Below are 115,343 nucleotides of genomic sequence, written 5' to 3' on the forward strand. Positions count from 1 at the left end.
TATTAGCTCACTCTTATGGTGGTATTCAAGGACTGCAATATGCGTTGCAATACCCACAGCACGTAGAAAAATTGATTATGGTTGACGCTTCCTATGATGCGAAAAGCCACCAAATGAATATTGACCATGTAAAGCACGTTACTAAAACTAAATATCCAGAACGTTGGGAGCAGGTATTAACCTTAAGAGCAAACAAGGTAAAATCAACTGACAATCGTTATAGCAAATTGTTGTCTGTTGGCTCTGATATGTATTGGTATGATCTAAAAAAGCGTAAAACAATGCGTAAAGTACGCACCGGTGACAAACGCGATGGCTCAAATATCCAAGTTTATTTTGACATTATTGGTGATGATCCTGAATGGCAAGTAAATGGCACTTTGTCAGGATTACAAGTTGAGTCAAAGCTGAAAGCGTTTAATGTACCCACTTTAATTATTGGTGGTCGACATGACAAAATTACCACACCTGAAATAGTACATCGACTTTATTCTATGATGCCAAAAAATATCGCGATTAAGGTGATGTTTGAAAAAAGTGGTCACTGGCCTTGGGTAGAAGAAACGGAGAAATTTGAATTAAGCATTACAACATTTTTAACGAATGCACCCAATGAATCATTAACGAAATAATTACCTAAGCAATAGCGACAATAGAGCAGGAGTTTACCTTATGAAGAACAATAAATTCAGTTTGTTAGCCGTACTCATGGCAACATTATTTAGCACAACCAGTATCGCTTTACAGCAAAACCAATTGGCTGATTTTGCCCTTGATGAACTTAAAGCATCGGCCAATCTCGTTGGGCTATCAGCAGTATCTTACAATCAGAAAGGTGAAAAGTGGTCACGGTATGTAGGTTATGCAGATAAAAGTGCCAAGCTTACCCTTTCTGTAAAAACAGAGTTTCGTTATGCCAGTGTTTCAAAATTTGTCACTACAGGTTTATTGGCAAAGTTAGTGAGCGAGGGGAAAGTAGATTTAGATGAAAGTATTTATACGTATATTCCTGACTTTCCCAAAAAGCAGTATGACTTTACTATTAGGCAGCTGGTGACGCATACGGCGGGGATCCCACACTATCAAGCCTTACATGACTTTAATATTGATTACAGCTCAACGCCTTATACAAGTGTACAACAAGGAGTGAGCTTATTTGAAAATAGATCATTATTGCATAAGCCCGGCAGTGAATATCATTATTCTAGTTTTGCGTTCAACTTATTATCATTAATAATTGAAAATGCAGGTAAAAAACCTTTTCTTGAACAATTGACTGATATGACATCAATGTTAGATACAGATTCAATAAAAGCTGAACATTTTGACGCGCCAAACAACAATTGGTCAAAGCTTTACAATAGTAACGGTGATAGCCTTAATCGCAATAATATTGGCTATAAATGGGCGGGTGGTGGTTTAATTGGCACGGCAGCTGATCTTGCTAAATTTGGTGTGTCGCTGCTAAATGATGACACGATTAGTACACAAACCTTGCAGCAATTTAACATCCCTCAAACGTTTGATAATGGTGATGAAATTAAAGTGTCTCGTAGTTTTATGGGGGTTGGTTGGCGCATCAAGGAAAATCGTTTTGGTCAACAGCACTTTCATCATTCAGGTAGCATAACTGGCGCACGTTCGCATGTAAGTGTTTTCCCGAAAAGCAATGAAAGTATGGTTCTACTGACCAATACCCCTTGGGTTGTTGCTTTAGATGAAACCGCTGCCAGTTTGCAAATCTTAATTAATGCTCAGCCTGAGAAAAAGTGTCAGCTAACGCAAGCACATTTTGGCAATAAAACATCAAGAGTAAACCTCTCTTTTACTGAAAAAGATGGCATGTGTATCGCTGATATTAAATTAGGTAAAAAATTAACGAACACTCTTGCAGGTAATACAGATAAAACAAAATTTAGTTTAATGATGACAACTGATGACAAAGTTGCCCTTATTACGCCAATTGGTATATTTCAGGGGACAATGAACGACAATAAACTGAGTTTAGAAATACTTGCTAAGTTGCATGAGTTTATAATCAAAGATCCCACAAGCTAAGGCAAAATCTGGCAGTAAAGCAGCTATTAATAAATGATGTTTTACTAGCTATTATGCAAAAAATAGCATTTCCGTTTTTAAATAGATAAAAGTGATTGCTGATGCATCTGCCAATACTTTTAAAGTAGCGCCTGAGGAAATTCTCATTTAGGTCGAGAATTGACGAAAAAAATAATTATCATATACCACGCTAAGTGTTTGATTTCACATTGCCTCGATTCTCATTCCCGATGAGATTAACCATTAGTGGTTATGTGTGAGTCGTCACAAATAATAAGAAATGCGTCACACGATTAGAAAATTTAACATTTAAGTTACACTTGAGATTATTTTTGTAACTCGACAATGATCCAATAAGGTCAGCAAAGATACGAAAGCTGACGTTAGCCTTGGCTTCACTAACAACAAAGCCAACATTGCGGTTATTCGCCTTTTTAAAAATTAGATAAAATAGACTATTAGTACTATGCCGTTATCGCCCCAAAGCGGGTTGCATTTGATACACGGTTAATTGAACGTTCGGATTTTATCCACCTAATTAACTTACATTTGATAATAGATAAACAGTATAAGCAGAAATGCATGGCCATACGCCCTTTAAATCACTGAACAGTTCACCCTTAGCTATAAAATCATGAGAATTATTCATCAATTAATGAAATAAAACCATTTTTATTCATCAAATTAATCAAGTATAAAATACACACTTCTTAATTCTAAACAAGATTACAGTCGATTCCTAAATATATTACGAGGGAAGAAATAAAAAACTGTGATGGAAAATTTAGTTAGAGAAAAAAGTTTAAGTTTTTACACTAAATTGGGTAACAGATCGCCATGAATAAAAATTTTACATTCACTATTAAAAACATTCTTCTCGATGAAAACTATCAACCTTCAGACAATACACGTATTACAACCAACTTTGCTAATTTGGCTAGAGGAGAGAGCCGGCAACAGAACTTGAGCAACGCTTTAAAGATGATCGACAATAGTTTTAATGCTTTAGCGTATTGGGATAATCCCAGAGGCGATCGTTATTCTGTCGAGCTTGAAATCATTTCTGTTGATATGAATATTGAGGGCAGTGACCAAACCTTCCCATCTATTGAAGTATTGAAAACGAATATTGTTGATCATCAAACTAATGAACGCATTGAAGGCATTGTAGGGAATAACTTTTCTTCTTATGTGCGAGATTATGATTTTAGTGTATTGCTAGGTGAGCATAATAAAGGTCAAAGCAAATTTAGCATTCCAGATGATTTTGGCGTTCTACATGGCAATCTATTTAAACATTTTGTCAACTCAACTATTTATAAACAGCATTTTAATAAGTCACCTGTTATCTGTCTGAGTGTTTCGGATAACAAGACTTATAATCGAACTCAAAACCAACATCCTTTATTAGGTTTTGAATATTTGCCCAATGAATCATCTTTGACTGAGCAATACTTTAAAAAAATGGGCTTACAGGTGCGTTATTTTATGCCGCCTAACAGTGTTGCGCCTTTGGCTTTCTTCTTCTTTGGCGATTTACTTAATGATTACAGTAACCTTGAGCTTATAAGTACCATCAGCACGATGGAAACGTTTCAAAAAATTTACCGACCTGAAATTTATAATGCGAATGCTGTTGCAGGAAATTGCTATCAACCAAATTTGAAGAATCTGGATCATTCATTAACCCAAATTGTTTATGATCGAGAAGAGCGCAGTATGTTGGCCATTAAGCAAGGGAGATTTGCTGAAGAGCATTTTATCAAACCATATCAAACCATGCTTGAGCAGTGGTCTGCTAATTACGCTATTTAATTAACTCAAAGGTACAACACATTTATTATGAAAACACATATTTTGAAAGCACATGTTCCGAAAACCCTAGGCCAGAAAATATTACTACCCACTTCAACGGCAGGCAGTTTACCTAAGCCCTCGTGGCTTGCAAAACCAGAAGCGCTATGGTCACCGTGGAAATTACAGGGTCAGGAATTAATTGACGGAAAACACGATGCGTTACGTGTGTCATTGCAAGAGCAGCAACAAGCAGGTATTGATATTGTCAGTGATGGTGAGCAAACACGCCAACATTTTGTTACTACGTTTATTGAGCACCTGACCGGCGTTGATTTTGAGAATCGCAAAACCGTTAAGATTCGTGATCGTTATGACGCGAGTGTACCGACAGTGATTGGTGCAGTTTCTCGACCAAAGCCGGTGTTTGTTGAAGATGCAAAGCTTTTACGCCAGCAAACTAATAAACCTATTAAATGGGCTTTGCCAGGCCCAATGACGATGATAGATACACTTTATGATGACCATTATCAAAGTCGCGAAAAGCTCGCATGGGAATTTGCTAAAATCCTTAATCAAGAAGCCAGAGAGTTAGAAGCCGCGGGTGTTGATATTATTCAATTTGATGAGCCTGCATTTAATGTGTTTTTTGATGAGGTTAATGATTGGGGGATTGCTTGTTTAGAGAGAGCAATCGAAGGGCTTAAGTGTGAAACCGCTGTGCATATTTGCTATGGTTATGGCATTAAAGCCAACACAGATTGGAAAAAAACGTTGGGGTCTGAGTGGCGACAATATGAAGAAGCTTTTCCAAAACTGCAAAAATCTAATATCGATATTATCTCGCTCGAATGTCATAACTCCCATGTTCCAATGGAGCTACTTGAACTTATTCGAGGTAAAAAAGTGATGGTAGGTGCCATTGATGTGGCAACTGATAGCATTGAAACACCTGAGGAAGTCGCCAGTACCCTACGAGAAGCACTCAAGTATGTAGATGCTGACAAGCTCTATCCTTGCACTAACTGCGGTATGGCTCCTTTGTCTCGTGATGTAGCAAGGGGAAAACTAAAGGCTTTAAGTGCAGGCACAGAAATCGTCCGAAGAGAACTTTCCACCCGTAACTTATGAATAACCATGAGTAACAAGTCAATAACTAAGCATTAACGAAGAGGTATATTAATTTTACCCAAGTTACTTTTGATGGTTAAAAATAATAGAGTCATACTGTTTGCAATTACCTCTTGAATTGATAGTAAGGTCTTTGTGGTTCTTAAAACAATAAAAAAGAAAAATAGAAGTAGTATCTAATGAGTATCATTGAATTGATAACAAATAATATCTCTACCTTTTTGGCATTGGCTGGCACGGGTGTATTCGCAGGAATTTTAGCTGGTTTGTTAGGTGTAGGTGGCGGTATTGTCATCGTACCTGTGCTGTTTTTCTTGTTCCAGAGCTTTGGCGTGTCATCAGAATCCGCGATGCTTGTTGCAACAGCAACCTCACTGGCTACCATAGTACCAACGTCGATTAGTTCAATACGTTCTCACAACCAAAAAGGTAATGTTGATTTTGCCCTACTCAAGCGTTGGGCTCTATTTATTCTTATAGGTGTCATGGGTGGTAGTTGGTTAGTGACTCGCGTTGACGGTACTATACTTACTATGATGTTTGGGATGATAGCGGTTTTATCGGCACTAAATATGTTATTCAGAACTGGAAAATCCGCTCTGTATCAAAAATTTCCTGGTAAAGCAGGACAAGCAGTAATAAGCACATTCATTGGTTTTTTCAGTTCAATGGTTGGGATTGGCGGCGGCACTATTTCAGTTCCACTACTGACCCTGTATAGCTATCCGACTCACAAGGCAGTTGGCACAGCTGCGACAATAGGATTAATTATTTCGTTACCCGCTACGCTCACAATGCTGACTTTGGGTAGTACACCAAGCGATGCGCCAGCTGGTACATTTGGCTTGGTCAATATATTTGGCTTTCTTTGTATTGTGCCGCTAACGGTATTATTCGCACCGGTAGGGGTATCACTGGCCGCAAAATTAGATGCGGTAAAACTCAAAAGAATCTTTTCCTTAGTATTACTATTGACTGGCTTACGTATGTTGGTGCAACTTCTCTTATAAACTTTGTTTCTATCCAAATGGTAAATTATTCGATTGATGAATAAGAATAATATGACTTCATCAATCGATGAATTTAGTTCATCATCAAAGCTAGAAGTTCATCATTAAAGCTAAATATAGGAGTTAACCGATGTTAGAAAGGATCCATTTAGAAATACTCACTGCAATCAAAGATCATGGAACCCTAACTAAAGCGGCTAATTCGTTGCACTTATCCCAATCTGCGTTAAGTCACAGTATCAAAAAACTAGAGGGGCAGCTTGCTACTCAGATATGGAAAAAAGATGGTCGAAACTTACGCCTTACACTTGCTGGAGAGCGCATTCAAACGCTTGCTAATAGAGTATTGCCTCAGTTTTTACACACGGAATTATTATTAAATCAAATTTCCAAAGGTGAGATGGGTGCATTACGAATAGGAATGGAGTGTCATCCGTGTTATCAATGGCTACTCAGGGTTATACAGCCATATCTAGAGCAGTGGCCTGACATTGATATGGATGTGAAACAAGAGTTTCAGTTTGGGGCTTTAGGTGCATTACTTAGCTACGAAATAGATGTACTTATTACACCTGATCCGCTTTTTAAGCCTAAAATAGACTACATACCTGTTTTTGAATATGAACATAGACTGGTAGTTTCCGAGTCTCACAAACTGGCACAACAAGATTTTGTGTTACCGGAGCAACTAAGCGATGAAAACCTATTTAGTTACCCTGTAGAGCCACTTAGACTCGACATTTTTAGTCAATTTCTTAACCCTGCAAAGTGTTCAGTAAAGAAACATAAATACATTGAAACAACTGAGATCATGTTGCAAATGGTCGCTGCTGGCAGAGGTATTTGTGCCTTGCCCGGCTGGCTAGTGGATGAATACTCAAAATCAATGCCTATCAAAAGTATTCGCTTTGGAAAGAAAGGAATTAGTAAACAGATTTTCGTCGGTATCCGCAAGGACGAACAAAAAATTGATTACCTAAGTGATTTTATTGCTCAAGCTAAAAAAACAAAATGATCAATGAGTGTAGCTTTGAGGGATCGTTTTGAAGTGTCCTTCATAACTTTAAATTACCCGTAGACTAACCATATAATAGACTTTAAGGGATTTTCGAGTAAAATCAATGTCTATAATGTGCATAAATCAGCCCCACAATAAAGCATTAAATTTTGACTAGCGTTGCCATAAATATGATCATGATTCTACAAAAGCGAATGTCAGCAATAGGCTCTGAACTGGCGTTAGTAACTAAAAAGCTAACTTCCGCTTTTGGCTATCAGTTGACCTAAGGAATAAACAGTAGTTAACGTCAACAATGCCGACTTTCCTGACTGCAATACCAAAATATCATCACAGTAGGAAACTGACAGTTCGCGGTTGGTAGGTCATATAAGGCGTCTTTTTTGTTGCGGAAAACTTAATAAAGTATTTATTGAAAACAGTCTAACAGAGTCTACTTTTAGCCAAAGCATCAACAGATAAACAACGTTATCAGCAGATTTGCCTGAGCGCTAAGAAAACTTACATTATATTAAAGCCAGTGCTCTTAGATGTTGAATTGAAAGTATTGTCGATCTTAAGGTTTGCTTGTTCAAATAGGTCAGCCGTTAGTGATGATAAGTTTAAGATGTTTGTCACAGAATCCATTCGATGTCTCTTTTGGTTTTTTACGTTGTCTAGTTAACCAGTATTTACCACATTGAGACATCGTATAATTTAAAATTATTATCATTTTTTATTATATTTGAATCACGAAACTTGAGTTAGTTTTATACAAGAATGTTTAGTTGTTATTTTAAACTTATAATACGACCTTTTTACGTTGCTCTAATAATCCCATGGCGAGTATAAAAGGGTTCTCCTTTTGCTGCGCTATAAAATTAGCTTTGCTTTGTAAATTAAGCCAATGATGGCTGATCAAACTCTGCGCCACTGCACCACCTAAGGTAGCACCTGGGCCCAAAATAATAAGCTTATCGGGCGCAAACTCTTTAATGGCTACCTCGATCGCTTTTGAAAAGTTATAAGGCTCTACCACTTGTGTCTTAAGCGTGTAGTTATGTAATTGCTCAACATCGCAACTATAAGGTTGCCAAACTTTGCCTAAGCCATCAATTAACGGTATTTCAGGGGCATTAAACAGTTGTGCGGGCAATAGTTCCACCGCCCGTTTTGAAACATCACTTAGCAGCGGTGTATGAAAAGCTGCATGGTTAAATAAATTCATTGGATAACGGTCTTGCACCACAGGCAGTAACGCTTCTAACGCTTTCAAACCGGCCTTGTTACCACCAAAAACTATATAACCACCTAAATTAATCGAGACATAAACTTCACAATCTCTTTGTTGATTTGCTTGTGCTAACCATTGCATAACCTGGTGTTCTTGTTCTCGCTCAATATTCCACTCATCGTTAATGATTGGATAAATCATTTGTCCACCAATCACACCTTTTGTCATCATCGAACCCATGGTATTAATTAGCTTAATAGCTTGTTTGGGTTTTAATGCGCCAGCAACCGCTAATGCTATATACCAACCCATAGAGTTGCCAGTAACCGCGACAATATCAAACTCGTCTTTATTAATGGCTTGATAATCTGATAATGCACAAGCATAAATAAGTGCCGAAGCATTTTCACCGGCAGTATGGGTAGGCATGCTGTAATTTTCCATACCATCAAGTTCAGAAACTTTCATTTGCCCTTGACTGTCACGAAAATCATCAATTAATGAAACTATTTCTGTTTTATCACTATGAAAACGCTGTAAATACCCTAGTTCTTCTTTATTGTATGTACCTCGGCCAGGGCAAATAATTACCACTCTTTGCTTTTTCTTATTCATGGCTTTTACTGGTGATTTATCGGTATTTTTTATTGACGAACTCATTGGCAAATCTCCTTCGCAGCATCGACAATATTCTTAACCGATGGTAATACCTCATAGGCTGCAGCGCCTAGAGGAATAAAGCTATCACTTGCGGTAACGCGTTTTATTTTGGGGCATTCACTTGTTTTCTCATGAATTAAAGTCACTAGCGCTTCACTAATTGAGCCCGTTTGACGACATTCATCAACAATAAGCACATGCTCACAATCATTCACTTGCGCCAAAATACCTTTTTCATCTAATGGTGCTAACCAACGTAAATCAACAACACGTGCATCAATTCCCTGCTCTGCTAATTTTGCTTGTGCTTGGCGCGATAAATAATTGCCATTGCCATACGTTAAGATACACAGTTGTTTGCCTGAGCCAGCAACCTTAACGCCTAAATCGATACTGCTGTCTGCCAATTCAGGAGGCTGATACTCAAAGGTCCATAAACCATCACCTTCTTGGTGTAAGTCTTTCGCCATGTAAAGCGCTATTGGCTCTAAAAATATCACCATACGTTGTTGCTCTTGTGCTAAACGTACACTGGCGCGCATCATTTCAACTGCATCGGCACCATTTGACGGACAAGCGATGATTAATCCTGGAATATCGCGAAAAACGGCAAAAGAGTTATCATTATGAAAATGACCACCAAAACCTTTTTGGTAGGCCAAACCCGCAATGCGGATCACCATGGGATTAGTAAATTGCCCATTTGAGAAAAACGGTAATGTCGCCGCTTCGCCACGAATTTGATCTTCAGCGTTGTGCACATAAGCTAAAAATTGAATTTCAGGGATAGGTAGAAAACCGTTGTGCGCTAAACCAATAGCGGTACCTAAAATCGTTTGCTCATCTAGCAAGGTATTAATCACCCGGCTTTTGCCAAACCGTTGACATAACTTTGCCGTAACGTTATAAACGCCGCCTTTTTTGCCAATATCTTCACCGCACATAACAATACTGGGATATTCAGCCATTAAGTCCATCAATGCCCAGTTAATCAATTTTGCTAAATGCTGTTTTTTAGGCAGGTTATGTTTCTCATGTTTAAAAATTTCTGCGCGAGCTTTATCGCTAACTAACACTGAACTACGTGCTTTAGTCAGACTAGGTATAATGCTTGCCATTACGGCATCTGCACTGGCCAGTTTTTCTTTGCTAGCGGCATTTTCAGCAATAACTTCAATGCGCTTTTCAACGTTTTGATAAATATCGATCAGCTCTTCAGCCGTTAAGATATTGTTTTCTAAAATAATGCGCGCGGTGTGTAATAAAGGGTCTTGAAACTCTGTTGCCGTAATGTCAGCAATATCACGGTAAACAAACTCAGCATCAGAGCCCGCATGCCCCAGAATACGCACAGTGCGGATATGTAAAAACACGGGTTTACGCAATTCTCGAGCAATTCGTTCTGCTTCTTTGGCAGTTTTATAGGTATCTAAAATATTCAAGCCATCACAATAGAGATAAGTTAAACCGGCTCTATTTTCATAATTAGCGGCGATCCAGCCTTCCGGTGTAACCGTTGAAATACCAATACCATTATCTTCACAGACAAAAACAATTGGCATAGGAATAGACTGATAAGCCGCCCAAGCTGTGCTGTTAATTGCCCCTTGTGTGGTTGAGTGATTCGATGAAGCATCACCAAAATTACAAATAATGACGCCATCGTCTGGTATTTCTCCTTTATGCGCTAAACGTTTTGCTAACGGAATGCTGTATGCAGCGCCCATCGCTTTAGGCAAATGCGACGCTATGGTGCTAGTTTGTGGCGGAATAGCGAGCGCTTTACTGCCAAGCACTTTATGACGACCGCCAGAGATAGGGTCATCTTTTGATGCCGCAAATGACAATAGCATGTCATATAAAATCGTTTGTCCTGGTACTTGCTTACTGCGCTGAATAACAAACGCGCCACTGCGATAATGCAAAAATGCCATATCTGTCGGACGAAATGCCTTGGCATAAGCAGCATTACCCTCATGACCTGAGCTACCAATAGTATAAAAACTTTGACCTTTTTTCTGCATCACACGTGATTGCAAATCAAGGTGGCGACTCATTACTTGGGTTTCAAATAGATCAATAACTTCAGCTGAACTTAATCCAACATCACTAGGAGTTAAAGTACAAGTTGATTCAGGTAAGGTTTGGGCGCGAACAAAGTTAATAAAATTTTCTTTCACCAGCTGATTACGATCAGACATGATATCTCCACTAGGAATTATTATTATTGTGTTTTAAAACTAATGCGATAGGGCTATATGAAGCATCAAAAAAAGCGTAAATAAAAGGCGTATTAAATACGCCTTAATCAGTGTTTTAGTAAAATGCTTGTAAGCCAGTTTGTGCTCTACCTAGTATCAGGGCATGCACATCATGAGTACCCTCATAAGTATTAACCGCTTCAAGGTTCATCATATGGCGAATAATATGATACTCATCGGCAATACCGTTACCACCGTGCATATCACGAGCCGTGCGAGCAATTTCTAATGCTTTACCACATGAATTACGTTTGATTAGCGAAATAGCTTCGGGTGCTAATTGATCCGAATCCATTAAACGCCCCACTTGTAAGCAAGCTAATAAACCCGTGGTGATATCAGTTTGCATATCGGCTAATTTTTTCTGAATTAACTGTGTTGCTGCCAAAGGACGACCAAATTGTTCACGGTCTAGTGTGTATTGTCGAGCACCATGCCAACAAAATTCTGCAGCACCTAAAGCGCCCCAAGCAATGCCATAGCGTGCTTTGTTTAAACAACCAAATGGGCCAGATAAACCCTTAACATTTGGTAACATATTATCGCTAGGTACAAAAACGTTATCCATAACGATTTCACCGGTAATGGATGCTCGTAACGAAAATTTACCTTCAATTTTTGGTGCACTTAAACCTTCCATGCCTTTTTCTAAAACAAAACCACGAATCACGCCATCAAGTTTGGCCCAAACCACAAAAATATCTGCAACGGGAGAGTTCGTGATCCACATTTTATTACCCGTAATGCGATAACCGCCATCAACCGCAGTAGCATGTGTAGTTAAGCTACCTGGATCTGAGCCTGAATTAGGCTCAGTTAAACCGAAACAACCAATGTATTCACCAGATGCTAGTTTAGGTAAATATTTCATCCGTTGCTCTTCACTGCCGTAAGCATATATTGGATGCATAACTAGAGATGATTGCACGCTCATCGCACTGCGATAACCACTATCTACACGTTCAACTTCTCGTGCAATTAAGCCGTAAGTAACATAATTCACGCCTGCACAGCCATATTTTTCAGGTAATGTAGCGCCTAATAAGCCCAGCGCACCTAGTTCGCGCATAATTTCAACATCAAACTCTTCATTTCGGTTAGCCATTAATATTCTTGGCATTAATTTTTCTTGGCAATATTGATGAGCACTGTCACGGATCATTCGCTCCTCTTCAGACAATAAAGATTCCAATAAAAGTGGATCTTGCCATTTAAACGAGGGACGGTTTGCACTGCTTGAATGAGACATGAAATTACCTGCTAAGCTGAGAAATAATTAAGTGCAAAAATAATAAGCAAATACTAGCCAAAGTTAAAATATTATTTTCCTTTAACTGATATAGTTTAAAGCTATAACTAAGTTAACTAAGTTTATTATGGATTTAAAATCACTCAATTATTTTATTTCAGTTTATGAGTTAAAAAGTTTTAGTGCTGCTGCAAAAGCGTGTTTTATCGCCCAGCCTTCAATATCTGCAGCAATAGCACAACTTGAGGAACAACTGAAAGTGAAACTTTTTATTCGTCATGCACGTGGTGTAACGCCTTCAGAGCAAGGTAAAAAATTATTTCCATTGGCCAAACAGCTGTTAGGGCAAGCAGGCGCAATAAAAAACGTTTTTTCAGAAAAAACCCATAAGCAACCTTTTAACTTAGGCGTTACCCGCGGCTTAGGTGTTGAACGTATGAGCTTATTATTAAAAGAATTCACCTCAGCAAACCCTTCTGTCGAATTGACTTTAGTGCCACATACTGAAAATGTTGATGCACGTATTATTCTAAAAGATGAATTACAGGAAAATGAGCAGTATATAGACATGTGGCATGAAGATTATTTACTTGCCGTACCTTATGATCATATATTTGCCCTCGAAGATACCGTCACAATTCAGCAGTTAGATGGCTTACCTTTTATTCAGCGCATGCCTTGCAGTGCTTGGGATCACCTACAAGACACTTTAGCCATCGCCGGTATTAGTCTCGACGTACGAGCAAAAATCACCACCATAGATTATGCACTTGGCTTGGTACATGCTGGTTTAGGCTGCGCATTTTTACCCGCACACAGTGAAATTATTAAACGCAGTGACGTGGTATTTAGGCCAATTGTCGGCTTACAACTCACTCGAGAAATTGTATTAGCATACACAACATCGTCAAAAGCCATCAATAACTTAAAGCGTTTAGCTCGTAAACATGCCCATTAGACATTGCTGATAATGAAGCAGATTTGTCTATTTTATAGACAGATCACTGAACGACTCACCCATAAAAGCTAACGTTTTGGGCAACTTTCTAACAAAGTAATGAAATTTCCATCTAATCAGCTATGTCTTAACCGACTAATAATATTAGCATTAGCTAAAACTGATTAACCAAATCCCAGTAAATTAATTTTGGTCACCGCCGCTTTTGCGACAAAAGAGACCTTTCTTAACACCCTAAATCAGCACCAAAAAGGTCTCCTCTGATACGAAAGCAGACGTTAACATCAATAGTTTCTTAGGTTGTTTTAGACATCACATAAACAGAGGTTTACCTTTATTCTGACAGGCAACTAAGCCACCATTGCGGTCATTTAGATTACGTACCTTTTTCACTTTCTTCAAATATTAGATATGAGCAATTGCTAATAACAAATAGTATTCAGTAAACCCCATTCCTCTTTAAACAAAGTTAAAAAGTTTAATAAGGTTTCTTTAAAGATAAGGGATTGTTATATTGATACTAAGTAACTCACTAAATTTAAAACGTTTATATGGAAGCTTTGCCCCTAAATACCGACATAACCCCACTGCTTAAAGACAAATACAAATTCGGTTTGGCTATTTTACCCTTTGGCTGCATGTTCGCATCTATAGGCTTAATGCTGGTGCCTGCCTTTATGGAACCAGGTGATTGGATGTTGGCAGTTTTAATGCTTGCAGGTTACATATTTGGGTGGTTGCTTAATGCATTTGTTGCAAAGTATTTCTATAGTATGAGCAACAAATCCATTTGGATGATTTATATACAAGGGATGATCCCTAAGGATTGGTTTACCGATGGCGGCTGGCAAGGCTATTGCAAAAACTGCAAACTTCATGTGGAAATTTGGAAGCAAAAGCGTACCAAAGGTAAGACCTTCTTTGTAACTAAGGCCAGTGTGAGTTTTTACCTATTATACTTGCTTCTTACTTTGGTATACCCCTACTTTTTTGCCGATAGTAGCATTGATTGGCTTCATTTAGTTTGGCCAGGATTTTTATGGTTCATTGGTTTTATCGGTCTGTCTTTAATCATCTGGCATAGCTCAGAAAGCTCATGTAAACGTGGGCAACACTTTCTTGATTCTCAAAAAAATATGGAGGTGAGCGTTAAAGAGGCTAAAGATGTTGAAGTCAAAATGGGTATTTTAACTTATATAAGTTCAATGTTGTCTTGCTCTGTATTTATTGGTATTGGTCTAATAGTTTTGTGGCCTAATTGGACTGCATCTGACAACTATGGTTTGCCCGCTTATGATGCTTTGAGTGAATTAACAGGTAAAGCAAAAGTCTATTATGTTTACGAAAATGGTTTACAGTTTCAACTTGAAGGCAACACTATAATATACAAAGTTACCCATTATGATAAACCAAGCAAAGTTCTTGAGGCTAAGATCAACGATCAAGTCATTACAATCCGTGCAGACCATAATGATTCACATAGTCCTATGTTCTCAGATGAATCTTATCACTATGTGTTTGAATTATCGATGGATGGGCAATTACTTATGGAATACGATAAAATTTATGCTAATTTCATCGAGGTTAAGCAGCAACAGCCTTATATAGCGATCCCTTTTATATTGCTAGGCTTAGGCTTCTGTTGGCTTACTCACCGACAGTTCAAACGGACTAATCGATAGGCCAAATTAATTACGTTTAATTATTGAATAAATATTTAAAATATTGATGCCTGATTTATCACTTTAGAGGGGACATTTTAAAAGGATTTCACTCCAAAAACTTAGACCGCTTTGTGGAAAATTTAGCATTCTGAGATAAAACTGCCACAGGCAGCTATGAGCTTAAACTTGCCCTACAAGTGAGCAGTAAATTTTGGCTAATATTGCCCTAAATATGCTCCTGAATTTGTAAAGGCTTAATGTCCGCTTTTGGCTATAAGTGACCATTCAGTACATAGCTTAGGAGGTTTTTAAATTTTCTTATTTTTTGTGATGTTTTTTATAGTTTTCTCACGACTTTTGACGTAAATTTTTCAATTGATTTAACTCAATCTAGTTACAGCCAAGAAAATCCTGAACGAGAATTCTCATTATTAGTGAAGATCCACAGTTAATGATCACCACCGAATTTAGAACACGATTTCATGGTGCTATCGGCCATGAAGATGTGCTGAGTGATTACTGCGAGCATCAGCAATTAAAGCGACGACATAGCTTAAGCCATTGCAATAAACTCTTTGCTTGAAGACATTAAAAACAGGTGTGAATTATTAACCCAAGACTTTGGGTGAATAACCTTGCCGAAAAATTGTTATTTTGGGAGAAAATTGACTGCACCTTTCTTTAACACACAAATATATTGTCAAAATATTTCTTATAGGTGAGGACTCCATAAATATTGGAGTATGTTTATCATATTTTTAGCTTTTTACCGTGAGTGTCTATAAATTAATGGTTTAACGCCTCACTAGTTGTGCTGAATTCCTCGTAACTTTTGTTTCATAAAATCGATAAAAATGCGGTTCTTATTGGGTAAATATTTACTTTGTACATACTGCAAACAAATATCACCTTGGTAATTACCTTGTAACCGCCAATCTTCCAAAAGTGGAATGAGCTTGCCACTGCTAATGCCCTGTTGCGCGATATAATCAGGCAGAGAGCCGATACCAAAGCCCTGTTCAATAGCGTCTCGACGCATTTCACTGTGGTTAAGTAAATATGAACCAGTGACTTGTACGGTTGTTTGTTGATTTTTTTGACTAAATCGCCAACGGCTATCGGACATATTTTCACCTAAGCAAAGGCAGGGTAAATCTTTTAAATCGTCGGGGTGTTTTGGCAGCGGATGGTTAGCGAGAAAATCAGGACTGGCACATAACACTTGTTCACTGCGACCAATTTTAACGTTGACCAAAGCTTCAATCGGGCTGTCATTGATATGAATTAAGAAATCAACACCGTCATGAATAGGGTCTAAAATCCGGTCGGTTACTTTTAAATGCAATTGAATATCAGGGTAGCACTTTAAAAACTCAACAAACAGTGGTCGCAATACGCGATTGGCGAGTGATTTTGGTGCTGCCACTCTCAGCAAGCCACTAACTGTCGATGTTGTCGAGCTACTGGCATTAACGGCTTGCTCTGCAGACTCTATCATCTGTTTACAATAATTAAAGGTTAATGTTCCAGACTCTGTTAACGCTAGTTGCCGTGTAGTGCGTTGTAATAGCTTTATGCCTAAAGCATCTTCTAATCGGCTAATTTGGCGACTTACCGCTGAAGGTGTTACCCCAAGTTTTATTGCCGCTTTACTAAAGTTGCCCTGCTCAACGACAGTTACCAAAATAGCCATATCAGATAATAAGGGGATCAGTTTATTTGTGTCCATCAAGCACAAGTCCTTTTACAAATAGGTGTATTGTTTTAAATTTCTCATAGATTAACATAGCTGCACAGTAACAAGTGAGTTGCTATGAGACTATTTTAAATGATGAGAGAGAAATATGGAGTTGTTAATAAGTACTTACATGACAGAAATTATTGCGGTAAGCACCATCGCTGTTTTTATGGCAATGTTACCTGGTGCAGATTTTGTCATGGTGACTCGCACGAGTATCTATAATGGTCGTTTATCGGGGTTATATATGAGTTTAGGTATGTGTTTATCGGTTTGTATACATGCTAGCTACTCGATTGCAGGATTAGCGGTTTTGATTGCAAACTCGGCCTGGTTATTTGCGACAATCAAATATCTAGGAGCGGCTTACCTTATTTATATTGCCTGGCAGTTATTAACAACACGTGATTTATTAAATAATGATCACAACAATCAAACAGCAGTAATGTCGCCCTTAAATGCGATGCGTCGAGGCTTTACCTGCAATATATTAAATCCGAAAACATCTATCTTCTTCTTAAGTATTTTTACGCAAGTTGTTTCTGTAGATACTCCGCTAATAATGCAAGTAGGTTATGGGGTAATTATTATGTTGGCTCATTTTATTTGGTACAGCGGTGTGGCGTTATTGTTATCACACCCTAATATAATGCCTCGTTTCAATCGTCACAAACAAAAAATAGATAAAGTCGCAGGGTTCATATTGATGATAATTGCTATAAAGCTCATTTTAATGAATGCTGTTTAAGCAAGAATTGCTCTGGCGTTTATTTAGGTCTGCAAACTTATATCAGCCTTCCAGTGATTTGCCTTTGCGGTAATTTCTCTGGCAACCATAGGTTTGGTCATGCCGTAACCTTGAGTTAAATTACATCGCCTTTCTATAAGAGCTACGCCATTTTCTATTGTTTCTATGCCTTTAGCACTCTCTTTACGTTTAAATGATTTAGGTAAGGCTATTACACCCTCTAACCTGGCTTTGGCAATGGAAACGGTGCATTTAATGTATTTGATAACAGTTTGTCATCCGGTAACGGTAAGTGGTAGTAACTGATAACTATTTGCACTCTGCAGGCGTTCTTTTTATGTCATATTTTATATTCAGCAAATTGGCTTATTAAACCTCTCAAGTTTGATTTAAGTCATTAATAGCATTACATTGATTATACATGGCTAAAAAATAAACATATTTATGGATTAAATGTGGCTGAATCTTTGATATCAGAACTGAAAAGGCGAAATGTTTTCAAGGTTGGGATTGCCTACCTTGTACTTGCTTGGGTTGTTGTTAAAATTACCTCAATTGCTGTTCCAGCATTACACTTGCCTAATTGGATAAATACTGCGGTATTTTTCTTTGGTCTTATTGGTTTTCCTTTTGCTCTTTTTTTTGCTTGGGCGTTTTAAATAACCCTCGACGGTATCAAGCTTGAATCCGCGATATCATCTGGAGATTCCACTGCTGCTCTAACAGGTCGTAAATTAGATTTTATCATTATTGACCTTATGGCAATTGCCTTGATCTACTTTATTTATGAGAGTCGTTTTCAATCACCAACGGCTTCAGTATTGCCAACAGAACAAGCTGAAGTTATTGCCCAAGCTTCCATTAAAGTTAATGCAAATAATCCATTAATATCAGAGCCAAAGGGAACTTCTATTGCCGTTCTTCCTTTTGTAAATATGTCTTCTGATAAAGAACAAGAATACTTTTCAGATGGTATTTCAGAAGAAATATTAAATGTATTAGCAAAAATACCGAAACTACAAGTAACCTCGCGTTCATCAGCGTTTGCCTATAAAGATACCAAGATTAATATTTCGGAAGTTGCTAAAATCTTAGGTGTAAAAACGTACTCGAAGGCAGTGTGAGAAAGTTGGGTGTAAGAGTGCGCATAACTGCTCAGCTCATCAATGCTGATACAGATAAGCACTTGTGGTCTGAGTCATATGATCGCGAGCTTGATGACATCTTTCAAGTACAAGATGAAATATCAGCAGAAATTGTCGATGCACGAAAGGAAACCTTAGGCATATCATTAGTTAAGACAGTATCTTCTGCGCAAACGATTAACCCTAAAGCTTATGATTTATATCTGCAAGGTTTGTGGGGACTTCATACTTATACCTTTGAAAGTTTAGACAATACCGCAGCAGCTCTTGAGTTAGCAACAGACATTGCCCCTGAATTTTTGATGGCGCGCATTAAATTGGCTGAAATATATGCTCGTCAAATTATTACGGGTAGCCGCTTTGATTGGCTAATACTTGATAAGGCAGAAACGTTAATTAAAGAAGTACTTAGCATTAATCTAAACTCTGCTGAAGCTTATTTTGTTCGGTCATTAATTATAAAAACAGATCGTAAGTTACGTAATCAGTATGCAAAAGAAGCTTATTGGCTAAATCCTAATAATGTCGACATCATCATAAGGCACGCACAATCAAATGGTGCTGAAATGGGAGAAGATAACGCCAGGGCTTTATTTAAAAGGGCTCAAAAAGTTGACCCACTAAATGCTGATTTACCGTATTTTTTTGCAGTATATTTAGTACAAACATTACAAAAATATTCAGAAGTGGAACAAACGCTTAAGCAAGCTATTATGGTTAACCCGAAGAATACTTTTTATCCTTTTTATTTAGGACAAATATATGCACAACATATGGGGCAAATTGTTGATGCTATTAAGCTCGCTGAAAATGGTGCAAGGTTAGACCCTAACGACCCTTATTTTCCTCAAGCACTTTCGATCTACTATTTATCTTTGGGATCTGGTGTTAAGTCTCTTGAATATGCAGAAAAAGCAATGTCTATTAATGCCAATAACGCTGAAATTATCAATCAAAAAGTGAACAGTCTTATTTGTTTTGGGCAAACCGCTAAAGCGTTAATACTCATTAACGATACCGTCGCTGATGCTAATACGGTATATCCCAGTAAACAACTGAAAGAGCGCTTCATTACTGGTGCCGTATATTTATTACTCAAGCAGAAAAAGTTTGACGATGCAGAGGCATTGATTAACCTACATATCCCTGGGATAAATGAATGGGTTAATCAATCGCCCCCGCAACATTGGATGCTATAGAAAATGTAAATGGCATTTTGCTACTTGCCCGTGTTTATAAAGCACAAGGTCAGTTAGCTAAAGTTGAAAAGCTTGTTGATAGGGTAAAGGGACGAGATAAGTCTTTTTATTTAACAGGTCAAGCACGCTTGTTGGGTATTGAATACATGAACCTTGCTATCAGTAGCTCACTCGAAAATAACGATGAGCAGACCATTAAGTATCTCGAAGCTGCCATTGATAATGGTTATTTATATAATTGGCGTGCTAACTTATTACAATCACCTTATTTTATCAATTTAGCGCAACAGCCAAGGTTTACGGCATTAATAGGACGATTAGAAACTGAAATGCTAAAACAAATAGCGGTACTTAAGCAATAATTAAGATTTTGACATAACGATATTTATACTCTTGTCTTTATAGCGTGCAGTATTGCTATAGTTAAATCATAAGTTTTTGTGGCAGAACGTTTGGTTTATGGCTGATATCACTGAGGTGAAATCAGCCATAGAATCGTCACGTGATTTTTACAGTGCGAACAATGCGATTTTTTTATTCTTCTTGTAATGCAATAGCAGCCATTTTTATAGTACTTTCAAAAGACTCTGCTCCGGCTATAAACAGGCTATTTAAGCTACAAAACATTTGGTTTTTCTATTCTTCTTCTTGCAATGCAATAGCGGCCATTTTCATAGTACTTTCAAAAGTCTCTGCTCCGGCTATAAACAGGCTATTTAAGCTACAAAACATTTGGTTTTTCTATTGTTATTATTATTCTTGCAATGCAATAGCGGCCATTTTCATGGTACTTTCAAAAGTCTCTGCTCCGGCTATAAACAGGCTATTTAAGCTACAAAACATTTGGTTTTTCTATTGTTATTCTTCTTCTTGCAATGCAATAGCGGCCATTTTTATGGTACTTTCAAAAGTCTCTGCTCCGGCTATAAACAGGCTATTTAAGCTACAAAACATTTGGTTTTTCTATTCTTCTTCTTGCAATGCAATAGCGGCCATTTTCATAGTACTTTCAAAAGTTTCTGCTCCGGCTATAAACAGGCCATTATGACAGAACATTGCATCATCAATACCGGTTACGGCTTTTAGCGCATCATCAGATAAGCCAGCCCATGCTTGAGGTAGTGATTTTCTATCTTCGAATGAACCCGGTTCAACAGGCACTGTTTGAATTCTCCAAGGACCAGAGCCAGAAGGATAAACCATATATAAAGCTTGTGCAGACAAAGCATGAACGGTTCTTTTCCATGGCGTGTATTTATCTAAAACAATCACTCTGGGATCTTCTGCATTCTCAATCGCTTTAGCAACAATTTCTTTTGCACTAATTCCGCCATTTGCAGAGGCTATAAACCGTGTCAAAATACGTGTCGCAAACTCAACCGCCTCATCAAAACAGTTATCAAAGTGACTATCTTCTTGCCAAGTAGGGTTGAACATTGAAATCGTTTGGCTAAGGCTAATCCCTTGGTTTATACCTTTAGAAGCGCCTTCGGTATAGCCACAATCAATAGCGTCAATTGTTGAAACTAGCCCTGCATCAACAGCGTTTGCTACGTCTTGGTTGCCCTGACATATTTCTAAGCCATATTTCTGCCAAACCAAGCCAAATGAAGAATAAGGAATTCCATTTTCGCGCTCACCGGCACCACCACGCTGATGGTGATCGAATCGACCTGCATCTGCGTTATATTCACCACCAACATCAATAACAATATCTGCTTTACCGATAATCTCTAAATTACGCGTGCGTATGAGGTTAAAGTTAGGAAAAATGTGCTTAAGAGCAGCGATACTAAACACGTCATCTGCATGAAAATTACCGTTGTGAGTTGCTATAGTTAAATCATTCATTTTTTATATCATTTTAGAAAGGAATAAGAAGATGTTGCTAGTTAACTTCACTATTTTGACTGGCCGACTTGGGACAACGTCAAGGTGTAGAAATTATAAGGCCGATTCTATACGAAGACAGCTCACAAAAATAGTGGGCTTTTAATAACACTAGTTTTCAATAGCGGTGCAAAAATCAATAAAGAACAATAATATCCTTGTTAATAATGTTGATTGAATCTGCGTTTAGCTAAGGGGAAACGGTAGGAGATTTTCTAAATTGGTATTAAAACGCATCATCTTCGCTGTAAACATTAACATCAAGATCACCGTCCATGCTTTCTGAAACTAAAAAAATTATCGGTTTACAGCAAACTTGGCAATCTTCAATATACTGCTGGTCTACGTCGGCTGAATCGATGAGTACTTTAATTGTTTCGCCACAATAAGGACATCCTATGCGCTTTTTAGTCAATTGATTCAATTGTTACAGTTTCCTATAATTGTTAGTAATATAATCATTTATTATCGAGAGTTATGTTAAATGATACGTGGGAAAGGTGTCATGATAAAGTCATATTCAAGCATAACGCAAGGCTATGCCTGAATACTGGTAATTAACCAAAATGATTAAAAACGATTTTGTTACCATCTAAATCACGAAAGTAAGCACCATAAAATACGTTGGGTATACGCTGCCCTGGTTCTCCATCACAAGTCGCACCTAAGGCAATGGCTTTATGATACATTTCATCACACTGCTCTTTTGAGCCCGGCGCAATAGCAAGCATATTGCCGTTACCACAGTTTTGAGGCGCTTCGTTATAAGGTACACAAATAGCGAGCATAGGCTCTTTCATACTTTTACCAATAAATATAATGCGCTCCATTTTTATTAACGTTTTAGCGCCTATAGGTGCCAAGAGTTCATTATAAAAGGCTTCTGATTTTTCTAAATCGGTTACACCGATGGTGGCATAGCTAAGCATATCTATTCCTTTTTAATTATGATTAAGGTGATTTATTTTAAGTAGAATGTTAACTACAACAGGTTAACCAAATCATGTCAATAACGCTTGTTTATTCAGATATTACGCTATTGATTTATAACACGTACAATTTGATGAATATTAGCTGTTTTTAACAATGTGGCTAACTATTTATTGGTATTTAGCAATTATTTTATCAATGCTTTTATTATCAATCATTTGTTGTAATGCTTTATTTAGCCTTGGTAAAAGTTCAAGTTTTTTTGGGTGTACACGCATCATAACTTCTACCGAGCTTACCACGTCTCCAACGACAATATTACTTAAAGTTGGAAGGTGTCTTTTCATATATTGTATTGAGGATTTACTGATAAAAATTTGGTCAACGCGTTCAGCCAATAATTGCTTAATGAGCAAACTTTCTGATTTATTTAATACTTTGTTGATGTCATTATTGGTAAATGATGCCTCAAACCTAGGATAAGTGAAGCCTCTAACTATGCCTACTTTGTGTCCAAATAAATCTCTTGGTCCTTTTACTTCAAATTCATCACCAGAGCGAAAAACAATCACTTCCTCAACACGTTCATAGGCGATGGAATACAAACCTATTTCTTTTGAATTACCGCGCCAAATAGGGTTGATTCCGGGTTCAATATCAACACGGCCAAGATCAAATTCAAGCATAGCTCTAGCGGCAGGCATTTTAACCATTATAAAAGTATCGCCGGTAATTTCTCCTATTTGATGAAATATGTCGGCAAATATTCCTGATATTGTAGCCTTGCCTTGTTGATCTATAGTAGAGATATTGTGTGGAGAATTGGCAGGATCGTAAGAAATTACCTTGTAGGTATTAGCGATGAGTGGCCATGATGTAATAAGAAGGATATTAATAAAGCATAGCTTTATTTTACAACGTAGAGTCATTTTACTTTCTTTTCAATCGGTGATCTTACAATAAACATAGCAGAATATAGCTAGTTGAGGGAATAAATCTCATGGTGAAATTATAAATATTTAATGGGCTTTAATCCTGCTAAGTTAGTGGTGCTATAGCAGACAGCTTAATCGTTATAAGGTGAACTGATTAAAATGTATCGCCAAAGGGATACTGCGAAATAATAGTAATCTTCACTAAAGCTTAGCCAATATAGCTATACTTTCAAATTGTTGTTTTTTAAGTGATTGAAATAATGATAAAATATATAAGGAATAAACTTTGCAAGATAGCATTTTTATTTAATGAATAATGAGACAACCTAGCCATGAATATAAACCTTTGGGTATTTTTAAGTATCGCTGTGATTTTTTTAGTGAGTTTTTTAATTATTTTGGTATTAAGTACCAATAAAAAGAAAATAAAAGAATTAGAAGTCGAAGCGTTGAGATTAGAAAAAGCTAATTTAGAGACAGAAGTCGCGGCAGCGGTTAATAAAACACTGGGTGACCAATTAAGTCGAATAGAGGTATTGGAAGCTATTGTTACCGATAAAAACTACAACCTAAACGAAAAAATAACTCGATTATAAAGAGTAATCTTATTAATTTTTTCTGATACATTAAAAGTATGAAATATTGATATATTAACGGTTAAGACAGACTGACCAGCAGATAAAATAGGCGATCAGTTAATCGCCATAGAAGGATACAAATTTCTGGCTGTTGGCACACTAAACTAAAGCATTAATGAATAAGCCCAAAGGGAGTAATTGCATTTAATACTCCTTAATAAGGATGGTTCAGAATATTCGCTGAGTTTGTTGCTAGAATAAAATATTTGGTTAATCTTTTAGGCCAATTTTTTCTAATAAAACCATCATAGGGCACCATTTAGTTAATGATGACTGTATTAAGTTGACCGCAATAAAAGCAGTAAACCATAACCAGTTTATTGATAATGTTACGGTTAAAATAAGTGAAATAAGTATCATTGTGCCTGCTATTAGTCTTAATGCATCGTTCTTAATCATGGTAACTCCGTGAGATTGGTATGATTAAATTAGTATTACAGCAGATTACATTAGGTTTTATTAAATTAGCAAATACTAATGTATGTTGTTGGCGCAAGTTATGGTGGTTATGCGGCGGCCATGGCAGCGGTAAAAACACCTGACTTATTTATGTGCACCGTCAGTTTTGCCGGAGTGAGCGACCTTCGAAATATTGTTTTTAAGAGTCGTTACTACACTAATAAGAAATTTGTAGAACACCAAATGGGTAAAGATGTTGACAATTTAATTGCCCGTTCGCCCTTTTATTAGGCCAAGCGAATTAATATACCTATGTTATTACTCCATGGTGCCAGCGATACCGTGGTTAATGTTCGTCAAAGCCAAAGATTTTACCAAAAGCTATTAGACTTAAATAAGCCAGTTGAATATATTGAATTGGCAGACGGCGACCACTATTTGTCTATTCAGCGTAATCGACACAAAGCTTTTACAGCCATTGACGAATTTTTTAAACAACATTTAGTCAGCCCAAAGTGATGATGTATTCTTAATATAAAATAGGCAAAAGAGCTTAATTATGAAAATTTTATTTTTGGCTAATAAAGATTTAGCGAGTAATTTTGCACTGAATAAACTGCTACCAGAGGTCTGTAAACACCATGAGGTTCATCTGTGGTTATCAGCAAAAGTAGGCAAAAGCAGTGTGATACCAACGCCATTAAAGACGCTGAAGTTTTTCGAGCAAGACTTGTTTAACCAATTGCTAAGTCCGCTAATTCCTAAGATTAAAAGTAATAACAATACCTATAAAAATTTTGATGGCTTTAGTGTCTTTTTAAATTCAGCGATTCGAGACGTCAAGCAAATTAATTCGCCTGTGATAATTAATGATTTGAAAGAGTTAGCGCCTGAACTTATTGTTTCGATATGCTTTGGTGGCATTCTAAAAGAAAAGGTTATTAATATTCCTACCAAAGGCATTATTAATCTGCATTCTGGCATATTACCTAGGTATAAAGGCGTGATGGCGACGTTTTGGGCAATGAAAAATAACGACAATAAAGTAGGTACTACACTGCACACCATTGACGATGGTTCGATAGATACAGGAAAAATAATCAAGACTTCTACCGCACTAGTTAATAGAGAGAAATCTTATTTATGGCATGTGCTTGAGCTTTATAAGCAAGGTGCAACCGATATATTAGCGGCTATTGAAACACTTGAAAATGACGAATTACTTTGTTCTCAGCCACAAGAAAAGAGTGCTAGCTATTTTACCTTTCCAAATGAAAATGAATGTCTAGACTTTGAAAAAAGTGGATTTAAAATCATTGATGAATAAGAGTACATTGAATTTATACAACAACATTACCTGTAAGTATAAATTTTAGTTTGACTAATATGTTGTTGCAAATAAAAAGGGGGAGCATTAATCATGCTCCCCCTTAGTTTTTACTATTAATATAATCGCTAATTTATGACGTTCTAAGGATTATAAACAACATCCAAGCTTACGCCACTAGCAGCCGAATAGCCGTAAATACCGATATGCCAAGTGTCTGCTGCAGGGCTGGTAAATGAACAGGCTTCATTATTGCCACCTTTGTACGGGCGACAATCATAAGTTGATGATGTTGGCTGTGCGCCACGTCGAATATATAAATCAGCATCACCAGTACCACCACTCATCGTGAAGTCTACTGTTGCCATGCCAGCTGGTACGTCAATGGTGTAATAAGTCCATGCTTGACGAGCGACACTAATATCCGTTAAAGATGCACTGCCACCAGTTGCTCCGCCACCTGTTGCAGGTTCAGTAAAGCTACCTGTTAAGTTAACACCAGAGAAAGCTGAGTAGGCAACAACTTTCACATAATAAGTGCCCGCTTGTGCCGTACTAATAGGACAACTTTCACTATTACCACCAGCATAAGGACGACAGTCATAGCTACTACTTGTAGGTGCTGAACCAAATTTAACGTATAAATCAGCATCACCAGTTCCACCAGCCATATCAAAGGTTAGGTCTGTTGCACCCGCTGGAACTTCCATTGTAAAGCTAAGTTCAGTACTTGAAGCTAAGCCAGATTTGGTCGTGCCATTACTTAATACATCATCACCAGTTGGTGGCGGTGGTGGTGTTACGCTACCACCACAAGTTGCAGCTAATGCATCAGACGCTGCTTTTGCTTGTACTAAGCCAAAGCCTGTCTTGTCATCGCGACCCGCAACATCAAGATCAATAGCCGTTGATTTTAAAGCGCTTCGTACTTCATCAGCGTTACAATCAATGTTGTTACTCCAAACTATTGCGGCAACACCGGCAACATGAGGTGTTGCCATTGAAGTACCATTATAATAAGCATAGTTTTGCGAGCCGTTAACCGTTAACGTCGCTGCACTACCTAACTGCGTTAATAACTGTTGACCTAGAGCACGACTAACCGAAACACTGGGCACTGAAACAGCGTTAGTAGAATCAACTAAGAATGGATTTTGTAAACCAGGACGAGTACTGTCACTATAAACAATAACACCAGAGGCACCTGCATCAGCACAAGCTTTAGCTGGGTTTATTTCGGGGTAATTACTGCCTTTTTGGTTGTCATTACGTTCTGCTAAACAAATATTACCAGCAACATTACTACAGCTGTAGCTACTTCCTGAAAGTGTACAACTTGCTAAAACACCGTTTGCACTGCTATCTACATTGCTTACGATGAAGCTACCACCACTTTCAATGTAATGAGTTTGTGGCACGATATCATTAGCATAAGTTGTTGAACCTAAATTAATAAAACCTAAGCGACCATCGCCAGCAACGGTTGATAAAACCGCTTCACCTGGAGCAGATATTTCAACTTGGCTAGTGTATTGAGAAAACTCAGCATGTTGATTGTTGCTATCAAGTGCGCCAACAGCCATAACAGCGTCATAAGAAGCAGGGTAAGATAATGTCGTATTACCATCATTACCTGAAGCGGCAACTAATAATACGCCAGAATCTGCAGCTGCTTGTAATGCATTTTTCTCAGTAACACTTGAACCTGCACCACCTAAACTCATGTTAATAACTTTTGCGCCATTATTTACACAAGTATCAACTGCATCACTTAACTCGCCAACATAACCCCAACCCGCTTCATTAAATACTTTAACAATATGCAGATTTACATTGATGTTTGGCATAATACCAACAACACCTTCACTGTTATTAACACCAGCAATAGTACCTGCTACGTGAGTACCGTGAGATCCCCCGTTTTGATACCAATTTCCAGTACCTGAATTATTGGTACCTGAAGCATTGTTAGCATTTAAATCAGGGTTTGCCTGTTCATAACCAGAATCAATAATACACACGGTCATATTTGCGCCGTCGTTATCAGTTAATTGGTCTGATTGTGTTTGTGCTATACCCCAAGGTTGATTTTGCGCCATTAAAAAGCGTTTGTAATCAGGTTCAATGAACTCAATTGACGAGTCCTTTTTCATGCGGTTGATCATGGTTTTCACATCTTTAATGTTCTTTTCTTTACCAAAAGAAATAATGTGATGACCATTTTTCAAAATCTTTTCGTGTTTTAACGATAAGCCTGCTTTTTTCGCTAACCCTGGAGGGATTGTTTTTCCGTTTTTCTTGTTTTTATATTTAACAATTAAACGATCAGTAAAATCCTGCTTTTCGAGCATTTGTTGTGCACGCCAATCAGCAAAACTTAATGTTGTTGATTGGGCAGATTCCATTCCGCTTTTATTTGCTTTATTAATTTTAGCTTGGCTTGCATAACTTGCCGCGCTAGTTACGGTTAGAATAGATAAGGCTACTGCACTGAGTGCAAGGCGTTTGTTATTTCTCATCTGATATAAACTCCATCGTTTATTTTTACGTTTAATTTGAACGTTTGCCTAGGCTACCTTCAACGTATTTTATTATGTATTACTTTAATGGGTGAAAACCCACTCTAAAAATAATGGCTTGTTTGCGATTTTTTAACTAGCAAATCACAGACTTTTTTTCATAGTAAAGCGACAGGTTGGTTTTTATTTTTTAGTTATCTATATGAAAAAAAAGATTTTGTTTTTATTTTGTCGTGCGTGTTCGAAAAGCTGTCGCTATTTTGCTAGGGAATATTTTCTGACTTGATATTATCGAATTATGCAAGATGCACGATACTGATTTAACAAAGATAAATAAGTCATCATCAAGATAGTAAGGACTGCTCAATAAAACATAACGTTGGTTGATAATAAAAATAATATAAACAACGTCCCTACATATAAGAGAGAGTAGAACATATGAAAGCTTCTAAATTTACGACATCAATTATTGCTTTAGCCGTTACCGCAGCATTTTCAGCACAAGCTGCCGATGATCGATACATTATTAAAGTAGACGAAAGTAAAAAAGGCCTTGTTAAAGCTCTCGCTAAAAAATTAGGCGGCGAATTAAAAGTTGACGGCAACGGTTTTATCGCTGCTTCATTCGCTGGTAAAGACTTAAGCCAAGTTAAAGGTTTATTAAATAACCCACATATTCAAATGATCGAAGAAGATCAACGCCGTGTACCACTTTCTGTATATAGTGATACTGCAGGCAACCCTGCTACAACTCAACTTACTCCTTATGCGGTTGTTCAATCTCAAGCTGACCAAGTTAACTTTAACGCTGGCGCAGGTATGAAGGTATGTGTTATCGATTCAGGTTTAGATCGCTCTAACCAAGATTTTATTTGGAACAATATCACAGGTACTAATGATTCAGGCACAGGTAACTGGGATGAAAACGGTGGCCCACACGGGACACACGTAGCCGGTACCATTGGTGCTGCAGATAACGGTTTTGGTGTTGTTGGTATGGCACCTGGCGTTGATATGCATATTGTAAAAGTATTTAACGAAGCAGGTTGGGGATATTCTTCTGACTTAGCTTATGCAGCAAACGTTTGTTCTGGGGCTGGCGCGAACATCATCAGCATGAGTTTAGGTGGTGGTGGTGCAAACAGCACCGAAGAAAACGCCTTTAAAGCATTTACAGAATCTGGTGGTTTAGTTGTAGCAGCTGCAGGCAACGATGGTAACAATGTTCGTTCATTCCCAGCAGGTTACTCTTCAGTAATGATGGTTGGTGCTAACGATAATAATAACGCTATAGCTGATTTCTCGCAATTTCCGAGCTGTACGTCGACAACGACAACAGGTAAAGGTAAAAATCGCACAACGACGACAACGACGAACGACACTATTTGTGTTGAAGTAACGGCTGGTGGTGTTGATACATTATCTACTTACCCTGCGGGTATGGCAACTAGCGCTTCAATGAGTGCTGATGGCGTTGCTTTTGCTTCATCTGCAATGGAGAACTCAGGGGTAGTTTCAGGTAATACTTACAACATGGGAACTGCAGAGTCTACTGACTCAGGCGCAAACGGTATGGTTTGTGTTATAGAGCGTGGCGTTATTTCTTTCCATGATAAAGTGAATAACTGTGAACTTTCAGGCGGTATTGGTGCTGTTCTATATAATAACGAACCTGGTATGCTATATGGTACTTTGGGAGACACTAACGTAACTAGCATTCCTGCAGTAGGGGCTTCTCAAGAAGACGGAGCAGCGTTATTAGCAGCTAATACAGTTGATATTACTATTGGTATTAGCGATTACGGTTTCATGAGCGGTACTTCAATGGCAACACCAGCAGTATCTGGTATTGCTGCGCTAGTTTGGTCTAATCATAACGGTTGTACGGGTACAGAAATTCGTGATGCACTAAAATCAACAGCTGAAGATAACGGCGCAGCAGGTCACGATGACTACTTTGGTCACGGTATCGTTAAAGCAAAAGCGGCTAGCGATTACTTAACCGCTAATGGTTGTGGTGGTGGCGGTGTTACTCCTCCTCCAGTAGAAGGTGGCGATATTACTGCTGACGCATCAGGATACAAGGCTAAAGGTAAAAACAAAGTTGACGTAACTTGGTCAGGTGCCGCTACTGCAAGTGTCGATATTATCCGTAATGGTTCTTTAAGAATAACAACAGCAAACGATGGTGCTTATACCGACAGCTTTAGAACTTCTGGTTCGTTTACATATAAAGTATGTGATCAAGGAACTAGTAATTGTTCTACGGAAACCACCGTTAATTTCTAGATTTATATGTTTTAGTACAAGGAAGTAGTCTTATTAATTAGTTGGTATCCAGTTCATTATTTGAGCTGGATATTTTTATTTTAGCAACATTTAATGATTTATAGTTATATGTATATACTCATAAGTTATTACAGGTTGGGTCCGGTTTAGTTTATGTTCACAATAAATGTGTATTTTGTAACTAATTATTAAAAATTGTTTAAATGTACAATTGTTTAAATTTAAATTACAAACATTAAGTTAAATTACCCTGACGTTTTTAAAAGATGTAACGGGAAAAGGGGATAAAATTTTGAATATTTCTGTAAAAAGCATTATAAAACCACTCTCACTTTTAGGTCTTATCAGCTTAGCTGTTTGGCTCATCCATACAACAATTAATAAAAATGTAGATGCACAAAAGCAATCGTACATTATTTCTTCAAACAACTATCAATTATTGCAAACAGAATTAGCAACGCTAAACGTTCAACCAACGCATCAATTAGCTATTATCAATGCTGTTGCCGTTTCCCTTAATGTTGAACAGTTAGCTCAGTTAGATGCACAGTTAGACATTCAGGTTACGCAAAATCATCATGTAGAAATTTCTGGTGGCAATGCCTGGGGCAAGCGTAAATGGCAGCCAAAATCTGTCGTTAATGACTTGATTGAAGCTTCTGCTGCTCATTCGGCCTACAATTTTGGCGATGGTGTAACTATTGGTTTTTTAGATACAGGCCTTGATCAATTAGAAGGAACATCTTCAGGTTTATCTACTGATTTATATGGTCGGGATAAGTTCTGGGGAACTTATGATGCGGTTAATAACAATATCAGTAATTATAGTAATGAAGAAAGTGGCCACGGCACACATGTCGCCAGTATTGCTGGCAATGCAGATTACGACGTTTACGGTAAAGTTTATGGTGTTGCGCCGAATGCTGCATTAGTTGGAATTAAAGCCTTTGATGCCGAAGGCAAGGCGACCTATGCAGACGTTATTCGCGGCATAGATTGGGCGTTACAGGTTAAAGATCAAATCAATCTAAAAGTATTGAACATGTCGTTCAGTGGGCCAGCTCGTTCATACTATTGGGAAGACCCACTTAACCAAGCAGTAATGAAAGCATGGCAAGCTGGTATTGTTGTTGTTGCTTCTGCTGGTAACAGTGGTCCTGGCCCTATGACAATCGGCGTTCCAGGTAATGTACCTTATATAATTACCGTTGGTGCGATGACTGATAACTATACGCCTTCTTATTTAAGTGATGACATAGTCGCTAGTTTTAGTTCGGCGGGCCCGACAGTCGAAGGATTTGTTAAACCAGAAATTGTCGCACCAGGCGGTCATTTATCAGGTTTAATGGCTTTTGATACGCAAATAGTTCAGGAACATCCAGAATTTCATGACGGCGGACGATATTTTGAAATGTCAGGCACATCACAAGCTGCTGGCGTAGTTTCTGGTGTAGTGGCTTTGATGTTGACACAAGATCCAACGTTAACTCCTGACGAAGTTAAGTGTCGATTAATGGACAGTGCCCATACGGCATTCGATAATAACGGTGAACTTGCTTATAGTGTATTTCAACAAGGTTCAGGTGTGGTGAATGTGGCTGATGCATTAGCGAGTAAGGCTTCAGCATGTGCGAATCAAGCATTAGATATTGCACAAGACATTGCAGGTAATGAACACTTTTCAGGACCTGCCAACATCGACTCAGATGGTAATTTTTATATCGAAGGATTGGGAGAAGATTATGTTTGGAAACTCAATGAAGGTACAGTAGACGGTAGTGCGGTATTGTGGAAAGTAAATTATGGCTCAGATAATCAATTTTGGAAAAATACAGCATCAACTGATGCAGTACTTTGGAAAGTAGATTTCGAAACAGATGCTGTGCTTTGGAAAGTCAACCTTGAGTCAGATGCAGTGCTTTGGAAAGTAAACTGGGATGGGACTGACCATACCACAATTGATGTAAATCTGTGGGTCGAACAACAATAGCTCTCTAACAGCAGCCACTGTAATCATTCAGTGGCTTGTTCTTTTGTTCTATTATTAACTTAATAGTGCAATGCCTAACTCCCCTAAAGTGAATAACTTTATGAAAAACTACTTAATCTTCTTTTTCATTTTCTTCGTTAGCCCCTCTATTTTTGCCAAAGAAGTCAAATTATTTAAAAATTTTGGTGTCGACAATCCTATGTCCTACCAGTTTGTCAGAACTATTGCGCAAGATGATAATGGTTTTATGTGGTTTGGGTCACATGAAGGATTGCATCGGTTTGATGGTTATCAATTTTTAAGTTTTCATCATGATGATGACAGGGCTAATTCGTTGAGCTCAGACGCTATAAGTCGAATTTTTATCGATTCAAAACAACAGTTTTGGGTTGGAACCACCGGCGGTGGACTAAATTTATATCGCGAACAGTCTGAAGATTTTTTTCATATTACGACTGAAACCAAAGATCTTGCATTAAGCAATGATGTCATTAATACCTTATTTGAAGATTCTGAAGGAAAGCTATGGATAGGCACTGAAAGTGGCATTAATATTTTGTCGAAATCCCAAGGGAAATGGGAAGTAAAGCACATACTCCAAGAGCTTGGTAATCCGAATAGCTTAACTCACAATACAGTACACGAAATCATTGAAACCAAAGATAATAAAGTTTGGGTAGCGACTAATGGTGGTGGTATATCCATATTTGATTTACAAGGTTATTTTATACAAACATTAAAGATAGGCGATAAAGAATCAAGTATTTATATTAGTAAGTTTGTTAATTCCCTACACCAAGATGCATTAGGGAATGTTTGGATTGGAACCGCTGAGAATGGCTTAATAAAATATGATACGAAAAATGGGCATTATACTCATTATGTCTATGATGAAAATGACGTTTCGACTATCGCTAGTAATACAATCAAAACGATTTATCAGGATTCCCATAATCAGTTATGGATCGCAACCGATAAAGGTTTATTGATTTACAACGAACTAGCAAATAATTTCAATCGGTATACACATGAAGGAAATAATCAGCGAAGCTTAAGCAGTAACTTTATATTATCTGTGTTTGAAGACAAAAATAATATGATTTGGATAGGTACTCTAACAGGGGTCAATAGCTGGGATCCACGTATGGCGACATTCAGTCAACATAGTGCGCAGACTAACGAGAATATAATTAATAGCAATGTAACTAGTTTTGCGCAGTTTAAAAACGGGATGGTCTTTTTTAGTACATACAGTGGGGGAATTTACCAATTTCCCGCCAATGATATTGAAATCTCTAGGCTAGATTTAAATCAATACTTTTCTGAGCTGAGGATTATGACCTTATTAGCTGAGCCTGATAGTGATACTCTTTGGGTTGGCACGCGTGGATCTGGTTTATTCAAAATCGATTTAAAGTCAAAAAATATTATTAAATATCAATATGAAGTGAACAATCCTCACTCAATCTCCGCTAATAGTATTACCGATATTATTAAAGATCAGCAGGGTAATATATGGGTATCTACTTTTCAGCAAGGGCTGAATAAGTTAAATACAGATGGTAGTTTTACTCGGTTCACACAAAATGATAGTGCATCTAAGCAAAGTATTAGTAGTAACCATATTTTGCATCTTTTAGAGGATCATAATGGGTATTTATGGATTGCTACCTATGGTGGTGGCTTAAATCGTTTCGATCCTAAATCTGAAACCTTCATTCATATTATGCACGACAAAAATGTATCAAAAAGTCTTTCAAACGATATTATTCTGTTTATGTTATTAGACAAATATAAAAATCTTTGGGTCGGAACTCAGGGAACAGGCCTCGACATTTTGAGTTACGAAGATATGAAAAATGAGAACTTCTCATTTAAACATTTAGACTCAAAAGATGGGATGAAAAGCCTTACTGTTTTTGGAATAGTTCAGGATATCCATGAAGATATCTGGTTAAGTACGAGTGAGGGTATTTCTCGATACTCACCTGATAATTCTGAGTTTAAGCACTTTGACCTGACTCATGGCCTAATAGACCTTGAATATAATCACAGTGCTATTTTTTCAGGGGCAAACAATACATTGTATTTTGGTTCAGGCAAAGGAATGAGTACGATTAACCCAGAACAAATTAATACTAGCTTGTCTGTTCCAGAAGTAAGATTAACCAGTATTTTAAAGCTGAATGAACCTATGCCTCTCGGCAGTAATTTATCTAACTTAAGTCAATTGGAATTTGATTACAGTGATCAGCTAATTTCCTTTGAGTATGTTGGTTTAAACTATGCGAATCCTGAGTCAACTCTTTATAAGTATCGTTTGTTAGGCTTTGATGAGGAGTGGATAGCTGCAGGTAAATCACGACGAGCCACTTATACAAATTTACCTGCAGGCATTTATACACTGCAGATTATTGCTGGAAATAACGACAATGTATGGAGTAAACCTGGGATATCACTTGATATTTTAGTTAAACCAGCACCTTGGAATACTTGGTGGGCTTACTTATTGTATGCCATGGCGGTTGCTTTAACGTTATTAGTCTACTCACGCTTTTTGAATCGAAAACTATTGGTTGAACAACAACAAAAATCTTACCTTAAAGAGCAGGTCAAAGATAAAACGCAAAAGTTACAATCGCAAAATAGCGAACTTGAACATGCTAATATTCTACTTGAAAAGTCGGCAACGGTAGATAAAGTAACTGGTGTACGAAGTCGCCGCTATCTTGATATTTATATTGAGCAAACTAGCCAGCTGATGAATCAAATTCATCAGAATATTCTACCAGTACAGCGGAGCACTTTACCCCGTCTTTACGTCTTAATGGTTCAGGTCAATGAGTTGACCAATATCAGTAATAGCCAGTTGATTAACATTACTGATTTATTACTGTTTAGCAGAAATACCGATGACCTAGTTGTTCGTTGGTCCGATGATACCTTTGCTGTTATTGGTTATGAAAAAGATAACAATGCTGGTGAATTAGCAGCGCGGTTAGCAAGTAAATTTGAAAAACAATTCGACGATAATATTTTCATGAATATTGCTTACTCTTTTTATCCGTTTAATAGAGAGCAACCTATGGAAATATCGTGGGATCAAGTCAGCGTGATGATTGAACTTGGCTTAACATTAACAAGCGAAGAGCCAGCGATTGCTTGGCTTGGCTTATGTGAACCTAAGTTACAACCCTTCAGCTACTTAGCAGTGATTCAAGGCGCTGATCTAGCGACACTTAAGCATAACATCCAAGTTAAGCAAGGTTAGCCTGAGTAGCTTTTTGGTTAGCTTTTAATAAATTGTTGTTGATATTGTTTTGGGGTGCAGTTAAACGACTCTTTAAAGCATCGACCAAAATATGTTTGTGAAGAAAAACCAACATCTAAGGCTATTCTGCCAATTTTAGAACCATTTTGTAGCAATATCTGTGCTTTTGCTAGACGGAACTCTTTAATGAAGTTATTAGGTGTTGTGCCCAGAGTTACTTTCATTTTCCGTTGCAGCTGGCGTTCACTCATCGCCATATTACTGGCTAGATCTTGAATACCCAAATCAGTTTCCAAGTACATCTTAGCAACAATGGTTTCTAGTTTTTCTATAAATTTTTCATCAACAGATAAAATAGCACTTTCGCTTGGAGTTAACTGCGACACTTTTTTTACGCTACTTTCTTTTTGTTGTTCTTTTTGATGGTCACGAAATTTATGTAAATAGTTCTGCTGGAGCAATTTACGATTTTCAATCAAATTTTCAATACGTATTAATAATTCCTGCTGATTAAAAGGTTTACTTAAATACTCATCCGCTTGTAAATTAAGGCCGTGAAGACGACTATCTAGGTCTGAACGGGCGGTAAGCAAAATAACGGGAATATGAGAAGTGAGTTCATTTTCTTTTAATTGCTTAAGAACTTCGAAGCCGTCAATACCCGTTAACATAATATCGCACACGATAAGGTCTGGTATATATTCCTCGGCAATAAGCAGTCCTTGTTCTCCACTCATTGCTAATAAACAATGATGCTGCTGTTCAACCACACGTTTTATGTGATTTTGCATATCGAGATTATCTTCAATAACCAACACGACATTATGTAAATGATTTTGTGTCTTAGTTTTATTATTATTTTGCTCTAACAGCAGTGATGATACTTCGCTTTGAGATACACTCATTGGCACTTGAGTTTCTATTTCGACAGCGGTAGCTAAAGGTATTGATAGAGAAAACTTACTGCCTTTATTGTATTCACTGACTAAATTGATACGCCAGTTATGCGCTTTTACCAATTCATTAACTAAAGATAAACCAATACCTACACCAAAAACAGCATGGTTTTTTTCATCATCAGCTCTTTGAAAGCGTTCAAAGATTTTACTTTGTGATGCTTGATTAATACCTATGCCGGTATCTGTAATCTCTAAAATAACATTATCTTGATCAACATAAGTACTGATCTTGATGCTACCGCCAGCAGGGGTATATTTAATCGCATTAGCAAGTAAGTTGAAGATGATTTTTTCAAAACCCTGAGCGTCACATTCTAGCCAAAGATCATCAGATATATCAGTATCAAAACTTAAATCATTTTGTTTAGCTAAGCGTGAAAATGAATCAATTGGCATAGCCATTAACTGACTTAATCGATAAGTAGACAATGAAAGCTTAGGGTTGTCAGTAAGGCGTGAGAGTTCTAATAGTTGTTCAACCATACGAACTAAACGCAAACCATTACGCTTAGCGGTAGTAAGTTCCAGCCCCTCTTCTTTACTGTGAGCTTTGAGTAGGTATTGGTCTAAAATGCCATTAATAATTGTTAATGGTGTCCTAAACTCATGGGAAATGTTCGCAATAAACTTATCTTTTAAATCTAACATCTGCTTTTCAGCTAACTTTCGTGAAGTTAAATTAATAAAGGTAATAACAATAAGGGGTTGTTCTTCGCGATCTGCCCACTGCAATTCAACCTGAACAGGGAATTCAGTACCATCGGCACGTCGAGCGGAACACTCTACTGAAATACCGATATCTTTACGTTGTAAGGCGTATACATTACTTTTGAAGCCAAAAAAGTAGTGCATAGTGTCTTCTGCAGAAAAAAGTGCGCTGACATTCGTGCCTTTCAATTCATGTTCTAAACTTTGGAACAATTGAACCGCGGCAGGGTTTGACGATAATATTTCGCCGCCCGTTGATGTCGTCAAAATAGCATTATTAGATGCACGGACAATGGCTTTGTCTTCACTATTAAGAATTGAGCTGAGTAATTTATGGTTTGTCTGTATTAACGCTTTTTGTTCTTGTTGCTGAGTAAAAGCGTTTTCCTTGAATTCAAGCGTGTTTTTTCTTTTATTGTAAGCAATAAGAATGACTAAAATAAAAGCAATAACGCCCCAAATACCAATAACAAAAGACTGCCAGAAAGAATTTGTAATGTAGTGTGCCCCAACTTCTAAACCAACGATATGAATGCTAAAAATAATACTCACCAGCAATAAAATGTAAAATTCGGGAAAGGTATCTTTTGAAATAGGTTTGGTCGGTCTTTGAATGTTTAATGATGCACTTGCGGCAAAAATAAGACCACAGTATGGGATTAACGCTATTAAGCTGTTCGTATAATTGTCTTTATAAAGGGCTTGCTCTTCAAGAAGAAAATAATTATTAGTGTTATCAACTAACAAAGCTAATGAGGCAATGGCTAGTGGCCAATAAATAGCGCGCCAAAACTTTTCACGACAAAAAATAACACAGCTGATTAGTCTAATAAAAATGAGGCCAGAAATGGTTATATGAAATAATAATGACGGTAATAACCTGTGATCTAACGCTTTTGAAAACTCTTCTGGCAGTAGTACGAAATAACAAAAACAAGTGACTGTAAAAAATAGTGCAGGTACTCGACCCGCAATGTATTTATTGAGTGGTGTTTCGCTGAGATGCGGGTTGGTTTCTATGGCCAGTAAGATAAAAAAGTAACTGAACAAAGAGAAAAAATCTTGCAGGATTGGGGAGGTGTTTATGTAGTTACCGGCAAAGATAACACCCGAAATAAGATCAATAATGATAGCGAGAGATAAAAACTGCCAGAACAATTTTAATGAACGTGATCTGGTCTGTAAATAGCTATGAACAACAAAGAATACTGCGGTAGCCTGTAATAATATAGTAGGAAGCGATAGCAAAAGAGCAGAGGAAATATCAAGAGTGTTGGTGATCGTTGCATAGGGTAATAAGGTTAAAATTATTGTAATAAATAAAAGTATTTTTTTATTAAAATATAGCAATGATGTGATCCAATATTAAAGTGACGTTTAGTATGTTGCCTAATCATGAGGCTTATTATTTTCTCCTTTAATAAATATAGTATACATTAATTTAACACTATATAAATGAATGAAAAGCTTTCACTGGCTATTTATATCGTTGAGTAAAAAGGCTAATTTTTTAATATTAGCATTCGACAATTGCCGATAATCAAAATAGGGACAGACAATTAAATTTTTAGCTTTATCAATAGCAAATTGCTCATCTAGCCAAGTGAAACTAGCGTTTAGTTGATTTGTCGCTAACAAATGCTTAGCGTAGGTTTTCCCACAAATAATATGCAGAGTGTGCTTAGTGGTTGTTAACTGAGGCGGAGAAAATAATAAAGCCGTTTGAGAGCCTTGCTGCAGCAAAAATCGCTCTCGATATTTTTGCCAAGTTGGCGCAAGCGTTGAGTAAGCGAATTTTTCTTTATCAAGTGCGTAAAGCAGCTTTGCATAAACATTGAAAACTTTCCGCCAACCATTGCCGCAAGCTTGATTAATCATCTCTATTTCGCCCAAGGTTAGCGGCGATAGACAAGATAATTGCTGATATTCAAGCATACTCGGTTTATTACCAATATAAACGGCGATGCTAAAGTTTGAACAACCTAAACCAATATTGCTCACGTGATATGACAGTACTGCTGTCTATTCATCAGGTAAGGCATTATCTAAGGTTTTTAAAGAACGTAAAAATAAACCTAGCCCACCGATGGCTAATATAAGTATTACGATTAAATCAAAAGAACTCATAGTCTTAAAGGTAAACCTTATTGAAGATATTACCCCAAAGATTAATCCTGATATCGAGCCAATGGCTAACACCCAACCTAAAATATTTTTACTGTTATAAAAAATAAGCCCAACACCAAATATGAAAGGGATCATTATCATGCCACTAGTTACATTATAGTTGCCACCCATAGCTGAAAAAGCATACAGGCGAACGCCCATGCCAAAAGTAGATGTTACTGTGATCGAATTTAGTAGCATATAAAAACCACTACACATCATAATGATGCCAATAAAAAAGTGACTTAAGCCACCCGAAGTTCCACCTGCTCCTTTCATGGGTATTCCTTATTATCTTTGTTATTTTTCAGCTGAGTAGGGCTCTTCAGCAAGAAGATAAGCTCTTAAATCGGCTTTGTTTGGTTGCTGATATAGCCACTCTCTAAGGGCTTTAACTTTCGCATAATTTTCTTCACCAAATTTATCTTGGTATATTTCTGTAAAGTTTTCTTTCGTGCTATTAATACGAATGTTGCGTTGCCAATGTGCGGTTAGTACCGTATTTAAGGAGCCCGTTAAATTTTCTTTTTTGAGTAATTCCCATTCACCTTTATCTAACCAAACACCACCGACATTGACACTGTAGTCAATACGGTGATTTGTCGAGGCAGATAGTCGAAATTTACGCATAATAGTGCCTGTTACTGGGCATAACATGGCTTGTTTCGTTTCAACAACTTCACATTGAATATTGTTATCAAAAGAAAACTGTGGATTACGTTCTTTCCAAGCGACATAATCTTCAATTAAGATCCAATGCCCACCACAATTCGAACAAGTATGTGCTCTAAAAAGCCCTTCGATAAAACTAGGGGTTAACTCACCCTGCTTACAACTAGTACATTTCATTATTATGTCCCTGTTAAATGTTATCTTTGTAAAATTTACGTAAACCATCATATAATCATTGATTGATATAAGTCACGAGTAAAATGAATAAAATCAGGATACTGTAGGCTTTTATTTTTATGATTTTATGTAAACAATATGCTAATTTGTTTTATTTGAATTTTATAAAAACTGTATTTGTTGACATATTATGTCACAAGTGTATGGTACATATAAAGAATAAACACCACAATGATTAGCCGGTGTTCGCTATGTGCTTTAAGGATAAACAATGGAACAGCTACTAGAAGTCGCTTCAAAATTTCCCACCGTAATATATTCGACACTGCTAGGTGTCGTGGTTGTTTATTGGCTTATTGGCATGTTAGGTCTGGTCGATTTAGGATTAGCTGGAGATGTAGACCTTGACGTAGAAGTAGACACCGAACTTGATACTTCTGTTGGCGGGCTGACCGGTTTTATGCTGACTTTTGGTTTGACAGGGGTGCCGTTCACCTTAGTTTTTAGCATTATTATCCTTACTTGCTGGCTAATCAGCTTTTACCTGCAATTATATATTTTAGCTTGGCTGCCCGATGGTTGGTTATATTATCTGTTCGGCGTTGTTAGTGGCTTTATTGTCTTTCTAATTTCCCTGCCATTAACTGCCATTGTTATTCGCCCCTTAAAAGGAATGTTTAAAAGTGTTGAAACCTCTATGAGTATTCAGCTGGTCGGTAAAAGTGCGACGATTGCAACGCAAACGGTTAGTGAAACCTTTGGTCAAGTACGAATATATAATAAGGGCGCAGAAATTTTACTAGATGTACGCTGTGACCCAGAACACCGCTTAAAAAAGGGTGACAATGTGCTACTGATAGAATATTTAAAAGAAAAGCATATCTATATTGTCGCGCCGTATGACGAATAAATCATAATCACATTATAAGAGACTTGGTCACGCAGTTGTGACCGTTGCATTTACATAAAAGGAAAAAAACATGGTAATGGAACCACTTTATCTAGCGATTGGCATTGGCGTACTTTTAGTCTTTTCACTACTAATTATGATGGCTAAATTTTATCATAAAGTAGAGCAGGGCCAGGCATTAATCATTAATAAGCTCGGCGCTGAACCAGAAATAAGTACTAATGGTGGTATGGTTATTCCTATTATCCATAAAAAAGAAATTATGGATATTTCTACTAAGCGAATGATGTTAGAACGAAAAGGGCGATCTGGGCTTATTTGCCAAGATAACATTCGTGCTGATATTACTATTACCTTTTATATCCGGGTTAATGAAACCAAAGAAGACATTCTACGTGTGGCAAAACAAGTTGGTTGTGAGCGCTCTTCTTTCCCTGAAACCCTGCAAGAACTTTTTGAAGCGAAGTTTTCTGAAGCCCTTAAAACTGTCGGCAAACAATTAAACTTTACTGATCTTTTTACTCAACGAGATATTTTTCGTGACAAGATTAAAGAAGTTATTGGCCAAGATTTATCAGGTTACGTACTTGAAGATGTCGCGATTGATTTTCTTGAACAAACATCGATTAACGATTTAGATCCTAATAATATTATGGATGCTGAAGGTATTAGGCGCATTACCGAGTTAACCGCTCAACAAAGTGTTGAAACCAATGACTTGAAACGCCAAGAAGAAATACGCATTAAACGACAAGATATTGATGCTAAAGAAAAAGGTTTAGAACTTGATCGCCAATTAGCCGATGCCCAAGCTAAACAGACGCGAGAAATTTCTACTGTAGAAGCTCGAGAAGAAGCGGAAACAGCTAAAATTGTGCAAGAAGAGTTTTGTAAGTCTGAACAGGCAAGAATAGCGACTGAACAGACAGTCGCTGTAGCTGAAGAAAATAAGCAGCGTGAAGCTGATATCGCGCAACAAAATCGTTTTAGAGCCGTGGCTATCGAAGAAGAAAAAGTGAAACGTGCCCGTCAAGTCGAAGAAATAGATCGTGAAAAAGAAGTTGAAACACTACGAATCGATAAAGAAAAAGCCCTAGAAATAGAGCGTAAAAATATTGCTGAAGTACAGCGTGAACGCATCATGGTTGAAAAAGGCGTCGCTGAGGAAGAAGAGCTTATTAAAGATTTACGTGTGGTTTCAGAAGCGAACCGCCAAAAAGATGAATTGGTTATCAAAGCCAAAGGTGAGGCTGAGCAAGCATTGGTTAAAGATATTGAATCAGCTAAAGCGCAAGAACAAGCGGCTGAGCATATCGCAAGAAAAATGCAAACCATTGCCGATGCTGAATTGAAAGCGGCGAGTAAACAGGCAGAGTCGAAGAAAATATTGGCTGAGGGTAATCAAGCAGAAGCTGCATCGCAAGGGCTTGCTGAGGCTCAAATTACCTTAGCACAAGCTGATGCACACGAAAGACAAGGCGAGGCTGAAGCTAAAACACTCGAACTTAAATTGACCGCTGAAGCTAAAGGTATACAAGAAAAAGCCTTAGCAGAAGCGACGGGTTTACGTGAAAAACAAGATGTACTTAACGCTATGTCTGAACAAGCCAGAGAGTTTGAAACCTTTGGTTTACGTTTAAATCAAGAGCGTGAATTAACCTTAGCGAAACTAGAAAATAGTGTTGCGTTAGCTGAGAAGCAAGCGGGTGTATTAGCAACGGCATTAAGTGAAGCCAATATTAATATTATGGGCGGCGATGGCGAGTTCTTACGTCAGTTTATGAACTCTATCACGGTTGGTAAGTCTATCGATGGGTTAGTTAATGAAAGTGAAACAGTAAAAACCTTGTTTAAAGATCACTTAAATGGCGACCGCAATATTATGGACGATTTAGGTGGTGTGCTCGCTGGTGCTGCTCAAACGAGTGAAACCATGAAAAATTTCAATATGTCTAAGTTATTATCAACATTAAATAATGCCGACGACACTCAAAAAGGCGCATTGGCTAGTTTGTTAAACTTAGCGAACAAAAACTCGTCAGACGAAAAATAGTCATCAAGTATTAATTAAGCAATGCACAGTGTTCCATTCAAGGATAACTGTGCATTAGCTCATGGAGTCTCATATGTCAGATAAGGATAGCGTCACTAATCAGGCTGTTGCGGAAGGGGGTTCATATGAACTTATTCAGCGCAGATTGTCAGCCTTAGGCAGTGATCTTAATACACAAATTAAGCAGCTAAATGACAAGCGCATTGTTACGTTTGGCTCCACCGAGATGAAAGTTAATGCTCGTGTGCGGGTTAGAACTGAGCATAATTGTGTTGCTAGAGATATTGCCGCCATCGGAGATACCTTACTTTTTGGCTATAACGTCTTTCTCGGTTTAAAGCGCAATATTACCGTCTCAGATGTTTTTAGTTTGCACCAAATAGAAGGTGATAAAGATGACATTGAGATTATTGATCTTCCGGTACAAGGTAGTTTTCTTGACGATGCTGAGTTTGTCCGTGATTTTGATGAGTTATACACCTATTACAAAAAAACATTTCTAGCCCATGTTTATCGACAAGGCAGTAAAGTATTTGCCATCTTTCGAATTGGTGAACGCCTTGACGATATTAGAGTATTCCGTTGGGGTATCGACGCTGATCACCAAGTTAGCTATATCGATAATCGTGGTGAAAGAGATATAAAGCAGCCAGAAAATTTTGACTTTGAATGGCATAAAGTCTCTCGAGAGCAACAAGAGCAAGGTAAACACCCACATTATAATTTATATGACATTTTGTTTGTCGAAGCTATTGGTGGCTCAATTACTTTAAAAGTTGAGAATAATACCACCGCAGGTCAAGGTATATATTCTGAGCCAGTCGAAGATGAACATCAGTCTATAGATGACGCTGAAATCCATTACGCCAGAGTTGGTGAGCTTATTTTATTGAAAATAAAGCCGTATCGTGAAACTGACACTCGCCATTTAATTTTTAATGCTAAAACTCAGCAAGTGATCAGGCAAGATGCTATTGCTCATGCTTGTATTCAGTTACCAGAAGACCACGGTATTATTTTTCCTGGTGGATACTATTTGCAAAATGGTGAACACAAAAGCTTTGAAGATAATGCCGAAGATTTACAGTTACACCGAGTGGTAAAGTCGCCAAACGGTGAAGACTTTCTCTATATATTTTATGAGCCAAATGAAGGGCAGTACGCTTTGTTTGGTTATAATTTAATTACGAGAACATTGCAAAACCCTATTTATGGTCATGGGCAAAGTTTATACAATAACGGCAGAGCCGTGGTTTTTAATGCCGAGTCCGAGCCATCACGTGTTCATGCCATGCAAATATGGCAAACGCCTTTTTGTAGTGAAGAGTTTGCTAGTAACCAACCGGTTGATAATAGCTTCTTTGGCAAAATAGGTAATCCTGAACTGGTCCGCGGTATTTCTGATTTATACAGTGTCGCTAAATTGATCTCGGTGCAAATACCAAGCGCGCAGCATTTTAATGATTTAGTGAAAGAGTCTAAACAAATCTTTGATAAATATCATTGGCTTAATGATGAAGAGCTGATTTTGCTGCATGATCTTATCAAGCAAATCGCGATCACCTCTGAATTGGTTATAGATGAATTTGAAAAAGTCACCAGCATTAAAGAAAACTCTGATCGGGCCTTAATTCAAGCAAAAGAAAAGCTAGCGGAGCTAGTAACACAAGTTCAAATTTCGGGTTTTGAGCATGCCTCACAATTCGTTGACTGCTTATCGGCGTTAGCCCAATTTAAAGGTGAATTGATTTCTCATAAAGACTTACGTTATATCGATGTTGACGCAATTAATGCCATGGAAACTCACTTAGATACGTTAACGAAAGAACTTAGCCAAGCAACCGCTGATTTTCTCCAACAAGACGATGCTTTAACGCCTTATCAAAAGACCATAGTTGCATTAGAAAAGGCGATAGAAAAAAGTGAATCGGTTAGCTCATTAAAGCCGATTCGTACGGAAATTGAAGAACTTGTGCAAGGATTAGAATTACTTAACCGCACAATGTTGTCACTAAAAATTGAAGATAGCCGACAAAGAACACGTATTCTAGAAGATATTTCAGCAGTTTTTAGTCAAATAAACCGCGTTAAAGCTAATGCTGATTTGGCGGCTAAAAGTGTCGGTAGTGAAGAAGCACGAGCAGAATTTGGTGCCCGATTTAAACTATTAAGTCAAAGTGTCACCAGTGCTTTAAATGCGAGTGATTCACCGCAAGCATGTGATGAGCAACTTTCTCAAATTCTAATTCAGTTAGAAGACTTAGAAAGCCAGTTTAGTGATTATGATGAATTTTATAATGAAATTATCACTAAAAGAGACGAGATATACGATAACTTCGAACAACATAAGCAGCAGCTGATGGATGCACAGCAGCGTCGTTGTTTGAATTTGATGACGGCAGCGGAGCGCATTATTGAAGGTGTGATCAGGCGGAGTCAATCATTTAGCGAGCAAAACAAATTAAACAGCTATTTTGCTGGTGATCCTATGGTTGCCAAGCTTAGGCAACTAATTTCACAGCTTAGAGAGCTTGATGACAATGTTAGAGCTGATGACATTGACGCTCAATTAAAAAATGCTAAAGAGCAAGGCATAAGAGCACTGAGAGATAAAACCGATATTTATTCTGCTGACGGTAGTTTAGTTAAAATAGGCGACCACCAATTTTCGGTGAATCGTCAAAAATTAGAACTGACCTTATTACCTCGTGATGGTGACATGGTCTTGCATATCAGTGGTAGTGAATACTTTGAAACGCTACCCGCTGAATTATTTGTTGGTACTGAATACCTTTGGCAACAAGCGCTGGTCTCTGAATCTGAAAAGGTCTACCGAGGAGAGTATTTAGCGGCAACACTATTATTTGAGGCTGAATTTACTGGCCAAGCTAAACTTGAATATTTAAAAGCGGCGGTAAAAAACAATGAATTAGGTGAGGTGGTTAGAAAAGCGGCTGAGCCACGTTATCAAGAAGGTTATGATAAGGGCGTGCATGATGCCGATGCGGCATTAATTCTAAAGCAATTACTTACTTTAAGAGAATCTATTGGCTTGTTAGCTTATCCGGTCTTGGAAAGAAGACTCGCGCTACTTTTTTTCACCACAAAATTAGCAGATAGCGGCCGAAAAGATTTATTACAGCGCAGTCATAACCTCTATATCATGGAAGAAACTTTTGGTGATAGTCAATTACGTCATCAGCTTATTAAGGAATTGGCTACGCTATTAGATAGCTATATTGAAAGTCAGCCTTGGCTGAAATGCGACACGTTATTGTCAGCAACCTACCTATTAAAAGAGTTAGCTTTAGCCGAACAGAAATTTGTTATTAAAGAAAGTAGCGTTGAGTTAGCTAATCAACTGGAGAGTCAGTTAAAGCATAATAGCCTAGAAAAACAACTCAGTGGCGCATTATTGGGTTGTTCGACACTAGAGCAAAAACATCAACTTTACTGGGCGTGGTTGCAGGCTTTTTCTTCGCACCAGAGTATGAATATCCATCAAGATATTATTGATGAAGCCGCAATTTTTATGCTGTTGCAAGAGCAATGTGAATTCTATACTTCATTGGCTGACACCGAAGGTGTTGTTGATGGTTTATTGGGGCAGCATGGGCAAATATCGGACAGAAAAATTGCGATAAATTATCAAGAATTTATCACTCGACTTCGCCAATTTAAAAATGAACATGAACCGGCATTCAAAGGTTTTCATATTCAAAAACAAAAGGTATTAGCGGCACAACGCAAACGTTTACGCTTAGAAGAGTTTAAACCAAGAGCGCTGTCTTCGTTTGTGCGTAATAAATTAATTAATGATGTTTATTTCCCGATTATTGGTATTAATTTAGCTAAACAAATTGGCGCAGCGGGTAATAATAAACGCTCTGATTTAATGGGATTATTACTGCTTATTTCTCCCCCTGGTTATGGTAAAACAACGCTTATTGAATACGTTGCCAGTAAGCTAGGTATGACCTTTGTTAAAATAAACTGTCCGTCGATAGGACACGATCAGTTGTCATTAGATCCCGCTCAGGCAAATAACTCAACAGCTAAAAATGAAGTTGAAAAGATTAACTTAGCCTTCGAAATGGGTAACAATGTCATGTTGTACCTTGATGATATTCAACATACTAATCCTGAGTTTTTACAAAAGTTTATTTCCTTATGTGATGGCTCAAGAAAAGTGGATGGAGTTTGGAATGGTGACAGTAAAACCTATGATATGCGTGGGAAAAAATTTGCAGTTGTCATGGCAGGTAATCCTTATACCGAATCAGGTGAGGCATTTAGCATTCCTGATATGTTGGCTAACCGAGCCGATATTTATAACTTAGGTGATACCTTAAGTGGTCGAGAAGAAGAGTTCTCTTTAAGCTTTATTGAAAATAGCTTAACCAGTAATCGCTATATCGCACCACTAGCGACCCGAGATATGGGCGATCTCTATAACCTAGTTAAAATTGCTGATGGTCAACAAATCGCGACAACTGAGCTAAAACATCATTACTCGCAAGCAGAGGTCAATGAAATAGTCGCGGTTATTCAACGTATTCGTAAAATTCAAGCGACGGTATTAAAAGCTAATCAACAGTACATTGCCTCTGCCGCTCAAGACGATAAGTACCGCACTGAACCTTCGTTCAAGTTACAAGGCAGCTATCGAAATATGAATAAGATGGCGGAAAAAGTAGTGCCAGTTATGACCGAAGAGGAAGTTGAGCAGCTTATCGTTGATCATTATCGCGGTGAAGCGCAAACACTCACCATAGGCGCTGAAGAAAATTTACTTAAATTAGCCGAGCTGCGCAACAATCAAACCAGTGAAGAAAAAGTGCGTTGGCAACAAATTAAGGCAGATTTTGTTCGTCATCAAAACTTGGGTGATAGTGATAATCCGATTGCGGCTGTTGCTAGCCAGATATCGTTATTGCAAAAAGGGCTCAATCAAATAGGAGAAGCCTTGTTAGAGCCTAAATCTGCAGCGTTAGATACCTTAAATGAAACGCTTGCCAGTCTTAAACTGCAAGTGAATATTGAAAAACCAGATGATTCAGCGTTAGCTGAAACGTTGGCGTTATTTAGTGAAAATATGGCGTCTTTTTTAACGCCGCTGGTGAATGCGTTACAAAGTAATAAAAATGTCGATTTGGCGATGATTGATACTTTAAAAACACTGAACCTGACTACTGAAAAATCAGTAAAAAGTTCTGAGACACATATTCAAAAAATTAGTCGAGAACTCGCTTCAGAAAAAAAAAGTAGCGATGAGCTTTTTGCGGACGAGACCTAGCTAACATCGGCTATGCTAAACGAGAAAATAGTTGCCAGTAGTAAAGATAAACTAAGAAGATGCCTTGTTAGCTTTAGACAAACGAAAACATGTTGGTTTGTTAATAACGATGCGTTTTTGGGAGTTATCTCAGTTTGAAGCACTGCGCAGAAATTAATATTTATTGCCAAACCGAGAGCACATAACGTTATACTCCCTATACACGTATGACTGAATGCTAATGGTAGATGTTTAAAGTTATTAGCCCTTTTTAAATGATACTAAAACCGTGCTTTAAAAAATATTATCTCACTTGTTTTCAAAAGTGAATAAAGCGTCAATAATGAACGTTCAACATAAAAATGATGGAGCGCAGCTATGAATGAAAAAATTACAGCACTTAAGTCAGAATTAGCACTCCTTAAGGAACAATTTGCTAGAAAAATTACTGATGCAGAAATTCGTTTAAAAAATATGATTGAACAAGAAAGCCTAGATACTTCGGTTGAACGTGGCTATAAAATTCAAGCTTCTTTTGAAGAGCCCGTAGATTCTTTATCTAATGGTGAATGTGTAATTTTACTGCATGGGCTTGCACGTTCCGCTAACTCGATGAAAGCTATTGAAAAACGATTGTTAGCAGAAGGTTATTTTGTGATAAATATCAACTACCCTTCTAGGGATTATTCGATAGAAGAGTTGGCTGAAAAAGTGATTTCTAAAGCGCTATTAATTTGTGAAAATCGTCAAGTTAACTTTGTTACCCATTCAATGGGCGGTATATTAGTTCGCCAATATTTAAGTATGCACAAAATACCTAATTTACATAAAGTCGTGATGCTGGGCCCACCAAATAATGGCAGTGAAGTCGTTGATAAACTTAAAAATACACCTGGCTTTAGTTTTATAAATGGTGATGCGGGTATGCAATTAGGTACTGGCGAATTCAGTGTCCCTAGTAACCTTGGCAATGCTAATTTTGATTTGGGTGTTATTGCCGGTAATCAAAGTATTAATTGGATATTATCAACACTTATTCCTGATAAAGATGATGGTAAAGTTTCGGTTGCTAGTACCAAACTTGATGGTATGAATGATCACATTGAAATGGAAACGACCCATCCATTTATGATGAAAAACGAAAAAGTTATCGAACAAGTTATCCATTATCTAAAATCAGGGAGTTTTCAAAAATAATTCGGCTAGAAAACTTGCCTTTACTAATGACCTGTATATACTCACAGTAACAACTGTGTAAATTTACAGGCCCCCTATGCTAAATGAAATCAGCGAATTACGCCCTCTAACGAACCGACAACAACAAGTTTTTGATCTGATCAAAGACAAGATAAGCGATACGGGCATGCCACCAACGCGTGCTGAAATAGCCAAGTTTTTTGGCTTTAAATCAGCAAATGCAGCCGAGGAACATTTAAAAGCTTTGGCTAAAAAAGGCTATATAGAAATGTTACCAGGTACTTCTCGCGGCATTCGGTTGACTGAGAAGTTAATGGAAGAAGCCGGTTTACCGTTAATCGGCAGAGTTGCTGCAGGTGAACCTATTTTAGCTGCAGAGCATGTTGAAGATCATTATAAAGTAGACGGTAATTTGTTTCATCCAGCCGCTGATTACTTATTGAGAGTTAATGGCGAAAGCATGAAAAACATTGGCATACTTGATGGTGACTTGTTAGCAGTTCATCAAACGACCGATGTACAAAATGGCCAAGTAATTGTTGCTCGTGTCGAAGAAAATGTTACGGTTAAACGTTATAAAAGAGAAGGTAATATCGTTTACTTACATGCTGAAAATGATGATTTCTCTCCTATAAAAGTTGATTTGTCTGACCAAGAGTTTAATATTGAAGGGTTAGCTGTTGGCGTTATTCGCTCGGCAGACTGGATGTAATTAAGTTAATCTTTTTAATAAACTTAGTGGTAACGAACTAAGTCAATTTATCTAACAAATACGCTATTAAATAAGTCAAACCGATCCGTTAACTTTAGTCTATAACATAGGCTAAAGTTTGCTTTTATACCCTTTCGTATTCTTTTCATGCAAACCTTCCTCTTTCCTAAGAATAATTTTCATTCTAAACCCCATTCAAACAACTTTATCTTTTTCTGATTAAAAAATAACCACTATCAATTTTTGTAATACGCGTAGTTATACTTAGCTGTTTATTTTTAATACTACGGCTACAGCCCTTTGTTATTAGGCATTATTTTATATTAGAGTTGATACTCTATTGTTTTTATTGGTTTTTATTTTAAAATAGCTCGATTTTTAAATTGACCCAGATCAACTTTTAAGTAATTCTAGTTTGGAATGTGTACAAATATAAATATAAGGCGATGTTTTCGACGCTAACTGGTTGATAACAAAATCGCTAAGAAAATAATAAAAATCCGTACTAAAGGATGTGTTTTGTCCTAGGTATCAAGTTTTAAACTTTTATAGGGTGAAGGAGATGTCGTGTGAAAAGACGTAACCTAGGTTGGCTGTTGTTGGGGAGTGTTCTTTCCAGTTCAGCTTGGGCAGATATGCAATTAAATCTGACCAAGGGTGTAACAGAAGTAAGTAGAGATGTTTATGATCTACATATGCTCGCAATGTATATATGTGTAGCAATCGGTGTGGTTGTTTTTGGTGCTATGTTTTGGTCAATGGTTTTCCACCGAAAATCCAAAGGGGCTAAATCAGCAGATTTTCATGAAAGTACAAAAGTAGAGATTCTCTGGACAGCAATTCCCATTGTCATTCTTATCGCTATGGCTGTACCAGCAACGAAAACACTGATCGAAATGGAAAATAACGACGATTCTGACGTTACCATTCAGATCACAGGTTCTCAGTGGAAGTGGCATTATAAATATTTTGATCAAGATATTGAGTTCTACTCCGTTTTATCTACGCCAAGACCACAGTATGAGACACAAGAAGGTAAACACCTTAGTGTTGATGCCGGCGACAAAGTCAAAGGTGAAAATTATTTACTCGAAGTTGATAAACACCTTGTCATTCCAGTTAATAAGAAAGTAAGATTTTTAATCACTTCTGACGATGTTATTCATGCCTGGTGGGTACCTGCTTTTGCAGTAAAGCAAGATGCTATCCCAGGATTTATTAATGAAGCATGGACAAAAGTTGACGAGCCTGGGCTATACCGAGGTCAGTGTGCTGAGCTTTGTGGTAAAGATCACGGTTTTATGCCTATTGTTGTCGAAGTAAAGTCTGAAGCTGATTATGCTCTTTGGCTCGATGAGCAACACGAATTTAATGCGCAAGCTGCTGCTGCTGAGAAAGCGTCTCTTAACGCTTCCGCATCAATGGATGAACTGATGACTTTGGGTGAAACTACCTATGTTGCCTACTGTGCTGCCTGTCATCAAGTTTCTGGTGCTGGTCTACCTCCAGCATTTCCTGCACTTAAAGGAAGCTCTGTTGCTACGGGTAGTATTGCTGCGCATATTGATATTGTACTCAATGGTAAAGCGGGTTCAGGTATGCAAGCTTATGATAAGCAGTTAAGTATGAAGCAAATTGCTGCAGTTGTGACCTATGAGCGTAATGCTTGGGGTAACAATACCGGCGATGTCGTACAAGCCGCTGATGTTAAAAGTTTTGCTAATGATTCAGGCAATGACACAGAAACACCGGTAAAAGTCGCTGAAGTGGTTGTTGAAGAAGCCCCAGCAGAAGATCTAACTAGAGTGTATAGCGAAGATGAATTGATGGTTATGGGTGAGCAAGTTTACATGAAAGCTTGTGCTGCTTGTCATCAAGTTTCTGGTGCGGGTTTACCTCCGGCATTTCCTGCACTAAAAGATAGTGTAATTGCACTGGGTGACATTGCTGTGCATATAGACATGGTTATTAATGGCAGTAAGAAAAACCCTGCTATGGCTGCTTTTGGTAGCCAGTTAACTAAAACCGAAATAGCGGCTGTTGTTACTTATGAGCGTAATGCTTGGGGCAATAACACCGGTGATTTAGTACAACCTGCAGCCGTTGATGCTGCTAGTGCGAAGTAGGGGGATATAAAATGACTACAGACGTTATAGAACAAGAATCGCACGACGATCATCATGATGACCATAAAATGAAAGGCATCAAGCGTTGGTTGTACACGACAAATCATAAAGATATAGGTACGTTATATCTATGGTTTGCTTTTATTATGCTATTAACCGGCGGCGCTTTAGCTATGGTTATTCGAGCCGAGTTATTCCAACCCGGTTTGCAAATAGTAGAGCCTGATTTTTTCAATCAGCTAACTACTGTACATGGTTTGATCATGGTGTTTGGTGCAATTATGCCGGCCTTTACGGGGTTTGCAAACTGGATGATACCTATGATGATTGGTGCGCCAGATATGGCTTTACCACGTATGAATAACTGGAGCTTCTGGATTCTACCTTTTGCTTTTGGGATTCTTTTGTCTACATTCTTTATGGAGTCAGGTGCGCCTAACTTTGGTTGGACATTCTACGCACCACTTTCTACAACCTATTCAAATGGTAGTACGGCATTTTTTGTTTTTGCTGTTCATATTATGGGTATCTCATCAATAATGGGTGCCATTAATATTGTTGTTACTATTATGAATATGCGTGCGCCGGGTATGACTTACATGAAAATGCCATTGTTTGTTTGGACATTTTTTATTACCGCCTACTTATTGATTGCGGTAATGCCGGTGCTCGCTGGTGTGGTAACTATGTTGTTAACTGACACTTATTTTGGCACGAGTTTCTTTGATGCCGCTGGTGGCGGTGACCCGGTATTGTTCCAGCATCTTTTCTGGTTCTTCGGGCATCCTGAAGTTTACATCATGATCTTACCTGCTTTTGGCATTGTTTCGACAATTATACCAGCGTTTGCTCGTAAAAAGTTATTTGGCTACAGCTCAATGGTTTATGCAACGGCATCGATTGCTGTGTTGTCATTTATTGTTTGGGCACATCACATGTTCACGACAGGTATGCCGTTATTTGGTGAACTGTTCTTCATGTATTGCACCATGTTAATTGCCGTACCTACGGGTGTTAAAGTGTTCAACTGGGTCGCAACTATGTGGCGTGGTTCAATGAGTTTTGAAACACCAATGCTATTTTCTATCGCATTTGTCATCTTATTTACTATAGGCGGGTTTTCAGGCTTGATGTTGGCATTAACGCCTGTCGATTTTCAATACCATGATACCTACTTTGTTGTTGCCCATTTTCATTATGTGTTGGTTACAGGTTCATTATTCTCGATTTATGCTGGTGCATACTTCTGGTTACCAAAATGGACAGGTCATATGTATAACGAGTCATTAGCTAAATGGCATTTTTGGTGTTCACTGATTTCAGTTAATTTACTATTCTTCCCTATGCACTTTTTAGGATTAGCGGGCATGCCTCGTCGTATCCCAGATTATGCGTTGCAGTTTGCTGATTTCAACAAGTGGGTGAGTATTGGTGGTTTTGCCTTTGGCCTTTCGCAACTAATATTCTTAGCGGTAGTCATTAAGTGTATTAGAGGTGGAGAGAAAGCAGCGGCTAAGCCTTGGGATGGCGCTGAAGGTTTAGAGTGGACTGTTGCAAGTCCTGCTCCGTACCATACATTTTCAACACCACCAAAAATTGATTAAGTTAATAAAATATGAATAAAGGTGACGAATTGCAAAATTCAAATAACAAAGATAGTGCTGCTATAACGAAAAACAATCAAGTGATAAAAAAGCTGGTTATGATTGTTTTTGGTATGTTTGCTTTTGGTTTTGCACTTGTCCCTTTATATGATGTGTTTTGTGATATTACTGGTTTGAATGGAAAAACGTCAACCACTGCCGCCGCTGTCTATAATGTTGATCAGATTGACACAAAAAGAATTGTAACGGTGCAGTTTATTAGTCGAACCGCTCAAGGTATACCTTGGCAGTTTGAACCTATGGTCCGTGAAATAAAAGTTCATCCCGGTGAAATGAAACTTGTTAAATTTTATGCAAAAAATGAATCCACCCGCGATATTATTGGCCAAGCAGTTCCGTCAGTATCGCCCGGTTTAGCGGCAGCGTATTTTCAAAAAATTGAATGTTTTTGTTTTACGCAGCAACCGCTACAAGCGAATGAAGAGGTAGAGATGGCGTTACAGTTTTATGTTGACCCAGAATTACCTGAAGATATTTCAACGCTAACGTTGTCGTACACTTTGTATGACGTGACCGGAAAAGTGGAATCGTAGCAATTTATACTGTTCACTTAGCGTGTAACAGTATTTGTTTAGGGGAATAATAATGACAACAAAAGAATATGAAAGTTATTACGTACCATCACAAAGTCATTGGCCAATTGTTGGCGCAGTGGCACTTTTTTTAATTGCTATTGGCGCCGGAAACTATGTTTCTACGTTAAATAGTGGCGAAGGTGGCATTGGCGGTTATATATTGCTTGCCGGCATTTGTTTAGTTATATACATGCTCTATGGTTGGTTCAGTAATGTTATAAACGAATCGATGGCGGGTAAGTATAGCCATCAAATGGATAACTCATTTCGTCAAGGGATGAGCTGGTTTATTTTTTCTGAAGTGATGTTTTTTGCAGCATTCTTTGGTGCCTTATTTTATGCCCGCACGTTATCGGTACCTTGGTTGGGCGGTGCAGATAATAATGCCATGACCGGTGCTGTTTTATGGCCTGAGTTTGTCGCAAGTTGGCCGTTATTAGTCACACCAGATGGAACCGAAACAACGCAAATGGGCTGGTATGGCCTACCGTTAATTAATACTATTTTGTTATTAACTTCTTCAATTACTGCCCATTTAGCACACTCAGCCTTAGAAAAAGATAATCGTAAAATGCTGAAAATATGGTTAGGTTTTACCATATTGTTAGGTGTTGTCTTTTTATTCTTGCAAGTTGTCGAGTACATGCACGGCTATTCAGAAGAAATGAAATTGTACTTAACCAGTGGTATCTATGGTTCAACTTTCTACTTACTGACCGGCTTTCATGGTATGCACGTTACCTTAGGTACCATCATGCTTATTGTGGTGTTTTTAAGAGTGTTGAAAGGCCACTTTACCCCAACCAATGCTTTTGCTTTTGAAGCGACAAGCTGGTATTGGCATTTTGTTGATGTGGTTTGGGTGATACTATTTGTTTTTGTTTATATTGTATAAACAATTACTGATATAAAAGTTTAAAAAATGTTGTAGGTGGAGCTAGCTTCACCTACCTTTTATTTTTAAGCGAGTCGATTAGAACGGTCGTGGGTGTGGTGTAATAACGCCTGTTAAAATAGCGACTAACATAAGTATAATAATGAAGGCTGAAATCATCACACGTCGGCCAATAAATTTTGACATTGACGGTTTACTTGGGTCATTTTTGTTTAAGACAAAAAGTGCCTGAAACAGGCTAAATACCATGAAGACTAAGCAGCCAATAATAATTATTTTTATCGTAAATGCCATTTAAAAATTTCCTATGTTGTTATGTTCGCTTTAAGCATATTTAAGGAGTTAATTGTTTGAAAAATTTTATATCAAACATTCGCCTACCTTGGTTGATATTTACCCTACTTGTTTTTTCCGGATTAGTAAAACTCGGATTATGGCAAAGTGATCGTGCTTTACAAAAAGAGCAACGCATCGAAACCATTACACAATTGAGTCAAACACAAGCCTTGTCTCTTTCTCAAGTACTTTCAGAAAAAAATGAAATTAATGATCTACCGATCACTATGTTTGGGGAATTTGATAATAATACTATTTTTTTATTAGACAACCAAACGAATAAAGGACAATTAGGTTATCGTGTTTATCAAGTGTTTAATAGTGGTGATCAGGCGGTCTTAGTTAATTTAGGTTGGGTAGTAGGTTCTATAAATCGTCAAGAAATTCCCGATGTGCAGGCTATTATTGGAAGGTATCAACTATCAGGTCACGTACGTAAAATCGAGCAAGGCATAATGTTAATGGAGCAAGTCTTGGTTAAAGATGAGTGGCCATTGCGTGTTCAGCAAATAGAATTAGATAAATTTTCAACATTAATTTCACGTCAACTCTTGCCCTTTGTCGTCTACTTAGATAAAACAGAGAGTGTGGGTTATGAAAAAAATTGGCAACCAATTGTTATGCCACCCGAAAAACATCGTGCTTATGCCTTTCAATGGTTCAGTTTAGCGATAGCATGGTTATTGTTAATGATATGGGCGTCAATCAAGTTGGGTAAAAATAGTGAACAAACGTTAAATCACTAATAAAAAAAATAATAAGGTGTAAGTGTATGAATGATGTATCACAGAAAAAATCTCGTCGTAGTATGGTCATGGTGCTGGGCGCTTTTATCCTCCCTATCGTATTAGCAAAACTCGCCTTAACTCAAAATTGGCTTGAATATGGTGTGACAAACAAGGGCACTTTAGTCGAGAATGAACTTACTCTTGAGAAATTAGGTTTAAGTCAAGCCACTTTACAAGATACTTGGTCAATTATTTATAGCTTGCCACAGCATTGTGATGATCACTGTGAACAAACGTTACTTAGTGTTAATAACTCTTACATAGCCTTGGGTAGAGAAATGCCCAGAGTAAAGCGTGTTGCACTTTCTCCTAATCCACTCTCACCTCAGCAAACGCAAAGGTTAACTGAAAACAGCTGGGTGATTATTCCTACTCCAAGCCTAGTTGATAACTTTTTATCAGATGCAAAAGTCTTAGTTGTTGACCCTTTAGGTAATGTGGTTTTATCGCATAAACCACCGAGAAATGATGATGCTCAAGCAATGTTTGGTAAAGAAATTTTAGCAGATATGAAGAAATTACTTAAGTATTCGAGGGTTGGTTAAAATGAAAAATCAAGTTAATCATCGTGTTCGTACCTTAGTATTAATTAGTATTGTATTAGCACTAATCGTGGTTAGTTTAGGTGCTTATGCGCGTTTAACGCATGCAGGTTTAGGCTGTCCAGATTGGCCAGGTTGTTATGGATTAATCGATGTGCCAGTAACTGCAGAACAAATTATTAAAGCAGAGCAAGCATTTCCAGAAAGAAAAGTTGAAGTGCATAAAGCATGGAATGAAATGATCCATCGATATTTTGCTGGTGCGTTGGGTTTATTAATTTTAGCGATAGCATTTATGTCTTATCGACAACGCGATCAAGGAACGCCTTTAAGGTTGCCGATGTTAATACTCGCGGTGGTTATTTTTCAAGCGGCTTTGGGTATGTGGACCGTAACCATGAAATTAATGCCGATTGTCGTTATGGGTCATTTACTTGGTGGTTTTACAACCTTGAGTTTATTATTTTTATTATACTTACGCTTGGCTGACTTTAGGGTACCAGGTGGTGATTTCGCCATTAAGAAATATGGCAGATACGGCTTAATTGGTATTGTACTGTTAACCGCACAAATAGGTTTAGGGGGCTGGACATCGTCAAACTATGCTGCCTTGGTTTGTACTGAATTACCTATTTGCCAATCAGGCTGGCAAGAGCAAATGACCTTCAAAGATTCATTTGATTTGATCCCACCAGAAAAAGACAGTTACGAATTTGGTCATTTATCTCATGCTTCACGTGTAACGATTCATGTTGTTCATCGATTGGGAGCCATTGTCACTGGGCTTTATCTTTTTTGGTTAGCATTAATGGTATTTCGAAAATCTCAATCTGCATTTTTTAAGAATGCAGCTATTAGCTTAGCGTTTATTCTTAGTTGCCAAATATTATTGGGCATTAGCAATATCTGGTTCTCATTACCGTTAGCAGTTGCGGTGAGTCATAACGTGGTAGCAGCATGTCTAATGTTGTCTTTGATCACGTTAACCTACAGTTTACGACGGAAATTATAAGGAATACCTATGAGCGAATCAGTATCAACAGAAAGCCCCAATGGACCAGTAACTACCCCTGAAGTTACAGAGACTAAAACCGCTATTTGGCGAGATTATTATGAAATCACTAAGCCTCGTGTAGTGGCACTCTTAGTGTTAACTGCTTTGGTGGGTATGTGTCTTTCTGTTCCGGGTACCATTCCATGGCAAGTGCTTATTCCTTCAATGGTGGGTATTGGATTTTTATCATCGGCCGCCGCCGCGATAAATCACATTGTTGATGAACGAATTGACAGTATTATGGGGCGAACTTATAACCGGCCCGTTGCTACGGGACGTTTAACGCCAAGAAATGCAACTTTGTTTGCTATGTTTTTAGCGGTCAGTGGTTTTGCCATTTTATATAGCTTGGTTAATCCCCTAACGGCATGGCTTACTTTTGCAGGTTTGGTAGGGTACAGTTTTGTTTATACTATGTATTTGAAACGAGCTACGCCTCAAAATATCACGATAGGTGGCTTAGCTGGAGCCATTCCACCATTGTTAGGTTGGACAGCAATGACCAATGAAATACACCCTAATGCTTTGTTATTAGTGTTATTGATTTTTACTTGGACACCTCCTCATTTTTGGGCATTAGCGATACACCGTAAAGACGAATATGCAAAAGTAAATATTCCCATGTTACCGGTAACCCATGGGGTAAATTTTACAAAAACCCAAATTTTACTTTATACCGTGTTACTTTTTGTTGTTGGCTTGTTACCTTATTTAGTGGGAATGAGTAATTGGTTATATTTAATTGGTGCAGTAACATTGAATCTAATGTTTTTTGCTTACGCCTGGAAACTTAAGTTTAATGCCGATGAGAATACGGCAATGGACACCTTTAAATTTTCAATCGTACATTTAATGGGCTTGTTTATTATCCTATTGCTTGACCATTATTTATTACCTATGATACCAAGCTGATCAATTATCTGCTCATTGTTATGGGTTAAAGACAAAGCTACTTCGATATAATCTTTAGTAGTAGGGTAACGACTTAGTAAATTTTATATCGGGTATTTATCTATTTTTGACTGATGAAAAGTAGATCATTTAATCTGTCAAATGGCTATTGGATAAGACAAACGGAAATAATTAAATATGAACAAGTTGTTGTATGTCATTGTCGCCCTTGTTGCTTGTGCAGTAGGTTTTTTTGTCTTTCAAAAAGCGACAGTATTACCACAGCCCGAACATGCTTTATATTATCAGCAGGTTCGGGAAGTTAAGCCGTTTCAATTAACGGATCATCATAACCAAGCCTTTACCAAAGAACAGTTAGCCAATAAATGGTCGTGGGTATTTCTAGGGTATACTTCTTGCCCTGATGTTTGCCCAACTACATTACAAGAACTAAACTTTGTTTATGATGATTTAAAAGCGATCAGTAAAGATACACAAATTTTATTGGTTTCGGTTGATCCTATTAGAGATACGCCAGAAAAATTAGCTCAGTATATAGCTTACTTTAATGAGGAGTTTATTGCGCTTACGGCTGACCATGGTGTGTTATTTCCGTTTGCTCGTAACTTAGGCATGATGTATGCGATTAATGAGCCTGAAGGCGACAATAATGGTTACTTGGTCGATCACAGTGCTTCTTTAGTGTTAATTAATCCACAGGGAGATATCGCGGCTATATTTAAGCCAAGACAAGCCTTGGGTGTATTACCTACCATTGATGGCGAGAAGCTGGTCAGTGATTTTGCAAAGATTGTAAAATTAGCTGAATAAAGGAAACTTGCCATCCTTAACTTTACTGGCTGACAAGTTTTTTAAATCGTTATATTTGTTAAAGTGGATACCACTGCAAACCTTCTTTTAAGACAAACCATGGCTTTGAGTACCAATAATAACGTCCTGGCTCACTAATGCTTGGCGCGGTACAGTTACAGCGAACACGGCCAATGGGCAAGGGCGCGCTATAATTAATGGTAAAGCTATTTTCTTCTTGCCATTCTATCTTTTGTCGACCTAAACCCGAAATATAACAGTTCAATTGTGCGGGAAGAAAATCTTCAACAACAACATCAAAAGTCACTGATTTCGATTGGTTATACTCGACAATGGTACTTGCATTTTCATTACGTAAAGTCATGTTGAAAGGTAAAGATTTTAATTTATCTCGCAGACTAGATATTTGATCATAGGGTTTTGACGCAGGAAAACGTGGCACGCTTGTTAAATCTGTCGCTAAGCCTACGGCTCCTGATTGTTGTGAAAAAGCAATAAAATCGTTTTTTGCTACCCATTCTTGTATTGCCGGTGTGTACTCACCATAAGGGTAAGCAAAATAGCGCCAACTTTGTCCGGTTTTTTCTTTAATAATACTTTCAGCCTCTAATAACAGCTCAGTATGTTTTATTAGCCACTGCTGTTCTGTTAAACCCTGACTAATACGGGCCATAGAGTCATGTTCCATGCCATGGTTAGCTATAATAACGCCTTGATCAGCCATTGTTTTAAGTTGTTGCCAAGTAAGATAGTTACTCGAACCACGATCAACAATGGCAGGGTTGATAAAAATCGTAAAAGGATAATTAAACTTGTCGAGAATGGGCTTACCATTGAGTAGAATATCAAGATAAGCATCATCAAATGTTATTGCCACTGTTTTGTCAGTAATAGGTTGCTGTTTCTTGATAGAATTCATTAAATCTGAGAGCGCGATGACATTAAAATTGTTATCAGATAAATACTGCATATGAACTTTAAACTGTTCCGGTGAAATACTAGTACTTGCCGGTGTTTTGTCACTAACATGGTGATATTGTAAAATTACAGCGGCAAAGCTAGAAAAGTGGAAGCAAGATAGCAATAGTGCAGGTAATAAAAATTTCATGAGTGAAGCCCTTGTTTAGTCAGTCATAAAAATAGCGCGTTTTGCTTTCTTTTTATAGTAAATCTTCAGGTAATTTTTATATGGAATACTTTTTTGAACGTTAATACTATCAAACACCATAAACAACTATTTCTCATCGCCTTACCGATGATATTTTCAAATATCACCATACCTCTTTTAGGCTTAGTTGATACTGCTGTTTTAGGACATTTAGACCAAGCCTATTATTTAGGTGGCAGTACAGTTGGGGCAATGATTATTACCTTTGTTACTTGGTTGTGCGGCTTTTTACGTATGTCGACTACAGGTCTTACTGCTCAAGCATTAGGTGAAGAAAACGCACAAAAAAGTTTATTGGTTCTGCTACGGGGGTTGTTAGTGGCTTGCTTAATTGGTGGTGCACTGATTTTGTTACAGTCATTTTATCTTGATCTAAGCTTGGGGTTAGCTGGGGGATCTGAACAAATACAATTTTATGCTAAACAATATTGCGATATCCGTATTTGGGGTTTACCTGCTGCGTTATCAAATCTTGTTATATTAGGATGGTTGTTGGGCAATCATAAAGCGAAGGCGGTAATGTGGATATTGATCGTCACTAACTTAATTAACTTGTCGCTAGATCTATTGTTTGTTTTAGTGTTTGACTGGCAAGTACAAGGGGTGGCGTCAGCAACGTTAATTGCTGAATATTCAGGTGCTATTATAGGGTTGGCTTATATTATCTTTGCGCAACAGATAGGTAATCGACAATCCCTAAAAAGTATATTAATAAAAATGATGGGGAAATTTATTGATATCAGAGATCAGTTATTCGAGAAGTCAGCGTTGATCAATTACTTTCAACTTAATCGAGATATTCTTATTCGAACACTATGCTTAGAGATTTGTTTTGTCTTTATTACTTTTCAAGGGGCTAGGTTAGGGGACGATGTTATAGCAACTAATGCCATTTTAATGAACTTTGTTTTGTTAATTTCATTTGGATTAGACGGCATTGCTAATGCAGCAGAAGTGTTAGTGGGTAAAGCACAAGGGCAAAAAAATCTTCAACAGCGTAATTTTGTCGTCAAAATCGCTTTATTTTGGACAGGACTCTTTGCGCTAACTTATAGTGCACTCTTTGCCATAGCAGGTGATTTCTTGATTGGTTTACTAACCGACATTCCAGAGGTTGTTTTTACGACCGAACAATATGTACATTGGATGATTATCTTACCTATATTAGGCTGTTGGTGTTATTTATTTGATGGCGTTTTTGTTGGTCTAATGAAAGCCAATGTGATGCGAAATAGCATGATAATTGCGACCTTTGGTTGCTTTTTTCCAATGTGGTGGCTATTACAAGGGTTTGGTAATCATGGTTTATGGGCTGCATTTAGTGTGTTTTTGCTGGTACGAGGATTAAGCTTAGCTTGGCATTATTATCGCGTTATAGAAAAACAAGCCATTAGTCTTTAATTTTTTTATTTGCTCGTCGATCAAAAATATTGAGTAAACGATTAGCAAATATCCCACTGTAACCCCAAGCAGAGGTTAACAGACCAAGGGCTAAAAAAATAATGCCGGCGATTTGCCAATAATAATGGTAATAGTAACCGATAAAAATTAAGCATGCGCCAATAGCAAAAAGACCAAGTCCGCGAGTAAAAAGCACTAAGCTTCTTTGCGGGTCTTGGCCTAATTTTTCAAGTATTGTTATCATTTTAAATTAATGAATAACTTAGCAGTCAGTATAGTTGTTGGGTTAACGAACAAATAACTTAATAGTAAGAATGATCACCACGTTCGTGTTCAGTCATATCACGAACACCTTTTATCTCGCCTGCCATTGTTTCGAGAAGTTGTTTTTCGATACCATCTTTTACAGTGACATCAATTTGACTACAACCATTACAGCCACCACCAAATTGTAGAATAGCGAAACCGTCGTCAGTAATTTCCATTAACGTACACTCACCACCATGGCCAGCTAATTGTGGATTAACTTCTGCTTTTAAGAAGTAGTCAACACGTTCGAATAATGGCGCATCGTCATTTACTTTTCTTAATTTAGCATTTGGCGCTTTTAAGGTTAATTGTGAACCCATTTGATCTGTAGTGAAATCAATTTCAGCATCTTCTAAGTACAGCTTACTGTCACCGTCGATATAAGCAGAGAAGTGTTCGAATTTCATTTCAATATCTTCAGGTTCTATCGCGTCAGCTGGGCAGTAAGACACGCCACACTCTGCACTAGCAGTACCTGGGTTAACAACAAATACACGGATACTTGTGCCTTCTGCTTGTTGTTCTAATAATTTAGCGAAATGCGATTGTGCTGTTTCGGAAATATTGATCATCACGGTTATTACTCTCTTACACTTGTTACCAAAATTTCTCTAAAGTTTCTCACGGACCTTAAAGATTGAAAATATTAATACCTGACTAATTTAGTCAGGTATTAATATTTTACGCTGTTATCCACCTATACGCTAGTGAAATTATAGTTAATTGAAATAACAATATGATAAAAAGAGACAGTTATTCTGGTGTGTTTCGATAGATTTTGGTATTTTATTGTTATTGAATTCAAGGATATATTTTATGTTACCACGATTGTTTTTAGCCGTGCTGGTCGGTTTTTTTATTTTGTCACCATTGGGTTATGCGGCAAAAGTTACCGACTATTTACCAACCGATCATACTTACAATCAAGCTATTCCTACCCCGGAAAGCTCATTAGGCTTTGGCATTGGCGAGCGACATATTCGTCATGATCAACTTCTCAACTACGTCAAAGTATTAGCAAGCAGCTCAGAGCGGATCACACTAACTGATATTGGACAGACCCAAGAACTTCGCCAGCAAGTGTTATTGACGATTTCTTCTAAAGATAATTTAGCTAATTTGAGTGAAATTTTGGCAAAAAGATCAGCCACGGGTAGTACCGATGATATAAGTTCACCGCTAGTCATTTGGCTTGGCTACAGTGTACACGGTGATGAGATCAGTGGCGCTAATGCGGCGATGGCTGTGGCGTATCATTTGGCGGCAAGTGAAAATACTGATATAAAACAAATGCTAGAAAATACCCTAATTGTTATTGAACCAAGTATAAACCCCGATGGCATGGATAGATTTGTGCAATGGGCGAATATGCACCGTGGCAGCACACCTAATGCGGATCCTAATCATATCGAGCATCACCAAGGTTGGCTTACCGGTCGTACCAACCATTTTGGTTTTGATCTTAACCGTGACTGGTTATTACTTGCACAAAAAGAAAGTCAACATAGATTAGCGTATTTTCACCAATATCAGCCTCATGTATTAGGGGATTTTCATGAGATGAGTGCCAATGGCAGTTATTTTTTTCAACCGGGCATCCCAACGCGTACTCACCCATTAACGCCAAGTGCCAATACAGAAATAACACAACTTTTAGCAAGCTATCATGCGAAGGCACTTGATAAAGATAATCGCCTTTATTACAGCCAAGAAAATTTCGATGACTTTTATTACGGTAAAGGATCTACTTACCCAGACATTAACGGTGGAGTCGGTATTTTATTCGAACAAGCAAGTAGCCGAGGCATGCAACAAAACAGTGATAATGGCTTATTAACCTTTGAGTTTGGTATTCAAAATCACGTATTAACTTCACTCTCTACCATTGAGGGGGCATGGAAAAATAAGACCGAGCTACTGAGTTATCAAAAAAACTTTTATAAAGAGTCAGAAAAATTGGCTGATCAAGAGAGCTTTAGTGGCTACTTATTACATGAAACACATGATTCTTATCGCCTCAACGTCTTACTTGATAAATTAAAACAACATCAGATCAAGGCCTATCCGCTGACTGACGATTTTCGTTTAGCCGGTGTTGTTTATGCTAAAGAGCATAGCTTTTATGTGCCATTAGACCAGCGTCAGTATCGAGTTATTCAAGCGTTGTTTTCGCAGCAAACTCAGTTCGAAGACAATACCTTTTATGATGTTTCTGGTTGGACAATGCCACTGGCAATGGACATAGACTTTTATCGGGTTGGTCGTACTTGGGGATTAAAACTGGCAGATAATGCTTGGGAGAAGCCAACAAATATAGCAGATAACAGTGGTATTGAGCAACAGGCGTATGCCTACGCATTTGAGTGGCATCATTTTTTAGCCCCAAAATTACTCAATGACTTGCTTAATAAAGGTATTAAAGCAAAGGTTGCCACAAAAACTTTTTCTTCACGATTTAAAATTGATGGAAAAATGGTTAATAAAGATTTTGCGCGTGGCAGTATTATTATTCCTGCAGGCATACAAACGCAATTAAATTGGCGTGATATTGTCAGGCAAAGTAGTCAAAAAATTGATATACCTATTATTAGCTTGTCGACAGGATTAACCGTTAAAGGTATCGATATAGGTAGTGGCTCTTTCCGGTTATTATCGCCAGTAAAGGTTTTAATGCTCGGAGGTAAAGGCGTATCTCAATACGAGAGTGCAGAGATGTTATTTTATCTTGACGATACCCTGTCAATTCCTGTAACGGTTGTAGAACAGCAGCGTTTAGCAAAAATTGAGTTAAGTGGTTATAGCCATATTATTATGGTTGATGGAAAATACGATTCTCTTGGTCAAGATGATGTCGATAAAATAGCAGCATGGACAAAAAGTGGTGGTGTTATTTTTGGGCAGAAACGAGCAGCTAAATTTTTATCAGAATATGAATTACTGGCGATGAATTTTATTACTACTAATGAAATCAACCAGTTATTTGATATGGATAATGTCCGCTACCAAGACAAAGAAAAACTGGCTGGACGTAAACGTATTGCTGGCGCGATTTTTGAGTCAACACTCGATACTTCGCATCCGTTAGCTTATGGTTATACGGATAACCGTTTACCGTTATTTCGCAACAGTACATTAATTTTGCAACATAGTTCAAAGCCCTTCATCTCAGTGGCGAAGTATAATGCACGCCCATTATTGAGCGGTTATGCTGATAAAAATATGGTCAATCGAGTGGCAAGTTCTTCAGCTATAGTTGCCCATAATTATGGCAATGGGCGAGTGATTGCCAGTACTGACAATTTAGCTTTTAGAGGCTATTGGTTAGGCAGTTCAAAGTTAATAGCGAACAGCTTATTTTTTGCTAAAGCTTTTAACGTTTCTACGACTCATTAATGATTTTTTGAGAGATGAAAAGGTTTAAATTGTGTTATTAGGTAAAGATAAACAAAGGCTTAATACGGTAACTTTTTTAACGCCATTAGCTTTCAATAAGCGACAAATTTCATTACACGTAGAGCCTGTTGTTACCACATCATCAAGGAGCAATACGTGTTCAGGTAAACGAGAGTGTTGATCACTTTTATTGGCTAAATATTCGTTTGACAGTTTAAAGGCATGACGTAAATTTTTACGGCGGATAACACCTGTTTGACCTGCTTGGCTTTTATCGTGACTAATACGCTGCAATGCATCTGGGCAATAGGGCATTTGTGCAAGGCGGGAAAAATTTTCTGCCAATAAATGCGCTTGATTAAAACCTCGTGTTTGCCATTTTTTCAAATGTATTGGTACGGACAATAGTAAGGGCTGATGGGAACAATGTTTATATTCATACCGTAAGGCGTTTTTCCATTGTTTAAATAATAAAACACTCAGTAAAGCCACTAACTCAAAACGGCCGTGATACTTTAGTTGCCTGACCCATAAGTCTATGGGCCATTGGTAAGCCGATATTGAGATTAACTGATCAAATACTCTTTTAGGTAATAAAGTATTTATCGCTGGCCAGGTTAATAAATCGCCGTGCAATTTTTTTAAATCAAAAAGTGGTAAATCAGCCAAGCAAAAATCACAAATAATCGCTTGGCTTTGACAGCAACCACCACATAAGTCACAACAACTTAATTGTGTTTTAAACAACTTTAAACGATCAATGAAGCTAAATGAATTTTGTTTTAAATATTGAATAAATTTTACGTGGTTAAATTCCATTTAATACCTTCTTTAAGTAAACTGTTGTTAACTTCGTTTAATAAAAATTAACGGTAATACTCTCTATTATGAGCATGGCAGAAACTTTAAAAATATCGAGTCAAGGATGCGGACTTCCGCTAGTTTTTATTCACGGCTGGGGATTAAACTCGGGCGTTTGGCAACCGAGTGTAGAAGTATTAAAAGAGCACTTTGAGGTCATCACTGTCGATTTACCTGGTTTTGGTGCCAATTTAGAACACTCATTATCTCCTTATGCTCTAGCTGAAGTTGCATCATTAATAGCGCAGTCTGTAGCAAAACCTGCGGTATATATAGGTTGGTCGTTAGGTGGTTTGATTGCTAGTGAAATAGCATTAAATTTTCCAAAGCACGTGAAAGCATTAATCACGGTCGCTAGCTCGCCTTGTTTCGTTGAGCAAGAAAACTGGTTTGGCATTAAGCCAGATGTTTTAGCAATATTTCATCGACAACTAGCAGAAGATACCGCCAAGACGATTAATAACTTTTTAAAAGTTCAGGCGATGGGCAGCCCTCATTTACGTCATGATATTAAATTGCTACGAGAGCTCGTTATGCAGTTTCCAATGCCAACAAAATCAACCTTAGATGAGTCGCTACAATTATTGACAACCGTTGATCAGCGCGCGAGTCTCGCCCAAATATCGATACCCTACTTACGGGTATACGGAAAGCTTGATGGCTTAGTGCCGCGCAAGGCAATTACAGCTATTACTGCATTATCACCTAACAGTGATGTTGTTATTTTTGAGCAGGCATCACATGCGCCTTTTATTTCTCACCCAGGGGTGTTTATCGAAACACTAACGACTTGGCTAGCCCCTTTAGTTGAACATACTTATCGATAAATCGAACCTTTACTTTTTAGTCATATTGTATGATAATTGAACAATAGGTTGCAGGGTTAAATAGCAAAAATTAAGTGAAAATTGAGTACTTAAGCTGATTATTTAAGCTAAGTATGTAAATTAAGTCTATAAATTAAGTATTTACTTATTTGTTCGTTGATATTCTATTAATAGGTATAGAGGAGTTTGTTATGGAAATACAATCAGCATTAGCAAGTGGTCTACAAGGCTTTCAAAAAGCGCAAGGCGATGTCACAGAAGCTGCAGAAGATATTGCGGCTAACTTAGCTGTTAGTCCTGAAGATTTTGGTATCGGCCAAGAAAACAATACTGATAATGCAGCTAGCCCAGATACAGCTAGTAAAAATGCTAGTTCAGCAGAATTACCTGATCTTACCAAAGCTGTTGTCGATTTAAAAGTTGCAGAATTTCAAGCGAAAGCGTCCGCCGATGTTATTCAAACAGCGGATGAAACTTTAGGTACGCTATTAGACGTTCGAGCATAACCTATGAATATTACGCCGCAAGCACCTACTCTGTCTATTCCTACTGCGGTCAATCCGCAAACGGATAGCTTGCGTCGTGAAAATAATATCCGTGAAGTTATTGCAAAACCAGCGGCCTCAAACCAGTCTGCAGCAGAAAAAGGGGTAGCTTCTGACAGAGAAAGAGGCAGAACCCCCGCACAGAATAATGAAAATTTTGATTTTGAAAGCATCCGAAAGCAAGCGGAATCAGCAACAAAAACGATTAGCGGTGATAGTAATCGCGAAAGTGGTTCATCGGAGCAACAATCTGCAGCTGAGGCTTTTTTAGCAAACAAAAATGCTATTGAAGATGATAGTGAAAATGGTCAAAATTCAGCAAGCTCCCCTGATGGTAAACCGGCTCCTAACAGTCGAGAAGCTTTTACCGAACAAAGAATTATTAATGAGCTACAACTAAGAGATCAAGAAGTACGTGCTCATGAATTGGCACATGCTTCTGTCGGTGGCGCATCAACAGGCTCACCTTCATATACTTTTGAAACGGGCCCTGACGGAAAGAAATATGCTGTTGGTGGTGAAGTTTCAGTTGACCTTTCTACGGTTAATGGCGATCCAAGAGCAACCATAACGAAAATGCAAAAGGTCTATGCCGCCGCACTAGCACCTGCAGATCCATCAATTCAAGACATCCGTGTTGCAGCTTCAGCGTCGAGAGCTATTTTACAAGCGCAAACAGAGCTGGCCGCGATTAGTTCAGCAGAGACCAGTGAAGCAAAAAATGTAACGGTCCAAGATAAGTCTAGTGATGTTTTTTCAGCAGAAGAAAATCAAGAAACAGAAGATTTTGATACGCTAGTTAATCGCACATTAGCGTCTCAGGACGAAATTATAGCTAACCGTGATAGCTCTGTTGATGAGCGAGCTTTAAGAATTGAAAACCTTTATGCTGGCATTACTCAAGCCTATGAAAAAGAACCCAGTTTTCATTTCCAATTAACGGCCTAAAACCTCTTAAGCCTAAACCTCTTAAGTTATTGCGCTATAAAGAAAAAGCCTCATTATTAATAAATAATGAGGCTTTTTATTGTGCTTGTATCATTAAGCTAAAGTGATAGTAATGATTGTCAGCTAAATACCGTAATTTTCACGGTATTTATTAATACTCGCTAAACTTTTCGCTAATGCAGGTTGCAAAGCAAGGTTCTCTTCAAGGTAAGTGACCACGTCAGCTAGGGTAACAATGGCAATAACTTGTGTACCAAAATCACGTTCAACTTCTTGAATAGCAGATAATTCACCTTGGCCTTTTTCTTGGCGGTCAAGTGCAATTAATACACCTGACAATTGAGCGCCATGGGCCTTAATAATTTCCATTGATTCACGAATAGCAGTACCGGCAGTAATAACGTCGTCCACTAACATTATTTTACCTTGTAAAGGAGAGCCAACTAAGCTTCCACCTTCACCGTGAGTTTTTGCTTCCTTACGGTTAAAGCAATAAGGCATGTCCATACCGTGATGATCGGCTAATGCTACCGCAGTGGTGGTTGCAATTGGTATGCCCTTATAAGCTGGACCGAAAAGCAAATCAAACGCGATAGTAGAATCAACCAGTGCTTGTGCGTAAAAACGCCCCAAGCGTGCTAAATCACCACCGGTATTAAATAAACCCGCATTAAAAAAGTATGGACTTGTACGGCCTGACTTCAAAGTGAATTCACCAAAGCGTAATACTTCTTTCGCTAGAGCAAATTCAATAAATTCACGTTGATAATCTTTCATCTTTATTCCCACTTTAATCAGAGTATTTAGCTAAGTGCTAACTTTTGTAAATCAAATAATTCGTTAATACTGTCTTTTGCTAACGCTAACATATTGTGCATTTCGTCAAAACTAAACGGTGCCTCTTCTGCTGTGCCTTGAATTTCAATCAATTTACCTGTGTCTGTCATAACGACATTCATATCGGTATCGGCAGCAGAATCTTCTGGGTAATCAAGATCCGAAACGGCTTCACCTTTATAAATACCAACAGAAACTGCTGCTATCATGTGCTTTAATGGATTAGTTTTAATAATATCTTTAGCGCGCATATAATTTAAAGCATCGACTAATGCGACACAAGCACCAGTAATTGAAGCAGTACGTGTACCGCCATCAGCTTGTATAACATCGCAATCTACACTAATGGTATTTTCACCTAGGGCTTTCAAATCGACAGCTGCGCGCAATGCACGAGCGATTAAACGAGATATTTCTAACGTACGACCACTTTGTTTGCCGTTAGCTGCTTCTCTGCGCATACGAGTGTGAGTAGAGCGAGGTAACATGCCATACTCTGCTGTGATCCAACCTTTACCTTGTCCTTTTAAAAAACGTGGTACACCGACTTCTACTGAGGCAGTACAAATAACTTTGGTGTCGCCAAATTCAATTAATACTGAACCTTCAGCATGAGTAGTAAATTGACGAGTAATGGTTACAGGACGTATTTGACCTGGAGTTCTGCCGCTTGGACGCATGTTAATATACCTATGGTGAAATAATTGTTGCGCATTATAATCGTTCAGCAACAAATTTGACATAATCACGTGAAAACAATTTGAAATATAGTTAATCTAATTAGGGTCTAGTTAGCAGTACTTTACAATATCCTAATTTATATTGAGTCTACTTATGAAAAGCTTTGTTGTGTTAATGCTTGTTACTTTTGTCTCTTTTTTGTTAATAACACCCGCCTTAGCCGTTAACGCTGATGATTTACCTAAATACAGTAAAGTCTATGATGAAAAAAGCGATCCCTTTAAAGATGCGAATGCGGCAATAAAACTTGCTCAAAAAACTCAGCGTAATGTGCTAATTGAAATTGGTGGCAACTGGTCCAGTTGGTGTAAAAAAATGGATGTTTTTTTGGCTGAAAACCCTGATGTTTATCAGAAGCTCCATAGTAAGTTTGTCTTGTTAAAAATAAGCGTCAGTGAAAGTAATGAAAATGAAGCGTTTATGAAATCGTTAACACCTGTTTTAGGCTATCTTCATAGGTACGTATTAACAAGTAGCGGTAAAATGCTTTTATCAAAATATACTGCCGAATTACTCATTGGTAAATAATATTCTAAAAAACAGTGGTTAGCCTTTATTAATAAATGACAAAGCAGTGCAACAAAAGGATAAATCAATGTCAGGTAAAGCATTAAATAATATCAACAGATTTTTGATAAAAGTTATCAAACACCATCTTGGTCACCACATAAGTTTTCTCGTTGTAAATGATTGAAATTAGTGGCGGGAGCAAAGGCAATCTCTGCACTTCCTAAGGTAGCATTAAGTGAACATGAAAAAGATAAAGTCTTTGATACTTTGCAGGAAGAGCTTTGGTTAACTCTGAGTGGCGCGCTTGATCATTTCTTACCAGAATCAAGTAGTAATTTAAGCATCAAAGAGTTACAAGTCGTTATTTATTCATATAATGTTGTGTATCAGCAATCTACTGAAAAAAGTGAAATTGACTTTATTCTTAAAGGTGTCGGTTGGTTAAATCGCTATATACAAAACCAATTACAAAAAACTTTTATTGAGTTAAGCAAAGTTGTAAAAGAAACCATGCTATGACGGCGCTGTGGCTCGAGAGCTTGAGAAAACTGGCTCTAATCTGCTGGGTTATATTTTTGTCGTAATGTTATCGCTACCCACTTATGGCGGTAATTCAAAAGGTACAGATTGGCAATGGCTAGATCATTAAGTGGGCTTTCTATTATCTAAAACGGGCAAACGTTATTTCTAGTTACCCAAACGTTGGGTGATCGGCGTAAAAGCATTCTCTCACAACAGGTTATTGATTAGGTTCTAATGAGATATCAATTTTCTAAGGCTAATTGACAAGTCTGATCTGAATTCGCTATAGCCACGTATTACTGCACAGTTTAATTATAATTTGGTGTAATAAATCGCTAATCAAAGCGAATGTTATTATTACACTTAACCCGTTTGTCCGATAACGAGGAGTCATACAGCATTGTTAGCACATAAACCACTAGGCGTGATATTTGATCTCGACAACACCTTGGTCTCTTCATCTTTAGATTTTGACAGTATAAGAGCCTCCTTGGGATGTCCAAAAGGCATAGATTTATTAGATTTTATTGATGCTTTACCCGAAATTCATCAAGTTGAAGCTAATGAGCTGATAGTCGAATATGAAATAAATGATGCTCTGACAGCAAAAAAGTTGGCGGGAACCGACCAAATTTTAACTTTGTTAGCAGAGTTTTCTCTACCTTGTGCGATTGTTACCAGAAATTGTCGACAAGCAGCGACAATAAAAGTAAAAAACAATAATATCGATATTGAGATATTACTGACCCGAGAAGATCACAAAGCTAAACCAGCTCCTGATGCGTTACTACATTTAGCTGAGCTTTGGCAGATAGCCCCTGAAAACTTATTGTATGTTGGTGATTATTTATATGATTTGCAAGCGGCGAAAAATGCTAACACCATGTCTTGCCTTATTAATTATGGTGTAACAGCAAGCTATGAAAATTTGGCAGATGTTGTCGTTCACGACCTTAATGAATTAAGCGAGACCATTAAGCAAGTATCAACTGTATAACAAACATAATGGAATTATCTACAGTGTATGTTCTTTACAGTAGGCCTGCATGCACATTAAATCGTTAATTACTTATTTTCAAGTAATACTGTTAGGTATGATACTTGTTCACTCAATACGGTAACTTGCTTTTCTAGATCTGCTACTCTTTGTCCTAGATGAGGCTGATTTTCAGCTGATATATCATCTATATTGACAATGTTAGTCTCAGCTAATTGATTTTCATTGGTATCTGAAAGTAAGTGAACGTAGCGAGAATCACGCTTGCCAGGCTCTCGCGTTAGCTTTTTGACTAATGTCTTATTGTTTAAATTTTGTAATTGATGCAAAGTCGTTTCAACTTCACTGACATCGGTAAACTCAGCTAAGCGATTGGTACGAGTTCTTAACTCTCCCGGGGTTTGAGGTCCTCTGAGTAATAACACACAAATAATGGCTTTTTGCTGGCGTGTAAATTTTAAGTGACCAAATTCAGTATCACAAAAACGATGAAAATATTTATTTACCCTTACCGAAGCTTTTCTATCTACCATTAATTGATTCATTTCTACCAATTCATCGACTAAGTTTTGTACATCACTTTCAGAAAAATTCGTTACTGGCTCACGGTTACTTTTTTGATTACAGCCTAGGGTAATACCATTTAATGAGAGTGGATATTGCTCGGGTGTTGTGATTTCTTTCTCAAGCATTACGCCAATAATGCGGCATTGATCGGCGGATAGTGTGATCATTTTTAAAGTCTCCTGATAAAAGTCTTTGCTGATGTTATAGCAAGCTATGTCTATATTTACTATGTTAAGTTGTCTTATTAGCCATAAAAAAAGCCATAGTATGCTATGGCTTTTAAAAGAATAAAACCTACTTAATACCTTATTCTATATTAGCGATCTGCTCACGCATTTGCTCGATAAGTACTTTTAGTTCTATGGCTGCATTGGTGGTATCAACATTTATCGATTTAGATCCTAAGGTATTTGCTTCACGATTAAATTCTTGCATCATAAAATCTAGGCGACGACCCTGTGCACCACCTTTTGTGAGGATGCTTCTTGTCTCTTTTACATGGCTAGATAGGCGATCAATTTCTTCGTCAACATCCATTTTTTGCGCAAGTAACACTAGCTCTTGTTCAACTCGGCTTGAATCAAGCTCAATTTTGGCGTCAGTGAATTTATCGGTAATCCGCTTACGCTGCCATGCAATGATTTCAGGCATAAATGCTTTTACTTTGTTTGACTGCTCAACAATACCTTCAAGGCGTTGTTCAATTAGTACTTTTAAGTTTTCTCCTTCATTTGTCCTAGCATCAATAAAGTCTTTTAGCGCTTGTTCAAATCCTTCTAAAATTTCTTTTTGAATGTTGGTCATATCAGCTTCTTCAGCTTCCATGACACCAGGCCAGCGCATGATTTCTAAAGGATTTAATTGACTATTAAGTGTTTGTTCGTTTATCCAACCTGCGTGTTGCAGCAGTTGTTCAGCTAAGCCTTTATTAAGCGATAAATTGTTCTTCGCTGATGGGTTAGCATTGAAACGCAAGCTGCACTCTACTTTTCCACGATTTAATTGTTTACGAAATCGCTCACGCAATGCGGGTTCAATGCTACGAAATTGTTCTGGTAAACGGAAGTAAGTTTCCAGAAATCGTTGATTTACAGATCTAATTTCCCAAACTGCATTACCCCAATCACCTTTTACTTCAAAGCGAGAAAAGGCTGTCATACTGTGGATCATATTGTTATCCGTTTGCTGAATCTAAAAATTAAAGTAATTATGCCAAACGCGTAATCAGGTAGCTACTATATTTTATACACTTAAAGAATGAATTTTTATTTATACGAGAGTTAATATAATTTCCATTTTTCTTTAATTTTTTTAAGTTGACCAGAGGTTACTAGTTGTTTAAATGCTGTTTGGTATTTTTTTATCAATGTTGGTGACGTATGAAGACTAAAGGCAATACTGAGTTTGTTATTTAAAGCGGCCACTTCGTTTAATCTTTGTAACTCATTAAAATCATAGCCCAGATTTTTAGCTCTGGTTTCTATGGTGATTTGTGTTGCAAGTATTAAGTCAACTCTATCAATAAATAGCATATCCATGTTTTGTCGTTCGTTAGCAAGTTGGTAAATATTGGAGAAACCTTGAGCAATTAAATATTGTGCTGAATTCGAATTTCTAGAAACAGCGATCTTAAATTTTTTTAATGCGGGTACTTTATAGTTGGTTTTAGCGTAATATTTTTTTAATCCCCAAAAATATAAGCGCTCTTTTTTAAGTGCTCCTATCCAATGAAATTTTTTATTTCTAAGCTTTGTATGTGCAATAGAGTAAATTAAAACATTAGGGTTATGAAGTGCAACTTCGTATGCCCTTGCCCAGGGCATTATCTGAATCTTAGGATGGTCTTTAGTTATTTTAAATAAAGCTTTAACGACATCAGTAGAAAAACCACCTAAGCTACCATCAGGATTTTTAATTTGATAAGGCTCTAGAAGTTCGGTAACAACGTCAATTACTTCAGTTTTGCCATTAAATGCTACTAATAAAAATAAAAAACTTATTGTTAAAATGGTGAGATAATTATTGGATAATTTGATCATATATATTTTAAGTATCTGTAACATACTTGGTAGCAATACTATTGATAAACTTTAACCAAGTTTTCTATTTTATTAATATAGCTCACTTTGTTTGAATGGGTGTTTATTTTATTAAATTTAAGCATAAAAAAAGCAGCTTAGGCTGCTTTTTAAAATAAACGCTAAATATAGATCAACTTAGCACAAAGTCTAGAATACCTATGGCTGCTTTTCGGCCCTGATCAACAGCTGTAACAACAAGGTCTGAACCTAGTACCATATCACCGCCGGCAAAAATATTTTGTTTAGTGGTTTGTAAAGCAAATTCGCTATTATCAGCGGCTAACACCAATCCACGTTTATCTATTTCAACACCGGCATCTTTCATCCATTGTGGCGGACTAGGTAAGAAACCAAAAGCAATAACGACGGCATCAGCTTCCATAATAAACTCACTACCAGCTATCGGTTCAGGGCTTCTTCTGCCTTTTGCATCCGCAGCACCTAGTTCAGTTTTTACAAATTTAACACCGCAGGCGTTACCTTCTTTATCAATAGCAATATCAAGAGGCTGTATGTTAAATTGAAAGTTAACACCTTCTTCTCTAGCATTTTGAACCTCGCGTGGTGAACCCGGCATATTGGCTTCGTCACGACGATAAGCACAGGTTACTTCGGTAGCACTTTGACGAATTGACGTACGTACACAATCCATTGCCGTATCACCACCACCGAGTACTATGACTTTCTTATTTTCAAAACTGATAAAAGGTTTAGCATTTTCAGTAATTTTCATTAAGTTTTGTGTATTACCGACTAAGAAATCGAGGGCGGTATAAACACCAGCAGCGCCTTCGTGTTCAAAACCACCTGTCATATCTGTGTAGGTGCCGAGTGCTAAAAATACCGCGTCGTACTCTTCACTTAATGAATCAATGGTAATATCAACACCGACATTGACATTTAATCTAAATTCAATGCCCATGCCTTCAAAAATTTCACGACGCGTTTGAATAACATCTTTTTCTAGTTTGAATGATGGAATACCAAATGTGAGCAAGCCACCTATTTGAGCATGTTTGTCGTAAACAACAGCGTCGATACCATTACGTGTTAGTACGTCAGCACAAGATAAACCTGCAGGGCCAGCACCAATAACAGCAACACGTTTGTTCACTTTTACTACGTCTGATAAGTCGGGTTTCCACCCTTGTGCAAACGCAGTGTCGGTAATATATTTTTCGATATTACCAATAGTAACTGCACCAAAATCTTCATTTAATGTACAGGCAGACTCACAGAGTCTGTCTTGTGGACAAACACGGCCACACATTTCTGGTAAGCTATTTGTTTGATGACATAAGTCAGCAGCTTCAAAAATCTTACCTTCTGTAACCAATTCTAACCATTGTGGAATATAATTGTGAACAGGGCATTGCCACTCACAATAAGGATTACCACAATCTAAACAACGGTCTGCTTGGCCAGCACTTTGGTCAGTACTCAATGGCTGATAGATTTCAACAAAATTTATTTTACGTTGTTCAATCGCTTTTTTAGGCGGATCGATGCGTTTAACATCGATAAATTGATAAACATTTTTACTCATACTGTTTTCCCTTAATTCGCATTCTCGACACGACTACTGTGCTTGAACGCGAAGTTCAGCAGATGAACGACTACGATGACCTAATAAGGTTTTAACATCGGTTGCCGTAGGTTTAACTAATTTAAATCGTGGTGCGTAAGCATCAAAGTCAGCTAATATTTCTTGAGCGCGTGCACTACCTGTTTCATCAAAATGTTGGTTAATAATACCGCGTAAATGTTCTTGATGAATAGTCAGATCACTTATTGGTAATAATTCAATAGATTCGCTATTTAAGCGGACATCTAAATCACCTGATTCATCAAACACATAAGCAAAACCACCTGTCATACCGGCACCAAAGTTTACACCAACTTGCCCAAGAATGGTCACTATGCCACCCGTCATGTATTCACAAGCATGATCGCCAGTGCCTTCAATCACAGCATGAGCACCCGAGTTACGCACCGCAAAGCGCTCACCCGCACGGCCACAGCCATAAAGTCTGCCACCGGTTGCGCCATATAAACAAGTATTACCCATAATCATGGTTTTATGACTTAAATACTCAACACCTTTAGGTGGCTTGATGGTTAGCTTACCGCCAGTCATTCCTTTACCAACGTAATCATTGGCATCACCGGTTAGGGTCATTTCTAAGCCACCGGCATTCCAAACACCAAAACTTTGGCCAGCTGTGCCATTAAGATAAATTTTAATAGGAGATGACGCCATCCCTTGGTCACCATGATGACGAGCAATTTCACCCGATAATGATGCACCGACAGAACGATCAGTGTTTTGTATAGCAAAACGGAACTCACCGCCTGCGCTGTGTGAAACAGCATCAGTACAAGCCGCCAATATTTCTTTATTTAATACGCCTTTGTCAAAGGGATTATTTCCTTCTGTTTGATAAAGAGCTGTATCAGCACCTGCTACAACAGGTGCAATAATAGGTGATAAATCTAATTTTTGCTGCTTAGCTGTTAAACCTGTCAGTTGAACTAGTAGGTCGGTTCGACCAATTATCGCGGTCAAGCTTTCGACCCCTAAACGAGCTAAAATTTCACGCACTTCTTGGGCAATAAACTTAAAGTAGTTCATGACTTGCTCAGGTAAACCTTTAAAGAATTTTTCACGCAAAACATCATCTTGTGTTGCGACACCTGTAGCACAATTATTTAAATGGCAGATACGTAAGAATTTACAGCCCAGAGTGACCATAGGCGCAGTACCAAAACCAAAGCTTTCTGCACCTAAAATTGCCGCTTTAACAATGTCGATACCAGTTTTTAATCCGCCGTCAACTTGCAAACGTACTTTATGACGCAAACCGTTAGTCACTAATGACTGGTGTGCTTCGGCTAAACCTAACTCCCATGGACAACCGGCATACTTAACCGAACTCAATGGACTAGCTGCAGTACCACCGTCGTAACCTGAAATGGTAATAAAATCAGCGTAAGCTTTAGCAACACCAGAAGCGATAGTACCAACACCAGGTCCTGAAACCAGTTTTACTGAAATAACCGCTTTAGGGTTAACTTGCTTTAAATCAAAAATAAGCTGAGCTAAATCTTCAATTGAATAAATATCATGATGTGGTGGTGGAGAAATCAATGTCACACCGGGTACTGAAAAGCGCAACTTAGCAATTAATGGTGAAACCTTATCACCGGGTAATTGACCACCTTCACCAGGTTTTGCACCTTGAGCGACTTTTATTTGTAGTACATCGGCATTCACTAAGTAATGCGGTGTTACCCCAAATCGGCCAGAAGCAATTTGTTTGATACGTGAATTTTTTACGGTACCAAAGCGGCGTTCGTCTTCACCCCCTTCACCTGAATTTGAATAACCGCCTAAACGGTTCATGGCAATTGCCAATGCTTCATGAGCTTCAGGACTTAATGCACCAATAGACATAGCGGCACTATCAAAGCGTTTAAACATTTCAGTATCAGGTTCTACTTTGCTGATATCAATTGATTGGGTGTCTTCTTTAAAGCCCAATAAGTCACGTAATGTTGTTACTGGGCGTTTATTTACTTGATCGGCGAACAGGCGGTAATCTGCATAATCACCAGATTTAACTGCTTTTTGTAGGTAAGTCACGACATCAGGGTTATAAGCGTGGTATTCACCGCCATGTACATATTTAAGTAAGCCGCCGTGATTGACTTTTTGATGTGCTAAAAAGGCTTTGCGAGCAAGGTTAATGTTGTCTTGTTCTATGTCTGAAAAATCAGCTCCTTGAATACGACTCGGTAAATCAGGGAAGCATATTTTCATTATATTTTGATGCAAACCAATCACTTCAAACAAACCTGCACAACGGTAACTGGCGATTGTTGAAATACCCATCTTAGATAATATTTTCAACAAGCCTTTATTAATGCCATCACGATAGTTCATTACAGCTTGACGAGCCGTTAACTCAATTTGTCCTTGTTCAACTAATTGTTCAATCGTTTCAAAAGCAAGATAAGGATAAACTGCAGTAGCGCCTAAGCCCAGTAGTACAGCAAAGTGATGTGAATCTCTTGCCGATGCCGTTTCAACAATTATATTTGAGTCACAACGTAATTGCGTTTCAACTAAGCGTTGCTGTACTGCACCAACCGCCATCGCTGCGGGTATAGGTAATAACCCTTTATCAATTTGACGGTCTGAAAGTACTAAAATAACGGTGTTTTTATCACGAACTAATGCCTCGGATTCATCACATAAACGGATGATTGCAGCTTCTAAACCTTCTTCTGTGCGGTAATTTAAGTTCAGTGTGTCACTGCGGTAATACTCAGGGTCAAGTTCACGTAGCTGTTTTAATCCGGTATACATTAATACAGGTGTTGCAAACAAAATTCTGTTGGCATGGCCTGTTGTTTCGTTAAAAACATTATGCTCACGACCAATGCAGGTACCTAGTGACATAACATAGCGTTCACGTAATGGATCAATGGGTGGATTTGTTACCTGAGCAAATTGTTGACGGAAGTAATCATAAATTGTACGAGGTTGACTTGAAAGCACAGCCATAGGGGTGTCGTCGCCCATAGAGCCAGTTGCCTCCATACCATTTTCAGCCAATGTTTTCACAATTTGATGAATTTCTTCGTAACTGTAATTAAACATTTTATGGTATTGCGATATGCTTTTATCATTAAAAATACGCTTACCAATAAGTTCGGCATCGAGTTGATGAAACGGTACTAAACGGCGGATGTTTTTATCCAACCATTCACGATAAGGGTGGCGAACTTTTAGTTCTTCATCAATATCTGTAGAAGTGAATATTTTGCCAGTGTAAGTATCAATGGCAAGCATTTCACCGGGGCCAACGCGACCTTTTTCAACTACTTCATCTTCACCGTAATCCCAGATACCTACTTCAGAGGCAAGGGTGATAAAACCGTCACGAGTAATAACATAACGAGCAGGACGTAAGCCGTTTCTATCTAAATTACAGGCAACATGGCGACCATTGGTAACCACAACGCCGGCTGGGCCGTCCCATGGTTCCATATGCATAGAATTAAATTCGTAAAACGCTTTTAAGTCTTCATCCATTAACGGACTATTTTGCCAAGCAGGTGGCATTAATAAACGCATACCTCGGTATAAATCCATACCGCCAGCAAGGAATAATTCAAGCATATTATCTAGTGATGATGAGTCAGAACCACTTTCATTGACAAAGGGTGCAGCATCTTGAAGATCGGGTAATAAAGGAGATTTAAATATGTGGGTACGGGCACGACTCCACTGTCGGTTACCTTTAATTGTATTAATTTCACCGTTATGAGCCAAATAACGAAAAGGTTGTGCTAAATGCCACTGTGGAGAAGTATTGGTTGAAAAACGTTGATGAAAAACACAAATGGCCGTTTGCATGCGAATATCAGCAAGGTCTAAATAAAAGTTAGGTAAGTCTACTGGCATCATTAAGCCTTTATAGATAGTTACCAAGCACGACAAACTTGCCACATAAAAAACGTTATCTTCAATGCGTTTTTCTGCACGACGACGTGCCATAAATAAGCGGCGCTCTAAATCTCGATTTCTCCAGCCCGGAGGAGCATCAACAAAAACTTGCTCTATTTGTGGCATGTTATTGACAGCTGTTTCACCCAACATAGAAGTATCAGTAGGGACTATGCGCCAGCCAATAAGTGTTAGGGTTTCACGCGCTAACTCTTCTTCAAGAATCTTTTTACTTAAAGTGGCTTGAATAGGGTCAGGATTGAGGAAAATCATACCTACAGCGTATTTTTTGCCAAGCTTCCAGTTGTTTTCTTCGGCAATAGCTCGAAAGAAAGTATCAGGTTTTTGCATCAACAAGCCACAACCGTCACCTGTTTTACCATCAGCAGCGATACCGCCACGATGCTGCATGCGATCAAGTGCATGAATTGCCGTTTTTACTAGTTTATGACTTGCTTCACCTTGTTGGTGAGCAATTAAGCCAAATCCGCAGTTGTCTTTTTGAACGCTGTGATCGTAAAGCATGATGTTATTTTCTCCTCAGGAAATAACCACTTGAGCACAGAGAACATGTTAAAGGAATAAAGTTATACAAATAATGCATAAATACTCTGTTTTCACTCAGGTGGAACCCTTCACATTAAACACTTATCGATAAAAGGTCAATCAAAATAGAGTATTTGCTCGTAGTTTTTATACATTAGTCTAACTGCCTGTTTTGATTGATTATTGTGTATGATGGTTAGTTTTGTTGATTTAGTTGTGTATTTTTCAAGCTGTTATCAATAGGTTTTAGCGAGTTGAGAATGATTTTTGTTTACTTTGTTGTAATTTAATTACATTTTAATTTTTATGACGAAATATACTGAGATATGTTAATTTTAGGTGTTATTCATCTTTTATTCATTGATGTATGGGCGAGGTGGAGGAGAAAACGCAGAAAATTCATCAATAAAAAAGCCAGTAATTACTGGCTTTAATACTAATTTACTTTTTATGTTTTGAATAGCAGTGGCTTAAGGTTGGTAACCACCCTCAACGCCCTTAGTCGTAATACTTACCGCATCGTGGGCATGTAAAGATTCAAGGTGGTTGATACGTAGCCAAAAGTCGTCATAGCCAGCAGTGTTATTCATTGCGTGTTGTAAACGACGAGCGGCGTCTTCACAAAACATTAAGTTTTGACCATTAAGTAGTGCAAACTCTTGTTCATCTTCTCTTTTTACTGCGGCTTGAACGGGTGTCTTTAAACAGCCTTCAATAATATCGACTAATGCAGTAATAGGGAATTCACTAATGTTGGCATTTAACTTTACTTTTAATTCAGCAACTGAACGTTGACTATGAGGTGTAGCAACAATACCTTCAGTTGTACCAAGCCACTCATGAATTGAGTCTAAATCGGCTTCTTGGTCATTAAACTTCTCTTTAAAAGCTTTTTGAATTAACTGTCGAGCAAGGGCGGCAGAACAAGGACAAGTTGATGAATATCTAACATCAACGGCTAGCTCTATATCGAGTTTACCCTTATTTAAGCGACCGGTTAATGTTACTGGGTATGCTTTCCAGCCTTGCTTACCACTGATTAATGATTTTCTTCTAAGGTGATAGTCGAAGCGGAACTGTACTTTAGCATTATCGCTAAGATCGTGATGACTACTGATAAAACCACTGAGTAAAGTGACCAAGCTTTGAAAGTCTAAAGTATTACTGGTTGAAAGTTCATCAAGCAGTAAATACAAGCGAGACATATGAATGCCTTTTGCTTGTGGCTCTTTTAAGTTTACAAACGCGTCAATAAAAGTAGAAACCATTCGCTCATTTTCACCTTGCGAAGCAACCATCATCGGCATTTCTATATTACTCATTCCAACCCAATCGAGGGTACCTTCGGTTTGAGCTGAGGTGTGATTGGCGATATCAGGCATTAATGTGGACATTTCTACTCCAGTATTTCTAACGCGCTATGTAAAGGGCTTTTTGAAACTTCAGTACATAACAAACTTATTAAGGGCGCGTATTCTAACGTATATTTCCTTGTAGATATAGCGACAGTTCTTTTTTAAGTTACTTGGCAAGATAACTTATTGAAACGCTGTGTATTCATATGGTTTTATGCTTTTCAAATCACTTTGAAGTAATCTAGATGAAAGGCATTTGTTTAATGACATCGGCGTTGATATTGTTACAATGAAGAAAATTACACCACGATAATTATAATTTAAGGTAGGTTTTGTGAATTATACCGAACAGTTAGATGTTAATTTATTAGATGGATACTTGGATAGCTTAGGACAAAATATTGTACAACAGATGTTGGACTTATATATTGAGCAATCAAAGACCTATATTGAAGACATTATCGATTCGATTGCACAAGAGTCACAAGTCTTATGGCAAGAACGCTGCCATAAAATGAAAGGTGCTACTGGCAGTGTTGGTTTGTTAACCGCTCATGCTAAGTTGGTTGCAATTGAAAAATTACCAGGGCAATGGCCAGAAAAGTCAGCTTATATCTCTGAGCTCAATGAGATAAATAAAAATGCCGTTACTGCCTTTAAAGTATGGTTAGCCTCAAAGTAACCATACATTAAAACAATTAAAAAAGGGGAAGCAATTATTGCTTTCCCTTTTTTAATTATTTATTGTTAAAGAGCGCTTAATCAACAGAGCCAATAAAACGATATCCTTCACCGTGAATAGTATTAATTAATTCAGCAGCGTCTGGTACTGACTCAAAATGTTTGCGTAAACGTCTAATCGTTACATCAACAGTACGGTCATTTGAGCGAAGGTCACGACCCGTCATTTCTTTAATCAATTGCTGGCGTGTAACAATTTGGCCCGTGTTTTCAATTAATAAACGTAGGGCGCGATATTCGCCGCGAGGTATAGATAGAACTTGTCCATCAGGTGCTGTCATTTTTCTTGAATTACCATCGAGTGACCATTTATTGAAGGTGATCACTGCTTTTTCAATTTCATTCTTTGTTTGACCAATTCGGTTAAGAATGTTTCGAGCTCGAATTGTTAATTCACGTGGATTAAATGGCTTTGTTAAATAGTCATCAGCACCGATTTCTAAACCAAGTATCTTATCTATATCACTATCACGACCGGTAAGAAATATTAACCCTAGCTCGTTGTTGCTGGTTAATTCTCTTGCCAATAATAAGCCATTTTTACCCGGAAGGTTAATATCCATGATGACTAAATTAATGGTATTTTTTTGTAATTGAGTATCCATGCTCTCACCGTCTGTAGCCTCTGATACTTGATAACCTTCTGCTTCAAACAAGTTACGTAGGTTAAAGCGTGTAACATCTTCGTCTTCTACGATAAGTATGTGAGGTTTTTGCATGTTTTTTTTTCCATTCTTTATGTATTTAGCAATAATGTTTAGGTATGTTAATTATAGCTGAAAATTATATTAACGCTATGTTACTAATGCTTATTTTGTTAATTATTTATACAATTATTAGTATGGTATAGAACCACTAACTAAAAAACAATCAAGTTTGTTAGTTTCTTCTTAATCAACAAATATTTATCCACACAGCTTTAATCTTCTTTAATGACTTGTGTTGGGATAATAATTTTGAAATTAACCCCTTTTTCAATTTCACTAATAAAGGATATTTTTCCACCTAGTGCTTGTGTGACTAAATTATAAACCAGATGTAAGCCTAAACCACTGCCACCCGAACCCCTTTTTGTGGTGGTGAAAGGCTCAAAAATTTTATTCATAATAGAAGGTTCAATACCCCTACCGTCGTCCTGATAGTCAATAGTAAGCATATCACTAGAAATACTAGTCTGTATGGTAATTACACCATGGTCTCTGTCATCAAAGCCATGATTAATAGAATTTTGTATTAAATTAATAATTATTTGATTGATAGGACCGGGTTTGCTTTTTATAACGAGTTCGCATGGACAGTCCACATTGATAATAAAAGGTAACTTTTTAATTTGTGGGGCTAACGTTAATAATATGTCGTCAAACAAATTTTTGATATTGAATGTTCGTGCTTCTTCACTTGATTGGTCAACAGCAACTTTTTTGAAACTGGCAATTAATTCTGCAGCGCGCTTCAAGTTACGGTAAATAATTGCGGTATTTTCTTCACCTTCAACAAGAAACTTTTTCAATTGACTTGATTTTAAGGTTTTATCATCAAAAGCTTTTTTTATTTCTAATAAGCGATCCGATAATAATGTTGAAGCTGTAACGCCTAAACCTATCGGTGTATTTACTTCATGAGCGACACCGGCAACCATATCGCCTAACGAAGCCATTTTCTCACTTTCAACAAGTTGCCCTTGAAACTGATGCAACTTTTCTAATGTTGAAAGTAATTCATTATTAGAATCCTTCAAGGCTTGGGTACGTTTATTGACTTTATTTTCAAGATCTTGGTTTTGCTGATAACTGAGTTGCTTGGCATCTGAGAGTTTAGCAAGTTGTGTTTCAGCTCTATTTAGTACAATATTTATGTTGCGCGCTAGAATATCGAGCTCTTTAAAAGGCATCTGTTCAATGCGTAAATTGAACTTTTTATGTTTGGAGATTTCCTGTATTTTATTTGCAATATTTAACATCGGAGAAGTAATAAAGCGGTTAAGTGCTATTGATATTAAAGCGGTAATAAAAATAAACATGAAAATGAGAAGGGTGTAGCGCAATAATAAATAATTAGTTATTTGCTGTATATGTTCGCTGCTGACTTGTATATAGACATAGCCCACCGTTTGCTCTTCAGCTATTACAGGTAACATAAGTTCTATAATATGGCCGCTAAACTTTGCTGACGATAACTCGGCTATTTTTTCACTTTTTTCAGAAATAGCCTTGCCTATAGCACTTTTGTTGTAGCTAGCGAAGAAAGTAATAGCTTCAGTGTCAGGATTTTTTTTATAAATATGAACATGCCTAATATAAGGGACATGTTTTAGCATTGATAAATAATTACTAATTAATTGGTCTTCATCTTTGGCCAGATTAACCAGATTGGTACTTTGACTATTTGCGATAAGCTCTGCCCAATACTTTGTGTTATTTGAGGCGTCCTCGTTAGTATCGTTAATGATTAAATTAGCGATGATAAAAGAAGAAATAATGACAGATAACACAACAAAACCAATGATCATAACCATTAGCTTTATTTTTAATGAGTGAATGCGTTTCATTTTTTCCATATATTTATAGTAACTTAAATTTTATATTGAGCAATTAAATTGAACAATGATAAAGAGAAAAGCCCTTTTGCTTAGCCAAAACTTGTGTTCTTCCAATCGCCTCTTCCATGATGGGTTGATAACGGAGAAAACTATTTGCCACCACAGTGACTTGTCCTTTCGGTTTTAAATGGGGTTTTATTTTTGAAAGGAATGTCTCTGTTGCTTGATAATTGGTTTTAAGGCCCTGATGAAAGGGTGGATTTGAAATAACGTAATCGTACTTACCTTTTAGATCTGACAAGCTATCTGATGGAAAAACGTGACCAGTTAAATTATTTAATTTCAATGTTGCTTGCGCTGAATATAATGCTAAGGCACTGACATCAAGTAAGTGTAACTTAATCTCAGGAAAAACTTTACCCAAGTAACTGGCTATGACTCCGGCACCACAGCCAAAATCGAGTAGCTCGCCGGTGATTTTCTTTGGTAAATTTTCCAATAATACCTGAGTGCCAATGTCGAGGCCGTTTTGACTGAATACACCAGGCAAGGCAACCACATCTACACTTGTGTCTTTAATCATAAAAGAATATGGCTTTAGCCAGTTGTCTAAGATAAAAGACTTTTGCGTCGCAAGTATATTGCTTGCGAATAATAAGCAATGGCGAGCAGCATCAATTTTTGCACAATCGCCAAGCTGTTGTTCGGTCAACTTTGCTAATGACTTAATACCGCTTTTATTCTCACCTACAACCAAAACTAAACATTCATTTGCTATCGAGTCTTTTATCATCGCGAGCATAAAAGTTAACTCGGCCTTACTTTTAGGAAACTGAATAATCACTAAGTCGTGGGCAGTCTTACTTTGATAATAGACATTAAATACCGCAGTCATTTGAGTGAGGTCTAATCGTTTGGCTTGTAAATGTGATTGATAATTCGTGTTATAACATGTCATCACTGCTTGAGGGTGAAGTGCATGGTATTCTTCAAAAAAATCGTCAATAGGTAGGTTGATAAATAATGGCGCTTTTGCTTTTAGTAAATCGGGATTACGCAGCAATAATTGATTGATGTTATCTAACAAAGTTATTCTCAAATAATTGGGTTATGGCATTCATAAATATATAACTTATACCCTAAATTAATTAACGGTATTTTATACGCTTAACGAAAAGATATGTTTATAATAGCCGCTATTCTACGTGAATATTATTATCATGTCAGAAAGGCGAATAATAAATTTGCAAATCACCATATAAAATTCAGGGAGTGGGTTATTTTTACTAAATTTTTTACTTGGTTTAAAGTGAAACTAATACGCAGTGATAAGCGTGCATGGTTATTAAAATTTCGCTATTTTACCGTCCCTAACTGGTTTAGAAAAACACCTGTCGCTGAAGTTTACTTAGCACTTAATGACCCTTATAGCTTTATGCTGATTCAAGTGTTACCAGAACTAGAGCAACGTTTCAATATTCAATTTAAATTGTTCTTAGTCTATGAAAGTGTTCCAGGGGTAACTATCGATCCCAAATTAATGCGCACTTGGGCAATAAAAGATGCCAACTTTATTGCTGATCAATATCAATTGAAAAAAATAACGCAACGACCGACTCAAGAATCACTCTTTACTGGTCAGCAAATGTGGCAGTTGCGACCTAAAACACTCGATAATGCTTGGCAACTCTTTCAACAGACTTGGTCGAATGATTTTGATTACTACTATCATGCTTCTACACCGGTAATAAATTATCAAATTAAAAATTTAATACGTTTAGTTAAACAAGGGCATTACTTACCTTCGTCTATTTTTATTGCGGGGCAATGGTTTGTTGGTATTGATAGGCTTGAACATCTAGAAAAACGTTTGGCTGACTTTGGTTTAGCAAAAGATGACAGTGTTGCTGTTTATCAAAAAAATAAATTAGTCTTTGCTGAGCAACAAGTGAAAGATAATGCAGCTGACATCGCTGACATCGCTGACACGAAAATATTAGAAGCATTTATTTCATTACGAAGCCCTTATTCTTACATTGGTTTATTACAAGCAGAAAAGTTAAGTCAGCATTATCAGATCCCTTTAAAGATAAAGCCGTTATTACCTTTGATTATGCGGGGGTTAACCACGACAGAAAATAAAGAACGTTATGCTGTTTTTGATGCCAGTCGTGAAGCCAAAAAACTTAATATTCCTTTTACCGGTATTGCAGATCCTTTAGGGCAAGGTATTTTTAATGCTTTTCAAATTTTTTCGTATGCAGAACAACAAAATAAAGAACTCGATTTTATTAAGTCTGCGTTTAAGGCCATTTATGTTGACGGTTTAGACTTATCAAATAAATCGGTAATCGAATCTTTATGTCAGCAGCATAAAATCAATTATCTACAAGCGTTAGAATATAATAATGAACATGACTGGCAACAATGGTCTGATACCAACCAAAGTACTTTAGATGGCATGGGGTTATGGGGAGCGCCTTGTTTTCGATTTCAAAATGTTATTTGTTGGGGGCAGGACCGCTTGGCACAAATTGAACAAGCGATTATTGTTTCATAAGATATAATATATCCGTATTATCTTCATTTAGAGCACTATTGACTCAACATTAGAATAAATGTTCTAATGTTGTTGCCCTGAATTCAATAAAGTTTTGTTTTTTCAAACAAGCGAAACTTATGATAAAGGGCCAGAAGAGGAGCATTAACCAGGTAGTTATCATAAAGAGATCAAGCTCTAATGATTGGTAACGAGGGGGATTAATGCCGAGGTAAGTAATTTTTTGATAATTTACTTATCGGTTGTTTGGGTTGAATCCTAACAATTGTCACCAACTTGGTGGGGAGCTTCTGGCCTTTGTAAAGCCTAATGCTCTTCACATAAGTGATTGTTATCTTGGTTATTACAAACGCCTAAAAGTTCTCCGAACGAACAGAGTTCGAGAGAAATGAATCAAATAAAACTATCAAAAAAAATTAGCTTAACAGCTAACCCAACGCCTCATCATACTATTTTATGGACCGCATTAATTACGCCATTACTTGATGATGGTCAAATCGATTTTCCAAGCCTCAAACAATTAGCTATTAGTCAGTCTGACGCCGGTAATGGTATTGTCTTGCTAGGTAGTACAGGAGAGGGCCTGGCCTTAACATCGCAAGAGCAAGTTAAAATTGTTGAATTTGTTTGCCAATTATCACTCAGCGCACCTTTAATGGTGGCTGTTGGCGGTTATCAGTTAACCGAGCAAATTAATTGGATAACAGCTTGTAATAAATTACCTATTTCAGCCTACTTACTTGGTAGTCCCATTTACGCAAAGCCGGGTGTGATAGGTCAAACGCAATGGTTTAGTGCTTTACTTGATGCCGCCAATTTCCCCTGTATGTTATATAACGTCCCCTCTCGTAGCGGTGTTTCTATTGCTATTGAAACTTTACAGACGGTGCAAAATCATCAGCATTGTTGGGCGTTAAAAGAAGCCAGTGGCGATTTAAATCAGGTACTCGCCTATCGCCAGTATTGTCCAGATATTGCCCTATATAGTGGTGAAGACGCCATGATGCCTTACTTAGCACAAGCAGGTGTAAAAGGGTTAGTTTCGGTTTGTAGTAATGTCTGGCCGGCAGCAACTCATCAATACGTCGAGCTATCACTAGCTGGTGAGACTCAAGGTTTATTTCCACTGTGGCAAAATGCGGTCGATGAGCTTTTTAAGGTGGCAAGTCCCATACCTGTAAAAGTATTAATGCACCAAAATAAAATGATCAACACTCCCTTTTTACGTGCGCCGTTAACCCATTTAGAACTTAACGACTGCAACTCGCTGTTAGCATCAGATAAATTAATTAATCAATGGCTTGAAACTCAAGCTAAGTGATCCCTTTAAGTATTAACATGAGAATTTAAAATGAATTGGCAAGAAACATTAACACAATTAGAAGCAGGTACTGTTCGTGCGGCAAATCAAGATAAAGCAGGAAATTGGCAGGCCAATGTAGCCGTAAAAGAAGCTATATTATCAGCATTTAAAGCGGGCGAAAACATTGCTTTTGATGGCATTTATAAGGGGTTTGTCGATAAACATAATTTACCTGCGCGTGAGTTTACCGCTGACGATAAAGTGCGATTAGTACCGGGTGGTTCTTCAGTTCGCCGTGGTGCGCATGTTGCGCCTGGTGTCATTATTATGCCACCCGCTTACATTAATGTTGGGGCTTTTGTTGATACAGGTACTATGATTGATAGCCATGCATTAATTGGCTCGTGCGCCCAAATAGGTAAAAATGTTCATGTTTCTGCCGCTGTTCAAATTGGTGGTGTTTTAGAACCGGTTGGTGCAAGCCCTGTTATTATCGAAGATGGTGCCTTTCTAAGTGCTGGTGTGGTCATTGTCGAAGGTATTGTTGTTAAAAAAGGGGCTGTTTTAGCGCCAGGTGTCTCACTTTCAGCGTCAGTGCCTGTTTACGATTGTGTGAATGAAGTGATGCTTGAAAAAGGTGCTGATATTCCTGAACGTGCTGTAGTGGTGCCTGGAACACGTCCGGTTTCAGGGACGTGGGCGAAAACGCACGGTTTAAATATGGCTTGTGCATTAATCGTTAAATATCGCGATGAAAAAAGTAATGCCTCGTTAGAGCTCGAGTCTATTTTACGTTAAGCCCTCTAAGGTAAAGCAGGAATATCATGTCTGAGTTAGTCAATATTACCCATTGTTTTGATTCTCCTTCGGCGCTTGAATTAAGCGCTGAGTTAATAAAACAACAACCTGAAAGTAGCCAGCAAGAAGGTTACTTTGTTTATCATCTTGATGCGCTTAAAGCCCATTTAGCCGAACTACAACGCCAAGACGTCATTAAGCTATGGTTTGCGGTAAAAGCGAACCCGTTATCTAACATCATTAAAACCTTAGACGATGCGGGTTTTAATTTTGATGTGGCGAGCAGTGGCGAATTAAATCAAGTCTTAAAGCAATGTATTGCACCCGAACGTATCTTAAATACCGGTCCGGCAAAATCAAAAGCACAAATAACGTCGTTCATTAAACAAGGGGTTAATATTTTTGTTGCTGAAAGTTTGAATCAATTAACTTGGTTAAATGAAGCAGCTATTGAGCATGATGTTAAGCCAAGAGTGCTGTTGCGGGTTCAGTTGCAATGGCCAGAGGGTGAAAAAAACCCTTTAGGGGGAAATTGCCTAACACCATTTGGTTTGTCGATAGTGCAGTGGCAAAGCATTAAAGTCGTTAACTTTCCTGGTATTGAACTGTGTGGCTTACATATTTTTCAATGGGGCAATATGCTCAGTAATGAAAAAATGTTCTCGCTGTGGTCACAAATGGTTGCACCATTAAAAGGTTTAGCTGATGACATAGGTATGCCATTAAAAATCTTAGATTTAGGTGGTGGTTTAGGTATTGATTATTTACAGCAAGGAAAAACACTTTCTTGGCAGAAAATTATTGCTGATTTGGCGATCATAAAGCAGCAGGCAGGTGCCGAAGAGTTATGGTTAGAATTGGGCCGTTTTGCGGTTGCTGAGTGTGGTTATTATGTGGTCCCCGTTGTTGATAGAAAAATGAATTATGGTCAAGAGCAGTTAGTCTTAGCCGCAGGTATTAATCATTTGTTAAGACCGGCGATAACAGAACAGCCTTTTCCGGTAAATTTACTACGAGAGTCTGCACGCGAAAAACAGTTGTTTGATATTCATGGTCCGCTATGCACCAGTATGGACAAATTGGGTAAGTTGCCTTTGCCTGATGATGTATCTGTTGGCGATCAACTGGTATTTGGCTATTGCGGTGCTTACGGTTTTACTGAAAGTATGCCGTTTTTTCTTTGTCACCATATTGCTGCTGAATACGTGTTTAGTCAAGGGACGTTGGTTGAAGTCAGAGCAGCACAACCAGCGGATTGGTATTTAAGATAGCGATAAATACTTCAGCTTAATGTTTAAGATAAAGTGAACAAAATGAATGAAATAAAAAAAGAAGTTATGCATGTTGGTGAAATGGCGAGCGGAGCAGCACTTACCGTTCCTGTTTATCGTATAAAAGGACGTACTGATGCACCCAGTGTTTATATTCAAGCGAATATGCATGGCGCTGAAGTGCAAGGTAATGCGGTTATTTTTCAACTATTAGAATTATTGAAAAACACAAAAATAAATGGCGATATTACCTTAGTACCTTATGCCAACCCTGTGGGTTGTAATCATAAAAATGGTGAATATACCCTTGGCAGATTTGATCCTATCACCGGAGTGAATTGGAATCGGATGTATCACTTTGATGAAAGCATCATCAAGCCGTTTGTTCGTGAATGTATTGGCAAAAAAAATCAAGTTATTGAAGCCAATTTTAAAAAGCTAATGATTGAAAGTATTGAAGAAAAACTTAACCATAATATTTATGGGCTAACGACCGGACAACGCATTGCTTATCAATTACAGCGCTTGGCTCATCAAGCTGACTACGTTTTAGACTTACATACCGGGCCTATTTCAAGTAAACATTTATACTGCCCTGAATATGCGCAAGAAAGCGCTCAGTACTTTGATATTCCACATACATTATTAATTCCTAATGACTTTGATGGTGCCTTAGATGAAGCAACATTCTGCCCTTGGTGGTCATTACAAGACGCTTTTGCTGAATTAGGTATCGAGTTTTCGATTAGTTCAGCGTCTATTAACAAAGAAAGCTTTACCGTTGAATTAGGCTCGCAAGAACAGATTGATCTTGATGTAGCCTTAGAAGATGCTAAAAGCATTATGAATTATTTACAGCATAAAAACGTCATCAACACCACAGAATACCGACCGAAAACGATGATACGTTATGGATGTTATTTAAAAAACTATAAAGCCTTTTATTCGCCAATGGGAGGGATGGTCGATTACTTGGCTGAATTTGGTCAACCATTAGCTGCGGGTGAACCACTGGCGAGAATTTTACGCATGGATAATTATGGTGACGGCGATCCATTGCACTATATTTCATTGGATAAGAAAGTCATTCCTATTTTACATTTTGCCTCGGCGAGTGTGAATCAAGGTACAGAATTATATAAAGTGTTTAGTGAGTATTTTGAGTTTTAATACTGAGTGAATTAGCCTTGATTTATGGATAAGGTATTGACAATGCAGATGTTGACAATACCTTTGAATTTTTTGTTTTTTTGTTTTTTTGTTTTTTTGCTTCTTTTGGCGAGATTGCTCGATACTCACGCTAAGCTCTTTGGCTAAAGATTGGACTTCGGGTATAAAATCTTGCATTAACTGTTGTGAAAGTACGATTGAGTTTTGAATAATTAAAGGCATTTTTTTAGTCATACTTCTGCCAATATCTGAACGATAAAATGTTATTAACCCTTGTATTTCTGCTTCAGTAAAATTGTGGCTGTAAATGTCTATCATTGGCTCTTTAAAACTATGCCAATTCATTTTCTCATGAAGAAGGGCACTTACTTTATTCATATATTTATCATCACATTATTTGTTGTATAACACCGCTAATGCTTATATGTTTTTAGCAAGACTTACCTATATCAAGGCCTCTTAACATTCATTAAGAGGCCTTATTTTTTATCAGATAATTTTTCTTATTTTAAACGCTACAGCTTCAAGTGTGTATTGAAGTAATTAGTCATCATGGTTTTAATGTGTAACGTTGTGCCACTGCCTTCGTACAAGCCATGGCTTCGATTCGGGTAAGACATGAAGTCAAACTGACGGTTGTGCTTAACTAATTCATTAATTAGGCGTTCAGAGCCTTGGTAGTGAACATTATCGTCGCCTGTGCCATGAATAAGCAGTAGCTTACCTTGTAAGTTTTTAGCATGGGTAATAGGTGAACCTTGCTTGTAACCTTCGGCAAAGTCAGCTAGTAAACCTGAGTAGCGTTCTTGGTAAATAGAATCGTATAAACGTTGATCAGGCACAGGTGCTAAAGAAATACCGACGTGATATTGCTCAGGATAACGGAACATCATATTTAAGGTCATCGAACCACCGCCAGAATGCCCCCAAATAGCAACATGGTCAGTATCAATATAGTCCCAACGATTTGCCATTGCTGTTAATGCATCAGATTGGTCGCGTGAAGAAAGTACACCGACTGCGCCGTAAATTGATTTGCGCCACTCTCTGCCTTTTGGTGTGCGCGTACCACGATTATCAATAGAGGCTATTATGTAACCCTGTTCAGTTAACATTTGATCCCACATAGCGGCATTGCCACGCCAGTTATCAGTAACCGTTTGTCCCCAAGACTCTCCATAAACATAAAAAATGATAGGATATTTTTTCTTAGGATCAAAATCTGCAGGGCGAATAATATAACCGTCTAAAACGACACCATCTTGTGCTGTTACTTGAAAAAACTCATGATCTGTTTTTGGCAACTGGGCTAATTTATCGATTAATACCTTGTTGTCCATCATCATGTGTTTGGTTTGATGACCTTCAATTTTCACTAAACGTTTCTGCGTTGGTTGGCTAAATGTCGAGTGTGAATGAATCGCCCATTGCCCGTCTGCCGACATTTGGTAACTGTTAGTACCAGCAAATTCTTCAGGAGTGACTCGTTGATTACTTAAACTTCCATCAAGTTTGCTGCGATATAAGTAACGCTGTGCAACATTTTCAGGTGAGGCTATGTAGTACAACCAACCGTTTTCTTCGTCGATGGTTTGAATGCTTATTACATCAAAGTCACCTTCCGTTAAGTTTAAAGCGGTTTTTCCGTCACGTGTTATGTTGAAAACATGGCGCCAACCACTGCGTTCACTTGTCCATAAAAAACTGTTGCCTTGGTTTAACCAGCGAGCATCGTCAAAGAAATCAAGAAAGGTCTCTTCTTGCTCTGTCATCACGGGGGCGACATCACCGGTATTAGCGTTAGCTAAATAAAGAATATTAGTGTCTTGTTTGCGGTTGACATGCTGTACCAATATTTGTTGACTGTTACCTGACCAATTCATGCGTGGAATATACATATCGCGTGAGTTGTTGGGTAGATTGGCCCAGATAGTTTTTGTTGTGGTTAAATTTACTACGCCAACTTTTGGCAATGCATTTGTTTCACCCACTTTAGGGTAAGGAAATTTTGTGATGGTCGGGTAAAGTTCGTCAGTATTATTAATCATAATGAAGTCTTTACTACCACTGGTGTCTAACTGCCAGTAGGCAATTTTTTCACCGTCAGGGCTCCAGCGAAAACCATCCTTAATGGTAAACTCTTCTTCGTAAACCCAGTCAAATAAACCATTGATTTTTCCATCGCCAGCGTCAAATGTTAATTGAGACACCTTATTATTTGCTAAGTCTTCTACATAAATATTGTCTGCAACCACGTAAGCGACTTTACTTGCATCAGGCGAAAATTTTGCAAACATTAATGAGCTTGCTAAGGGCTTCTTGCCACCAAGTTGCATTAATTTATTGGTTTTTATATCTAATAACCAATAATCACCTCGACTGTTTGAACGCCATACTTTTTTACTATTTGTATAAACAAGCAGTTTCTGACGGTCGTCTGACCAAGTGTAATTATCTATAGCTAATGGCTTTTCAGTGCCTTTAGGTGTCAGTTGTTGTGCCGAAATTAATACCGAACGCTGTAAGGTTTCAGGGTTATAAACAACAATGTCACGACCTATGCTGACTTCTTTGCCTTTTTCATCTGTTTTTGTTTTTGCTGATTTTTCAACGATAGTGTAACCACTACCGTCGGCTAACCAACGTAGACGAGAAATATAATCTGAGTTAAATTCACCCTCTTTGTAAATACGTTCAACGGTTAACGGTGCTGATTTTTTAAGGTTAATGTTAGTATTTGTGGTATTTTCTGTGGTGATGTTTTGACAAGCAGCTAATGATACTGCAATAGCAGTGGTCAATGCGGTTGAGCATAGCCAACGAGTTATTTTTATTTTAGGCATAATATTTCCTTAATTTGCGTACAATCACTTTAAATTGTATACAATTAATTGGCAATGCTGTTGGTCGATTAATTTGTCACTTTTACCGTATTTAAATGATCACTTAGCGGTTGAAAAAAGTAAATTTGACCTCACCTATTGCACATCAAAAAACAAAAGGTTGAACCATGAATAACGCACTAGAAATTTCTGGCTTAAAAAAAGTTTATAAAGGTGGTTTTACTGCACTTAAAGGTATCGATCTTACGGTTAAACAAGGTGATTTTTTTGCTTTACTTGGTCCTAATGGCGCAGGTAAGTCGACAACCATAGGTATCATTACCTCTTTGGTTAATAAAACCGCGGGTAGTGTTAAGGTTTTTGGTCATGATATCGATAAAGAACTTGAACAAGCCAAAAGCTATTTAGGTCTAGTCCCACAAGAATTTAACTTTAATCAATTCGAAACCTTGTTAACTATCTTAGTTAATCAAGCCGGTTACTATGGTGTTGAACGTTCTTTAGCATTTAAACGCGCTGAAAAGTACCTGAAAAAACTCGATTTATGGGACAAGCGTAACGATGCAGGTCGTATGCTTTCAGGAGGAATGAAACGTCGCCTGATGATTGCAAGAGCCCTAATGCATGAACCACAGGTACTTATTCTTGATGAACCGACTGCCGGTGTTGATATTGAACTTCGTCGCTCAATGTGGATTTTCTTACGTGAATTAAACAAACAGGGTATTACGATCATTTTAACGACCCATTATTTGGAAGAAGCGGAAATGCTTTGTCGAAATATTGCTATTATTGACTCAGGTGTGATCGTTGAAGATACTGATATGAAATCTTTGCTGTCAAAATTAGACCAAGAAACAATCGTCTTTGATATCGACTCCATAACTCATGCGCCAGAGCTTGATGCATTTACTTGTCGATTGATTGACGACCACACCTTAGAAGTTGATGTAAAAAAGTCGCAACTTATTAATGATATTTTTAGCCAGCTTAACGGACAAAATATTAATGTTCATAGTATGCGTAATAAAAGTAATCGCCTAGAAGAGTTATTTGTCAGTCTTGTGGGTAGTGGGCAAAAAGTTAAACAGGAGAATAAATAGTATGTCATCAAAAAGTAACTTTATTGCTCTGAAAAGCATTTTATATAAAGAAATCAATCGTTTTATGCGTATCTGGGTACAAACACTGGTCCCTCCGGCTATTACCATTAGCTTATACTTTGTTATTTTTGGTGAACTTATCGGTTCGCGCATTGGACAAATGGGCGGGTTTGATTATATGTCGTTCATTGTGCCTGGCTTAATCATGATGAGTGTCATTACCAATTCATACTCCAATGTAGCCTCGTCATTTTTTAGTGCTAAATGGCAACGTAATGTTGAAGAAATGCTGGTTGCACCGGTACCAAATTGGGTGATTGTTGCCGGTTATGTTGGTGGTGGTATGGCACGTGGTATGTTGGTGGGTACGATAGTGACATTAGTCTCTTTATTGTTTGTTGATATTCAAATTCATAATATTTGGGTGATTATTGCCACGGTTAGTTTAACGTCAGCCACGTTTGCCTTAGGCGGTTTGATTAACGCTATTTTTGCTGGTAGTTTCGATGATATATCTATTATACCAACGTTTATTTTAACGCCATTAACGTATCTTGGTGGTGTCTTTTATTCGATCAGTTTACTCCCTGATTTTTGGCAAGGTGTTTCACAATTAAATCCTATCGTTTATATGGTAAATGCTTTTAGATACGGATTTTTAGGCATCAGTGATGTGAGTCTAACATTAGCATTTTCTGTATTAGGGGCATTTATTATTACCTTATATGCGATTGCAATGACACTTATCACCAAAGGAACAGGGCTACGTAGCTAATGACTATCAATACCGATAAAGAGGATGTTAACGTGACGGGTGATTCAAGAGTTATAATCACTAATCAACCTGGCATTCATGAAAAACTTGAAGAAATTGTTGAAAAACATTTACAGCACCGCTCACAAAAGCCTTTTCAAGCACATACCGAGCAAGCGTTTGCCGAAATGGATGCTTTAGTGAAAGCCCATCAAGGGGATATTATTTTAGACTCGTGCTGTGGTGTTGGGCAAAGTACACGTATTTTAGCCAAACAAAATCCGCAGGCTTTAGTGATTGGTGTTGATAAGTCAGCGCATCGCATTAATCGCAATGTAGATGAACTTCTCCATAACGATGGCTCTAAAATTGAGAATTTCCATTTAGTTAGAGCAAATTTGAATGATTTTTATCGTTTAGTTGACCAAGCAAATTGGCCGGTAAATAAACATTATATTTTGTATCCCAATCCTTGGCCTAAATCGAAACATATTCAAAGGCGTTGGCATGGTAGTGCGGTATTCCCACAAATTATTAATATTGGTAAACAAATTATTCTGCGCAGTAACTGGCGATTATACTTAGAAGAGTTTCAATTTGCTGCTGATGTAGCGGGTATTTTAGGTAATATTAGTGTGATTACTAATGAAGAGCCTTTAACGCCTTTTGAAGCAAAATATAAAGCGAGTGGTCAACCTTGCTGGCAGTTATTGCTCAATCGTGAATATCTACCTTTTATTTAATTTTATCAACTATGCTGCTTAGCAAAATTGACAATAAGTTAGTGAAACTCGCTAATTTATTTAATGAGCAGTAAATTATGATTTGAAATTAAGTTTTATTTTGATTAAAAATCAACAATTTAACGTATGTGGCTTAGATCTTGATTACTTTTTGATTAATGAGTAATAATACTCAATCAAAAAGGATATTGAAGATGAATAATTTAATTAAAAAGAATGTATTAATGATGGCGTTGAGTACTTTAGCACTTGTAGAATTAGCGCTAGTTTACGTGGCAACTATTATCTAGTGACTGTATTGCTGGATTTTTCTATGGTAGATAGAAATAAAGTACAAGACATTTCAGTCATTTTTTATTAAAGTGCCGTTTTATGTTTACTTACCAACATGGTTACAGCGGCAAGGTATGACGACGAATAAGCGCACAGCAAAAGCGACTCAAGAGTCTTTACACAGTATTTTTACCATTCCAGAAGCACCTGATTCGACGTTGGGGCTGATCGAAAAAGAAATATCAGAAAATCTTGCTGGTTTTTTAGGTAATCATATTGCTGCTAAAGAACGTGCCTTAAGCGAAATTGAAAAAGATTTCGCTAGCTCGGCTATTCCCGAAGAACCTAGTTTTGTCTCTGATCATACTCGCCATATTTTAGATAAAGTTGTTGCACAATCAGTGCATACATCAAGCCCAAGTTTTATTGGTCATATGACCTCAGCTTTACCTTACTTTATTTTACCGCTTTCTAAATTGATGGTGGGTTTAAATCAAAATTTAGTCAAAATTGAGACATCAAAAGCATTTACCCCACTTGAACGTCAAGTGTTAGGTATGATGCATCGTTTGGTTTATAAAGATAATGACCATTTTTATGAGCAATGGATGCACAGTGCTAACCATTCATTAGGTGCCTTTTGTTCTGGTGGCACTGTCGCCAATTTAACGGCCTTTTGGGTAGCGCGTAATAATTTGTTGAAAGCTGATGGTGATTTCAAAGGTATTGCACGAGAAGGCTTATTTAACGCATTAAAACATTATAAATATGATGGCTTAGTGATTTTAGTGTCTGACCGTGGCCATTATTCACTAAAGAAGTCTGCTGATATCCTAGGGATTGGTCAGGACAGCGTGATATCAATTCCTACCGATGGCCATAACCGCATTGATTGCCAGAAATTGCGTGAAAAATGCCTTGAGTTGAAACAAAGAAACATCCGCGTATTAAGTATTGTTGGCGTTGCTGGTACGACAGAAACAGGTAACATTGATCCATTAGATAAAATGGCTGATATTGCTGAGGAGTTTCAAACACACTTTCATGTTGATGCGGCATGGGGTGGCGCGACATTATTATCAAATAAATACCGTCCACTGCTTAAGGGAATTGAACGCGCTGATTCAGTAACTATCGATGCTCACAAGCAAATGTATGTGCCCATGGGCGCAGGCCTTGTGGTGTTTAAAAATCCGGCTTCTGTGGCTTCTATTGAACACCATGCCGAATATATTTTACGTAAAGGTTCAAAAGATTTAGGCTCACATACCTTGGAGGGATCAAGACCCGGTATGGCGATGTTAGTTTATGCAAGCTTACATATTATCAGTCGACCTGGTTATGAAATGTTGATTAACCAAGGAATTGACAGAGCACGGTATTTTGCAGAACGCATTAATCAGCATGCTGACTTTGAGTTAATAACTGAACCAGAGTTATGTTTATTAACTTATCGTTACAATCCAAAAGCGGTGCAAAACTTATTAGCAAATAGTTCAGCAGTACAACAAGATAATATTAATGATTTACTCGATGACCTAACTAAATTTATTCAAAAACGTCAACGTGAAAATGGTAAATCATTTGTTTCACGCACGCGTATTGAAGTGCAGCGTTATCAAGGTCGAAAAACGGTGGTTTTTCGTGTTGTATTGGCGAATCCATTAACCTCCAATGAAATTCTTAATGATGTGCTAGTCGAGCAACTTGAATTGGCTCAAGAAAGTGAAACCTTTCTACCTGATTTGTTGTCCTTAACTTAGCTTATATTTTGTAACTCTGCTTGAAATGTTTTACTTTTACTTTCGTTATGTAAGTTGTTCCTTTCGTTTTATTATTTATCTCCCTAAAAAATATTGTTTAACTCACTGTTAAGTATGATTATATATATTTTTAATGAATTTTTGTTCTATAAGGTTTCATTTAGATCTATAAATGTTATTTTATTTATGAAAGTTGTTGTGTAATAATTCATACACAATTACATTTTGTGGTGGTAATAATTATGGAATACGACATGAGAAAAACTCCAGTAGAAGTATCTGAACACAATCAAGCTGACATTTCATCGGTTCAACAAGCCTTAATTGAAGCGCAAAAAGAAATTTTAGAATTGCAATCGCAAATTCAATGGTTAGAACGCTCATACGAATAACTTTTTGTCGCGTTTTATCACAGTAAATACAAAAAAGCCGAACGTTATCAAAATAACATTCGGCTTTTTTGATCTTTATTTATTAATACGAGCAGTAAATAATTATCAGAGGAAAACTTGTAAATTATCGATTAACCTTGCTTTACCACAATGTGCAGCAGCGAGGATCACTAATTCTTTATCATTTTTATTGGCAGGTTGTAGTGTTCTTGCATGACAAATATCAATATAGTCAGTTTTCATACCGGCATTATTGATCAAATGAGTAGCTTGTTTTATCAGACCACTAAAGTCGTGGTCCGACTTTATTTGCTGTGCTAGCCATTGAATATTTTTTGCAAGTGCTGGTGCGATTGCAAGTTGTTCCGGCGTTAAATAACCGTTTCTCGAACTCATTGCTAAGCCACTTTTTTCGCGAACCGTATCGACAGCAATAATATCAATAGCCATTGAAAGGTCTTCAACCATAGTTTTTATCACTTGGACTTGCTGATAGTCTTTTAAACCAAAACACGCGATGTCTGGTTGTACTAAATTAAACAGTTTACACACAACCGTCGCAACACCACGAAAGTGCCCTGGGCGGCTTTCTCCACAGTAACCAACAGATACATTGGGTACATCAACATAAGTCTGCTTATCTAGCCCTTTAGGATAAATCATTTGAGCAGAGGGGATAAAGAGTAAATCAGTGTTAGCAGAGACTAATTGCTGTTGATCGTTGTCGAGCGTGCGCGGGTAATTGTCAATATCTTCATTGGCGCCAAATTGCATGGGATTAACAAATATGCTGGCAACCACTTTGTCAGCGTGACGATGAGCCTCTGTTACTAAAGCTATATGTCCAGCGTGTAAATTGCCCATGGTAGGGACAAACGCTATTTTTAAACCTTGTTTACGCCATTCAGTGACTTGTTGGCGTAATTCGATAATCTCATTTACTATTTTCATATAGGGTATTTTACAATCTATTTAACAAAAATATGTTCGTCACCAGGGAAATTTCCATTGGAGACTTCGCTAATGTATAACTCAATGGCTTTTTTAATGTCACCAGTATCGATCAAAAAATTACGTGAAAACTTCGGCATATAGCTACAGGAAATACCCAAAGCATCGTGCATCACCAAGATTTGACCATCGGTATCTTTACCTGCACCAATACCAATAGTTGGGATTGAAACAGCAGTAGAAATCGCTTTACCTAAATCACAAGGTATACATTCTAAAACTAACAATTGCGCGCCAGCCGCTTCAAGTAACTTAGCGTCGGCGATCATTTTATCTGCTTGTGATTTTTCACGGCCTTGTACTTTAAACCCACCAAATACATTAACAGATTGTGGTGTTAAGCCCAAGTGAGCACAGACTGGAATACCGCGCTCTACTAGGCCTTTAATTGTATCAACCAGCCATTCACCACCTTCCATCTTTACCATGCTTGCACCGGCTTGCATAAGTTTTGCCGCGTTAGTGAAAGCTTGCTCTTTAGTGGCATATGTCATAAAAGGCATATCACTAATGATGAGGGTGTCAGTAACACCACGCTTTACCGACTGTGTATGATAAGCCATATGGTCTATATCAACAGGTAATGTGTCATCTTGGCCTTGTAAAACCATACCCAATGAGTCGCCAATTAAAATAGCGTGAATACCCGCTTGATCGAATAGTTTTGCAAAACTTGCATCATATGCGGTGATGGTAGAAATTTTTTCACCTTGCTGTTTCATTTTTAGCAAAGTTGATGTAGTTATCTTAGCCATATTTAGTCCAAAATTTTTAAGGTTTGAGTAAATACTCAGAGAGCGTATTTGAGTGCGCGTACTTTCGCATAATTGTTAAATTAGCGCAACTTGCTATGAATTTTTAACCCATTTGTCGCAATAGCTTGGCTTAATGCTAAAACAGGCTTGCCATTGGGTAGTGTTAGCTTAGGTGATAACTCTGCAAGTGGTAACAAGACAAATTCACGAAGCTCTAAACCATAATGAGGCACGATTAAGCGTTCGTGGTTAATGGTTTCATTATCGTATAAAAGCACATCTAAATCGAGAATACGTGCTCCCCAGCGATTATCTTTTCGAACACGACCAGCATTATTTTCGATGGCTTGTAATTCGTTAAGTAAATCTAAAGGATTGAGGTCAGTTGTTAATGAGGCAACAGCATTCATATAGTCGGGTTGGTCTTGTGGTCCCATCGGGCGACTAAAATACAGTGAAGAAACACCGTCGAGTGTGGTGTTTTTTATTTGTGCTAAGGACGCAACTGCAAGTTTTATTTGTTTTTGTGGATCAGACAAGTTACTGCCTAATCCTACATAGACTAACGCCATTAATCAGTACTGTTCGATTTGTCTTCGCGAACAACCCGACGTTTTCTAGGGCTTCTACGGCTGGTAGTTCGTGATTGGGCAATACTTTTTATCATCAATTCTTGCGTATTGTGGTCATTCACTTGAAAGTCAGTCCACCACTTTGCTAACTCTTCTAATGCTGGATTTTCAGGTGTTGCTTCTATTTGGGCTCTCAGTAAAAGAAAATCATAACCCGCACGGAATTTCTGATGTTCTAGCGCCTTATAAGCACGTTTACCATCTCTACGACTTAGCTTATCTTGCAGGATCCATATATCTTTCATTACGGCTTGAAAACGTTTAGGGATACCTATACTGCGCTGTTGTTCAGACATTATTTCGCTTAAAGCAGCAAAAAATACATCTTGGGGTGACAGCTGTGGTTGTGCACTACGTAAACGTTCAACATGACTTTGCAGTGGATACCAAAGCATTGCGGCAAATAAGAATGCTGGGGTGACGCGTTGTTCATTATTAATACGGCTATCGGTATTTTCCAGGGCTTGAACGATAAAACGTTCAATATGCGGATGATTGCCTTTACTTAGCATTTGGTCAGTTGCTGGGGAAAAATAGCGAAATAAATCATACTTTCTTAACTGCTGAAAAGTAAGTTGCGCTTTGCCAGCAATAAATAACTTTAAAAATTCTTCGAACATTCTTGCCGGAGGTATGTTTGCCATTAAAGGAGCTAATTCAGCAATTGGCGCTTCTGTTTCTGGGCTAATGGTCATATCTAGCTTAGTGGCAAATCTAATTGCACGTAGCATACGAACCGGATCTTCACGATATCGTGTTTCAGGATCACCAATCAAACGGATTAATTTAGCGTTAATGTCGCCAATACCGTTAGCAAAATCATGTACTTTAAAATCTTTTGCACTGTAGTAAAGTGCGTTAATGGTAAAGTCACGACGTTCAGCGTCTTCTTCGATAGAACCATAAATATTATCACGCAGTAACATGCCGTCTTCACTTTGTTTTGAAGTCTTTTGGCAACTTTGCTCTTTCTCTGGCGCATTTTCATGGTGGCCACGGAATGTTGCTACTTCAATAATTTCACGGCCAAAAACAATATGAGCTAACCGGAAGCGGCGGCCTATTAATCGACAATTGCGAAATAAATCTTTAATTTGTTCAGGAGTCGCATTAGTCGCTATATCAAAGTCTTTTGGCTCTAAACCCAATAATAAATCACGTACACCACCACCGACTAAATAGGCGTCATAGCCACCACTATTTAAGCGGTAAAGCACTTTTAAAGCGTTGTTGCTCATTTTCTTACGAGAAACATTATGCTGGTCGCGTGTTAAAACAGTAGAGCCTGTGGTCGGCTGAATTTTAGTTGAGCTTTTAGCCATTTTTTTAGAGGCTTTGCCCAATACTCTTTTACACAAGTTGATAACACTTTTGATAATACTGGCCTTGATTGGATAATGTGGGAAGTTGAAACATCTTGTAATGCTACGTTTCACTTTTTTATTGGCTACAATAATATATCACGGGGCAATAAAAGAGAATATAAAACGTTTGAAAATTCAACAAACACCCGTTTTACTTGAATATTACTGACAAAATGCTATTTCTTGCTGCTTAGGGATCGCATCTGTAGACCAGTTTTCGATCGCCCACTCTATGATTTGCAAGGCTGAGTAAGCATAAAGATCTTTAGGTGGATGTTGTCCAAGAAAATTAAGGGCTGCGATTAAGGAAGGGGTTGGGTTGTTATTATCAATGGCAGGGGCTTTGTTTTGTTTACTGAGTTTAAAACCAGTTGCATCAACGGCTAATGGAATATGGCCAAACTGTGGCGCTTGATAATCCAGTTGTTGATAAAAACTTAACTGCCTTACCGTTGGGTCAAGTAAATCACAGCCTCGAATAACATGGCTAATATTTTGATAAATATCATCGACTACAACAGCAAGTTGATAAGCAAATAGCCCATCTTTTCTGGCTAAAATAAAGTCTTCTTTGGCAAGCTGTTGCGGACAAAAATAATCACCTTGTATTAAATCATGATAGTGATAAATACCGTGGAGATTACGTAATCGCGTAGCACTATTTGTTTGCGGATGATTTTTATTTCTGCACTGACCTTGATAAATCCCGCCCTGAGCTTTGATTTCAGCGCGTGTACATTGGCAGTGGTAGGTGAGTTTTTGTTCTGCTAATTTTTTTAAAACGTCTCTATATAAATCGCTTTGCTGACTTTGATATAAAACAGGTTCGTCCCAGTGGAGTCCATAAGCATCGAGTGTTGTTAAAATTGCAGCACTGGCGCCGAGCATTTCACGGGGTGGGTCTATATCTTCAATACGAACTAACCATAAACCTTGCTGATTTTTTGCATGTAAATAGCTGGCGAGTGCGGCGATTAAAGAACCAAAATGAAGGAAACCCGAAGGGGATGGAGCAAAACGGCCACGATATTGAGTCGTAGATTTACTCAAATATTGTGGCCGCGTAATATTAATTTTGTCGTGATTCATATAATGAATACGTTAACGTAATATCATTTAATCAAGCAACTAACCTGCTAATTGGCGTTCTTTAATCTCAGCAAGTGTTTTACATTCAATACATAAATCAGCAGTTGGGCGCGCTTCTAAACGACGAATGCCAATTTCAATACCACATGAATCACAGAAGCCAAATTCATCTTCTTCAATCAATTGTAATGTTTTTTCAATTTTTTTAATGAGTTTACGTTCACGATCTCGTGTGCGTAGCTCTAAACTGAACTCTTCTTCTTGAGCTGCTCGGTCAACCGGATCAGGGAAGTTTGCTGCTTCGTCTTGCATATGCATAACTGTGCGGTCAACTTCTTCGCGAAGCTGCACTCGCCAAGCATCAAGAATTTTCTTGAAATGCTCTAATTGAGCAGCGTTCATGTACTCTTCGTTGGCTTTCTCTGCGTACGGCGATACGCCCGCTAATGCTAAAATACCTAGTACTTTTTTGGCTGGCATGCTTATTCTCCTAAATGCTACATCGACCTACATGGCGAAGTTGTTGCTCTTTCATTAAAAGCTACACCCGTGGTTGCAATTGCCAATAATAAATAGACCTGAAATACCCAGTCTATATTGCGTTGCACGAATCATAATTCAAGGCTTTCGTTACAATTAACTTAAAAAATAATTATTTTTCTTTTAAATCAAACGGTTGTGGGTTCGTTCGGAAAAGTGGAAATATTTTTGTATACTATTTTTTAACAATTTATTTTTGAGCAAGCTTTTTTAACAATTTTTGTTAGGGTGAGTCAATGTATTTAACTCTTTTTTTTGGTTAATCCGTTACATTTTCCGCTAATTTTACCGGCAAGACGTCGACCAAAGTCATTTGAATGTTGCTAATATCTTGCTTAAAGCTTACTTTGTAAGCAATAACCTCAACACCCTGCTCCTTAGCCTGTGATAGAAGTTCTGCATATTTAGCGTCAATATGCTGTGCGGCCATAACGCTTTCAATCCCACTATGAAGTACAGCAAATAACAAAATAGCTCGATGACCTTGTTGTTTCATTTGCATGAGTTCACGTAAATGCTTCTGGCCACGAAGCGTGACTGCATCAGGAAAGTAGCCTTGCTTACTTATAGAGCCATCACCTAGCAGAGTAACACTTTTAACTTCTATATAAGTTAACACATCGTTTTCGTCAGTAAGTAAGAAGTCGATTTTACTATTTTCATCACCGTATTTTACTTCTCGTTTTAACGTTTTATAGTTGTGCAGTTCATTAATTGTTCTATTAGTCAGTGCTTCTTCAACTAATTGGTTGGCACGTAGGGTATTTACACATATAAAATGATCATTTTGTGTTTGGGTGATTTCCCAACTGTAGGGATATTTACGTTTTTTATTATCTGAAGTACTATACCAGACAGTATCTTTTTCTGTCGCACAACCGGTCATAGCACCTGTATTGGCGACATGAAGTGTTGTTTCAGTGCCATCTTCTAATATGATATCTGCAAGGAAACGTTTATAACGTTTGATTAAAATCGCTTTTTTAAGATTTATGTTCATTGGAAAAATAAATGATAAGTTTTATTAATGTTACGTTATGTACTGACAAACCGCTAACTTTTGTTAGTGGTACTTAATTGGCCAACAATACTCGCTAGAATTATTGCAAAGTTAGCTGTTTTGATAAAATATTTCTTAGATGTTTTGGTGCTGTCGTTAAAAAGTACAACAAGAAAATCACAATATTATACCGTTAAATAATCCATTTTCCTTGCTGAACGCACTTGTCTAAAGCTGAGGTTTGGCTAGGTTTACATTAATTAAATAACTACTTTTTAAAAAATATCGGCTTTGCTTGATGATAAGTATAAACTAAGTCGTATTAATTTATGATCTTTAGGATAGTTTATGACCCAAGTAACAAATATTCATTTATCAAAGCAAAGTAGTAGTAATAATTGGCAAAGTGACAACCTTGTTCAGTATGTTGATAACGAACTTCATATCTGTTTGAAAGATTCAAGTGGTAGCCCCTTAAGACAGATTCAAAAAGCAGCACGTAGCATTGAGAAACTTGGCGTTAAGCATGCACGTTTATCTGGTGATAACTGGCAAGCTAATACTCAATGGAGTTTTGCACTCGGTTTTACTTGTGTCGGAAAATTAACTAACGTTGAATTTACCGGTAGCAGCGAATGTATCAACAGTTTGAACGATAAATTAGCTGTTTTTGCTTGGAGCCGTGATTTAATTAATCAAACACCTTCTGAGCTATATCCGCTTAAATTGGCTGAGTTAGCAGCAGACTATATTAATGCTCAAGCACCTGCTTATGTCACCAGCAATATTATCTCTGGCGATGAATTGCAACAGCAAGGCTGGGTGGGCATTTATAATGTTGGTAAAGGCAGTATTAATCCGCCGTGTTTATTAGAAGTTGATTTTAACCCAACAGGCGATCCTGATGCGGCTGTATCTGCTTGTTTAGTCGGTAAAGGTATCACTTTTGACAGTGGCGGTTACAGCTTAAAGTCAAACGCAGGAATGTTTGACATGAAATGTGATATGGGCGGTGCTGCAGTGGTTGCGGGAGCTATGGCATTAGCCATTAGACAAGGTTTAAATAAACGCGTTAAGTTATTTTTATGTTGTGCTGAAAATATGGTCAGTAACGATGCTTATAAGTTGGGCGATATTTTAACTTATAAAAACGGTGTAACGATGGAAGTCGCTAACACCGACGCTGAAGGTCGAATAGTACTGGCTGACGGTTTATTAGCAGCAAGCGAAACTAAGGCGCCTCTTATTATTGACGCAGCAACACTAACAGGTGCGGCGGTAATGGCTACTGGTGGTGAATACAATGCTTTATTTACTTTAGACAACCAAGCTGCAGAGCAAGCGAAAAAAGCCGCAGAGCAAGTGAATGAGCCAATATGGCAATTTCCTTTAGCCGTTTGGCATCAAGATAAATGTCCATCTGAATTTGCAGATACGGCAAACAGTCGACCTGTACCGGGTGGCGGTGCTGGCGGTGCAAGTAATGCTGCGGGATTTTTATCTAGATTTGTCGACAATGAAGGAGCAGGTTGGTTACATTTCGATTTAGCGACGGCTTATAATGGCAGTAGCACTAGCTTGTTTAGTGCCGGAGGGACTGGCTTAGGTATTGCCACGATCGCTGAGTTAATTAAGTAATTTTTAATGTGACGTGTTAATCGATATAAAGCACAATAATGAACATTATTGTGCTTTTTTTTAGGCATTTATATATTTACATTCTTAGCGGTTATTTACCTGTTTTAGGCTGGCGAACGAAATATAACAATATGGCTTGAAACGTTTGTGATAGAGTGACCATAAGCTTGTTACCCGACCCTATTTCATAAAATTAAAATGTCTGTTTCTCCATTACCCATAGAAAACATCAAAGCGGAATTTCTTGATGCATTAAATCAGCATCAAACTCTTGTACTATCTGCTCCGCCAGGCGCGGGCAAATCAACAGGCCTACCGTTATGGCTATTAGCACTTGGCCAATTTAAAGGTAAAAAAATATACTTACTTCAACCTCGTCGTTTAGCGGCTAAAACAGTTGCTTGTTTTTTAGCGAAGCAGATAGGTCAGCCGGTCGGGAAAACAGTCGGTTATCGGTTGAAAAATGAAAGTAGGGTATCTGAAAATACTCAATTGGAGGTCATCACTGAAGGTATATTCACCCAAATTATTCAGCATGACCCTGAGCTTGAAAATTGTGCTTTAGTGATCTTTGATGAGTTTCATGAAAGGTCACTGCATGCAGATTTAGCTTTTGCATTAGCACGAGATACACAACAGGGGTTACGAGACGATTTAAAAATATTATTAATGTCAGCAACGTTAGCGACTGCTGAATTACTTAAGCAATTACCCGACGCCGTTTCTCTTGCTAGTGAAGGTCGAAGTTTCCCTATTGATGTTAGTTATTCGCCAGTAAAAAATAGCCGATTATGGCGTGAACACGCGGTTAATATTTGTAAGAATGCAATAAACTCGCACCAAGGTTCAATATTGGTTTTTTTACCCGGTATCGCTGACATTCGTTTTCTTGCTGAAAAGTTAGGTGATTTATTACCCAAGCATTTTTTATTATGTCCATTATATGGCAACTTAACGCTTGCCGAGCAACAACAGGCAATTTCGCCTACCGAGCAAGGGCTTCATAAAATTGTTCTAGCAACTAATATTGCAGAAACGAGTTTAACGATTGAAGGAATTGATTTAGTTATAGACTGTGGTTTAGAAAAAGTCGCCATCTACGACCGGCTAACGCTGACAAATCAGTTACAGCAGCGTAATATTTCTAAGGCCTCTGCAATACAGCGTATGGGACGTGCGGGTCGAATGATGGCAGGTAAATGTATTCGACTTTACAGCGACGAAGATTTTCAGCGCAGGAACGAACAAAGTGCCAGTGAAATTCAACAAGCTGACTTACTTCCTATGATTATAGAGGTTGCACGCTGGGGTGTTAAGCAATTTAACGAACTACCTCTAATAGAACTTCCGACAAAACTACTCGAAACTCAAGCATGGCAAGAATTACAAAAGCTGCAGATACTTGACGATAAAAGAAACTTAACCCCACTTGGCAAAAATGTTGCTGGTTTTGCTTGTCATCCACGTTTTGCTAAAATGATTGTGAGAGCCTCAGCATTAGAAAAAAAACATCACTACTTAGGATTAACAAACCTCGCCGCATTGTTAGCGTCATTGCTTGAAGACCGAGATATATTTCGTGGTGAACGTGCATTTACCGATTGTGACTTACGTCACCGTTTGAGTGAGTTAATTCAGCAATCAACCAGCAAAAAATATCAGTCATTTTTCCTACAAACAAAAAAACACTTACAAAGAATTAATGAAGTTTCAGTATCGAATTTATCAAGCTTACCACTGGAATTAACCGGATTATTACTTGCTTTAGCTTATCCCGAGCGTATTGCTAAACAACGGGCACAATACGGCCATTTTTTAGCTGAAAATGGTAAAGGTCTTATGATCAATGAGCAAGATGCGCTGGCGAGTGAAGATTATATTGTGGCTGCTAACTTAGCTGAATACCAACAAAAATTACAAGTAAGACTTGCTGCACCGGTTGATATTAAACAGCTTATTAATTTGGGAATTATCGCTGAAAAACAAATAAAACAACTTAATTACGATTCGAAAACCCAACGTATAAGTGCGAAGCAGCAAACAGTATTTGGTGCTATTGTCTTGTCAGAAAAACCCAGTAATGAACAAATAAGTGATGAAGCACTAGCTACTTTATGGCAACAACAAATTGAGCAAAATGGTCTGTCCTATCTTCATTGGCGCGAAGCTGATCAAAAATTACTCAGTCGTTGGCGTTGGGTTAATCAAACTCAGCCGCATTTAAATTTTCCTAATGTTGAGGAAAGTGATTTATTACAACACTTAGCGTTATGGTTAGTCCCTTTTATTGGTGCGATTAAAAATAAAAACCAGCTAGATAAAGTAAATTTATCATCGGCATTACTATCATTACTTGATTATAACCAGCAAAAAACCTTCGCTCGTATTGCCCCTGAGTATTTTGTTGGCCCAACAGGAAGACGTTGCCCAATTCGATATAGTGTCGAGCAAGCGCCAATTGTTTCAATGCCTATGCAAGAGCTTTATGGCGTGAGTGTTACCCCTAAGGTTGGCGATGATCAACATAACAGCGATGTTTCCTTGATTATTGAGCTGCTATCGCCGGCAAAGAGACCTATTCAAGTGACGCGAGATCTCATTGCTTTTTGGCAAGGAAGCTACAAGGAGGTACAAAAAGAGATGAAAGCAAAATACCCTAAGCACTTTTGGCCGAATGATCCCGCTAATGCAAAGGCGACTAACCGCGTTAAAAAATATATGTAATGAAGCATTAGCTTTATTAACGGATGAAAATACTATTTAAAATGACTAATAATGTGAAAAAAGAAACCAAAGAAAAGATTGCTACCAGAGCCTCTCGGGTAAGTTGGTGCTGGCGTACTGCTTTGAAATTGTTCATTACCTTTATATTTTTATTTAGCTTTTATGCGGTTTACCTCGACAGTAAAGTGAAAGATAAATTTGAGGGGCAACGGTGGAACATTCCCGTGCAAGTTTATGGCAAAGTTGACAGTTTCAAAGTTGGCGATAATGCTTCACTTGTTCAACTAAAGCAAAATTTACTTTTGTCTGGTTATCAGAGAAAGCAACAGGCGCTCAACCCGGGTGAATTTGCTTTATCAAAGACGACGCTGATTGTTTATCGTCGCGCTTTTGATTTTGGCAACGGTAATACGCACGTAGAGCGCTTCACTATTAATATTGCCGGTAATAAAATACTTTCTTTGTTTAATGAGCAAGGAGCTATTGAAAGTTTTTCATTTGAACCTTACTCACTGGGGCGATTAGTTCCTGAAAACAAAGAAGATAGGGTGATAGTCTCACTACAAAGAGTACCAGAGCAACTTATTGATACCTTACTATTAGTTGAAGACCGTGATTTCTATTTTCATGCGGGTGTTTCCCCATTAGGAATTTTTCGAGCTTTAGTGGCTAATATTCAAGCAGGTAGAACGGTTCAGGGAGGGAGTACCTTAACACAGCAACTGGTTAAAAATATGTTTTTAACCCGTGATAAAACACTCTGGCGTAAAGTTAACGAAGCGGTTATGTCGATTATTTTGGAGCTTAGATATAGCAAAGATCAGCTACTTGAAGCCTATATAAATGAAATCTATTTAGGACAACACTACGCTAATGGTATTTATGGTTTTGGCTTAGCGGCTAAATTTTATTTTGGTCAGCCGATCCAATCTTTAACGATTGAACAAATGGCCATGCTTGTTGGGCAGGTCAAGGGGCCTAGTTATTATGATCCTTGGCGTCACCCTAAAAATGCTAAAAAGCGACGAGATCTTGTTTTACGGTTGATGTATCAAAATGAACTGATCTCACAAAAAAACTATCAAGCGGCCGTCGTATCACCTTTATCTATTCGTAAAACTCGCCGTTTAGCCAATAAAAAGTTTCCTGCTTATTTACAATTGGTCAAAAAAGAACTTTCTGAAAAGCTTTCAGCGTTCCAACAACAAGCGGGTGTTCGAGTTTTTACAGGCTTTTCAATAACAGCACAAATGAATGCAGAACAAACAATAGCTAAGCATATCCCTGAGTTAACAATATTGAACAAAGGCGAGTCCTTACAACTTGCCATGGTGGTTACCGATATCAAGTCAGGTGAAGTAAAAGCCTTAGTTGGCGATAAAAAAGCGGGTTATGCCGGCTTTAACCGAGCATTAGATGCTAAACGTCCCATCGGTTCATTAGTAAAACCCGCAATATACTTGGCCGCTCTAGAGCGTTATCAACAATATAACTTTGCAACCTTATTGAGCGACGAACCTATTGTACTTATCAGTGATGGCGGTAAAGAATGGCGTCCAAATAATTATAATGGAAAATTTGAAAACAAGGTAAGCCTACATGATGCTTTAGTTAGGTCGTTAAACGTGCCAACGGTGAATTTAGGTATGCAACTCGGCTTAGAAAATATTGCCAATATCTTTCACTTACTAGGTTATCCCGAAGATATCGTCACTCGCCCTAGTATGTTATTGGGCTCTTTAAGCTTATCACCATATGAAATTAATCAGCTTTATTTATCTATAGCCAATCAAGGATTTAAGAGTAATAGTCATGCGATTGACCGTATTATCTCGGCACAGGGCGAAACTTTATGGCAATTTGAAGCGCCAGACGAGCAGTTGTTCTCAACTCAAGCTATGTATTTACTTGACCATGCTTTATCACAAGTAACCGAAGTGGGAACGGCTAAGTCGCTTACTTGGCGTTTAGATGGGGCAGCAGTAGCAGGAAAAACAGGTACCACCAATGATCAAAGAGACAGTTGGTTTATTGGTTATGATAACGAAAACTTAGTGACGACTTGGCTAGGTCGTGACGACAACAAACCGACCAACCTAACAGGCAGTAGTGGCGCTTTAGTGCTATTTGCACAGTTTATGAATAAAAACGGTGTGGTTAACAAAAGTCGTTTAATGCCTGAAAATATTGCATTAACTAATTTTGAATCTTCCAGTGGTATCGCCGTCAGTATCGAGTGTGCTGAAATGATTAGTTATCCGGCAATAACGACAGGTCTTTTAATAGAGCCGCATTGTTTAGGAAAAAAGCTGACAGAAAAGAAGAAAAAGTTATCTTGGTTTGAACAACTTTTTACTGATTAGCATGACAGGTTTACTAATGTATCTTGTTTTTTTATCATGCATTTTCTTGCATGTTTATTATACAGATACTATTGTATAAAAAAATAGCTAGCTCATAGGATTGCTTGTTAATCATAAGGGATTGATATCACCTATAAAATTAATACGCTGGATCTGATATGAAGCATCGTTTAAGTTTTGGCTTTTATAATATATTTGCAAATAATATTATTGAAGTAACCGCTGATGAAGGCGTCGAAATGACACTTGAAATGGTTGAGGAATGCCATGAATTTGTGCATGAGAACGT

The 115,343-nt window shown here is 37.8% G+C and carries 95 protein-coding genes, 1 pseudogene and 1 riboswitch (2 of these 97 running past the window's edge); of the genes and pseudogenes, 57 read left to right on the plus strand and 39 right to left on the minus strand.

Annotated features, from left to right (window positions below):
- The 6 genes from H4J66_RS12535 to H4J66_RS12560 all read left to right on the plus strand — a co-directional run.
- Nucleotides 1-632: the 3' portion of an alpha/beta fold hydrolase gene (locus H4J66_RS12535; protein WP_182175214.1), read on the plus strand. It extends 370 nt beyond the left edge of the window; only the last 632 of its 1,002 coding nucleotides appear in the window; its start codon lies beyond the left edge, outside the window; the stop codon is at nucleotides 630-632.
- Between the two features lie 40 nt (nucleotides 633-672).
- On the plus strand, nucleotides 673-2,058 hold the full coding sequence (locus H4J66_RS12540; RefSeq protein ID WP_182175217.1) for a serine hydrolase: 1,386 nt from the start codon (nucleotides 673-675) through the stop codon (nucleotides 2,056-2,058).
- Between the two features lie 837 nt (nucleotides 2,059-2,895).
- A complete protein-coding gene (locus H4J66_RS12545; RefSeq protein ID WP_182175220.1) occupies nucleotides 2,896-3,873 on the plus strand; it encodes a DUF1852 domain-containing protein in 978 nt (325 codons plus the stop codon).
- 27 nt (nucleotides 3,874-3,900) lie between these two features.
- The gene (locus H4J66_RS12550; protein ID WP_182175223.1) at nucleotides 3,901-4,983 is read left to right on the plus strand and encodes a methionine synthase; all 1,083 of its coding nucleotides are present in this window, start codon (nucleotides 3,901-3,903) and stop codon (nucleotides 4,981-4,983) included.
- A gap of 179 nt (nucleotides 4,984-5,162) precedes the next feature.
- On the plus strand, nucleotides 5,163-5,993 hold the full coding sequence (locus tag H4J66_RS12555) for a sulfite exporter TauE/SafE family protein (protein ID WP_182175226.1): 831 nt from the start codon (nucleotides 5,163-5,165) through the stop codon (nucleotides 5,991-5,993).
- A 130-nt stretch (nucleotides 5,994-6,123) separates the two neighbouring features.
- Nucleotides 6,124-7,008, plus strand: coding sequence for a LysR family transcriptional regulator (locus H4J66_RS12560; RefSeq protein ID WP_182175229.1), 885 nt, complete (start codon nucleotides 6,124-6,126; stop codon nucleotides 7,006-7,008).
- A 784-nt stretch (nucleotides 7,009-7,792) separates the two neighbouring features.
- On the opposite strand, the gene H4J66_RS12565 is transcribed toward H4J66_RS12560, so the two are convergent.
- From H4J66_RS12565 to H4J66_RS12575, 3 genes are all read right to left on the minus strand, one after another.
- Nucleotides 7,793-8,884, minus strand: coding sequence for an ACP S-malonyltransferase (locus tag H4J66_RS12565; RefSeq protein WP_182175232.1), 1,092 nt, complete (start codon nucleotides 8,882-8,884; stop codon nucleotides 7,793-7,795).
- Entirely contained in the window at nucleotides 8,881-11,085 is a 2,205-nt protein-coding gene (locus H4J66_RS12570; RefSeq protein WP_182175235.1) for an alpha-ketoacid dehydrogenase subunit alpha/beta, read from the minus strand. The genes H4J66_RS12565 and H4J66_RS12570 overlap by 4 nt, the downstream gene beginning before the upstream one ends.
- 115 nt (nucleotides 11,086-11,200) lie before the next feature.
- On the minus strand, nucleotides 11,201-12,394 hold the full coding sequence (locus tag H4J66_RS12575; RefSeq protein ID WP_182175238.1) for an acyl-CoA dehydrogenase: 1,194 nt from the start codon (nucleotides 12,392-12,394) through the stop codon (nucleotides 11,201-11,203).
- Nucleotides 12,395-12,521: 127 nt separating this feature from the next.
- On the opposite strand from H4J66_RS12575, the gene H4J66_RS12580 reads away from it, so the two are divergent.
- Together H4J66_RS12580 and H4J66_RS12585 are read left to right on the plus strand one after the other, a co-directional pair.
- Nucleotides 12,522-13,352, plus strand: a complete 831-nt coding sequence (locus H4J66_RS12580; RefSeq protein ID WP_182175241.1) for a LysR family transcriptional regulator — start codon at nucleotides 12,522-12,524, stop codon at nucleotides 13,350-13,352.
- 551 nt (nucleotides 13,353-13,903) lie between these two features.
- Nucleotides 13,904-15,034: a hypothetical protein gene (locus H4J66_RS12585; protein ID WP_182175244.1), complete on the plus strand. Its 1,131-nt coding sequence runs from the start codon at nucleotides 13,904-13,906 to the stop codon at nucleotides 15,032-15,034.
- Nucleotides 15,035-15,821: 787 nt separating this feature from the next.
- On the opposite strand, the gene H4J66_RS12590 is transcribed toward H4J66_RS12585, so the two are convergent.
- Complete coding sequence (locus H4J66_RS12590; protein WP_182175247.1) at nucleotides 15,822-16,745, minus strand: LysR family transcriptional regulator; 924 nt, start codon at nucleotides 16,743-16,745, stop codon at nucleotides 15,822-15,824.
- A gap of 115 nt (nucleotides 16,746-16,860) precedes the next feature.
- Here H4J66_RS12590 and H4J66_RS12595 point away from each other — a divergent pair, with 115 nt between their 5' ends.
- From H4J66_RS12595 to H4J66_RS12615, 5 genes are all read left to right on the plus strand, one after another.
- Nucleotides 16,861-17,502 carry a LysE family translocator gene (locus H4J66_RS12595; RefSeq protein WP_182175249.1) on the plus strand — a complete coding sequence of 214 codons (642 nt, stop codon included), beginning with the start codon at nucleotides 16,861-16,863 and terminating at the stop codon, nucleotides 17,500-17,502.
- A gap of 455 nt (nucleotides 17,503-17,957) precedes the next feature.
- Nucleotides 17,958-18,161, plus strand: a complete 204-nt coding sequence (locus H4J66_RS12600; protein ID WP_182175251.1) for a hypothetical protein — start codon at nucleotides 17,958-17,960, stop codon at nucleotides 18,159-18,161.
- Between the two features lie 111 nt (nucleotides 18,162-18,272).
- Complete coding sequence (locus H4J66_RS12605) at nucleotides 18,273-18,626, plus strand: hypothetical protein (protein ID WP_182175253.1); 354 nt, start codon at nucleotides 18,273-18,275, stop codon at nucleotides 18,624-18,626.
- A 17-nt stretch (nucleotides 18,627-18,643) separates the two neighbouring features.
- Entirely contained in the window at nucleotides 18,644-19,846 is a 1,203-nt protein-coding gene (locus tag H4J66_RS12610; protein WP_182175255.1) for a hypothetical protein, read from the plus strand.
- Nucleotides 19,834-20,208 carry a TPR end-of-group domain-containing protein gene (locus H4J66_RS12615; RefSeq protein WP_182175256.1) on the plus strand — a complete coding sequence of 125 codons (375 nt, stop codon included), beginning with the start codon at nucleotides 19,834-19,836 and terminating at the stop codon, nucleotides 20,206-20,208. Before H4J66_RS12610 ends, H4J66_RS12615 begins: the two co-directional genes overlap by 13 nt.
- Nucleotides 20,209-20,809: 601 nt before the next feature.
- On the opposite strand, the gene H4J66_RS12620 is transcribed toward H4J66_RS12615, so the two are convergent.
- From H4J66_RS12620 to H4J66_RS12635, 4 genes are all read right to left on the minus strand, one after another.
- On the minus strand, nucleotides 20,810-21,697 hold the full coding sequence (locus H4J66_RS12620; protein ID WP_182175258.1) for an MYG1 family protein: 888 nt from the start codon (nucleotides 21,695-21,697) through the stop codon (nucleotides 20,810-20,812).
- 265 nt (nucleotides 21,698-21,962) lie between these two features.
- Nucleotides 21,963-22,160 (minus strand): CPXCG motif-containing cysteine-rich protein, encoded by a 198-nt coding sequence (locus H4J66_RS12625; RefSeq protein WP_070375466.1) that lies wholly within the window; start codon nucleotides 22,158-22,160, stop codon nucleotides 21,963-21,965.
- A 133-nt stretch (nucleotides 22,161-22,293) separates the two neighbouring features.
- Entirely contained in the window at nucleotides 22,294-22,665 is a 372-nt protein-coding gene (locus H4J66_RS12630) for a VOC family protein (protein WP_182175260.1), read from the minus strand.
- Nucleotides 22,666-22,836: 171 nt separating this feature from the next.
- On the minus strand, nucleotides 22,837-23,595 hold the full coding sequence (locus tag H4J66_RS12635; protein ID WP_182175262.1) for an ABC transporter substrate-binding protein: 759 nt from the start codon (nucleotides 23,593-23,595) through the stop codon (nucleotides 22,837-22,839).
- Between the two features lie 338 nt (nucleotides 23,596-23,933).
- On the opposite strand from H4J66_RS12635, the gene H4J66_RS12640 reads away from it, so the two are divergent.
- Nucleotides 23,934-24,197, plus strand: a complete 264-nt coding sequence (locus H4J66_RS12640) for a hypothetical protein (protein ID WP_182175264.1) — start codon at nucleotides 23,934-23,936, stop codon at nucleotides 24,195-24,197.
- A 252-nt stretch (nucleotides 24,198-24,449) separates the two neighbouring features.
- Here the strand turns inward: H4J66_RS12640 and H4J66_RS12645 are convergent, their stop codons facing one another.
- Nucleotides 24,450-24,638, minus strand: coding sequence for a DUF2892 domain-containing protein (locus H4J66_RS12645; RefSeq protein ID WP_182175266.1), 189 nt, complete (start codon nucleotides 24,636-24,638; stop codon nucleotides 24,450-24,452).
- A 78-nt stretch (nucleotides 24,639-24,716) separates the two neighbouring features.
- On the opposite strand from H4J66_RS12645, the pseudogene H4J66_RS12650 reads away from it, so the two are divergent.
- Together H4J66_RS12650 and H4J66_RS12655 are read left to right on the plus strand one after the other, a co-directional pair.
- A pseudogene (locus H4J66_RS12650) lies at nucleotides 24,717-25,157 on the plus strand (alpha/beta hydrolase family protein).
- Nucleotides 25,158-25,197: 40 nt separating this feature from the next.
- A complete protein-coding gene (locus H4J66_RS12655; RefSeq protein WP_182175268.1) occupies nucleotides 25,198-25,965 on the plus strand; it encodes a formyl transferase in 768 nt (255 codons plus the stop codon).
- 143 nt (nucleotides 25,966-26,108) lie between these two features.
- Here the strand turns inward: H4J66_RS12655 and H4J66_RS12660 are convergent, their stop codons facing one another.
- Complete coding sequence (locus tag H4J66_RS12660; protein ID WP_182175270.1) at nucleotides 26,109-28,484, minus strand: S8 family serine peptidase; 2,376 nt, start codon at nucleotides 28,482-28,484, stop codon at nucleotides 26,109-26,111.
- 438 nt (nucleotides 28,485-28,922) lie between these two features.
- On the opposite strand from H4J66_RS12660, the gene H4J66_RS12665 reads away from it, so the two are divergent.
- The 3 genes from H4J66_RS12665 to H4J66_RS12675 all read left to right on the plus strand — a co-directional run bounded on the left by H4J66_RS12665 (nucleotide 28,923) and on the right by H4J66_RS12675 (nucleotide 36,034).
- Nucleotides 28,923-30,773, plus strand: coding sequence for a S8 family serine peptidase (locus H4J66_RS12665; RefSeq protein ID WP_182175272.1), 1,851 nt, complete (start codon nucleotides 28,923-28,925; stop codon nucleotides 30,771-30,773).
- A 292-nt stretch (nucleotides 30,774-31,065) separates the two neighbouring features.
- Nucleotides 31,066-32,763 carry a S8 family peptidase gene (locus tag H4J66_RS12670; RefSeq protein WP_259369118.1) on the plus strand — a complete coding sequence of 566 codons (1,698 nt, stop codon included), beginning with the start codon at nucleotides 31,066-31,068 and terminating at the stop codon, nucleotides 32,761-32,763.
- 100 nt (nucleotides 32,764-32,863) lie between these two features.
- On the plus strand, nucleotides 32,864-36,034 hold the full coding sequence (locus tag H4J66_RS12675; protein ID WP_182175274.1) for a two-component regulator propeller domain-containing protein: 3,171 nt from the start codon (nucleotides 32,864-32,866) through the stop codon (nucleotides 36,032-36,034).
- A gap of 17 nt (nucleotides 36,035-36,051) precedes the next feature.
- On the opposite strand, the gene H4J66_RS12680 is transcribed toward H4J66_RS12675, so the two are convergent.
- The 4 genes from H4J66_RS12680 to H4J66_RS12695 all read right to left on the minus strand — a co-directional run bounded on the left by H4J66_RS12680 (nucleotide 36,052) and on the right by H4J66_RS12695 (nucleotide 40,716).
- Nucleotides 36,052-39,051 (minus strand): ATP-binding protein, encoded by a 3,000-nt coding sequence (locus tag H4J66_RS12680; RefSeq protein ID WP_259369119.1) that lies wholly within the window; start codon nucleotides 39,049-39,051, stop codon nucleotides 36,052-36,054.
- A gap of 120 nt (nucleotides 39,052-39,171) precedes the next feature.
- Nucleotides 39,172-39,702, minus strand: coding sequence for a DUF6942 family protein (locus H4J66_RS12685; protein ID WP_182175276.1), 531 nt, complete (start codon nucleotides 39,700-39,702; stop codon nucleotides 39,172-39,174).
- 21 nt (nucleotides 39,703-39,723) lie between these two features.
- A complete protein-coding gene (locus H4J66_RS12690; protein ID WP_070375479.1) occupies nucleotides 39,724-40,146 on the minus strand; it encodes a hypothetical protein in 423 nt (140 codons plus the stop codon).
- Nucleotides 40,147-40,167: 21 nt separating this feature from the next.
- Nucleotides 40,168-40,716, minus strand: a complete 549-nt coding sequence (locus H4J66_RS12695) for a zf-TFIIB domain-containing protein (protein WP_182175278.1) — start codon at nucleotides 40,714-40,716, stop codon at nucleotides 40,168-40,170.
- 271 nt (nucleotides 40,717-40,987) lie between these two features.
- Here H4J66_RS12695 and H4J66_RS12700 point away from each other — a divergent pair, with 271 nt between their 5' ends.
- From H4J66_RS12700 to H4J66_RS12740, 9 genes are all read left to right on the plus strand, one after another.
- The gene (locus tag H4J66_RS12700; protein ID WP_182175280.1) at nucleotides 40,988-41,626 is read left to right on the plus strand and encodes an OB-fold-containig protein; all 639 of its coding nucleotides are present in this window, start codon (nucleotides 40,988-40,990) and stop codon (nucleotides 41,624-41,626) included.
- Nucleotides 41,627-41,702: 76 nt separating this feature from the next.
- Nucleotides 41,703-43,679 carry a flotillin family protein gene (locus H4J66_RS12705; RefSeq protein WP_070377118.1) on the plus strand — a complete coding sequence of 659 codons (1,977 nt, stop codon included), beginning with the start codon at nucleotides 41,703-41,705 and terminating at the stop codon, nucleotides 43,677-43,679.
- Nucleotides 43,680-43,752: 73 nt separating this feature from the next.
- A complete protein-coding gene (locus H4J66_RS12710) occupies nucleotides 43,753-48,975 on the plus strand; it encodes a DNA repair ATPase (RefSeq protein WP_182175281.1) in 5,223 nt (1,740 codons plus the stop codon).
- Nucleotides 48,976-49,332: 357 nt separating this feature from the next.
- The gene (locus H4J66_RS12715) at nucleotides 49,333-50,151 is read left to right on the plus strand and encodes an alpha/beta fold hydrolase (protein WP_310650656.1); all 819 of its coding nucleotides are present in this window, start codon (nucleotides 49,333-49,335) and stop codon (nucleotides 50,149-50,151) included.
- Nucleotides 50,152-50,227: 76 nt separating this feature from the next.
- Nucleotides 50,228-50,863: a transcriptional repressor LexA gene (gene lexA / locus H4J66_RS12720; RefSeq protein ID WP_182175283.1), complete on the plus strand. Its 636-nt coding sequence runs from the start codon at nucleotides 50,228-50,230 to the stop codon at nucleotides 50,861-50,863.
- 569 nt (nucleotides 50,864-51,432) lie between these two features.
- Nucleotides 51,433-52,989 (plus strand): cytochrome c oxidase subunit II, encoded by a 1,557-nt coding sequence (gene coxB / locus H4J66_RS12725; protein ID WP_409049364.1) that lies wholly within the window; start codon nucleotides 51,433-51,435, stop codon nucleotides 52,987-52,989.
- Between the two features lie 11 nt (nucleotides 52,990-53,000).
- Nucleotides 53,001-54,593 carry a cytochrome c oxidase subunit I gene (gene ctaD, locus H4J66_RS12730; RefSeq protein WP_182175285.1) on the plus strand — a complete coding sequence of 531 codons (1,593 nt, stop codon included), beginning with the start codon at nucleotides 53,001-53,003 and terminating at the stop codon, nucleotides 54,591-54,593.
- Between the two features lie 11 nt (nucleotides 54,594-54,604).
- Complete coding sequence (locus H4J66_RS12735) at nucleotides 54,605-55,186, plus strand: cytochrome c oxidase assembly protein (RefSeq protein ID WP_182175287.1); 582 nt, start codon at nucleotides 54,605-54,607, stop codon at nucleotides 55,184-55,186.
- A gap of 52 nt (nucleotides 55,187-55,238) precedes the next feature.
- Nucleotides 55,239-56,123 carry a cytochrome c oxidase subunit 3 gene (locus tag H4J66_RS12740; RefSeq protein ID WP_182175290.1) on the plus strand — a complete coding sequence of 295 codons (885 nt, stop codon included), beginning with the start codon at nucleotides 55,239-55,241 and terminating at the stop codon, nucleotides 56,121-56,123.
- A gap of 78 nt (nucleotides 56,124-56,201) precedes the next feature.
- On the opposite strand, the gene H4J66_RS12745 is transcribed toward H4J66_RS12740, so the two are convergent.
- Nucleotides 56,202-56,417 carry a DUF2909 domain-containing protein gene (locus H4J66_RS12745; RefSeq protein ID WP_182175292.1) on the minus strand — a complete coding sequence of 72 codons (216 nt, stop codon included), beginning with the start codon at nucleotides 56,415-56,417 and terminating at the stop codon, nucleotides 56,202-56,204.
- 56 nt (nucleotides 56,418-56,473) lie between these two features.
- On the opposite strand from H4J66_RS12745, the gene H4J66_RS12750 reads away from it, so the two are divergent.
- The 5 genes from H4J66_RS12750 (at nucleotide 56,474) to H4J66_RS12770 (ending at nucleotide 60,565) form a co-directional block, all read left to right on the plus strand.
- On the plus strand, nucleotides 56,474-57,205 hold the full coding sequence (locus tag H4J66_RS12750; protein WP_182175294.1) for an SURF1 family protein: 732 nt from the start codon (nucleotides 56,474-56,476) through the stop codon (nucleotides 57,203-57,205).
- Nucleotides 57,206-57,231: 26 nt separating this feature from the next.
- Complete coding sequence (locus H4J66_RS12755; RefSeq protein ID WP_182175297.1) at nucleotides 57,232-57,792, plus strand: hypothetical protein; 561 nt, start codon at nucleotides 57,232-57,234, stop codon at nucleotides 57,790-57,792.
- Nucleotide 57,793: 1 nt separating this feature from the next.
- On the plus strand, nucleotides 57,794-58,801 hold the full coding sequence (locus H4J66_RS12760) for a heme A synthase (RefSeq protein ID WP_182175300.1): 1,008 nt from the start codon (nucleotides 57,794-57,796) through the stop codon (nucleotides 58,799-58,801).
- 9 nt (nucleotides 58,802-58,810) lie between these two features.
- A complete protein-coding gene (gene cyoE, locus H4J66_RS12765) occupies nucleotides 58,811-59,755 on the plus strand; it encodes a heme o synthase (protein ID WP_182175303.1) in 945 nt (314 codons plus the stop codon).
- A gap of 177 nt (nucleotides 59,756-59,932) precedes the next feature.
- Nucleotides 59,933-60,565, plus strand: coding sequence for an SCO family protein (locus H4J66_RS12770; protein ID WP_182175306.1), 633 nt, complete (start codon nucleotides 59,933-59,935; stop codon nucleotides 60,563-60,565).
- Nucleotides 60,566-60,623: 58 nt separating this feature from the next.
- On the opposite strand, the gene H4J66_RS12775 is transcribed toward H4J66_RS12770, so the two are convergent.
- Nucleotides 60,624-61,673 (minus strand): polysaccharide deacetylase family protein, encoded by a 1,050-nt coding sequence (locus H4J66_RS12775; RefSeq protein WP_182175309.1) that lies wholly within the window; start codon nucleotides 61,671-61,673, stop codon nucleotides 60,624-60,626.
- Nucleotides 61,674-61,766: 93 nt separating this feature from the next.
- Between H4J66_RS12775 and H4J66_RS12780 the strand changes: the two genes are divergently transcribed.
- Nucleotides 61,767-63,134: an MATE family efflux transporter gene (locus H4J66_RS12780; RefSeq protein WP_259369120.1), complete on the plus strand. Its 1,368-nt coding sequence runs from the start codon at nucleotides 61,767-61,769 to the stop codon at nucleotides 63,132-63,134.
- Here the strand turns inward: H4J66_RS12780 and H4J66_RS12785 are convergent.
- Both H4J66_RS12785 and nfuA read right to left on the minus strand, forming a co-directional pair.
- Nucleotides 63,124-63,378: a hypothetical protein gene (locus H4J66_RS12785; protein WP_182175310.1), complete on the minus strand. Its 255-nt coding sequence runs from the start codon at nucleotides 63,376-63,378 to the stop codon at nucleotides 63,124-63,126. The two genes, H4J66_RS12780 and H4J66_RS12785, sit on opposite strands and share 11 nt — an antisense overlap.
- A 58-nt stretch (nucleotides 63,379-63,436) precedes the next feature.
- The gene (gene nfuA, locus H4J66_RS12790; RefSeq protein WP_070375496.1) at nucleotides 63,437-64,015 is read right to left on the minus strand and encodes a Fe-S biogenesis protein NfuA; all 579 of its coding nucleotides are present in this window, start codon (nucleotides 64,013-64,015) and stop codon (nucleotides 63,437-63,439) included.
- Nucleotides 64,016-64,259: 244 nt separating this feature from the next.
- Between nfuA and H4J66_RS12795 the strand changes: the two genes are divergently transcribed.
- Nucleotides 64,260-66,836, plus strand: a complete 2,577-nt coding sequence (locus H4J66_RS12795) for a M14 family zinc carboxypeptidase (protein WP_182175312.1) — start codon at nucleotides 64,260-64,262, stop codon at nucleotides 66,834-66,836.
- Nucleotides 66,837-66,860: 24 nt separating this feature from the next.
- On the opposite strand, the gene H4J66_RS12800 is transcribed toward H4J66_RS12795, so the two are convergent.
- Nucleotides 66,861-67,655 (minus strand): ComF family protein, encoded by a 795-nt coding sequence (locus tag H4J66_RS12800; RefSeq protein WP_182175314.1) that lies wholly within the window; start codon nucleotides 67,653-67,655, stop codon nucleotides 66,861-66,863.
- Between the two features lie 68 nt (nucleotides 67,656-67,723).
- Here H4J66_RS12800 and bioH point away from each other — a divergent pair, with 68 nt between their 5' ends.
- The 3 genes from bioH (at nucleotide 67,724) to H4J66_RS12815 (ending at nucleotide 70,017) form a co-directional block, all read left to right on the plus strand.
- Nucleotides 67,724-68,524 carry a pimeloyl-ACP methyl ester esterase BioH gene (gene bioH, locus H4J66_RS12805; protein WP_220463299.1) on the plus strand — a complete coding sequence of 267 codons (801 nt, stop codon included), beginning with the start codon at nucleotides 67,724-67,726 and terminating at the stop codon, nucleotides 68,522-68,524.
- Between the two features lie 191 nt (nucleotides 68,525-68,715).
- Nucleotides 68,716-69,030: a hypothetical protein gene (locus H4J66_RS12810; protein ID WP_182175316.1), complete on the plus strand. Its 315-nt coding sequence runs from the start codon at nucleotides 68,716-68,718 to the stop codon at nucleotides 69,028-69,030.
- A 3-nt stretch (nucleotides 69,031-69,033) separates the two neighbouring features.
- Nucleotides 69,034-70,017 carry a putative metalloprotease CJM1_0395 family protein gene (locus tag H4J66_RS12815; RefSeq protein ID WP_182175318.1) on the plus strand — a complete coding sequence of 328 codons (984 nt, stop codon included), beginning with the start codon at nucleotides 69,034-69,036 and terminating at the stop codon, nucleotides 70,015-70,017.
- Nucleotides 70,018-70,140: 123 nt separating this feature from the next.
- Here the strand turns inward: H4J66_RS12815 and pyrE are convergent, their stop codons facing one another.
- Together pyrE and rph are read right to left on the minus strand one after the other, a co-directional pair.
- Nucleotides 70,141-70,794: an orotate phosphoribosyltransferase gene (gene pyrE / locus H4J66_RS12820; RefSeq protein WP_182175320.1), complete on the minus strand. Its 654-nt coding sequence runs from the start codon at nucleotides 70,792-70,794 to the stop codon at nucleotides 70,141-70,143.
- 26 nt (nucleotides 70,795-70,820) lie between these two features.
- Nucleotides 70,821-71,534: a ribonuclease PH gene (rph, locus tag H4J66_RS12825; protein WP_070375502.1), complete on the minus strand. Its 714-nt coding sequence runs from the start codon at nucleotides 71,532-71,534 to the stop codon at nucleotides 70,821-70,823.
- A 154-nt stretch (nucleotides 71,535-71,688) separates the two neighbouring features.
- Between rph and H4J66_RS12830 the strand changes: the two genes are divergently transcribed.
- The 4 genes from H4J66_RS12830 to H4J66_RS12840 all read left to right on the plus strand — a co-directional run bounded on the left by H4J66_RS12830 (nucleotide 71,689) and on the right by H4J66_RS12840 (nucleotide 73,624).
- The gene (locus H4J66_RS12830; RefSeq protein WP_182175322.1) at nucleotides 71,689-72,123 is read left to right on the plus strand and encodes a thioredoxin family protein; all 435 of its coding nucleotides are present in this window, start codon (nucleotides 71,689-71,691) and stop codon (nucleotides 72,121-72,123) included.
- 171 nt (nucleotides 72,124-72,294) lie between these two features.
- On the plus strand, nucleotides 72,295-72,624 hold the full coding sequence (locus H4J66_RS12835) for a hypothetical protein (protein WP_182175324.1): 330 nt from the start codon (nucleotides 72,295-72,297) through the stop codon (nucleotides 72,622-72,624).
- A gap of 7 nt (nucleotides 72,625-72,631) precedes the next feature.
- Complete coding sequence (locus tag H4J66_RS20410) at nucleotides 72,632-72,754, plus strand: hypothetical protein (RefSeq protein WP_259368526.1); 123 nt, start codon at nucleotides 72,632-72,634, stop codon at nucleotides 72,752-72,754.
- A gap of 273 nt (nucleotides 72,755-73,027) precedes the next feature.
- A complete protein-coding gene (locus H4J66_RS12840) occupies nucleotides 73,028-73,624 on the plus strand; it encodes an HAD family hydrolase (RefSeq protein WP_182175326.1) in 597 nt (198 codons plus the stop codon).
- Between the two features lie 68 nt (nucleotides 73,625-73,692).
- Here H4J66_RS12840 and H4J66_RS12845 read toward each other — a convergent pair whose 3' ends face one another.
- The 6 genes from H4J66_RS12845 to folE2 all read right to left on the minus strand — a co-directional run bounded on the left by H4J66_RS12845 (nucleotide 73,693) and on the right by folE2 (nucleotide 83,724).
- Complete coding sequence (locus H4J66_RS12845; RefSeq protein ID WP_182175328.1) at nucleotides 73,693-74,358, minus strand: YceH family protein; 666 nt, start codon at nucleotides 74,356-74,358, stop codon at nucleotides 73,693-73,695.
- A gap of 139 nt (nucleotides 74,359-74,497) precedes the next feature.
- Nucleotides 74,498-75,361, minus strand: coding sequence for a YicC/YloC family endoribonuclease (locus H4J66_RS12850; RefSeq protein WP_182175330.1), 864 nt, complete (start codon nucleotides 75,359-75,361; stop codon nucleotides 74,498-74,500).
- 110 nt (nucleotides 75,362-75,471) lie between these two features.
- Entirely contained in the window at nucleotides 75,472-76,230 is a 759-nt protein-coding gene (locus H4J66_RS12855) for an ABC transporter substrate-binding protein (protein WP_182175332.1), read from the minus strand.
- 172 nt (nucleotides 76,231-76,402) lie between these two features.
- Nucleotides 76,403-77,818, minus strand: coding sequence for an FAD-dependent oxidoreductase (locus H4J66_RS12860; RefSeq protein ID WP_182175334.1), 1,416 nt, complete (start codon nucleotides 77,816-77,818; stop codon nucleotides 76,403-76,405).
- A gap of 33 nt (nucleotides 77,819-77,851) precedes the next feature.
- Entirely contained in the window at nucleotides 77,852-82,312 is a 4,461-nt protein-coding gene (gene gltB, locus H4J66_RS12865; protein ID WP_182175509.1) for a glutamate synthase large subunit, read from the minus strand.
- A 488-nt stretch (nucleotides 82,313-82,800) separates the two neighbouring features.
- On the minus strand, nucleotides 82,801-83,724 hold the full coding sequence (folE2, locus tag H4J66_RS12870) for a GTP cyclohydrolase FolE2 (RefSeq protein ID WP_182175336.1): 924 nt from the start codon (nucleotides 83,722-83,724) through the stop codon (nucleotides 82,801-82,803).
- Between the two features lie 295 nt (nucleotides 83,725-84,019).
- Between folE2 and H4J66_RS12875 the strand changes: the two genes are divergently transcribed.
- Entirely contained in the window at nucleotides 84,020-84,367 is a 348-nt protein-coding gene (locus H4J66_RS12875) for a phosphorelay protein (RefSeq protein WP_182175338.1), read from the plus strand.
- Nucleotides 84,368-84,443: 76 nt separating this feature from the next.
- Here H4J66_RS12875 and arcA read toward each other — a convergent pair whose 3' ends face one another.
- From arcA to H4J66_RS12890, 3 genes are all read right to left on the minus strand, one after another.
- Nucleotides 84,444-85,145 (minus strand): two-component system response regulator ArcA, encoded by a 702-nt coding sequence (gene arcA / locus H4J66_RS12880; protein WP_070375514.1) that lies wholly within the window; start codon nucleotides 85,143-85,145, stop codon nucleotides 84,444-84,446.
- 200 nt (nucleotides 85,146-85,345) lie between these two features.
- On the minus strand, nucleotides 85,346-86,974 hold the full coding sequence (locus H4J66_RS12885) for a sensor histidine kinase (protein ID WP_182175339.1): 1,629 nt from the start codon (nucleotides 86,972-86,974) through the stop codon (nucleotides 85,346-85,348).
- Between the two features lie 43 nt (nucleotides 86,975-87,017).
- Nucleotides 87,018-88,052 (minus strand): methyltransferase, encoded by a 1,035-nt coding sequence (locus H4J66_RS12890; protein ID WP_259368528.1) that lies wholly within the window; start codon nucleotides 88,050-88,052, stop codon nucleotides 87,018-87,020.
- A gap of 222 nt (nucleotides 88,053-88,274) precedes the next feature.
- Between H4J66_RS12890 and H4J66_RS12895 the strand changes: the two genes are divergently transcribed.
- The 5 genes from H4J66_RS12895 (at nucleotide 88,275) to H4J66_RS12915 (ending at nucleotide 94,067) form a co-directional block, all read left to right on the plus strand.
- A complete protein-coding gene (locus H4J66_RS12895) occupies nucleotides 88,275-89,525 on the plus strand; it encodes a DsbA family protein (protein ID WP_182175349.1) in 1,251 nt (416 codons plus the stop codon).
- Nucleotides 89,526-89,651: 126 nt separating this feature from the next.
- Nucleotides 89,652-89,823: riboswitch (Lysine riboswitch) on the plus strand.
- A gap of 90 nt (nucleotides 89,824-89,913) precedes the next feature.
- Nucleotides 89,914-90,846 carry a 4-hydroxy-tetrahydrodipicolinate synthase gene (gene dapA / locus H4J66_RS12900; protein ID WP_182175351.1) on the plus strand — a complete coding sequence of 311 codons (933 nt, stop codon included), beginning with the start codon at nucleotides 89,914-89,916 and terminating at the stop codon, nucleotides 90,844-90,846.
- Nucleotides 90,847-90,876: 30 nt separating this feature from the next.
- Complete coding sequence (locus H4J66_RS12905; RefSeq protein WP_182175353.1) at nucleotides 90,877-91,626, plus strand: 2,3,4,5-tetrahydropyridine-2,6-dicarboxylate N-succinyltransferase; 750 nt, start codon at nucleotides 90,877-90,879, stop codon at nucleotides 91,624-91,626.
- A 26-nt stretch (nucleotides 91,627-91,652) separates the two neighbouring features.
- Entirely contained in the window at nucleotides 91,653-92,897 is a 1,245-nt protein-coding gene (locus tag H4J66_RS12910; protein ID WP_182175355.1) for a PLP-dependent decarboxylase, read from the plus strand.
- Between the two features lie 33 nt (nucleotides 92,898-92,930).
- Nucleotides 92,931-94,067 (plus strand): succinylglutamate desuccinylase/aspartoacylase family protein, encoded by a 1,137-nt coding sequence (locus tag H4J66_RS12915; protein ID WP_404842782.1) that lies wholly within the window; start codon nucleotides 92,931-92,933, stop codon nucleotides 94,065-94,067.
- Here the strand turns inward: H4J66_RS12915 and H4J66_RS12920 are convergent.
- Together H4J66_RS12920 and H4J66_RS12925 are read right to left on the minus strand one after the other, a co-directional pair.
- On the minus strand, nucleotides 94,032-94,445 hold the full coding sequence (locus tag H4J66_RS12920; protein WP_182175359.1) for a DUF2059 domain-containing protein: 414 nt from the start codon (nucleotides 94,443-94,445) through the stop codon (nucleotides 94,032-94,034). The two genes, H4J66_RS12915 and H4J66_RS12920, sit on opposite strands and share 36 nt — an antisense overlap.
- 137 nt (nucleotides 94,446-94,582) lie before the next feature.
- Complete coding sequence (locus H4J66_RS12925) at nucleotides 94,583-96,910, minus strand: S9 family peptidase (RefSeq protein WP_182175361.1); 2,328 nt, start codon at nucleotides 96,908-96,910, stop codon at nucleotides 94,583-94,585.
- Between the two features lie 167 nt (nucleotides 96,911-97,077).
- Here H4J66_RS12925 and H4J66_RS12930 point away from each other — a divergent pair, with 167 nt between their 5' ends.
- The 5 genes from H4J66_RS12930 (at nucleotide 97,078) to H4J66_RS12950 (ending at nucleotide 101,938) form a co-directional block, all read left to right on the plus strand.
- A complete protein-coding gene (locus H4J66_RS12930; RefSeq protein WP_182175363.1) occupies nucleotides 97,078-98,013 on the plus strand; it encodes an ABC transporter ATP-binding protein in 936 nt (311 codons plus the stop codon).
- A gap of 1 nt (nucleotide 98,014) precedes the next feature.
- A complete protein-coding gene (locus H4J66_RS12935) occupies nucleotides 98,015-98,788 on the plus strand; it encodes an ABC transporter permease (RefSeq protein ID WP_182175365.1) in 774 nt (257 codons plus the stop codon).
- Nucleotides 98,788-99,510, plus strand: coding sequence for a tRNA (guanosine(46)-N(7))-methyltransferase TrmB (locus H4J66_RS12940; RefSeq protein WP_182175367.1), 723 nt, complete (start codon nucleotides 98,788-98,790; stop codon nucleotides 99,508-99,510). Before H4J66_RS12935 ends, H4J66_RS12940 begins: the two co-directional genes overlap by 1 nt.
- 407 nt (nucleotides 99,511-99,917) lie before the next feature.
- The gene (panP, locus tag H4J66_RS12945; protein ID WP_182175369.1) at nucleotides 99,918-101,546 is read left to right on the plus strand and encodes a pyridoxal-dependent aspartate 1-decarboxylase PanP; all 1,629 of its coding nucleotides are present in this window, start codon (nucleotides 99,918-99,920) and stop codon (nucleotides 101,544-101,546) included.
- Between the two features lie 254 nt (nucleotides 101,547-101,800).
- Complete coding sequence (locus H4J66_RS12950) at nucleotides 101,801-101,938, plus strand: hypothetical protein (protein WP_182175371.1); 138 nt, start codon at nucleotides 101,801-101,803, stop codon at nucleotides 101,936-101,938.
- 105 nt (nucleotides 101,939-102,043) lie between these two features.
- Here H4J66_RS12950 and panC read toward each other — a convergent pair whose 3' ends face one another.
- From panC to sfsA, 7 genes are all read right to left on the minus strand, one after another.
- On the minus strand, nucleotides 102,044-102,889 hold the full coding sequence (gene panC / locus H4J66_RS12955; RefSeq protein WP_182175373.1) for a pantoate--beta-alanine ligase: 846 nt from the start codon (nucleotides 102,887-102,889) through the stop codon (nucleotides 102,044-102,046).
- Nucleotides 102,890-102,906: 17 nt separating this feature from the next.
- Nucleotides 102,907-103,704: a 3-methyl-2-oxobutanoate hydroxymethyltransferase gene (gene panB, locus H4J66_RS12960; protein WP_182175375.1), complete on the minus strand. Its 798-nt coding sequence runs from the start codon at nucleotides 103,702-103,704 to the stop codon at nucleotides 102,907-102,909.
- Between the two features lie 80 nt (nucleotides 103,705-103,784).
- Entirely contained in the window at nucleotides 103,785-104,276 is a 492-nt protein-coding gene (gene folK / locus H4J66_RS12965; RefSeq protein WP_182175377.1) for a 2-amino-4-hydroxy-6-hydroxymethyldihydropteridine diphosphokinase, read from the minus strand.
- Nucleotides 104,276-105,658, minus strand: a complete 1,383-nt coding sequence (gene pcnB, locus H4J66_RS12970; RefSeq protein ID WP_182175379.1) for a polynucleotide adenylyltransferase PcnB — start codon at nucleotides 105,656-105,658, stop codon at nucleotides 104,276-104,278. The genes folK and pcnB overlap by 1 nt, the downstream gene beginning before the upstream one ends.
- 204 nt (nucleotides 105,659-105,862) lie before the next feature.
- Entirely contained in the window at nucleotides 105,863-106,789 is a 927-nt protein-coding gene (gene gluQRS / locus H4J66_RS12975) for a tRNA glutamyl-Q(34) synthetase GluQRS (protein WP_182175381.1), read from the minus strand.
- Between the two features lie 39 nt (nucleotides 106,790-106,828).
- Nucleotides 106,829-107,269, minus strand: a complete 441-nt coding sequence (gene dksA / locus H4J66_RS12980; RefSeq protein ID WP_182175389.1) for an RNA polymerase-binding protein DksA — start codon at nucleotides 107,267-107,269, stop codon at nucleotides 106,829-106,831.
- Between the two features lie 319 nt (nucleotides 107,270-107,588).
- A complete protein-coding gene (gene sfsA, locus H4J66_RS12985; protein WP_182175391.1) occupies nucleotides 107,589-108,329 on the minus strand; it encodes a DNA/RNA nuclease SfsA in 741 nt (246 codons plus the stop codon).
- A 348-nt stretch (nucleotides 108,330-108,677) separates the two neighbouring features.
- Between sfsA and pepB the strand changes: the two genes are divergently transcribed.
- The 4 genes from pepB to H4J66_RS13005 form a co-directional block, all read left to right on the plus strand.
- A complete protein-coding gene (pepB, locus tag H4J66_RS12990) occupies nucleotides 108,678-109,967 on the plus strand; it encodes an aminopeptidase PepB (protein WP_182175393.1) in 1,290 nt (429 codons plus the stop codon).
- 198 nt (nucleotides 109,968-110,165) lie between these two features.
- A complete protein-coding gene (hrpB, locus tag H4J66_RS12995; protein WP_182175395.1) occupies nucleotides 110,166-112,691 on the plus strand; it encodes an ATP-dependent helicase HrpB in 2,526 nt (841 codons plus the stop codon).
- Between the two features lie 53 nt (nucleotides 112,692-112,744).
- Complete coding sequence (mrcB, locus tag H4J66_RS13000; RefSeq protein WP_310650657.1) at nucleotides 112,745-115,054, plus strand: penicillin-binding protein 1B; 2,310 nt, start codon at nucleotides 112,745-112,747, stop codon at nucleotides 115,052-115,054.
- A gap of 158 nt (nucleotides 115,055-115,212) precedes the next feature.
- Nucleotides 115,213-115,343, plus strand: the beginning of a protein-coding gene (locus H4J66_RS13005) for a hypothetical protein (RefSeq protein ID WP_182175399.1). The gene runs 265 nt beyond the window's last position; 131 of the gene's 396 nt are visible here — the first part of the coding sequence; the start codon lies at nucleotides 115,213-115,215; its stop codon lies off the right edge, out of view.

This window comes from Colwellia sp. MB3u-55, from assembly GCF_014076785.1.
Taxonomy (GTDB): domain Bacteria; phylum Pseudomonadota; class Gammaproteobacteria; order Enterobacterales; family Alteromonadaceae; genus Colwellia_A.

Excerpts from the sequence above, each read along its gene's own strand:
- H4J66_RS12540 (WP_182175217.1), top strand. The coding sequence starts at position 673 with ATGAAGAACAATAAATTCAGTTTGTTAGCCGTACTCATGGCAACATTA.
- H4J66_RS12545 (WP_182175220.1), top strand. The coding sequence starts at position 2,896 with ATGAATAAAAATTTTACATTCACTATTAAAAACATTCTTCTCGATGAA.
- H4J66_RS12550 (WP_182175223.1), top strand. The coding sequence starts at position 3,901 with ATGAAAACACATATTTTGAAAGCACATGTTCCGAAAACCCTAGGCCAG.
- H4J66_RS12555 (WP_182175226.1), top strand. The coding sequence starts at position 5,163 with ATGAGTATCATTGAATTGATAACAAATAATATCTCTACCTTTTTGGCA.
- H4J66_RS12560 (WP_182175229.1), top strand. The coding sequence starts at position 6,124 with ATGTTAGAAAGGATCCATTTAGAAATACTCACTGCAATCAAAGATCAT.
- H4J66_RS12565 (WP_182175232.1), bottom strand. The coding sequence starts at position 8,884 with ATGAGTTCGTCAATAAAAAATACCGATAAATCACCAGTAAAAGCCATG.
- H4J66_RS12570 (WP_182175235.1), bottom strand. The coding sequence starts at position 11,085 with ATGTCTGATCGTAATCAGCTGGTGAAAGAAAATTTTATTAACTTTGTT.
- H4J66_RS12575 (WP_182175238.1), bottom strand. The coding sequence starts at position 12,394 with ATGTCTCATTCAAGCAGTGCAAACCGTCCCTCGTTTAAATGGCAAGAT.
- H4J66_RS12580 (WP_182175241.1), top strand. The coding sequence starts at position 12,522 with ATGGATTTAAAATCACTCAATTATTTTATTTCAGTTTATGAGTTAAAA.
- H4J66_RS12585 (WP_182175244.1), top strand. The coding sequence starts at position 13,904 with ATGGAAGCTTTGCCCCTAAATACCGACATAACCCCACTGCTTAAAGAC.
- H4J66_RS12590 (WP_182175247.1), bottom strand. The coding sequence starts at position 16,745 with ATGGACACAAATAAACTGATCCCCTTATTATCTGATATGGCTATTTTG.
- H4J66_RS12595 (WP_182175249.1), top strand. The coding sequence starts at position 16,861 with ATGGAGTTGTTAATAAGTACTTACATGACAGAAATTATTGCGGTAAGC.
- H4J66_RS12620 (WP_182175258.1), bottom strand. The coding sequence starts at position 21,697 with ATGAATGATTTAACTATAGCAACTCACAACGGTAATTTTCATGCAGAT.
- H4J66_RS12630 (WP_182175260.1), bottom strand. The coding sequence starts at position 22,665 with ATGCTTAGCTATGCCACCATCGGTGTAACCGATTTAGAAAAATCAGAA.
- H4J66_RS12635 (WP_182175262.1), bottom strand. The coding sequence starts at position 23,595 with ATGACTCTACGTTGTAAAATAAAGCTATGCTTTATTAATATCCTTCTT.
- H4J66_RS12640 (WP_182175264.1), top strand. The coding sequence starts at position 23,934 with ATGAATATAAACCTTTGGGTATTTTTAAGTATCGCTGTGATTTTTTTA.
- H4J66_RS12645 (WP_182175266.1), bottom strand. The coding sequence starts at position 24,638 with ATGATTAAGAACGATGCATTAAGACTAATAGCAGGCACAATGATACTT.
- H4J66_RS12655 (WP_182175268.1), top strand. The coding sequence starts at position 25,198 with ATGAAAATTTTATTTTTGGCTAATAAAGATTTAGCGAGTAATTTTGCA.
- H4J66_RS12660 (WP_182175270.1), bottom strand. The coding sequence starts at position 28,484 with ATGAGAAATAACAAACGCCTTGCACTCAGTGCAGTAGCCTTATCTATT.
- H4J66_RS12665 (WP_182175272.1), top strand. The coding sequence starts at position 28,923 with ATGAAAGCTTCTAAATTTACGACATCAATTATTGCTTTAGCCGTTACC.
- H4J66_RS12675 (WP_182175274.1), top strand. The coding sequence starts at position 32,864 with ATGAAAAACTACTTAATCTTCTTTTTCATTTTCTTCGTTAGCCCCTCT.
- H4J66_RS12690 (WP_070375479.1), bottom strand. The coding sequence starts at position 40,146 with ATGAAAGGAGCAGGTGGAACTTCGGGTGGCTTAAGTCACTTTTTTATT.
- H4J66_RS12695 (WP_182175278.1), bottom strand. The coding sequence starts at position 40,716 with ATGAAATGTACTAGTTGTAAGCAGGGTGAGTTAACCCCTAGTTTTATC.
- H4J66_RS12700 (WP_182175280.1), top strand. The coding sequence starts at position 40,988 with ATGGAACAGCTACTAGAAGTCGCTTCAAAATTTCCCACCGTAATATAT.
- H4J66_RS12705 (WP_070377118.1), top strand. The coding sequence starts at position 41,703 with ATGGAACCACTTTATCTAGCGATTGGCATTGGCGTACTTTTAGTCTTT.
- H4J66_RS12710 (WP_182175281.1), top strand. The coding sequence starts at position 43,753 with ATGTCAGATAAGGATAGCGTCACTAATCAGGCTGTTGCGGAAGGGGGT.
- H4J66_RS12715 (WP_310650656.1), top strand. The coding sequence starts at position 49,333 with ATGAATGAAAAAATTACAGCACTTAAGTCAGAATTAGCACTCCTTAAG.
- lexA (WP_182175283.1), top strand. The coding sequence starts at position 50,228 with ATGCTAAATGAAATCAGCGAATTACGCCCTCTAACGAACCGACAACAA.
- ctaD (WP_182175285.1), top strand. The coding sequence starts at position 53,001 with ATGACTACAGACGTTATAGAACAAGAATCGCACGACGATCATCATGAT.
- H4J66_RS12735 (WP_182175287.1), top strand. The coding sequence starts at position 54,605 with ATGAATAAAGGTGACGAATTGCAAAATTCAAATAACAAAGATAGTGCT.
- H4J66_RS12740 (WP_182175290.1), top strand. The coding sequence starts at position 55,239 with ATGACAACAAAAGAATATGAAAGTTATTACGTACCATCACAAAGTCAT.
- H4J66_RS12745 (WP_182175292.1), bottom strand. The coding sequence starts at position 56,417 with ATGGCATTTACGATAAAAATAATTATTATTGGCTGCTTAGTCTTCATG.
- H4J66_RS12755 (WP_182175297.1), top strand. The coding sequence starts at position 57,232 with ATGAATGATGTATCACAGAAAAAATCTCGTCGTAGTATGGTCATGGTG.
- H4J66_RS12760 (WP_182175300.1), top strand. The coding sequence starts at position 57,794 with ATGAAAAATCAAGTTAATCATCGTGTTCGTACCTTAGTATTAATTAGT.
- cyoE (WP_182175303.1), top strand. The coding sequence starts at position 58,811 with ATGAGCGAATCAGTATCAACAGAAAGCCCCAATGGACCAGTAACTACC.
- H4J66_RS12770 (WP_182175306.1), top strand. The coding sequence starts at position 59,933 with ATGAACAAGTTGTTGTATGTCATTGTCGCCCTTGTTGCTTGTGCAGTA.
- H4J66_RS12775 (WP_182175309.1), bottom strand. The coding sequence starts at position 61,673 with ATGAAATTTTTATTACCTGCACTATTGCTATCTTGCTTCCACTTTTCT.
- H4J66_RS12785 (WP_182175310.1), bottom strand. The coding sequence starts at position 63,378 with ATGATAACAATACTTGAAAAATTAGGCCAAGACCCGCAAAGAAGCTTA.
- nfuA (WP_070375496.1), bottom strand. The coding sequence starts at position 64,015 with ATGATCAATATTTCCGAAACAGCACAATCGCATTTCGCTAAATTATTA.
- H4J66_RS12795 (WP_182175312.1), top strand. The coding sequence starts at position 64,260 with ATGTTACCACGATTGTTTTTAGCCGTGCTGGTCGGTTTTTTTATTTTG.
- H4J66_RS12800 (WP_182175314.1), bottom strand. The coding sequence starts at position 67,655 with ATGGAATTTAACCACGTAAAATTTATTCAATATTTAAAACAAAATTCA.
- bioH (WP_220463299.1), top strand. The coding sequence starts at position 67,724 with ATGAGCATGGCAGAAACTTTAAAAATATCGAGTCAAGGATGCGGACTT.
- H4J66_RS12810 (WP_182175316.1), top strand. The coding sequence starts at position 68,716 with ATGGAAATACAATCAGCATTAGCAAGTGGTCTACAAGGCTTTCAAAAA.
- H4J66_RS12815 (WP_182175318.1), top strand. The coding sequence starts at position 69,034 with ATGAATATTACGCCGCAAGCACCTACTCTGTCTATTCCTACTGCGGTC.
- pyrE (WP_182175320.1), bottom strand. The coding sequence starts at position 70,794 with ATGAAAGATTATCAACGTGAATTTATTGAATTTGCTCTAGCGAAAGAA.
- rph (WP_070375502.1), bottom strand. The coding sequence starts at position 71,534 with ATGCGTCCAAGCGGCAGAACTCCAGGTCAAATACGTCCTGTAACCATT.
- H4J66_RS12830 (WP_182175322.1), top strand. The coding sequence starts at position 71,689 with ATGAAAAGCTTTGTTGTGTTAATGCTTGTTACTTTTGTCTCTTTTTTG.
- H4J66_RS12845 (WP_182175328.1), bottom strand. The coding sequence starts at position 74,358 with ATGATCACACTATCCGCCGATCAATGCCGCATTATTGGCGTAATGCTT.
- H4J66_RS12850 (WP_182175330.1), bottom strand. The coding sequence starts at position 75,361 with ATGATCCACAGTATGACAGCCTTTTCTCGCTTTGAAGTAAAAGGTGAT.
- H4J66_RS12855 (WP_182175332.1), bottom strand. The coding sequence starts at position 76,230 with ATGATCAAATTATCCAATAATTATCTCACCATTTTAACAATAAGTTTT.
- H4J66_RS12860 (WP_182175334.1), bottom strand. The coding sequence starts at position 77,818 with ATGAGTAAAAATGTTTATCAATTTATCGATGTTAAACGCATCGATCCG.
- folE2 (WP_182175336.1), bottom strand. The coding sequence starts at position 83,724 with ATGTCCACATTAATGCCTGATATCGCCAATCACACCTCAGCTCAAACC.
- arcA (WP_070375514.1), bottom strand. The coding sequence starts at position 85,145 with ATGCAAAAACCTCACATACTTATCGTAGAAGACGAAGATGTTACACGC.
- H4J66_RS12885 (WP_182175339.1), bottom strand. The coding sequence starts at position 86,974 with ATGAAACGCATTCACTCATTAAAAATAAAGCTAATGGTTATGATCATT.
- dapA (WP_182175351.1), top strand. The coding sequence starts at position 89,914 with ATGAATCAAATAAAACTATCAAAAAAAATTAGCTTAACAGCTAACCCA.
- H4J66_RS12905 (WP_182175353.1), top strand. The coding sequence starts at position 90,877 with ATGAATTGGCAAGAAACATTAACACAATTAGAAGCAGGTACTGTTCGT.
- H4J66_RS12910 (WP_182175355.1), top strand. The coding sequence starts at position 91,653 with ATGTCTGAGTTAGTCAATATTACCCATTGTTTTGATTCTCCTTCGGCG.
- H4J66_RS12920 (WP_182175359.1), bottom strand. The coding sequence starts at position 94,445 with ATGAATAAAGTAAGTGCCCTTCTTCATGAGAAAATGAATTGGCATAGT.
- H4J66_RS12925 (WP_182175361.1), bottom strand. The coding sequence starts at position 96,910 with ATGCCTAAAATAAAAATAACTCGTTGGCTATGCTCAACCGCATTGACC.
- H4J66_RS12930 (WP_182175363.1), top strand. The coding sequence starts at position 97,078 with ATGAATAACGCACTAGAAATTTCTGGCTTAAAAAAAGTTTATAAAGGT.
- H4J66_RS12935 (WP_182175365.1), top strand. The coding sequence starts at position 98,015 with ATGTCATCAAAAAGTAACTTTATTGCTCTGAAAAGCATTTTATATAAA.
- H4J66_RS12940 (WP_182175367.1), top strand. The coding sequence starts at position 98,788 with ATGACTATCAATACCGATAAAGAGGATGTTAACGTGACGGGTGATTCA.
- panP (WP_182175369.1), top strand. The coding sequence starts at position 99,918 with ATGACGACGAATAAGCGCACAGCAAAAGCGACTCAAGAGTCTTTACAC.
- H4J66_RS12950 (WP_182175371.1), top strand. The coding sequence starts at position 101,801 with ATGAGAAAAACTCCAGTAGAAGTATCTGAACACAATCAAGCTGACATT.
- panC (WP_182175373.1), bottom strand. The coding sequence starts at position 102,889 with ATGAAAATAGTAAATGAGATTATCGAATTACGCCAACAAGTCACTGAA.
- panB (WP_182175375.1), bottom strand. The coding sequence starts at position 103,704 with ATGGCTAAGATAACTACATCAACTTTGCTAAAAATGAAACAGCAAGGT.
- folK (WP_182175377.1), bottom strand. The coding sequence starts at position 104,276 with ATGGCGTTAGTCTATGTAGGATTAGGCAGTAACTTGTCTGATCCACAA.
- pcnB (WP_182175379.1), bottom strand. The coding sequence starts at position 105,658 with ATGGCTAAAAGCTCAACTAAAATTCAGCCGACCACAGGCTCTACTGTT.
- gluQRS (WP_182175381.1), bottom strand. The coding sequence starts at position 106,789 with ATGAATCACGACAAAATTAATATTACGCGGCCACAATATTTGAGTAAA.
- dksA (WP_182175389.1), bottom strand. The coding sequence starts at position 107,269 with ATGCCAGCCAAAAAAGTACTAGGTATTTTAGCATTAGCGGGCGTATCG.
- sfsA (WP_182175391.1), bottom strand. The coding sequence starts at position 108,329 with ATGAACATAAATCTTAAAAAAGCGATTTTAATCAAACGTTATAAACGT.
- pepB (WP_182175393.1), top strand. The coding sequence starts at position 108,678 with ATGACCCAAGTAACAAATATTCATTTATCAAAGCAAAGTAGTAGTAAT.
- hrpB (WP_182175395.1), top strand. The coding sequence starts at position 110,166 with ATGTCTGTTTCTCCATTACCCATAGAAAACATCAAAGCGGAATTTCTT.